The following is a 114036-nucleotide window of genomic DNA, read 5'->3' as shown; positions in this document are numbered from 1 at the left end:
TTCTCCGCGGGCGGCCCGGTGGTGTGGCCCGAGGTGGAGGCCCTTTTGATGGTGCCCATCTCGGCGCACGCGCTGTTCGCCAAGCCGCTGGTCACCTCGCCCGACTCGGTGCTGGCCGTGGAGGTGCTGCCGCACGTCCCGCCCGGGGTGCTGTGGTGCGACGGGCGGCGCACGGTGGAGCTGCCGGCCGGGGCCCGGGTGGAGGTGCGCAGGGGAGCGGTGCCGGTGCGGCTGGCGCGGCTGCACCACGCCTCGTTCACCGACCGTCTGGTGGCGAAGTTCGCGCTGCCGGTCTCCGGATGGCGCGGAGCCCCGCACTAGCGCATGCACCCGGCCGGTGTCCCGGCCCGGCTGAGCCCTCCGGAATCCGGTGCCCCCGCGGGGCCGGGCCACTCCCCTGGGTGACAAAGGTGGGGCGGTCGCACTTCTCCTGCCGGACCTCGTATGGTCTTTCCCGTGTTGGAGGAGATGCGGATACGGTCGCTCGGAGTGATCGACGACGCTGTGGTCGAGCTGTCGCCCGGCTTCACCGCCGTCACCGGTGAGACGGGCGCGGGCAAGACCATGGTGGTCACCAGCCTCGGCCTGCTCCTCGGCGGGCGCGCGGACGCGGGCCTGGTACGGATCGGGGCGCGCAACGCCGTCGTCGAGGGGCGGATCTCCGTGCCCGAGGACGCCCCCGCGGCGCTCCGGGCCCAGGAGGCCGGGGCCGAGCTCGACGACGGGGCCCTGCTGATCAGCCGTACCGTTTCCGCCGAGGGACGCTCCCGGGCCCATCTGGGCGGGCGCAGCGTGCCGGTGGGGCTGCTGTCCGAGCTCGCCGACGAACTCGTCGCCGTGCACGGGCAGACCGACCAGCAGGGGCTGCTGAAGCTCTCCCGGCAGCGGCAGGCGCTCGACCGGTACGCGGGGGACGCGGTCGCCGTGCCGCTCGCCAAGTACACCGAGGCGTACAAGCGGCTGCGGGCCGTCTCCGCCGAGCTGGAGGAGATCACCACCCGTGCGCGCGAGCGGGCCCAGGAGGCCGACATGCTGCGCTTCGGTCTCGAGGAGATCGCCGCGGTGGAACCGCGGGCCGGTGAGGACGTGGAACTGGCGGAGGAGGCCGAGCGGCTGGGCCACGCCGAGGCGCTGGCGTCGGCCGCGGCGGCCGCACACGCCGCCCTCGCAGGCAACCCGGAGGACCCCGAGGGCGTGGACGCGGGGACGCTCGTGGCGGGCGCCCAGCGGGCCCTGGAGGCCGTCCGGGCGCACGACCCGGCGCTGGCCGCGCTCACCGACCGGATCGGCGAGATCGGCATTCTGCTGCGCGACGTGGCCGGGGAGCTGGCCGGATACGCCGACGACCTGGACGCCGACCCGCTGCGGCTGGCCGCGGTCGAGGAGCGGCGCGCCGCGCTCACCGGGCTGACCCGCAAGTACGGCGAGGACATCGCCGCCGTGCTGGCCTGGGCCGAGAAGAGCGCCGCACGGCTGACCGAGCTGGACGGCGACGACGAGCGGATCGAGGAGCTGACGGCCGAACGGGACGCGCTGCGTGCCGAACTCGGCGGTCTGGCGCAGACACTGTCGCAGGCGCGGGCCGAGGCGGCCGAGCGGTTCGCGGCGGCCGTGACCGAGGAGCTGGCCTCGCTCGCCATGCCGCACGCCCGCGTGTCGTTCGACATCCGGCAGACCGAGGACCCGGACGGCGTCGAGGTGAACGGACGCACCGTGGCCTACGGCCCGTCGGGCGTGGACGAGGTCGAGCTGCTGCTCGCCCCGCACCCGGGAGCCCCGGCCCGTCCGATCGCCAAGGGCGCCTCCGGAGGTGAGCTGTCCCGCGTGATGCTCGCCGTGGAGGTCGTCTTCGCCGGCACCGATCCGGTGCCCACGTACCTCTTCGACGAGGTGGACGCCGGCGTCGGCGGCAAGGCCGCCGTGGAGATCGGACGTCGCCTGGCGCGTCTGGCGAAGACCGCCCAGGTCATCGTGGTCACGCATCTGCCCCAGGTGGCCGCGTTCGCCGACCGGCAGCTGCTGGTCGAGAAGACCGACGACGGATCGGTCACCCGCTCCGGGGTGAAGGTCCTCGACGGCGAGGACCGCATCCGCGAGCTGTCCCGCATGCTGGCCGGCCAGGAAGACTCCGAGACCGCCCGCGCCCACGCCGAGGAACTCCTGGCAACGGCCCGCGCAGACCTCTGACACCGGGCCGCGGGGCGGCTGCGGAGCGGGAGCTTCCGTCACTCGTGTGGGTGAAGGGGACGGTCGGCCCGCGCCCGCGGGACCTTTGTCGTTCCCGGAACACCCGTACGTGCTGGCATCCTTGACGGGTACCCGGAGGGCATCGCGCGGTACATCCCCTCCGCACGAACCTTCTGTACGTTCTTTCGTGACCGCCCGACCCGAATCAGGAGCACGGCCACGTGACCCCCGTCAGCAGCCCCTCGCCGCACGGCCAGTCGCCGCTGCGCACCGTGCAGGTGCTGGGCGGGGGCAACGCCACCAGCAGCGCCCATGTGCGGTCGCTGGCCGCGGGGCTGGTCGCACGGGGCGTGCGCGTCACGGTGTGCGCCCCCGTCGAGGCGGATCACACCTACGGATTCACGGACGTGGGTGCCGAGCTGGTGCCCGTGCCGCGCAGCAGCGACCCCGGCTCGGTGGCCGCGCTGCGGGCGGCCTGCACGCACGCCGACCTGGTGCACGCGCACGGCCTGCACGCCTCCTTCCGCACCGTGCTCGCGCTGAGCGGCCGGCGCACCCCGCTGGTCGTCACCTGGCACGACCGGGCGCACGCCGAGGGGGCGCGCGCCCAGTTCCTGCGCCTGCTGGAGCGACGGGTCGTCAAAGCGGCCACGGTGGTGCTCGGCACCACCTCCGTGCTGGTCGACCGGGCCCGCCGCACCGGGGCGCGGGACGCCCGGCTCGCCGCCGTCGCCCTGCCCGGGCCGCGGCCCGCGCCCGTGACGGACGATCCCGACCGGACACGGTCCAAGGTGCGCGCCGAACTCGGCGCCATCGGACGCCCGTTGCTCGTCGCCGTGGGCTCCCTCGAACCGCACCGCGGCTACGGCACCCTGCTGGACGCGGCGCACGCCTGGCGCGGGTCGGACCCGGTGCCGCTGGTGGTGATCGCGGGGGAGGGGCCGCAACGGGCCGCCCTGCAGCGGCGGATCGAGCAGGAGGAGCTGCCGGTCCGGCTCATCGGCCGGTGCGAGGACGCCACCGGCCTGATCGCGGCCGCCGACCTCGCCCTGCTCACCAGCCGCTGGGAGGCGCGCTCCGTGCTCGCCCAGGAGGCCCTCCACGCCCGGGTGCCGCTGGTCGCCACCCGGGTCGGCGGCATCCCCGAACTCGTCGGCGACGCCGCCGAACTCGTCCCCTACGGCCATGCGCGCGCTCTCGCCGACGCCGTCACCCGGCTGCTGAAGGACCCCGGGCGGCGGGCGGAGCTCGCCGAGAAGGGCGCCCGGCAGGCGGCCACCTGGCCGACCGAGGACGAGACGGTCGCCCAGGTGCTCAGCATCTACGACGAGCTGACCCAGACCCGCCCCCTCGTGTGAGCGACGGCGGCCGCGGAGCGGGCCGCCGGGATCAGGACACGTGCCGGCGGGCCCGCAGCGCCAGGCTCAGCACCAGGGCCGTCTGCGGGTCGTCGAGGTCGCTGCCGAGCAACTCCCCGATGCGGGCGAGGCGGTTGTAGAGGGTCTGGCGGTTCAGATGCAGCTCCCGCGCCGTCTCCGCCTTGCGGCCGGTGTGCGCCAGATACGTCTCCAGCGTCGGCAGCAGCGGCGGGCGCGAGCGGCGGTCGTGCTCGAGCAGCGGTCCGAGGGCGCGTTCCACGAACGCCGCCAGGTCCGGATGGTCACGCAGCCGCCACATCAGCAGGTCGATGTCCAGGCGCCGCGCGTCGTACCAGGGCCGCTCCGGCAGGCCCTGCGCCGCCGTCGCCGTCTCGGCCGCGTGCCGCAGCCCCGTCGAGGCCGCCGCCCAGCCGCCGGGCATGCCGACCACCACGACCGGCGGCGGCGCGCCGGGGCGCAGTATCCCGGCCCGCTCCACGCCGGCCCGCAGCGCCACCGCCGCCCGGTCCGCGATCGCCGTACGGTCCGCCTCCGAGCGCAGCCCCAGCAGCAGCGGCACCCGGCCCTCCACCGGCCGCACGCCCAGCAGCAGCGGCACGCCCAGCGAGGCCAGTTCCTCGGAGACCGCGCGGGCCAGCACCGCCCAGCCGCCGCCGTGCGGGGACAGCGCGTCGCCGAGCCGCATCACCACCGGCAGCAGCGGGCTGTCGCCGGGCTTGAAACCCAGCACCCGCGCCTGGGCCGGCGCGTCCTGCGCGCTGATCCGGCCCTCGGCCAGGTCGGTGAGGAAGTCGCCGCGGCCGCGCGCCGCCAGCTCCTCCTCCTGGCGGGCCTGCATCAGCACCACGGCCAGGATGTCGGCCGCCCGTTCGGCCGCCATCCGGTGCACCGGCAGCAGCCGGCCCCGTACCGGCAGCAGCACCAGCCGCGCCCGCGGCCCGCTGCCCGGGCCGCCGCCGGGCACGTCGATCAGCGCCGAACCGGTCGGCGGGTCGTCCTGGTGCCTGTCCCTGAGCCCCTCCCACACCTGCAGCGGATCGGCCCCCTCCAGGCCCTCCCCGGCGGCGTAGAGGAGCTGGCCGTCGGTCGTCTCCAGGAACACCGGGTTGCCGCTGAACCCGGCCAGGATCTCCAGCACCTGCGGCACCCCGCCCCCGCCCAGCAGCGCCTCGGTGCAGCGGCGGTGGACCTCCTCGGCGCGCTGCAGCAGCGCGTAGTGGCCGTTGATGATCTCGGTGTGGATCTCCTCGGTGACCGTCACGAACGGCACCTCGCGGTGCAGCTGCACCAGCGGCAGCCCGGCCGCCCTGGCGGTGTCGACCAGGGCGGCGGGCAGGCGGGTGAAGCGGGTGCCCAGCTCCACCACCAGCGCGGCGATGTCCCGTTCGGCCAGGGTGCGCACGAACGCCCGCTGGTCGGCCGGGCGGTTGCCCATGCCGTAGCCGGTGGTCAGCAGCAGCTCGCCGCCCTTGAGCAGGGACGCGATGTTGGGCACCTCGCCCGCGTGCACCCAGCGCACCGTGCGGTCCAGCCGGTCGGCGCCCGCCACGACCTCCGGCAGCCCGCTGCGCAGTCCGGGCAGCTCCAGCGCCTGCTTGACGGTGATCCCGGTGCCCTGGCTGTCGTATCCGCTGTTCGTGCCGCTGTCCATGACCCGGACGCTACCCGCGCCGGCGACCCCCGGGCACCTCTCCGGTCCCGTCGTCGGGTGCCGGGCTCACGCGGGCCGGATGTTGTGGTTGAAGCGGAACACGTTGTCCGGGTCCCAGGTGCGTTTCAGCCCGGCCAGCCGCCGGGCGTTCTCCCGGCCGAGACCGGCCGCCACCCGGTCGGCGCCCTCGTCGCCGATGAAGTTGAGGTAGACCGCCCCGGTGCTCCACGGTCGCACATCGGTGCGGCACTCGCGCACCCAGTCGATGCACCGTTCGTCGTCGTCCGGGCTCTCCCAGATGGCGAACGGGTGCATGCCCCAGGGCGCGTCCCGGTAGGGCACCGGGTACTCGGCGGGCCCGGAGGCGATCGCGCCGCCCTGCGGGAACAGCGCGTGCTGGGTGCCGGTGCCCAGCGGCAGCCGCTCGGCGCGGGAGCTGAACACGTCGATCAGCTCCTCGGGCAGCCCGGTCAGGTACTCCGCCGTCCAGTAGTTCCGCATCCCCCACGGGTCGTCGATCATGCACTGCACGTCGGCGTACGGCATGGCGCCGACGATCTCCGCCTCGTGCGGCAGCGCGAGCAGCGGCTCGGCGATCTTGCGCATGTCCGCCTCGGCGCCCGCGTACGTCAGCAGCGCCGCGCACAGCAGGCTGCCGACCAGATGCGGCGGGATGAACTCCTCGGGCGGGGCGGGGAAGTAGAGCACGGCGCCGCTCGCCTCGTCGGGGCCTGTCTCGATCACGTCGCGGAAGGTGCGGGTGACCTCCCGGCCGTGCTCCGGCAGGTACAGCAGCAGGGCGATGGCGAAGTCCGGCAGCTCGTGCAGCCTCAGGGTGATCGCGGTGGCGATGCCGAAGTTGCCGCCGCCGCCGTGCAGGCCCCAGAACAGCTCGGGGTTCTCGTCGGCGTTCGCGTGCACCTTGCGGCCGTCGGCGGTGACCAGCTCGACGCCGAGCAGGTTGTCCACGGCGAGACCGAAGCACCGGTCGAGCCAGCCGCTGCCGCCGCCGAGCACGAAGCCGCCGACGCCGGTGGTGGACGCCCGGCCGCCGGTCGTCGCCAGGCGGTACGGCTCGGTGGCCCGGTCCAGATGGCTCATCGTGGCCCCGCCGCCGACCCGCACCGCCTCGGCCGCCGGGTCGACGGTGACCCGGTGCATCCGGCGCAGGTCGACCACGAGCCCGCCGTCGTTCATGGCCTGCCCCGCCACGCTGTGCCCCCCGCCGCGAACCGCGACGGGCAGGTTCTGCTCCCTGGCGAACCGGACGGCCCGCACCACGTCGTCCTCGTCGGCGCACTGGGTGATCACCGCGGGCCGCCGATCGATCATCGCATTGAACACGGTCCGGGCGTCGTCGTAGCCCGGGTCACCGGGAGTGAGCACATCACCGGTGAGATCCTCGCGCAGCGCGGACACCGCCGCGCCGGCCGTCGCTCGGGTGGCCATGGCCGCCCCCTTTCGGGCAAGGGGCACAATCCCCAGGCGGTTGTCTGTTCTCAGACTAAGCGGGTGCGGCCACGGCTTCCTGCGGAGCCCGGCGGCGTGCGCCGGGCCGGCGTCTCAGCCTCCGTACGCCCCCGACGCGGTGAGTCGCAGCGCGGTGTCGATGAGCGGCACGTGGCTGAACGCCTGCGGGAAGTTGCCCACCTGGCGCTGCAGCCGCGGGTCCCACTCCTCAGCGAGCAGACCGAGGTCGTTGCGCAGGGCGAGCAGCTTCTCGAAGAGCTTGCGGGCCTCGTCCACCCGGCCGATCATCGCCAGATCGTCGGCCATCCAGAACGAGCAGGCGAGGAACGCCCCCTCGTCGCCCGGCAGGCCGTCCACGCCCTGGTCCCGGCCCTCGGTGGGGTAGCGCAGGATGAACCCGTCCGGCGTGGACAGCTCCCGCTGGATGGCCTCCACGGTGCCGATCACCCGCTTGTCGTCCGGCGGCAGGAAGCCCACCTGCGGGATCAGCAGCAGCGAGGCGTCCAGCTCCTTGGAGCCGTAGGACTGGGTGAAGGTGTTGCGCTCCCTGTCGTAGCCCTTCTCGCAGACGTCCCGGTGGATGTCGTCGCGCAGTTCCTTCCAGTGCTCCAGCGGGCCGTCCGCGTCACCGGACTCGATCAGCTTGATGGTGCGGTCGACCGCCACCCAGGCCATCACCTTGGAGTGCACGAAGTGGCGGCGCGGGCCGCGCACCTCCCAGATGCCCTCGTCCGGCTCCTGCCAGTGCTTCTCCAGGTAGCGGATCAGCTTCAGCTGCAGCAGCGAGGCGTAGTCGTTGCGTGCCAGGCCGGTCATGTGCGCCAGGTGCAGCGCCTCGGTGACCTCGCCGTACACGTCCAGCTGGAGCTGGGAGGCGGCCCCGTTGCCCACCCGGACCGGGCTGGAGTTCTCGTAGCCGGGCAGCCAGTCCAGCTCCGCCTCGCCGAGCTCGCGCTCACCGGCGATGCCGTACATGATCTGCAGGTTCTCCGGGTCGCCGGCGACCGCGCGCAGCAGCCACTCGCGCCAGGCGCGGGCCTCCTCGCGGTAGCCGGTGCGCAGCAGCGAGGACAGGGTGATCGCCGCGTCCCGCAGCCAGGTGTAGCGGTAGTCCCAGTTGCGCACGCCGCCGATGTCCTCCGGCAGAGAGGTGGTGGGCGCGGCGACGATGCCGCCGGTCGGGGCGTACGTCAGCGCCTTCAGCGTGATCAGCGAGCGCACCACGGCCTCGCGGTAGGGGCCGTGGTAGGTGCAGTGCTCCACCCACTCACGCCAGAAGTCCTCGGTGGCCTCCAGCGACTGCTCGGGCTCCGGCAGCGGCGGCGGCTCCTTGTGCGAGGGCTGCCAGGAGACGGTGAAGGTGATGCGGTCGCCCGGCGAGACGGTGAAGTCCGAGTAGGTGGTCAGCGACTTGCCGTAGGTCTCGGCCTCGGTGTCGAACCACACCGAGTCCGGGCCCGCCACGGCGACCGTGCGCCCCTCGTGCTTGTGCACCCACGGCACGATCCGGCCGTAGGAGAACCGCATCCGCAGCGCGGAGCGCATCGGGACCCGGCCGGAGATGCCCTCCACGATCCGGATGAGCTGCGGCGCGCCGTCACGCGGCGGCATGAAATCCGTCACGCGGACCGTGCCGCGCGGGGTGTCCCACTCGGACTCCAGGATGAGCGAGTCGCCGCGGTAGCTGCGCCGGGCCGCGGCGGGCGGCTGCTGGTCGGAGGCGTGGGCGGGGCCGAGGCGCCAGAAGCCGTGCTCCTCGTTGCCCAGCAGGCCGGCGAAGATGGCGTGCGAGTCGAAGCGGGGCAGGCACAGCCAGTCCACCGTGCCGTCCCGGCAGACCAGTGCGGCGGTCTGCATGTCTCCGATGAGTGCGTAGTCTTCGATACGCCCGGCCACGTGCAACTCCAGTCGAACGGCCACGTCACCCCGCAGGGGGGTTGTCGCTAGTGCGGTCAAGGGGTTTTTCGGATACCTCGTTGAACGGTCAAACACAGCAGTCACTCAGCCGCGGGGGCAAAGCACTAATTGTCGCTCAACGAACTGACGAGCTCTCGTTGTTCCGGTGTGACGGGCGGGGGTGGTGCCGTTCGGCCGGCCGGGCTCGGCAGCGAGTGTCCGAGCAGGATACGACGCACGTAGATGATCTGTGTGCCCCTCCGGACAATGCGAGTCCGCCGAACGAGTGAGCAAGGAGTGAGGGAGCCGTGTGCGGTCGCCCGTCCGTACCGGCCCGTGCGCGGAGCGTGGCCGGGAGCCACCGCCCCGAGGCGCTGATACGCTGGTAGCCCGTGGACCGGTGGGCGATAGGACCCCGGAACCGCACCCACAGACCGCGACCACGGGAGCCCCCTCTTGGCCATGCCGCCCAAATCCACGACGACCAAGCACATCTTCGTCACCGGGGGTGTCGCCTCCTCGCTCGGCAAGGGACTGACCGCCTCCAGCCTCGGCATGCTGCTCAAGGCGCGGGGTCTGCGGGTCGTGATGCAGAAGCTCGACCCGTACCTGAACGTCGACCCGGGCACCATGAACCCCTTCCAGCACGGTGAGGTGTTCGTCACCAACGACGGCGCCGAGACCGATCTGGACATCGGCCACTACGAGCGGTTCCTCGACCGCGACCTGGACGGGTCGGCGAACGTCACCACCGGCCAGGTGTACTCCACCGTGATCGCCAAGGAGCGGCGCGGCGAGTACCTCGGCGACACCGTGCAGGTCATCCCGCACATCACCAACGAGATCAAGCACCGCATCCGCCGCATGGCGACGGACGAGGTCGACGTCGTGATCACCGAGGTCGGGGGCACCGTGGGCGACATCGAGTCGCTGCCGTTCCTGGAGACGGTGCGCCAGGTCCGGCACGAGGTGGGCCGTGACAACGTCTTCGTCGTCCATATCTCGCTCCTGCCGTACATCGGCCCCTCGGGTGAGCTGAAGACGAAGCCCACCCAGCATTCGGTTGCGGCGCTGCGCAACATCGGTATCCAGCCCGACGCGATCGTGCTGCGCTGCGACCGCGAGGTGCCCACCGCCATCAAGCGGAAGATCTCGCTGATGTGCGACGTCGACGAGGCCGCCGTGGTCGCCTGCCCCGACGCCCGCTCGATCTACGACATCCCCAAGACGGTGCACGGCGAGGGCCTGGACGCCTACGTGGTGCGCAAGCTGGACCTGCCGTTCCGGGACGTCGACTGGACCACCTGGGACGACCTGCTCGACCGGGTCCACAACCCCGAGCACGAAGTCACCCTGGCCCTGGTCGGCAAGTACATCGACCTGCCCGACGCCTACCTCTCGGTCACCGAGGCGCTGCGCGCGGGGGGCTTCGCCAACCGGGCCCGGGTGAAGATCAAGTGGGTCACCTCCGACGACTGCAAGACCCCGGCCGGCGCCCAGGCGCAGCTCGGTGACGTCGACGGCATCTGCATCCCGGGCGGCTTCGGCGACCGCGGTGTGCTCGGCAAGGTCGGCGCGATCAAGTACGCCCGCGAGAACAAGATCCCGCTGCTGGGCCTGTGCCTCGGCCTGCAGTGCATCGTGATCGAGGCCGCACGGAACCTGGCGGACATCCCCGACGCCAACTCCACCGAGTTCGACCCGGCCACCGCCCATCCGGTGATCTCCACCATGGCCGAGCAGCTCGACATCGTCGCCGGCGAGGGCGACATGGGCGGCACCATGCGGCTCGGCATGTACCCGGCGAAGCTGGCCGAGGGCTCGATCGTGCGAGAGGTCTACGACGGCAAGGAGTACGTGGAGGAGCGCCACCGGCACCGCTACGAGGTGAACAACGCCTACCGCGCGGAGCTGGAGAAGAAGGCCGGCATCGTCTTCTCCGGCACCTCCCCGGACGGCAAGCTCGTCGAGTACGTCGAGTACCCGCGCGACGTGCACCCCTACCTGGTCGCCACGCAGGCGCACCCGGAGCTGCGCTCGCGCCCGACGCGCCCGCACCCGCTCTTCGCGGGTCTGGTGAAGGCCGCGGTCGAGCGGAAGATCTCGAAGTAACACACCAGTTGTACGGTGGCCGGGGCGCGAACCTTCAAAGAGCGAGCGCCCCGGTCCCGCTTTTCCGGGTTCTCCGGTTTCCGTAGATGCCTCCGGGTTCTCCGGGGTTCTCCCGGTCTCCCGGGCTCACCGATTCACGGGCCCCGCCCGACGACTGACACGCAGGGAAGGCGACGAACTGGCATGACGATCAAGGACACGCCGGAGGAGTGGGAGATCCGGGCGACGGACACCCCGTTCGTGGGCAACAAGACCTCCGTGCGCACCGACGACGTGGTCATGCCGGACGGGACCGTGGTGCACCGCGACTACCAGGTGCACCCGGGCTCGGTGGCCGTGCTCGCCCTGGACGACCAGGACCGCGTGGTGGTGCTGCGGCAGTACCGGCACCCGGTGCGGCAGAAGCTGTGGGAGATCCCGGCGGGGCTGCTGGACGTGCCCGGCGAGAACCCGCTGCACGCGGCGCAGCGGGAGCTGTACGAGGAGGCGCACGTCAAGGCCGAGGACTGGCGGGTGCTGACCGACGTCTACACCACGCCGGGCGGCTGCGACGAGGCGGTGCGCATCTTCCTCGCCCGCGGGCTGTCCGAGGCCGAGGGGGAGCGGTTCCAGGTCGAGGACGAGGAGGCCGACATGGAGCTGGCCCGGGTGCCGGTGGACGAGCTGGTGCGGGGCGTACTGGCCGGGGACCTGCACAACAACTGCCTGGTGGTCGGCGTGCTGTCGCTGGTCGCCGCGCGCACCGGGGACGGCCTGGACGCGCTGCGCCCGGCGCTGGCGCCGTGGCCTGCCCGGCCTTTCGAGGCGTAGCCGGGTGCGCGCTGCGCAACTCGTGTGACCATCCGCTGATCCGATCGGGGGACCCGGCCGCCGTGGTCCCACCGGGGCGTCGTGCGAGGTGAACTACGCTCTCGCTGACGGCTCACGGTGGGACGGGAGTGTGGCCCGTGACGGATCAGGTGGTGGACACGGAAGCCCGGTTCCTGGGCCGTACACGGGAGTTGAAGGAGCTGCGCGCGGACATCGAGCGCGCGGGTCTCGACACCCTCTCGGGACGCAAGGCGCCCCGCGCGCGGGTGCTGCTGATCGCCGGCCGCCCCGGATCCGGCCGGACCACTCTGGCCGGGGAACTCGTCCGCCAGGTCGCCGAGCGCTACCCCGACGGGGTCCTCGGCGTCCGGCTGAGCGAGCCCGACGGCACCCCCGTCCCCGTCGCCCGTGCCGCCCGGCAGATGCTGGACGAGCTGGGCGTGTCCGCGCCCGCGGGCGCCGCCGAGGACGAGCTGAGCGAGGCGCTCAGAGCCGCGCTCGGCGGGCGCCGTGCGGTGCTGCTGCTGGACGACGCCGCCGACGCCGAGCAGGTGGACGCGCTGCTGCCGGACAGCCCCGACTGCCTGGCCGTCGCCGTCTCCGAGGGGCCGCTGACCGGGATCAGCGACGTGCGGCCCTGCATCCTGGGCGGGCTGGACACCAAGTCCGCCGTCGAACTGCTGAGCCAGGCGGCCGGCTCGGTGCGCATCACCGTGGACCCCCGCTCGGCCGAGGCGCTGGCCGAGCAGTGCCAGGGCCAGCCGGCCGCGCTCGTGCTGGCCGGCGGCTGGCTCGCCGCCCGGCCCAAGGCCGCCGTCGCCGACCTCGCCAAGCAGCTGCACGCCGACCCCGACGAGGGCCCGCCCCTCGCCCGCGTGTTCCGGCTGGTGCACGCGGGCCTGCCCGCCTCCGCCGCCCGCACCCTGCGCCTGCTCAGCCTGGCCCCGGCCGGATACGCCGATCCGCACACCGCCTCCGCCCTCGCCGGCTGTTCGCTGGACAGCGCCCGCGCCACGCTCGACGACTTCGCCGCCCTCGGCCTGCTCCGCCGGGTCCCGTCCGAGCTGCCCCAGTACCAGGTGCCGGGCTGCCTGCACCCCCTGCTGCGCGCCCTCGCCGACACCCATGAGCGCCCCGGCGAGCTGCAGCTGGCCCGCGCCCGCATGCTCGAGCGGACCGTCCGGCTGCTGCAGTCGTGCCGGGCCGTGACCGAGACCGACAGTGCTCGGGCGCGCGAGAAGCTCGAGGGCCTGCCGCGCCCGCTGCGCTTCCCGCACCCGAGGGCCGCCGCCGACTGGCTGCGCGCCTTCCGCCCCGCCCTGCTCGCCTCCGCCCGGCTCGCGGTGGCCGACGGGGAGCTGGACACCCTGGCCCGCCGCCTGCTGTCGCAGCTGGTGCGGGCCCTGGTCGCCCACTTCGGCACCCAGGCCGCCGCGAGCGACCTGTACGGGCTGCACTCCCTGGTCCTGGACGTGGCGGACCGCCGCAGGCTGCCCAGGGAGCGTGCGGCGGCGCTGCTGAACCTCGGCGACCTGGACGCCCGCACAGGTCGCACCACCGACGCGCTGGCGCGCTACCGGGCCGCGCTGGACGCCGCACGGCGGGCGGACGACCCGTACGCGACCGGCCGGGCGATGGAATCCGTGGGCGGCGCCCATCTGGAACTGGGCGACTACGACCGGGCCGCCGACTGGTTCGGCCGGGCCCTGACCGAGCGGCTCGCCCGGGACGAGCGCGCGGACGCCGCCCGCCTCTACGGCCGGATCGCCGCTGCCCACACCTATGCGGGGCGCTACGGCGAGGCGCAGCGCAACTGGCGCGCCGCCGTGGCCGGCTACCGCAAGTGCGGCGATGTCGCCGCCCGGGCGCGGGCGTTGAGCGAGCTGGCGCGGGTGCAGGAGTACGCGGGCCGGTTCGAGGAGTCGCTGCGCACCTGCCGGGAGGCCGTGGAGTGGGCGCGCCGGGCCGGGGACGCCCGGCTGCAGGCGGCGCTGCACCTCAGGCTCGCCGACACCTACGGCCGCCTGGGCGATCCGGCCTCCGCCGCGCTGCACCGGGGCACGGCCGAGCGGATGCTGGAGGAGGAGGCCGCGGATGCCGGGGAAGGCGGCGCGGACGGCGCAGAGCCGACACAGGCCGACACAGTGAGCTAACGCCTGCGAAATCCGTAGCGCATCCGCAGAAGATTGGTGCAATGAAAGGCTAGACAGCGGGAACGCCTTCATTAGACTGGCTCTGCCGCACGTTCTCCTGCGGTCTCTCCCGGTGTGCCCTCGCATGCCCGGGTATGTGTAGTAATACCCCTTACCCTCCGATCCAAGGACCGTGATCGACGTGAAGGTCGGCATCCCCCGCGAGGTCAAGAACAACGAGTTCCGGGTGGCCATCACCCCCGCCGGTGTGCACGAGCTGGTGCGCAACGGCCACCAGGTCGTCATCGAGCGTGGCGCCGGCGTCGGCTCGTCCATCCCGGACGCCGAGTACATCGCCGCGGGCGGGCAGATCCTGGACACCGCCGACGAGGTGTGGGAGGCCGCCGACCTGCTGCTGAAGGTCAAGGAGCCCATCGCGGAGGAGTACCACCGCCTCCGCAAGGACCAGACCCTCTTCACCTACCTGCACCTGGCCGCGTCCAAGGAGTGCACGGACGCCCTGCTGGAGTCCGGCACCACCGCCATCGCCTACGAGACGGTCGAGCTGCCCAACCGCTCGCTGCCGCTGCTCGCCCCCATGTCCGAGGTCGCGGGCCGGCTCTCCGCCCAGGTCGGCGCCTACCACCTGATGCGCGCCCACGGCGGCCGCGGTGTGCTGCCCGGCGGCGTCCCCGGCGTGCTGGCCGGCCGCGCCGTGGTCATCGGCGGCGGCGTCTCCGGCTGGAACGCCGCGCAGATCGCCATCGGCCTCGGCTTCCACGTGACCCTGCTGGACAAGGACATCAACAAGCTCAAGGAGGCCGACCGGATCTTCGGCTCGAAGATCCAGACCGTGGTCTCCAACGCCTTCGAGCTGGAGAAGGCCTGTCTGGAGGCCGACCTGGTGATCGGCGCCGTGCTGGTGCCCGGCGCCAAGGCCCCGAAGCTGGTCAGCAACGACCTGGTCTCCCGGATGAAGCCCGGAAGTGTCCTTGTCGACATCGCGATCGACCAGGGCGGCTGCTTCGAGGACTCCCGCCCCACCACGCACGCCGAGCCGACCTTCAAGGTGCACGAGTCGGTCTTCTACTGCGTGGCCAACATGCCCGGCGCGGTGCCCAACACCTCGACCTACGCGCTGACCAACGCGACGCTGCCGTACATCGTCGAACTCGCCAACCGCGGCTGGGTGGAGGCGCTGCGCCGCGACCCGGCGCTCGCCAAGGGCCTCAACACCCATGACGGCAAGGTGGTTTACAAGGAGGTCGCCGAGGCGCACGGCCTGGAGCACGTGGAGTTCTCCTCGCTGCTCGGCTGAGCCGGCTCCGGCGGTCCCCGGACGCCAAGTCGACCAAGTCATCATCAGGCAAAGGCGATACGTCAACTTCGGTCGTCAACGCCGTACATCCGGCCGGACCTTGTGCGTCAAGGTCCGGCCGGATGTGTGTAGGGTCACCTCGCGATTCCGGGACAACTCGCCTCGAACGTAACCGTTCTACCGATTCGCACAACGGCAAAACCTGCCGTGCGACGGCTGTACGCCCTTGACAGCGGGATGTTTCATTGCCGACACATCGGGCCGGGTCCGGCGGATTGTGTTGCTGCGGACCCACGACACGCCATAGAGTCGCCAACCGTCGGCATGGTGCCACGCTGACCTGTCTAGAAGTTTCCTGGTCACCAAGGAGGTAAGACGACTTGTGAATGAGTCGACATTTACTCCCGGGGGTGGTCAACCAGGAATGCCGGCACGGGGCCAGGGTCCCGCGGGGTTCGCTGCTGTCGGCTCCGTCGCTGTGCGCACCTTCGCAGCCCACCAGAGTCACCGGACCGAAGGGGTGACTCGCCCAGCACACCAGAGCATGGATGGCCATCACGTGAACGCCATGGCCGGCGACGGAAGTGGCGCGCCCCACGACCATTTCGCCGACTACGACGAACTGCCCGAGGGGCACTTCTACGACCCCGACGCCGAATACGAGCCCGACCCCGAGTACGCGGCCACGCTCGCGCCCGACGCCGCGCGTCAGCGCCGTGAGCGCATCGGCCCGACCGGGCGTCCGCTGCCGTACTTCCCGATCCCGGGCCCGGTGACCGACCACGGACCCGCGAAGATCATCGCGATGTGCAACCAGAAGGGCGGCGTGGGCAAGACGACGTCGACCATCAACCTGGGAGCGGCGCTCGCGGAGTACGGACGCCGGGTGCTGCTCGTCGACTTCGACCCGCAGGGCGCGCTGTCGGTCGGACTCGGCGTCAACCCGATGGAACTCGACCTCACCGTCTACAACCTGCTCATGGAGCGGGGCATGGCGGCGGACGAGGTGCTGCTGAAGACCGCGGTCCCCAACATGGACCTGCTGCCCAGCAACATCGACCTGTCCGCGGCCGAGGTGCAGCTGGTGAGCGAGGTCGCGCGCGAGTCGACGCTGCAGCGGGCGCTGAAGCCGCTGATGGACGACTACGACTACATCGTGATCGACTGTCAGCCCTCGCTCGGTCTGCTCACGGTGAACGCGCTGACCGCCGCGCACAAGGTGATCGTGCCGCTGGAGTGCGAGTTCTTCGCGCTGCGCGGTGTCGCGCTGCTGACCGAGACCATCGAGAAGGTCCAGGAACGCCTCAACCCCGACCTGGAGCTCGACGGGATCCTCGCCACGATGTACGACTCGCGCACGGTGCACAGCCGCGAGGTGCTCGCGCGCGTGGTCGAGGCGTTCGACGATCACGTCTACCACACGGTCATCGGCCGCACGGTGCGCTTCCCGGAGACCACGGTCGCCGGTGAGCCGATCACCACGTACGCCTCCAACTCCGTCGGTGCCGCCGCCTACCGCCAGCTCGCCAGGGAGGTGCTCGCCCGGTGTCACGCCGAGTGAGTCTGCCGGGGGCCGACGAACTCTTCCGTACGACAGGGGGAATGGCGCTTCAGCCGTCCACACCCAGGCGTCAGGCCAACGGCGACGCCCGGGTCCCCGCTCCCGCGGGGGAGGGCGACTCGGCGGCGGCGCTCGACGACGCCCCGCAGTCGGTGCCCGCACAGGGCGGCGACGGCCAGGGCGCGGAGCATGTCGCGGCCGATGCGGAGCAGGGCGAGGCGGCGCAGCCGCGCAGCCGGGGCGAGCGCACCACCCGGCGCCAGGCGGAGGCGCCGGCCGTGCCGCGGAAGCGGGGCAGGGCGGCGCGCCGGCCGAGCGGCCGGGAGCGGCACGACGAGAAGATCACCGTGTATGTCTCCGCCGAGGAGCTGATGGACCTGGAGCACGCGCGCCTGGTGCTGCGCGGCGAGCACGGCCTCGCGGTCGACCGGGGCCGGATCGTCCGGGAGGCGGTGGCCGTGGTCCTGGCGGATCTGGAGACCCGCGGGGATGCGAGCATCCTCGTGCGCCGGCTGCGCGGCCGGTAGGGGTAGCCTGCGGAGGCCATGACCTCCTACGACGCGTCCCCCTCCGGCCGGGGAAACCGCCCCCGCCGCCGCGCCCTGGGCCGGGGTCCGGGAGCCGCCCCGCCGCCACCTCCTGCGGGGGTGCCGTACGACGGGCCGGGTGATGCCGCTGACCCTGCTGCCGGGGAGGATTCCGGCGCCGGGACCGGGCCGTCCCAGGACGACGTGAGGCTCTCGGGGAGCGGCGTCCCGACTGCGGGGGGCGTCACCGCACGATCGGGCGACAGCATCCCGGTTCCTGCCCAGGAGACGGTCCCGAGGGCGGCCGACGATCGTGTCCCGGACGGCGAGGCCCGGATTCCGGCGGGTGGCGCCGGGACCGCGGCGGACATCGCTGGGCTTCCGGCGGACGGGGCCGCGGCCTCGACGCGCGACCACGGAACCGCGGCGGATGCGACGGGGGCGCCAGAGGACGGCGCTCGGCCCTCGGGAGAGAACGGCGCGCGCGGGGACGTTCGGCCTGCCGGGGGTGGCGCCCTGGCAGGCGGCTCCCGGAGTCCCGAGGGCGGGTCAGAGGCCCCGGCACGTGGTCCCGGGCTGTCGCCGGGCGGGGACGAGGCCGCCGCGGGGGACCCCGGGCCCCCGGCGGGTGCCGCAGGGACCTCGGCGACCGGCTCCACGGTTCCGGCGCAGGGCGTCGCGGGTGCGGCGGGCGGCGTGCGGGCTTCCGCGGGCGGCCCAGCCGTCCCGGCGGTCGGTGCGCCGGCGCCGGACGGTGCCACGGCGGCCGACGTCGTCCCTGCTCCGCGTGGTGCGGGGACCGGGGCGGACGGTGCGCAGGGCTCGGAGGGAGGGGTCGCGGACCCCGGTGGGGCCGAGGAGGCGGCCGAGGGCTTCACGGTCCGGCTGGACAACTTCGAGGGCCCCTTCGATCTGCTGCTGCAGCTGATCTCCAAGCACAAGCTGGATGTCACCGAGGTGGCGCTGTCCAAGGTCACCGACGAGTTCATGGCGCACATCCGGGCCATGGGGGCGGACTGGGACCTGGACGAGACGACCGAGTTCCTGGTCGTCGCGGCGACGCTGCTCGACCTGAAGGCGGCCCGGCTGCTGCCCGCCGCGGAGGTCGAGGACGAGGCGGATCTGGCGCTGCTCGAGGCGCGGGACCTGCTGTTCGCCCGGCTGCTGCAGTACCGGGCGTACAAGCAGATCGCGGAGATCTTCAACCAGCGGCTGGAGGAGGAGGCGCGGCGGTACCCCCGTACCGTGGGTCTGGAGCCGCACCACGCCGAGCTGCTGCCCGAGGTGGTCATCAGCATCGGTCCCGAGGGCTTCGCCCGGCTCGCCGTGAAGGCGATGCAGCCCAAGCCCAAGCCGCAGGTGTACGTCGACCACATCCACGCGCCCCTGGTCAGCGTGCAGGAGCAGGCCGGGATCGTCGTCGCCCGGCTGAAGGAGCTGCGGGAGGTGTCGTTCCGGGTGCTCGTGGAGGACGCCGGCGACACCCTCACCGTGGTCGCCCGGTTCCTGGCGCTGCTGGAGCTGTACCGCGAGAAGGCCGTGGCGCTGGAGCAGGAGACCGCCCTCGGCGAGCTGCTGGTGCGCTGGACCGGCGGGGACGGGGAGGAGACGCCGACGGTGACCGACGAGTTCGACCGGCCGCCCGAGCAGCCCGAGGAGGAGCAGAAGAAGTGAGCGAGGACACCATCGAGGCGCCCGCGGGGGCGCGCGACGTCGCCGGTCTCGAGCTCAAGCCCGCCCTCGAGGCGATCCTCATGGTCGTGGACGAGCCCGCCACCGAGGAGCACCTGGCGAAGATACTGGAGCGCCCGAAGCGGCAGGTCGCCGACGCCCTGCGGGAGCTGGCCGACGAGTACACCGTGCAGGGGCGCGGCTTCGAGCTGCGCCTGGTCGCGGGCGGCTGGCGCTTCTACACCCGGCCCGAGTACGCCGCCGCCGTCGAGGGCTTCGTCCTGGACGGCCAGCAGGCCCGCCTCACCCAGGCCGCTCTGGAGACCCTCGCCGTGGTCGCCTACCGCCAGCCGGTCAGCCGCAGCCGGGTCTCCGCGGTGCGCGGAGTGAACTGCGACGGTGTGATGCGCACCCTGCTCCAGCGGGGGCTCATCCAGGAGGCGGGCACGGAACCCGAAACAGGTGCGATCCTGTACACGACGACGAACTACTTCCTGGAGCGGATGGGCCTGCGCGGTCTGGACGAGCTCCCGGAGCTCGCGCCCTTCCTCCCGGAGGCGGAGGCGATCGAGGCCGAGACCCAGGAAGGCGTGCCGTCGTTCGATCCGGACGCCCCGGACACGGACGACGGTCCCGCGACGAACATGCCTGAAACGACGACGACGGACTATTGATGCGAAGCAGCGGCAGCGGAAAGAGCGGCGGACGCGGTAACTACCGTGGCGCCGGCAACAACAGGGACCAGAAGCAGGGGCCGGGCCGCCCCCGCAAGCCCCGCCCCGAGGAGCGCCGCTACGACGTCGGCCCGGGAGCCACCAAGGACGGCCCGAAGTCCGGGCGCGGAAAGCCGAAGGCGGCACCGAAGGGCGGCCGGGGCCGCACGGCTCCGGCGCGTTCGCGCGAGTACGAGGCCCGGATCGAGGAGCGCAACCGCGAGCGGTACGCGGGCAAGAAGCAGGTCAAGCTGCCCAAGACCTTCCCCGGCGCCGAGCAGGAGGGCGAGCGGCTGCAGAAGGTGCTGGCCCGCGCCGGCTACGGCTCCCGGCGCGCCTGCGAGGAGCTGATCGACCAGGCACGGGTCGAGGTGAACGGCGAGATCGTGCTCGAGCAGGGCCGCCGCGTGGACCAGGAGAAGGACGAGATCAAGGTCGACGGGCTGACGGTGGCGACCCAGTCGTACCAGTTCTTCGCGCTGAACAAGCCCGCCGGTGTGGTCTCCACCATGGAGGACCCGGAGGGCAGGCAGTGCCTGGGCGACTACGTCACCAACCGTGAGACGCGCCTGTTCCACGTCGGCCGGCTGGACACCGAGACCGAGGGCATCATCCTGCTCACCAACCACGGCGAGCTGGCGCACCGGCTGACCCACCCCCGCTACGGCGTGCGCAAGACCTACCTCGCGCACATCGTCGGCCCGATCCCGCGCGACCTGGGCAAGCGGCTGAAGGACGGCATCCAGCTGGAGGACGGCTACGCCCGTGCCGACCACTTCCGGGTGGTCGACCAGATGGGCAAGAACTACCTCGTCGAGGTGAGCCTGCACGAGGGCCGCAAGCACATCGTGCGCCGGATGCTCGCGGAGGCCGGCTTCCCCGTCGACAAGCTGGTGCGCACCGCCTTCGGGCCGATCGCTCTGGGCGACCAGAAGTCCGGCTGGCTGCGGCGCCTGACCAACACCGAGGTCGGCATGCTGATGAAGGAGGTCGACCTCTAGACCGCAGCTCCAGACCCCTGGAGACCCTGAACCCCCGGGCCCGCCGCATGCTGCGGGGCCCGGCGCTTGTGCGGGGCCCGGCGCTTGTGCGGGACCGCCACCCCTCTTTATAGTCGTAGTGACCATAAAGAGGGGTGGAGGTCTTTCCCGTGGACGGCTACGACAAGTACGCCTTCGAGCCCTTCGCCGTCACCGTGGACCTCGCCGTCTTCACCATCCGCGACGGCGCGCTGCACGTCCTGCTCGTCGAGCGCGGCCAGGAGCCCTACGCCGGCCGGTGGGCGCTGCCCGGCGGCTTCGTGCGGCCGGAGGAGTCCGCGGAGACGGCCGCCCGGCGCGAGCTCGCCGAGGAGACCGGTCTGCAGGACGTCTCCGGACTGCACCTGGAGCAGCTGCGCACCTACAGCGAGCCCGGCCGTGACCCCCGGATGCGGGTGGTGTCGGTCGCCTTCACCGCGCTGCTCCCCGACGCCCCCGAGGCGCACGGCGGCAGCGACGCGGCGAGGGCCCGCTGGACGCCGTACGACGCCGCCCGGAACCTCGCCTTCGACCACGACCGGATCCTGGCCGACGCCCATGAGCGGATCGGCGCCAAGCTCGAGTACACCTGCCTCGCCACCCGCTTCTGCCCGCCCGAGTTCACCCTCGGCGAGCTGCAGCAGGTCTACGAGACGGTGTGGGGCACGACCCTGGACCGGCCCAACTTCCGGCGCAAGGTACTCGCCACGCCGGGGTTCGTCGAGGCCGTACCCGGCGGCGCCCGGCTCACCGGCGGCCGCGGCAAACCGGCCGCGCTCTACCGCGCCGGCCCCGCCACCACCCTGCACCCGCCCCTGCTCCGGCCGACCAGTGAAGGACGCACCGCATGACCGTCACCGCCACCAAGCGCGCCGCCACCGGATCGCTCACCGGACTCGCCCTCGGGGACGCGCTCGGCTTCCCCACCGAGTTCCACGACGTGCCGTCGATCCTCGCCACGCGCGGACCCTGGCGCGAGACGCGGCTGCCCCGGCCCGCGATCGTCACCGACGACACCCAGATGACCCTGGCCCTCGGGCGGGCGCTGCGCACCGCCACGGCCCACGGGCCGCTCACCCCGGAAAGCCTGGAGGGGCCGCTGCGCGAGGAGTTCGTGGCCTGGTACCGCTCGCCCGAGAACAACCGCGCCCCCGGCAACACCTGCCTGCGCGCCTGCGCCCTGCTTGCCGACCGGGACCGCGTCTGGCAGGACGCCTGCCAGGTCGGCTCCAAGGGCTGTGGCGCCAATATGCGGGTCGCGCCCCTCGGACTGGTCCCCGGCCTCGGCGACGAACAGCGCGCGGGCGCCGCCCAGTTCCAGGCCGCGCTCACCCACGGGCACCCCACCGCGCTCGCCGCGTCCGACCTCACCGCGCACGCCGTGCGCCTGCTCGCCGAGGGTGCCGAACCCACCGGGCTCGTCGGACTGCTGCGCTCCTACGCCTACGACAACCGCACCCGCTACCACGAGGCCTGGCTCGGCGATCTGTGGACCCGCGCCCAGGACCCGAGTCCCGAGCACTTCATCGCCCGCGGCTGGGACGAGTGCCTGGAGATCCTGCGGCGCCTGCAGGACGCGGTGCGCACCGTCTCCCCGGAGGCCGACCCGTGCCTGGCCACGGGGGAGGGCTGGATCGCGGAGGAGGCCCTGGCCACCGGTCTGCTGTGCTTCCTGCTCTTCGTCGACGAACCCCTCACCGCCCTGCGCCGCGCGGCCTGCACCTCCGGCGACTCCGACTCCATCGCCTGCCTCACCGGCGCGTTCGCCGGCGCTCTCCTGGGCGCGGACGCCTGGCCCGCCGAGTGGGCGGAGCGGATCGAGTACCGGGAGGAGCTGACCGCGCTGGGGCAGCTCTGGGACTCACCGGCGCAGGCGGACTGACCTGGTCCGGCGCGCGGGGAAGCGCGTTCCCGCAAGCGCGTCCCCGCGCGCGTTCGGGCAGAGCGTTCCCCGGCAGAGCGCTCCAGGCATGGCCCAGGGCCGAGGTCCGGCGGACGCGGTACAGGAAGTCCTCGACGCGGCGGCGGTCCGGCTCGGCCGGCAGCGGGCTGCGGTGGAGCGCCTCCTCCGCCTCGGCCTCCAGCCGGCCCAGCCGGGCCTCCACCTCGTCCCACGGCACCTCGCCCCGCCTGACCGCGAGCAGCGGCTCCCGCTCCGCGCCCACCTCGATCACCAGGCGGCCCGTGCGCAGCAGGTCGCGGACGCTGATCAGCTGGCGCAGCAGATGCATGGCGTGCTTCCAGCGCGGGGCGCCGTGGTTGCGCAGGCCGGCCTCCAGCTTGCGGCGCCGGCCGCGGGCGAAGCCGGTGAAGGTCTCGTGGACCCGGCGGGAGAGGAACGCTCCGCGCAGCGACAGCAGCTCCCGGCCGGTGTCGTCGGCGTACTCCGCGAGCGGGGAGTGCAGGCACTCCAGGATGTTCGGATTGGCGCGCAGCGCCAGCTCGCAGAAGCGTTCCAGCTCCCAGCTGAACCGGTCCTCGCCCGGACCCTCGACATGCGTCGGTGGCTTGTCCAGCCGCCAGAAGAAGGCCGTGGGGGCGAGGAACACGCCCCGTAGGTCGGTGTCACTGCCCTCGGTGGCCAGTCCGAAGGCGCGCGACCCCATGACGCAGGTGTAGACGGTGTGGTCGCGTACCAAGAGGTCGGGCGTCAAGGAGGTCAGGGACGTCCGGGATGTGTCGGGGCGCATGCCCGGATCGTAGAGAAGGGATCACGCGAGGCGGATCGAATTCCCGTCCACGGTGATCCTCTCCTCGGGCAGCGGCCGGGTCGCCGGGCCGTGCTCCACCGCTCCGTCGGCGACGGAGAACCTGCTGCCGTGACAGGAGCAGTTGATCGTGCCGCCCGAGACGTTCGCCACCAGGCAGTTCTGGTGGGTGCAGATCGCCGAGAACGCCTTGAAGTCGCCCCGCTCGGGCTGGGTCACCACGACCTTCCGGTCCCTGAAGATCGTGCCGCCGCCCACCGGGATGTCACTCGTCGACGCCAGCTGCTCCCCGGCGGGGGCGTCCGGCGCGGAGGTCTCCTCGCCGGTGGCGGTCCGGGTGCCGGTGTCGCCGCCGGGCGTCTCGGTCGAGGAGCCGCCGTCGTCGCCCCCGCCGCCGCAGCCGGCCGTCAGGGCCGCCGCGCCCGTCGCCCCTGCCGCGATCAGGACGGTGCGTCGTGTTGCGCCGTGGGTCATGTCGTCACTCCGAGGGGATCCGAGAGGAGAACCGGGGGAAGGAGCCGTGGGATGGAACCGGGGGAAGACGGGGCATGCGGAGGCAAGGGGACCGCGGAGGCAGCGGACCTGGCGGTTTCAGCATCCTCGCACCCGACCCGCCGAAGTGCCAGAAAACACGCATCCCGCCCGTCTCGGTGGGCGGGCGCCGCACGCTCCGCAGGCCCGGGCTGACTAGGCTGGACGCCCAAGCAGCCGATGACGTACGTCAGCAAGGAGCACGCCGTGGCGGTACGAGCGGTCAGGGGGGCCGTCCAGCTGGAGCGGGACGAGGCCGGTCACATGGAGGAGCAGGTCTCGGCGCTGCTCACCGCCGTACTGGAGCGGAACGGGCTGACCGCCGACGACCTGATCAGCATCTGGTTCACGGCCACACCCGACCTGCACAGCGACTTCCCGGCCGCCGCGGCCCGCAAGCTCGGCATCGTCGACGTGCCGCTGATCTGCGCCCAGGAGCTGGACATCGAGGGCGCCATGCCCCGCGTGGTCCGCATCCTCGCGCACATCGAGTCCGACAAACCCCGCGCCGACATCAACCACGTCTACCTCGGTGCCGCCGCGGCCCTGCGCAAGGACATCGCCCAGTGAGAACCGCACTCGTCATCGGCACCGGGCTGATCGGCACCTCCGCCGCCCTCGCCCTGGCCCAGCGCGGGGTCACCGTCCACCTCGCCGACCGCGACCCGGAGCAGGCGCGCACGGCCGCCGCGCTGGGCGCCGGCACCGACGAGGCGCCCGAGGGGCCGGTGGACCTGGCGATCGTCGCCGCGCCGCCCGCCCATGTCGCCGACGTGCTCGCCGACGCCATGCAGCGCGGCCTGGCCCGCGGCTACGCCGACGTCGCCAGCGTCAAGGGCGGCCCCCGCAGGGAGCTGCTCGCCCGGGGTCTCGACCTGTCCGCCTACATCGGCACCCATCCCATGTCCGGGCGGGAGAAGTCCGGGCCGCTGGCCGCCAGCGGGGATCTCTTCGAGGGCCGCCCCTGGGTGCTCACCCCCACCCGGGACACCGACACCGAGGTGCTGAACCTCGCCCTGGAGCTGGTCTCGCACTGCCGCGCCGTGCCGGTCGTCATGGACGCCGACGCCCACGACCGGGCCGTGGCCCTCGTCTCCCACATGCCCCATCTGGTGTCCAGCCTGGTCGCCGCGCGCCTGGAGCACGCCGAGGAGGCCGCCGTGCGGCTGTGCGGGCAGGGCATCAGGGACGTCACCCGGATCGCCGCCTCCGACCCCGCCATGTGGATCGACATCCTCTCCGCCAACCCCGGCCCGGTCGCCGACCTGCTCAGCGACGTCGCCACCGACCTGGAGGAGACCGTGCGGGCGCTGCGCGCGCTGCAGTCCGCCGACGAGGACAAGCGCCGGGAGGGCACCACCGGCATCCGGGACGTGCTGCGCCGCGGCAACGCCGGGCAGGTGCGGGTGCCCGGCAAGCACGGGTCCGCCCCGCGGGTCTACGAGACGGTGGCCGTGCTCATCGACGACCAGCCGGGACAGCTGGCGCGGATCTTCGCGGACGCCGGCCGGGCGGGCGTCAACATCGAGGACGTGCGGATCGAGCACGCGACCGGGCAGCAGGCCGGTCTGGTGCAGCTGATGGTCGAGCCCAAGGCGGCCCCCGGCCTGGTGGCGGCGCTGCGGGAGCGGGGCTGGGCGATCCGTCAGTAGACCGCGGGCGGTGCCGTTGCTCACGTCCGGGCCGGGGCGCCGGGACGTGGGCCGAACGGGGGACCGGTACCCAGTAACCTTGTCGTGGGCCTCTGCGCCCCCGTCCCCGCCCACCAGGTCCAGGAAGGTATCCCACAGTGGAAAGCGCCACGCCCGTGATTGTCGCCATCGACGGCCCCTCCGGCACGGGCAAGTCGAGCACGTCGAAGGCCGTGGCCGCGCAGCTCGGTCTGAGCTACCTGGACACCGGCGCCCAGTACCGGGCGATCACCTGGTGGATGGTGAACAACGGCATCGACATCGAGGACCCCTCCGCCATCGCCGCCGTCGCCGGGAAGCCGGAGATCGTCTCCGGCACCGACCCCAAGGCGCCGACGATCATGGTCGACGGCGTCGACGTGGCCGGGCAGATCCGTGAGCAGGACGTCACCTCCAAGGCCAGCGCGGTCAGCGCGGTCCCGGAGGTGCGGGCGCGGATCACCGAGCTGCAGCGCAACATCGCCGCGGCGGCCGCCCAGGGCATCGTCGTCGAGGGCCGCGACATCGGCACCACCGTGCTGCCGGACGCCGATGTCAAGATCTTCCTCACCGCCTCGCCCGAGGCGCGGGCCGCCCGCCGCAGCGGCGAGCTGAAGAACGCCGACCTGAACGCCACCCGCGAGGCCCTGGTCAAGCGGGACGCGGCGGACTCCAGCCGCAAGGTCGCGCCGCTGGCCAAGGCGGACGACGCGATCGAGGTGGACACCACCGAGCTGACCCTGCAGCAGGTCGTCGAGTGTGTCGTCACCCTCATCGAGGAGAAGCGAGCCGGGAAGTGACTCAGCTCCCCTCCGAGCGGGGCGCCGAGATCGGACGGCGCATCGGCGTCGGTCTCATGTACGGACTGTGGAGGCCACGGGTGCTGGGCGCCTGGCGGGTTCCGGCGAGCGGCCCGGTGATCCTCGCCGTGAACCACGCGCACAACATCGACGGCCCCATGGTCATGAGCGTCGCCCCGCGTCCCGCGCACTTCCTGATCAAGAAGGAGGCGTTCGTCGGCCCGCTCGGCCCGTTCCTGACCGGCATCGGACAGGTGAAGGTCGACCGGGGCAGCCCCGACCGCACCGCGATCTCCCAGGCCCTCGGCGTGCTGGAGCAGGGCGGTGTGCTCGGGATATTCCCCGAGGGCACCCGGGGCGAGGGGAACTTCGCCTCGATCCGCGCCGGGCTCGCGTACTTCGCGGTGCGCAGCGGGGCGCCGATCGTGCCGGTCGCCGTCCTGGGAAGCTCCGACCGGCCCGGACGGTTGATAAGGGCGCTGCCTCCGCTGAGGTCGCGAGTCGACGTCGTCTTCGGCGACCCGTTCGACGCCGGCGACGGCAGCGGGCGGCGCACCCGCAGGGCGCTGGACGAGGCCACCGAACGCATCCAGAAGCAGCTCACCGCCCATCTGGAGAACGCCAGGGCCCTCACCGGGCGCTAGCGGTGTCCGCCGCCGGGGCCGGGCCGCACAGCGGACGGCGCCCGGATTTTCCCGGGCGGGCCCGGGGCGGACCCTGCGACACTGAGTAGTGGATCAGCTCCCTGCACCGGAGCGGGCCCACCGACCACCACGAAGGAACGACGAGGTACGGACTTCATGAACGACCACAGCCAGCCCGACGGCTCGGCCGCGCACGAGCACGATCACGGGGCGCTCGGCGACGCCGAGTACGCGGAGTTCATGGAGCTCGCCGCGGAGGAGGGCTTCGACCGGGAGGACGTCGAGGGCGCGATCGAGGCGGCCGGTCACGGTCCGCTGCCCGTGCTCGCGGTCGTCGGCCGCCCCAATGTCGGCAAGTCGACTCTGGTGAACCGCATCATCGGCCGCCGGGAGGCGGTCGTCGAGGACAAGCCGGGCGTCACCCGCGACCGGGTCACCTACGAGGCCGAGTGGGCGGGCCGCCGCTTCAAGGTCGTCGACACCGGCGGCTGGGAGCAGGACGTCCTCGGCATCGACGCCTCCGTCGCCGCGCAGGCCGAGTACGCCATCGAGGCCGCCGACGCGGTGGTCTTCGTGGTGGACGCCAAGGTCGGCGCCACCGACACCGACGAGGCCGTGGTGCGGCTGCTGCGCAAGGCCGGCAAGCCGGTCGTGCTCTGCGCCAACAAGGTGGACGGCCCGAGCGGCGAGGCCGACGCCGCCTATCTGTGGTCGCTCGGCCTCGGCGAGCCGTACCCGGTCTCCGCGCTGCACGGCCGCGGCACCGGCGACATGCTGGACCAGGTGCTCGAGGTGCTGCCGGACGCCCCGGCGCAGACCTTCGGCACGGCCGTCGGCGGCCCGCGCCGGGTCGCCCTGATCGGCCGGCCCAATGTCGGCAAGTCCTCGCTGCTGAACAAGGTCGCCGGCGAGGAGCGCGTCGTCGTCAACGAACTGGCCGGCACCACCCGTGACCCGGTCGACGAACTGATCGAACTCGGCGGCAGGACCTGGAAGTTCGTGGACACCGCCGGCATCCGCAAGCGCGTCCACCTGCAGCAGGGCGCCGACTACTACGCCTCGCTGCGCACCGCCGCCGCGGTGGAGAAGGCCGAGGTGGCGGTCGTCCTGATCGACGCCTCCGAGTCCATCTCGGTGCAGGACCAGCGCATCGTCACCATGGCGGTGGAGGCGGGCCGCGCGCTGGTGCTCGCCTTCAACAAGTGGGACACCCTCGACGAGGAGCGCCGCTACTACCTGGAGCGGGAGATCGAGACCGAGCTGGGCCAGGTCGCCTGGGCGCCCCGGGTGAACGTCTCGGCGCGCACCGGGCGGCACGTGGAGAAGCTGGTCCCGGCGATCGAGACGGCGCTGGCGGGCTGGGAGACCCGGGTCCCGACCGGCCGCCTGAACTCCTTCCTCGGCGAGCTGGTCGCCGCCCATCCGCACCCGGTGCGGGGCGGCAAGCAGCCGCGCATCCTGTTCGGCACCCAGGCCGGCACCAAGCCCCCGCGGTTCGTGCTCTTCGCCACCGGCTTCATCGAGGCGGGCTACCGGCGCTTCATCGAGCGCCGGCTGCGCGAGGAGTTCGGCTTCGAGGGCACGCCCATCCACATCTCGGTGCGGGTGCGCGAGCGGCGCGGAAAGAAGAAGTAGCGCCGGTCCGGCGGGCTTTCACACAGCAGAGCGGGGCGGTCCCCAAGGGGGGCCGCCCCGCTGCCTTCGTGCCGCCCGCCGGTTACAGACCGCCCCGGCGCGGCATCGGCGGCAGCCCGGCCGGCACCCGCTGCCACTGCGGCTGAGAGCCGGCCCCGCCCTGCCGGGCGCTGCTGGCACCGGCGCTGTAGGCGCTGTACGCCCCGCCCCCCAGGGAACCGCCGATGGAGCCCGAGCCAGGGCCGCCGTACGAGCCCGAGCGGTGCGCGAAGCTCCCGAAGGCGTCGAAGCCGAGCCGCTCCTCGCCGCTGCGGTCACCCGGCAGCGAGCGGTGGGACTCGACGTACTCGGCGTAGAGCGCGTCGTAGATCGGCGTGGCCGAGGGGCGGCGCCGGGCGTCCCGGACCGGTCCCACGGGGGCGGGGACCGACGGGAGCGGCTGGCGGCGGGAAAGGTCATATGCGTGCACGTATGTGCAAACGACCCCGCCCCGCAAGAGATGCGGTCCCCCGCGAGGGCTTTCGACGCACGCCCGCTCGCGCGCCCCTCGGGCGGCGGCGAGGGGCGCCGCCGGCCCGCTGACCGACGTTCAGGTGCGCACACCGACCGTGCCCACGGCGACCGTGAGGCACCGGATGCGCTCCCGCCGCCGATCTCGCCGGGTGCCCCCGGCCGCCGGCGCGCGGAGCATGCGTCTCCCGCGGGCCTTTCGCGGACGTCGGCGCGCCCCTCGGGTGCCCGTGCGCAGGCGCCCGCAGGGGCCGCGCGCGGAGGGTCCGGGCGTGGTCTCGCCGGGGGCCCGCACTGCGCGTGCACGCCTGCGGCGCCGCTCGGGGGTTGCGCGCCGGGCGCCGCTCAGGGCGCCCGGCGCCGGTCGCAGCCGGGCCGCCGGCCGCAGGTCGCTGGGTGTCCGTCCACTGGCCGTCGTGCAGGCTCCGGCTGGTGGTGCGGCGCGGCGGGTGCCGAGGTCCGCGCGGGCGGTCACCGGTGCCCGCCCGCGGCAGGCCCCTCGGGCACGATGCGGGCCCGTCCGCGGGGCGGCGGCTCGGCTGCCGGCCCGCGCGGGGCCGGTCCGTCGTCGCCGCCCGCGCGCAGGGTGCCGTCAGGTGCCGGCCAGGGGGAGGGCGGCGCCGACGAGCTGGCCGCCCGCCGCCGCGCGGTCGAGGGCCTCGCGGAGGAGGTCCTCGCGGGGCTGGCGGCCGATGGAGCCGACCGGGGCGGCGAACATCAGCACCTGCTGGTGCTTGTTGGCGGCCGCGCGCCAGCCGTCGGTCACCTGCAGCGGCTGGTGCGCCTGCCACCAGGCGACCGGGCGGCTGCCGTCGGGGCCCGGCTGGAGCACCGCGTGCAGTTGCCCCACGGCCAGCAGCACCGACCAGCCGTGCAGCACCGGCGGCACCGCGGACAGCTCGCTCAGCGGCAGGAAGCCCTGCTCGATCAGCAGCGGCAGGAAGTCGTCGCCGGAGCCGTACGAACCGGGACGGGAGATCGGGCCGGTCGGCTCCACGACCAGGGCCGGGTGCAACTCCCCGGCGATCAGGACGAGGCCGCTGGTCACCCCGAGCACGGCCTGCTGGGGCGCGTTCGGCTGCGCCGCCTGCTGCGGGGCGGGCTCCTGGGCCGGCTGGCCGCCGCTGATGGACCGCACGGCGCCCCTCAGCTGTTCCTCGGTGACCTGGACGACCTGCGAGGGCAGACAGGTGGCGTGGGCGAAGGCGAGGACGGCGGTCTCCTCCCCGATGAACAGGACGGTGCTGGTGCGCTCCTGCTCCGGGTCGCCCGGGGTGCGGCACGAGGTGCAGTCGTAACCGCCCGGGGCGGTGTCTCCGGCGAGCAGACGGTCGGCTTCTTCGTCGCCGATCTCGGCGCGTACCTCGTCGCTGACGTCGAGCATGCGCGGCACGGGTGGCTCCCTCGGGATGCGGTGCGTGACGGGACCGGGTGGCTCCCGGCCCGTGGTCCGGGTGGGTCCCCGGCTCATGAAGAAGACAACGGACGATCTGTGGCGGTAGTCACGCCCTTGGACGAACGGAATCGAACCGACCGACGCACACCGTCACGTTCGGCGCGGAATCGGGCACTCACCGTCAACTAGCCGCGGATGTAAAGAAGTTGGCAGCGTGAAGTGGGTCACGCGGTGGCGGTCCGAGTGGTCGACAAATCAGGAAATCAGCTGATGAAATGGGTGGCCGAAATTCGCCGCTACCTCGGGTAATGCCCAACTGGCCTGCCCGGACGGGCCGTTGGTTGCTCCGCGGCCGCGAGGCTCCTTACATTCCTCCGCCGTGTGCACCGAGCACCGCCCGGGTACGTCCGCCGACCGCACCATCCCATGCTCCATCGCACCACCCCCGACAGGCGGACGGGGTGAGCGCGGCCCCCGTGCCCCATGGTGCGGCGGGCGGCGCGACGCCCAGGGGACCCCGGGTTGTTCGAGAGGGAACTACATGTCCGAATGTGCCCATAACACCCGCGACTCCCACGAGCCCGGCACCTCCCGCGACACCGGGAGCAGCTCCGGCCGGGCCCGTACGACGGCCGTCCTGGCCGGTGCGGCACTGCTCGCACCCCTGGGGCTGCTGGCCGGCGGCGGCACCGCCGCGGCGGCGGACAGCGGGGTGTGGGACCGCATCGCCCAGTGCGAGAGCGGCGGCAACTGGCACATCAACACCGGCAACGGCTACTACGGCGGGCTCCAGTTCTCCGGCGCCACCTGGCGCGCCTTCGGCGGCACGGCCTACGCGCCGACCGCCGACCGGGCCACCAAGGCCCAGCAGATCGCCGTCGCCACCAAGGTCCAGCGCGCCCAGGGCTGGGGCGCCTGGCCGGTCTGCTCGGCCCGCGCCGGGGCCGCTGGCAGCGCACCGGCGACCGGCCCGGTGAGCGCGAACCGGGCGCCGCAGAAGGCGGCCCAGCCGGCCGAGCCCGCGAAGAAGGCCGCCGGGCCGTCGCAGTCCGCGCCGTCCGCGCCGTCCGCGCCGTCCACGCGGTCCACCGGACACCCGGACCGCGGCCACTCCCGCGGCGACTACACCGTCCGCGCGGGGGACACCCTCAGTGGCATCGCGGCCCGGCACGGCACCACCTGGCAGCGGCTGTACGCCGCCAACAAGGACGTCATCGGCGGCGACCCCGACGTGATCCTGCCGGGCCAGCGGCTCGAGCTCTGAGCGCGGCCGAGAACAGCCGGGAACCGCTGCCACGGCTCCGGTCCCTCCGGCGGGTTCCCGGCAGGTTCAGACGCCGGGGAGGCGGGCGACCTCACCCGCCTCCCCGGCGAACACGACCGCCCCGCGGCGCAGTTCGTAGACGAACGCGGGGCGGTCCCGCAGGGCGGGCGGCAGCCGCTGCTCCGCCAGCACCACACAGGCGTCCAGGGACGCCAGCAGCTCGTACGTGCGGGCCGCGACCGCGGGTGACATGCCCTGGGCCGGCTCGTCCACGAGCAGCACGCGCGGCCGGACCAGCAGGGCACGGGAGACCGCGAGCATCCGCTGCTCGCCGCCGGAGAGCGTGCCCGCCCGGCGGTCCGCCAGCGGCCGCAGCGCCGGGTAGGCGTCCAGGGCGGGGGAGGGGTCGGACGCGGCGAGGGCGAGGTTCTCCCGCACCGTCAGGGAACCGAACACCGCCCGCCGTTCCGGCACCAGACACAGCCCCCGGCGGGCTCGCTCGAACGCGGGCATCCGGGTCACGTCGGTGCCGTCCCACACCACCGCGCCGGCCGAGAGCCGCACGGTGCCGGCCAGGGCCCGCAGCACGGTGGTGCGCCCGGACCCGTTGCGCCCGAGCAGCACCGTCAGGCCGGGCCCCGGTGCGACGAGGGTGACGCCGTGCAGGGCCTCGAGCGGCCCGTAGCGCACGCGTGCCCGGCGCAGTTCGACGGTGGTGGCCGTCGAGTTCGTCGTCATGCTCCGGTCGCCTCCCCGAGGGTGTCCAGGACATGGCCCGGCGGCCCGGTGGCGACGATCCGGCCGGCCGTCATCACATGCACCACGTCCGCGAGGTCGGCGACCAGGTCGAGGTCGTGCTCGACCACCAGCAGCGCCATGCCGTCGGCCGCCAGCGCCTTCAGGATCCGCGTCAGCGCGGCCACTTCGCCGGTGTCCAGACCGGCCGCGGGCTCGTCCAGCAGCAGCACACGAGGGCCGCCGGCCAGGGCGCGGGCGAGCTCGACGCGGCGCAGCGTGCCGGTGGGCAGACCGGCGGCCGGGAGCGCCCGCACCGGCCCGTCGAGGCCGAGCAGCCGCAGCGTCCGTTCCACGGCACCGGGATCGCTCACCCGGCCCTGCTCGGCGCCGACCCGCACGTTCTCCGCCACCGTGAGCGTCGGGAACACCGCCAGCTGCTGGAACGTCCGCGCCACACCCAGCCGGGTGCGCGCGTGCGCGGGCAGCCGCGTCATGTCCAGCGCGCCGAACCGCACGACCCCCCGCTCGGGCCTCAGCGTCCCGGCCAGACAGTGGAACAGCGTGCTCTTGCCGGCCCCGTTGGGCCCCACCACCGCCGTCACCCGCCCCGGCGGCACCCGCAGATCCACCCCGTCCAGCGCGACGAACCCCCCGTACCGGACGCGCAACGCCCGCGCCTCGAGCACGGGCACGTCCTCCGGCCCGTACGCACCCGGCGTCCCCGCCCGGCCGGTGGGCCGCTCAGACCCACCGGGCCCACCGGGCCCACCGGGCCCACCGGGTTCACCGGACTCGTCGGGCTCACCGGCGAGCGAATCCTGCGGGGTGGTGGAGTCCGTGCCCGGTGCGGGGTGCTCGCGCCACGCGGGGCCGGTGTCCCGCGCCTCCCGGGTCGCCCCGCTCCGGGGGCCGCCGGCGGCCGGCGCTGCCGCGGCCACCGCCGTGGCGCCGGACGGCACCGGGGCCGGTGGGGGTTCCGCCGGCGAGCCGTGGAGGCGGCGGCGCGCCCGGATGCCCAGGGGGGTGAGGGACGGGGTGCCGTCCAGGCGCCGGAGGACGGAGCGAAGGGCCTCATAGGGGCCGCCCGGGAAGCGGCCCACCAGGACGGCGAGCACGCCGATGACGGCCGCCGCCACGCCGCCCCGGGTGCCCGCGTCGAGGCCGACCAGGAGAGCCGCGGCGAGCAGGGCGCCCAGGGCGCTGTCGGCGCCCAGGACCACCACCGCGGCGAACCACAGCAGGCCCCGCACGGGGTCGAACGCGGCCGGGTCGAAGGCGCGCAGCCCCATGCCGAGCATGCCGCCGCCGAGCGCGGCCAGCGCGGCGCCGCAGACGAAGGCGAGCAGCTTCAGCGAGGGCACGGGCACGCCCGCCGCGCGGGCCCCGGACTCGTGGTCGCGCAGGGCGGCCAGGGCGCGACCGACGCGGCCCCGGCGCAGCGCCGCCGTCGCCAGCAAGGCGCACACCAGGAGGGCCAGCTCCAGGGCGTAGTAGGCGCGGTCGTCGTCGAAGCCGGCGGGGCGGTTCAGGAACAGGCCCGCCGTGGCGTAGGGCTGGGCGAAGACGAAGCGGCTCACGCCCACACCGAATGCGAAGGTCGCCAGCGCCAGGGCCAGGCCCCGGCGGCCGATCGCCGGCCAGCCGGTGAGCACGCCCAGGGGAGCCACCAGGACCACCGCCACCGCCAGCGCGGCCAGTTCCGGCAGCCGGGGCAGGCCGGGGAAGCGCCCGGCGGCCAGCAGGGCCGTGAACAGGGCGCCCAGACCCGCGTAGGCCGCCTGGCCGAGGGAGATCTGCCCGCCCCGGCCGGTGACCACGACCAGGGACAGCAGCACCACGCCGAGCGCCGGCACCTGCACGGCAGTGTGCAGATCGCGTCCGGCGAAGCCCAGCGGCAGCAGGAACAGCACCCCGGCCACGATCCAGGCGCCCGGCGGCGTCGGCACCCGCGCGGTCGCGGAGCGCGGCAGCGCGTCCCGCGTGCCCACCCCGGGCAGCGCCAGGGCGGCGATCAGCAGCGCGACCACGAACAGGTTGGAGCCGAGGGCCTGCACCAGCGGCTGCCCCCAGCCGGAGGGATGCAGCCGGGTCAGCTGGCTCTGCGCCACCCCGATGCCGAGCGCCACGACGACCGCCACCGACAGGCTCCGCATCCGCGCGGCCACCGCGACCGCCAGCACCTCCATCACCAGCAGCGGCAGCCCGTACGGGTCGAGCCGCACGTACGGCGCCAGCAGCACCCCGGTGAGCCCCGCGGTGAACGCACCGAACGCCCAGCCCACCGCCGCCACCCGGTCCGCGTCCACGCCGCCGAGCACCGCCAGCTGCCGGTCGTCCACCACCGCCCGCAGCTCCCGTCCGAACCGCGAGAACCGCACCACTGCCGCGACCCCCGCGGCCAGGACCGCCACCACCGCCAGCTGGCCCCACGGCTCCGCCGCCAGCAGCACCGGCGCGTCGTCCCGCGCCCCCTGCCCCCACAGCAGCGCCGCACCGCCCACCAGCAGCACGAACACCCCGAGGGAGGCCACCAGGGTCTGCGCCGGATCGCCGCCCAGCACCGACAGCGGGCGGAAGACGAACCGTTCCAGCACCACCCCGATCCCCGGTGCCAGGACCACCAGCGCGAACACGGCGGCCCACCCCAGCGGCCAGCCCCACTCCACCACGCACTGCCGCAGCACATAGGCGCACACCATGGCGATCGCGCCGTGCGCGAAGTTGAGCACCCCGGTGGCCCGGTAGGTCACGATCAGGCCGATGCCGGTGAGCGCCGCGGCGGCGCCGACCGACAGCCCGGCCAGCGTGAGGTCGTACGTCAGCGAGGACATCGGCGGCCGGGCTTCAGTCGTCGTCCCCGGCGGGGTCACAGATCGGGCAGGGCCTCAGCCGGCCGTCCGCCACCAGCGCCCTGTCCACCGGCACCGCCTCCGCCTTGCCGGCGACCAGCGGACAGTCCGCGCGGTGCCACAGCGTGCCGCCGGGCACCATCAGCGTCTCGCCGCTGACCGCGACCGGCGCGCCGGCCGCCTGCCCGGAGACGTCCACGTCGTCCGGCTCCGCCTCCACCAGCAGCCCGTACAGCTCCTCCACCCGGGTGGCGGCCAGCGACTCGCGCCCGTGCGCCAGCAGCACCGCGCCCGCGATGATCAGCGCCGCGCCGGGGATGGTGCAGGAGGCCAGGTAGGGCAACTGCCGTTCGGCGTACCGCTCACCGGAGATGCCGTACCAGCCGACGACGCACAGCACCGCGCCGGCGGCGAGGGCCGCCCAGCCGGCCCACAGGGCGGGGTGCACGGTCCGCAGTCGGGCTGTCCGCATCCTGGCTCCCACATCGCTCGGTCGTCTCTCCGCGCATGTGCCGGCCCGCCCGTGTCCGTCGGCCCCCGGACACCCTGGCCCACTGTCCAACTCGGGCGTTGGCTTGCACTATGCCTTGTGGAAGCTGACCCTGAAAGAACCGGGCGCACATGGCCCGGACCGACACCCGGTGGTGAGCCAGATGGTTCTCGGCAGCGACCTCAGGCGGGGGACACGAGGAACACGGGGGACCAGGGGAAGGGGACGCGGCCCGCGGACGGCGCGGCGCGGCTCCGCCCTTGCGGCGGCCGTGATCCTGGTCCTCGGCCCCGGACTTGCCGCATGCGGCGATGACGACGACGGCGGGGGCGACTCCAGCCCGCCGCCCACACCGACACCCGAACGGACCACCAGCGCGCCGGCGAGCGCGCCCGCGGACCGCGCGGCGGCCGAGCGGGAGATCCGGCAGAACTGGGAGAAGTTCTTCGACCCCGCCACCTCCATGGAGGACAAGACGACGGTCCTGGAGAACGGCGAGCGGATGGCTCCGGTGCTCCAGGCCTTCAGCGGCGACCAGCGCGGCGGCCAGGTGCAGGCGAAGGTCACCGAGATCACCTTCACCTCGCCCACCGAGGCCGACGTGACCTATACGCTGACCCTCCAGGGCGCCACCGCCCTGCCCGACGCCTCCGGCACGGCCGTCGAGCAGGACGGCACCTGGAAGGTGTCCGCCAAGACCCTGTGCGCGCTGGTGCAGATGAGCGGCAACGGGTCGGCCACGGCCGTCCCGGGCTGCTGAGGTGCCGGCCCCCCGGCGGGCGGCGTCCGCCCGGACCCTGCCGCACCGAGGGCGGACGCCGCCGGGCTCGACGCGCCGCGGGCGGACACACCTCCCGGCCCCGGCGCGCCGGGAGCGGCTGCCCGAGGTCCCGGTGCCCCGCGCGGGGACGCGGACGCCCACGGCTCCTGCGCACCGGCGGTGGACGCCGCCGGCCGCGGCGCTGGCCGCCGCCGCGCTGCTCGCCCTGACCGCGGCCTGCGGGAGCCGGCTGCCGGAGAGCGACTTCGGCGGCGACGACCGCTCGCCCGCGCCCACCCGGGCCACCGGCGAACCGCTGCACGTCGGCATCATCACCAGCGCCACCAGCCCGGTCGGCGGCAGCGCCTTCACCGGGCCGCGCGACGGCGCCAAGGCGTACTTCGACCGGCTCAACTCCCGCGGCGGCATCGACGGCCGGCGCGTCGAGGTGCACCTGTGCGACGACGGCGGCAGCGGCGTCGGCAACAACGAGTGCGTGCGCAAGCTGGTCGACGAGCAGAAGGTGGTCGCCCTGGTCGCCACCACCGCCTTCGACTACGCGGGCGCCGCCCGGGTCTCGCGCGCCGGCGTCCCCGACATCGGCGGCCAGCCCATCGGCACCGCCTACGACACCTACCCGCACCTGTACAGCATCTACGGCACCTCGGCGCCCAGGAACGGCACCACCGGCTGGGACGGCAAGCTGTACGGCGGCACCGAGGTCTACCGCTACTTCAAACGCGAGCACGGCGCCCGTACCGCCGCGGTCGTCTCGTACAACCAGTCCTCCTCGGCCGCCTACGCGCGGCTCATCGAGCGCGGCCTGAAGGCCGAGGGCTACGAGGTGGTCACCGAGCAGGTCGACTTCGCGCTGCCCAACTTCCGCGCGGTCGCCGCCGATCTGCGGCAGCAGGGGGCCGACCTGGTCTTCGACGCCATCGACGCGCACGGCAACGCCCGCCTGTGCCGGGCGATGGACGAGGCCGGCGCGAAGGTCACCGCCAAGGTGACCAATGTGCAGAACTGGACCTCGGCCGTGGCCCGCGACTACAAGGACGCCCCGCGCTGCCGCAACGCCCTGTGGGCGACCGGCCACAGCCGCAACTACGAGGACACCGGCTTCCCGGCGGTGCGCGAGTTCCGGGACGCCACCAAGCACCTGGAGACGCACTCCCAGTGGCAGCTGGAGGGCTGGGCGGCCGCCCGCTGGTTCACCGACGCCGCCAGGTCCTGCGCGGACGAGGGCATCACCCGCGCCTGCATCGACGAGTTCGTCGACGGCAGCGACGGCTACACCGCGGGCGGACTGCTGCTCCCCGTCAGCTTCAGAGCGTCCCCGCAGCCGCCGAGGACCAGCCGGACCTGCCTGTCGGTGGCCCGCTGGCAGGACGGCAAGGGCTGGGTGAGCCAGGGCGACATGAACCGCACCTGTTTCACCGTCCCGCAGCTCGCCTACGAACCCTGAGCCGGCCCGGGAGCCACCGGCGCTTCCGGACAGCGGCCCAGAGGGCGGGCGGCCTTCAAGGACAGAATCTGTCCGCAACGGCTGGCAGACTGCCCTCCATGTTGGAGACCTCGGCCCGCCTACTGCGCCTGCTGTCCCTGCTCCAGACCCACCGCGAGTGGTCCGGCGCCGACCTCGCCGAGCGGCTCGGCGTCAGCGCCCGCACCCTGCGCCGGGACGTGGACCGGCTGCGCGAGCTGGGCTACCCGGTCCACGCCAGCCCCGGCACCGGCGGCGGCTACCAGCTCGGCGCGGGCGCCCGGCTGCCGCCGCTGCTGCTCGACGACGACGAGGCGGTCGCCGTCGCCGTCGGCCTGCGCACCGCGGCCGGCGGGGGCATCGAGGGCATCGGCGAGACCTCGGTGCGGGCGCTGGCCAAGCTGGAGCAGGTGCTCCCCGACCGGCTGCGCCGCCGGGTGAGCGCCCTGAACGCCTTCACCGTGCCGATGCTGCGCGGCCCGGGCGCCGACGCCGTCGACCCGGCGGTGCTGACCGAGCTGGCCAATCTGTGCCGGGACTGCGAGCGGCTGCGCTTCGAGTACCGCGACCACGAGGGCAACTCCAGCCGCCGCACGGCCGAGCCGCTGCGCCTGGTGTGCTCCGAGCGCCGCTGGTACCTGGTCGCCTGGGACCTCGACCGGTCCGACTGGCGCACCTTCCGCGTGGACCGCATCACCCCCAGGCCGCCGCACGGCCCCCGCTTCGAGCCGCGTGAACCCCCGGCCGAGGACCTGGCCGCCTACGTCTCCCGGGGTGTCTCCACCCGCGCCTACGCCACCCACGCGCTGATCCGGCTGCTGGCGCCCCTCGAGCAGGCGGCCGAACGCATCTCGCCGAGCGCGGGCACGCTGGAGGCGGACGGCCCGGACGCCTGCCTGCTGCGCACCGGTGCCGGCAGCCTGGAGCTGATGGTCCTGCACGTGATGCTGCTCGGCTTCGAGTTCGAGGTGCTGGAGCCCGAGGAGCTGATCGACGCCGTCAACGAGGCTCGTGACCTGCTTGCTCGCGCTTCGGCTCGGGCTGCGGCGTCACGGCCGCGTACTCCGGGTGATGCAGGTCGAACGCCGGCGACTCCGAGCGGATCCGGGGCAGCGTGACGAAGTTGTGCCGCGGCGGCGGGCAGGACGTCGCCCACTCCAGGGAGCGGCCGAACCCCCAGGGATCGTCCACCCCGACCTTCCGGCCGTACTTCGCGGTCTTCCAGACGTTGTAGAGGAACGGCAGCGTCGACATGCCCAGCAGGAACGCGCCGATCGTGGAGACGGTGTTGAGCGCGGTGAAGCCGTCCGCGGCGAGGTAGTCCGCGTAGCGGCGCGGCATGCCCTCGGCACCCAGCCAGTGCTGCACCAGGAACGTGGTGTGGAAGCCGATGAACAGCGTCCAGAAATGGATCTTGCCGAGTCTCTCGTCGAGCATCTTCCCGGTGAACTTGGGCCACCAGAAGTAGAAGCCGGCGAAGACCGCGAACACCACCGTGCCGAACACCACGTAGTGGAAGTGCGCCACCACGAAGTACGAGTCCGTCACATGGAAGTCCAGCGGCGGCGACGCCAGGATCACTCCGGACAGACCGCCGAAGAGGAACGTCACCAGAAAGCCCGTCGCCCACAGCATCGGCGTCTCGAAGGAGAGCGAACCTTTGATCATGGTGCCGCTCCAGTTGAAGAACTTCACCCCCGTCGGCACCGCGATCAGGAAACTCATGAAGGAGAAGAACGGCAGCAGTACCGCACCGGTGGCGAACATGTGGTGCGCCCACACCACCACCGAAAGACCGGTGATCGCCATGGTGGCCCCGACCAGCGTGAGATAACCGAACAGCGGTTTGCGGGAGAACACGGGAATGATCTCGGTGACGATGCCGAAGAACGGCAGCGCGATGATGTAGACCTCGGGGTGCCCGAAGAACCAGAACAGGTGCTGCCAGAGAATCGCGCCGCCGTTGGCCGCGTCGAACACGTGCGAGCCGAACCGGCGGTCCGCCTCCAGCACCAGCAGCGCCGCCGCGAGCACCGGGAACGCCACCAGGATCAGGATCGACGTGAACAGCGTGTTCCAGGTGAACAGCGGCATCCGGAACATCGTCATCCCGGGGGCGCGCATCCCGATGATGGTGGTGATGAAGTTGACCGCGCCGAGGATCGTGCCGAAGCCCGCCAGCGCCAGCCCCATGATCCACAGGTCGGCGCCCACACCCGGCGAGTACTCCAGGCTGTTGAGCGGCGCATAGGCGAACCAGCCGAAGGCGGCCGGACCTCCGGTCACCACCAGCGAGCCCAGCACGATCAGCCCGCCGAACAGGAACAGCCAGTACGAGAACATGTTCAGCCGCGGGAACGCCACGTCCGGCGCGCCGATCTGCAGCGGCATCAGCTCATTGGCGAACCCGGCGAAGCTGGGCGTCGCGAACAGCAGCAGCATGATCGTCCCGTGCATGGTGAACAGCTGGTTGAACTGCTCGTTGGTGACGATCTGGGTCCCCGGGCGGCCCAGCTCGGCCCGCATCACCAGCGCCATCGCGCCGCCGATCAGGAAGAACGCGAAGGACGTGATCAGGTAGAGGTGGCCGATCTTCTTGTGGTCGGTGGTGGTCAGCCAGTCGATGATCACGCGTCCGCGCCGCGTCGGCGCGGGCGCCGGTGCCGCCTGAACGGTCTGCGTCCCCATGGCTCCCTCGCCCCTTCGCTCTCACGCGCCGGGCCCGCCACGGCCCGTGCCACACGTTCCCGCGGGTGCCCGCCATGATGCTCGCCCGGTGGGCGCTTCGACAGGGGGCGTGCCAGGACGGACGACGGAATCCGGAAATGGGACGTGCCGCCCGGGTATTCGTCCGCGGTTGCGGGCCGGGCCGGGAAATGCGCCTGTGACCCCCTGGTCCGGGAATTGGTTCGGGGCCGGACCGAGGCTCTCGCGCGCCGCGCGGAAATCACGTTCGAATGCCCGGGGAAGGTGGCGAGAATCGCTCGTTGGTGTGACGGTCCGTGGACCGGTCGGCTGTCGTGATCCTGTGACACAAGCGTGACCGCCGGCAGACACCGGGGTCGTCCGGCGCAGGCCGGGGTCCCCCGGGAGACGCGGGGCCCTCGGGGAAGGCCGGGCTTCCCCGCGCATCGGGCAGGGCATAGCGTGGCCGCATGGCACCCATCCCGACACCCTCCGCGGAACCCGACGACAACCCGGACGCCTATGTGGGCCTGGCCGCCGGCCGCGCCGAGGACCTGGCGCGCGAACGCGGCTGGCCGACGGTGCGGTCCCTGCCGCCCGGCGCGATCATCACCATGGAGTACCGGGTGGGCCGGCTGAACTTCGAGGTGAAGGACGGCCGGGTGGCGCGGGCCTGGAAGGGCTGAAGGCCACGCACGGCAGCGGCCCGCACCGGCCCACGGCCTCCTCAGCGGCGCCCGGAAGGGCCGGCCATCCGCACCGAGGCCCCGGTTCCGCGAAGGAGCCGGGGCCTTGCTCGTGCGCAGGTGCGGGATGTCCGGACGGCCGGCTTCAGGGCCGGCCGGCGGGCGAGGTGCCGCGCGGGTGGTGCCGTTCGGGCCCCGGGCGGCGGCTGCCGGCCGGGGTGACCGGGGTGCGCTCCGCGCGCGTGGTGTGCGGTCCCGGCGCCAGATAGGCGGGCGGGCGGCCGCCCGCGCGGCCCGCGCCGACCGGCTCCCGCGCCGGGGCGTCGTCGCGGCCGGACAGCGGCGTGAGCACCACCGGAGCACCGGCGGGCCGGAGCCCGGTGGCCCTGCGGCGGTCGCGCCAGCGGTCCCGCAGCTCCAGGATCCGGGTCTCGGAGCGGGCGATCAGCGGCTCGAACCAGGGCAGCGCCAGCAGGATCAGCAGGCCCGCCGCCCAGCCGAGAAGCACATCGCTCAGCCAGTGCGTACCGAGGTAGACGGTGGCCATGCCCACGCCGAGCGAGGTCACCGCGGACAGCGCCGACAGCCAGCGCCGGGCCCGCGGGGTGGAGGCCAGATAGGCGAGGATCCCCCAGGTCACCACGGCGTTCGCGGTGTGACCGCTGGGAAATATGTCCCCGCCGAGGAACATCTCGTTGGAGCCGATCTCCGTTGCGTAGTGCGGCCCCAGGCGCCCCATGCCGTACTTGGCGGCGCCCACGGTGATGTTGAGCAGCAGCAGGGAGACCCCGAGCGCGAGCAGCGGGCGCAGTGTGTGCTGCCGCCAGGAGCGCCAGCCCAGCCAGGCCGCGACCATCACCGCGGTCGGACCGCGCTGGCCGAGGACCACGTAGTAGTCCACGAAGGCGTGCAGTTCGGACCACTGCTCATAGGGACGGAAGAACATCACCTGCCAGTCCAGCCGGACCAGCCAGGAGGTGTCGAGCACGGCCCACACGATCGCCAGGTAGAAGGCCAGAGTGGCGCCGAAGAGCACCACCCGGTGCCGGCTCATCCGCGGCACGTCGATGTGAGCCGGTCGTTCCGGCTCACGATCCAGCCTCGCGAACACCCGGTCCAGTCGGGTGGGCTTCCGTTCGGTACGCACCCGATCGACGTTACAGCGAGTGAGCGCTGGGCCCCGTCGAATCAGCGGCTTTGTGATGACGATGTGATGTGGCATTCCTCTCAGCTGCGCCTTTGATGCGGGCATTTCTGCAATCGGCGGAGGCCGTGGATTTCAATTCTCCCGATCATTACGGACGGTGAATTGGTTGCGCCTTCTTCCATTGTTCACCAGGGCCTGTCCCGGCATTTCCCGGACGATCGCGGAGGGCCCGAGCGGTCACGGAGGGCCCGAGCCGTTCAGCCAGAAGGCCCCGTACACCGCGGAGATCACCGCGCACGCACCGAGCACCGCCGTCGTGGTACGCCTGCCCCGCTTCGCCAGGGCCATGGCCGGGGGCAGCAGCAGCGGGAAGGCCGGCAGCAGCAGACGCGGCTTGGAGCCGAAGTAGCTCGAGGCGCACAGGGCGAGCGCGGTGACGACTCCGGCGTACACCAGGAGCGGGAGCGGCTGGCGCTGCCGTACGCAGAGCACGTACAGCCACACCACCAGCGCCACCCCGGCGACGAGACCCAGCCCGGCCAGGACCGAAGGGAACGAGGTGAACTTCCCGGCGACGAACCGGGCGAAGGCGTACCCCCCGTCGAACCCGTTCCGCCACCCGGCCTGCACCTTCAGGTAGCCGAAGACGCCGTCTCCGGTCCGCCGCCCCACCCACAGCACATAGCCGGCCACGCCCAGCGGGGCGACAGCCATGCCGAGAAGGAGCCGCAGCCGGTCACGGGGGGCGGCGCGCGCCGGGAGCCGTGCGCCGCCGTCCGGCTCCGTGCTGCGGCCGCGCAGCAGGCAGAGGCTCCCGGCCGCCCAGACGGCCGCCACCACCGCGAGGCCCACCGGGCGGGTCAGGCCGGCCAGCACGGCCAGGGCGCCCGCGGCGAGCCAGCGTCCCGTCAGGACGGCGAACAGGGCCCAGGCGGCCAGCGCGGTGAACAGCGACTCGCTGTAGGCCATCGACTGCACCACGCCCACCGGCAGCACCGCCCACAGCAGGACGGCGCACACCCCCGCCCGGTGGCCGTGCACATGCTCCGCCACCGCGTAGATGCCGCAGGCCGCGGCGAGCGAGGCGAGCAGGCTCACCAGGAAGCCGCCGTCCGCGGACGACAGCGGCGACACCGCCGCCACCAGCCGCTCCAGCCAGGGCAGCAGCGGGAAGAACGCCAGGTTCGAGTGCACGTCCCCGTTCGGCAGCCGCACCTCGTAGCCGTAGCCGAGATCGGCGACCCGGGTGTACCAGAGCGCGTCCCAGCGGGCCGTCAGCAGGGTGTACGCGCTCCTGCCGCGCGCCTCGCTCCACAGCACCAGGACGGCGATGCCGAGGGCCCGGACGGCGGCGTAGCCGAGGAGCGCCGGGGCGGCCCGGCGCAGGAGAGGGGCGGGAGGGGCCGCGGCACGCGGTGCAAGAGCGGTCACCTGCCCGATTATCGACCGGAACGACCGCCGGCCCGCCCGCCGGGGCCTTGTCACCCCCGTGAGTGGTGTACGCCACAGCGATCTCACAGATGTGATGAGAGGCCCACCACTCGACCACGGCTCTCACTCGCGTACGCTGACGTGTCACTCGCCATGTCGTTGCGCGGGCCGGGGACACCGCTCCTTCCCGGCCGAGCCGCGGGGAGTCCCCACCCCGCGGGCCCGCCGACGCGAGGGAACATCTGGGAGGTACGTACATGTCCGGGACGACCACGGCCGCCGGTGGGCTGCGCCGTCGGGCGGCCGGGGCCGGTGCCAACCGCTGGGTGGTGCTCGTCGTCCTCTGCGTCAGCCTGCTGCTGGTCGCCGTCGACGCCACCGTGCTCCACGTGGCGGTCCCCGCCGTCACCGAGGATCTCAGGCCCGGCGCGATCGAGCTGCTCTGGATCGTCGACGCCTATCCGCTGGTGTGCGCCTCGCTGCTGATCCTCTTCGGCACGCTCGGCGACCGGATCGGCCGCAGACGCGTCCTCCTGCTCGGCTACGCCCTCTTCGGCCTCGCCTCCGGCATGGCGGCCTTCGCGGACAACGCCCAGGTCCTCATCGTGGCGCGGGCGCTGCTCGGCGTCGGCGGAGCCATGATCATGCCCGCCACCCTGTCGATCCTCCGCCAGGTCTTCCCCGACCGGCGCGAACGCGCCCTCGCCATCGGCGTGTGGAGCGCGGTCGCCGCGGTGGGCGCCGCCGTGGGGCCGCTGCTCGGCGGCTTCCTGCTGGAGCACTTCTGGTGGGGCTCGGTCTTCCTGGTCAACATCCCGCTGATGCTGGTCAGCCTCCCGGTGGGCCGGATCCTGCTGCCGGAGTCCAGGGGCGACGGCCGGGGGCCGTGGGACGTGGCCGGCGCGCTGATGGCGGCGGCCGGACTGTTCGCGCTGGTCTACGGGGTGAAGCGGCTCGGCAGCGGCGAGCACGTCACCGGCCCGGGCACGGTGCTGCTGCTGCTCGCCGGGGCCGTGCTGCTCGCCGTCTTCGTCCGCCGGCAGCGGCGCCGTGCGCATCCCCTGATCGACCTCAGGACCTTCTCCCGGCCCGCGTTCAGCACCTCGGTGGGCTGCATCGTGCTGGCCATGCTCGCGCTGGTCGGCCTGGAGCTGATCGCCGCCCAGTACCTCCAGCTGGTGCTCGGCCTGTCCCCGCTGGAGACCGGTCTCAGGCTGCTGCCGCTGACCTTCGCGGCGATGGCCGCGGGTCTCGCGGGCGCCAGGATGCTGCGCCGGTTCGGCCCGCGCCGCATGGTCTCGGCCGGCTTCTGCCTGACCGCCGCCGCCGTGGTGGCCCTCACCGCGATGGGCAGCCAGGACGACCCGGCGCTGATGCTGGCCGGCTTCGTGCTGCTCGGCTTCGGGCTGGAGACCACCCTGTTCGGGGCGTACGAGTCGATGCTGAGCGAGGCGCCCCCGGAGCAGGCGGGCGGCGCCGCGGCGATCGGCGAGACCTCCTACCAGCTCGGCGCCGGCATCGGCATCGCGCTCCTCGGCAGCGTCATGAACGCCGCCTACGCCCCCGGCCTCAGCAATGTGCCCGGGGTGCCCGAGCGGGCGTCGGCGTCCGCCTCGCACTCACTGGGTGAGGCCTACGAGGTCGCCGCCCAGCTCGGCGGCCCCGCCGGGACCGCCCTGCGCAACGCCGCCCGCCACTCCTTCGTGCACGGCCTGCATGTGACGCTGCTGGTCAGCGCGGGACTGCTGCTGCTCGGCGCGGCGATGGCGCTGCGGCTGCCGCGCCGGATGCAGTGCGAGCCGCCGGTCCTGGACGTGCCCGCTCCCCGCGAGGCCGCGGAGCCCCGGGTCTCCGAGCTGAAGGTGTGATCCCCCGCCGCGGGGCCGGGCTGGACGCGCGGCGGACCGCGTCGTAACGTCGCCCCGACCGCCTGACTAGCACTGCTAGTCGCACCGTCCCCGGAGGTCCCATGACCGCGAAGTCAGCGAAGTCCGCGAAGCTGCCGCCCTTCGACCCCGCAGACCCGCTCGGCATCGACGATCTGCTGGAGCCGGAGGACCTGGCGATCCGGGACACCGTGCGCGGCTGGGCGACCGACCGGGTGCTGCCGTACATCGCCGACTGGTACGAGAGGGGCGAGCTGCCCGGCATCCGGGAACTGGCGCGCGAGCTGGGCGGGATCGGCGCCCTCGGCATGTCCCTCGACGGCTACGGGTGCGCGGGCGCCAGTGCCGTGCAGTACGGGCTGGCCTGCCTGGAGCTGGAGGCGGCCGACTCCGGGATCCGCTCCCTGGTCTCGGTGCAGGGCTCGCTCGCGATGTACGCCATCCACCGCTACGGCAGCGAGGAGCAGAAGCAGCGGTGGCTGCCGCGGATGGCGTCCGGTGAGGTCATCGGCTGCTTCGGGCTCACCGAACCCGACCACGGCTCGGACCCGGCCTCGATGCGCACCCACGCCAAGCGCGACGGCTCCGACTGGGTCCTCAACGGGCGCAAGATGTGGATCACCAACGGCTCGGTGGCCGGGGTGGCGGTCGTCTGGGCGCAGACCGACGAGGGCATCCGCGGCTTCGCCGTGCCGACCGACGCCCCCGGCTTCTCCGCACCCGAGATCAAGCACAAGTGGTCGCTGCGCGCCTCCGTCACCAGCGAGCTCGTCCTCGACGACGTCCGGCTGCCCGCCGACGCGGTGCTGCCCGAGGTCACCGGGCTGCGCGGCCCGCTGAGCTGTCTGTCGCACGCGCGGTACGGGATCGTCTGGGGGGCCATGGGCGCCGCGCGCAGCTGTTTCGAGGCGGCGGTCGACTACGCCAAGTCGCGGGAGCAGTTCGGGCGGCCCATCGGCGGATTCCAGCTGACCCAGGCCAAACTCGCCGACATGGCGGTCGAACTGCACAAGGGGATTCTGCTCGCCCATCATCTGGGGCGGCGCATGGACGCCGGCCGCCTGCGTCCCGAGCAGGTCAGCTTCGGCAAGCTCAACAACGTCCGCGAGGCCATCGACATCTGCCGCACGGCCCGCACGATCCTCGGTGCCAACGGGATCTCGCTGGAGTACCCCGTGATGCGGCACGCGACGAACCTGGAGTCGGTGCTCACCTACGAGGGCACCGTGGAGATGCACCAGCTGGTGCTGGGCAAGGCGCTCACCGGGATCGACGCGTTCCGGTAGACGGCCGGACCGGGGGAGGAGGCGGGACCGGTGAGCGTCCTGACGCGGTTCTGCCTCAGCTCTGGTTGAAGAAGCCGTCCGCCCGGTGCGCGGCGGGCTCGCCGCTGACCACCTCGGTGTCGGCCGGGCTCAGCAGGAAGACCCGGTTGGACACCCGCTCGATGGAACCGCGCAGACCGAAGATCAGCCCCGCGGCGAAGTCCACCACGCGCTTGGCGTCGGCGGGCTCCATGTTGGTGAGGTTCATGACGACGGGCACACCGTCGCGGAACAGCTCGCCGATCGTGCGGGCGTCCCGGAAGCTGTCCGGGGTGATGGTCCCGATGCGGCGGCCCTTCTCCTCGGCGACGTCCGAGGCCACCTTGACCCGCGGATCGGTGACCCAGGCATCCTCGGACTCGGTCCCGTCGGAGTAGTCGTCGTCGTAGTAGCGCTCGTCTTCGGTGTCGTCGACGAGGCCCAGCCAGGCACTTGCCTTGCGTACCGATCCCATGGACGCCTCCTCTCACAGCGGTCTTGTCTTGCTTTCCGCACCCCTATGGTCGTCCATGATGCGGATGGCGCGCCAAGTGGATAGACGCCGCACGGGGGGTTTGTGACGGTACTGGTGCACGACCGATCCGTCGAGAGTCCGTGTTTCCCAAGGGTCTTGAAGTAAACGGCTGCTGACTGTGAGTGAAATATGATTCTTCGCGGCGTACGGGTGATGGGCGGCGCGTACGGGTGAATCCACGGGAATGAGGAGGCTCGATACGATGCCGCCGCTCAGTTCGTACTACTGCGACGGGGGACCACGTGTTCGGAATGGTCAGGCCCTGCCGGCACCGGCTGGGGGAGCGGTTCACGGCCCAGTGGATGGCGCACCTGTGCGGATTGTGCCTCGCCCTGCGCGGTGAGCACGGTCAGCTCTCCCGCATCGTCACCAACTACGACGGGCTGCTCATCTCGGTCCTGACGGAGGCTCAGGCGGGACGGGCCGAGGCGGGACGGCGCACGGCGGGACCGTGTCCGCTGCGCGGGATGCGCACCGCGTCCGTCGCAGACGGTGAGGGCGCCAGGCTCGCGGCGGCCGTCTCCCTGGTGCTCGCCTCGGCCAAGGTGCGCGACCATGCCGCCGACGGCGACGGGCTGCTGGCGCGCCGGCCGGTCGCGGCCGCGGCCCGCCGGGTCGCCGCGCGCTGGGACCGGGCGGGTGCCCGCACCGGCTCGGACGTCGGCTTCGACACGGCCGTTCTGCTGGAGGCCGTGGACCGCCAGACGGATGTGGAGGCCCTGGCCGGACCCGGCACCTCGATCCTCACGGTCACCGAACCCACCGAGACCGCCACCGCCGCCGCCTTCGCCCACACCGCGGTGCTCGCCGGGCGCCCGCACAACGCCGCGCCGCTCGCCGAGGCGGGGCGCCTCTTCGGACGTCTCGCGCATCTGCTGGACGCCGTGGAGGACCGGGAGGCTGACGCCGCGTCGGGTGCCTGGAACCCGCTCACCGCCACCGGCACCCCGCTCACCGAGGCGCGCCGGCTGGCCGACGACGCCGTGCACGGCATCCGGCTGGCGCTGCGCGAGGTCGACTTCAGCGACCGGGGGCTGGTGCATCTGCTGCTGGTGCACGAGCTCAGGCGCTCGGTGGACCGGGCTTTCGGCACGGTGCCGGTGTGCGCCTCCCATCAGCCGGGTCCGCACGGACAGCACCCGCAGAATCCACACGGGGGCGGCAGCCCCTATGGAAGCGGTCATCCGTACGGCGGTGGCGCGCCGTACGCGGGCGGCAATCCGTACGGCGGCGCGGGTGTGCCCGGTGGCGGTGGCGGCGGTGACTTCGGCGGGTCAGGCGGATCCGGCGGATCCGGCGGATTCGGCGGCGGGGCCGCGCCTCAGCCGCCGCGGCGGCGTGGCTTCTGGGCCGGGTGCGGGATGTTCTGGCTGCTGTGCTGCACCTGCAAGCTGTGCTGCGCCAAGGAGTACGAGGGGCCGTGGTCGCGCAAGAAGCGCGAGGGCTGCTGCCGTGACTGCGATTGCGACTGCTGCGAGTGCTGCGACTGCTGATGCGCTGTGTTCCGGCCATGGAACCCTGCGTGAGCTATGCGGAGGGGCGAATTCCGGACAACCCCCGGTGCGAGGTGTAAGCGCTCGCCCTGCCCTGACATGCGCTGTTCGTGGGTGACTTGGCCCTGGCCAGGGGGCAAGTCGCGCAGATGGTTCAAAGGTTGACGGCCGAAAGGCACCCTTGCGCCGAACGGTCGGTCGGCCGAATACTCGCCGTCAGCGCTTGTCAGGGACACAGCGAGTTCGGAATCCGGACACATTGCGTCCCCGGCTGCGCCTCACGGGCCCGAACCCCACGAGGGCCCCCGACTTCCTTTGTGGAGGAACGAAAAGTGAGGATCAAGCGCACCACCCCCCGCAGCGGCATTTCGAGACGGACCCGGCTGATCGCCGTCTCCACCGGCCTCGTGGCCGCTGCCGCGTTCGCGGTCCCCAGCGCGAATGCGTCCGACACCCCCACCACCTTCAGCGCCTCCGAGCTCAAGAGTGCGAGCAACTCCGTGCTGAAGGCCGACATCCCGGGCACCGCCTGGGCCGTCGACAGCAAGACCAACCGGGTGCTCGTCACCGTCGACAGCACCGTCTCGCAGGCCGAGATCGCCAAGATCAAGCAGCAGGCCGGCGAGAACGCCGACGCGCTGACCATCAAGCGCACCCCCGGCAAGTTCACCAAGCTGATCCAGGGCGGTGACGCCATCTACGCGAGCAGCTGGCGCTGCTCCCTCGGCTTCAACGTCCGGTCCAGCAGCGGCGCCGAGTACTTCCTGACCGCCGGTCACTGCACCGACGGCGCGGGCACCTGGTACTCCAACTCCGGCCGCACCACGGTGCTCGGCACCACCGCGGGCTCCAGTTTCCCGGGCAACGACTACGGCATCGTCCGGTACACCAACTCCTCCGTCAGCAAGCCCGGTACGGCCGGCGGCGTGGACATCGTGCGCGCGGGCACCCCGAGCGTGGGCACCACCGTCATCCGTGACGGCTCCACCACGGGTACGCACAGCGGCCGGGTCACCGCGCTGAACGCGACCGTGAACTACGGCGGCGGCGACATCGTCTACGGGCTCATCCAGACCACGGTCTGCGCCGAGCCCGGCGACTCCGGCGGCCCGCTCTACGGCAGCAACGGCACGGCCTACGGTCTGACCTCCGGCGGCAGCGGCAACTGCACCACCGGTGGCACGACCTTCTTCCAGCCGGTGACGGAGGCCCTGAGCGCCTACGGCGTCAGCGTCTACTGAGGCCTCGGGCACGGACCGCCCCACCGGTCCCGCCCGTTCCGCCGCAACCGGCTCACGGCGAGCCCCCGGCACCCGATCAAGGGTGCCGGGGGCTCGCCCCTTTTGTGTGGCTCGACGGCTTTTGACGGCGTGCCGGGTGTGCGGCCGGGCGCGGAGGTCCGGGGGTGGTGGCCGACGCCCGCGTGACGGTGCGCAGCACTGCTGCGCACCGTTCGGATTCGGACCCCGGCACCGTCGATTTTCAGCCAGGTGTAGATGGCGTGAATCGGACCGCCGGTTACCCGCTCGTAATGTTTGCAGAGTGAACCGGACGCCGGGGTCAAGATGTGTCAGGACATAAGGGGCGTACGGTCGTTGTCGTACGCGCGTCTCGAAGTCGACCTTGTGTGCGCCCTGTGAGATTCGGAAGAGTAGGCGCCGTTCAACCGGTGCGGGCGTGGCCATTTTCTTGCGGGCCGCCCTCGTGACCGTACGCCTTCCGGTTCGTGAGGCCCCCACAGCCTCCCGGGCCGTCCCCCCACAGGAGGACGTGAGTTGAAGCACCGACGCATACCCAAGCGGCGTGCCGCCCTGGCCGGCGGGGCGGTAGTCGCCCTGGTCGCCGGCGCAGTCACCTTCCAGACTGCGAACGCGAGTGAGCCCCCGGCCGAATCCGCGCCCCGCACCCTCTCGGTGACCGCGGCCGGAAAGCTCGCCTCGACGCTGGCCGGCGAACTCGGCTCCGACGCGGCGGGTACGTACTACGACGCCAAGTCCAAGAGCCTCGTGGTGAACGTGGTCGACAAGGCCGCCGCCGAAACCGTCGAGAAGGCCGGAGCCAAGGCGAGAGTCGTCGCGAACTCCCTCGCCGACCTCAAGAGCGCCCGCACCACCCTCCAGCAGGACGCCACCATCCCCGGCACCTCCTGGGCGACCGACCCGGTGACCAACAAGGTCGTCGTCACCGCCGACCGCACGGTCTCCAAGGCCGAGTGGGCGAAGCTCACCGAGGTCGTCGAGAAGCTCGGCGGCAAGGCCGAGCTGCAGCGCACCAAGGGCGAGTTCAAGCCCTTCATCGCGGGCGGCGACGCCATCACCGGCAACGGCGGGCGCTGCTCGCTCGGCTTCAACGTCACCAAGGGCGGCGAGCCGCACTTCCTGACCGCGGGGCACTGCACCGAGGGCATCTCCACCTGGTCGGACTCCTCCGGCAACGTGATCGGCGAGAACGCCGCCTCCAGCTTCCCGGGCGACGACTACGGCCTGGTCAAGTACACCGCCGACGTGGACCACCCGAGCGAGGTGAACCTCTACAACGGCTCCTCGCAGGCCATCTCGGGCGCCGTCGAGGCCACCGTCGGCATGCAGGTCACCCGCAGCGGCTCCACCACCCAGGTCCACTCCGGCACCGTCACGGGCCTGGACGCCACCGTGAACTACGGCAACGGCGACATCGTCAACGGCCTGATCCAGACCGACGTCTGCGCCGAGCCCGGCGACAGCGGCGGCTCGCTCTTCTCGGGCGACAAGGCGGTCGGCCTCACCTCCGGCGGCAGCGGCGACTGCACCTCCGGCGGCACGACCTTCTTCCAGCCGGTGACGGAGGCCCTGTCGGCCACCGGCACCCAGATCGGCTGACGCGACACCCGCACCACGCACAGAAGTCCCGCTCCTGGCGCCAGGGGCGGGACTTCTCGCGTGTGTGCCGGCGCGGAGCGGCCGGTGGCCGGCCCCGCGCGGTGGCCGCCGGTGACGGGTGGGACGCGGGCGTTCAGCCGGTTTGTGCCCGGTCGTCCTCCTTCGCGCGCAGGCGCGCCATCAGCAGCGTCACCGCGATGCCCGCCAGCGCCCACGCCGAGAGCACCAGCAGCGAGACGGTGATGCCGTGGCCGTCGAAGTACACGATGGAGCGCGCCGCCCAGGTCCCCGCGCCCGGCGGCAGCGCCGGGCCGATCGCCGCCCAGAACGGCGGGAGCAGCGGGGGCGGCAGCGCGCCGCCGGCGCTCGGGTTGCCCAGGATCACCACCAGCAGGATGGCGAGTCCGATGCCGACGGTGCCGAAGATCCCCTGCAGGGCGAGGGTGGCCGCGCCGACCGCGAAGGTGATCAGCGCGCCCAGCCCCCACAGGGCCGCGACGTTCCCCGGCAGGGCGCCCAGGACCGGGCCGACGATCACGGCACCGCCGAGCCCGCCGACCAGGGCGACCGCCGCCATGGTGGCGAGCCGGATCAGGGCGCGCCGGGGCGTGGCCGCCCGGGCGCCCGAGCTGATGGCGAGGATCGACGCGCACAGGTAGCCGCCCACGCACCAGCCGACCACCAGGTAGAAGGACGACAGTCCGCTCGCGTCCCGGCCGGCCGCCGGGACGACGTCGACCACCCGCAGCGACCGCTGCTCCGACTTCTCCAGCGCGCCGACCAGCCGCTCCAGCGAGGTGGCGAGCGCGGCCCCGCCGCCGGTGGCGACCAGCAGGGTGTCGGTGGTGCCCGCCGGGTCGAGGATCAGTGCGCCGTCGAGGTCGCGGTCCTGGATCTGCCGCCGGGCGGTGGACGCGTCGGGCACCGTGCGGGCGTCCAGGGGTGAGCCGGGCAGCTGCTCCAGCCGGGTCACCGCCTGCTCGGCCGCGGCCCCGGGTGCGACGACCCCGAAGGAGGCGTTGCGCAGCTCGGGGTGGTGCAGGGCTCCGACGTAGGAGGTGATGAACAGCAGCTGCAGCGCGATCACGCCGGCGACGAGCAGTGTGGCGTGCGGGGTGACGGCGTCCTTCAGCTCGCCGAGGAACGACCTCCTCTTCGTGCCGGGACCGATGCTCTGCGTCATGCCTCAACGGTGCGAGTGGTGGGGTGTTTGCGCAGGTGGGACGGGGCCGAACGGATGTCGCACACGTATTCGATAATTGGTCTATGGTGGGGGTGAGGCAGTTGGGAACATTTGTTCGAGAGTCGGTCGTGGCTCACGAGTGCGGGAGGTGCGTGTGCCGGGTTTCACGCATCTGCACACCGTCTCCGGGTTCTCCCTGCGCTACGGCGCCTCCCACCCGGAACGGCTGGCCGAGCGCGCCGGCGAACGGGGCATGGACGCCCTCGTCCTCACCGACCGCGACAGCCTCGCCGGGTCCGTCCGTTTCGCCAAGGCCTGCGCCGCGGCCGGCGTCCGCCCCCTGTTCGGCGCGGAGCTGGCGGTGGCTCCGCCCGCGGCGCAGGGTGACGGGTCCGTCCGCAGGGAGCGGCGCCGCACCCCGGTGCGCGGCGGTGCCTTCATCGACGAATCGACGCCCCGGGTCACCTTCCTCGCCCGGGACGGCGCCCGCGGCTGGGCCGATCTGTGCCGGCTGGTCTCCGCCGCCCACACCGCCGAGGGCCTGCCGCGGCTGTCCTGGGAGGACAACCACGCCGACGGCCTGACCGTGCTGCTCGGCCCCGACTCCGACGTCGGCCGCGCGCTCGCGGCCGGCCGCCCCGACCGCGCCGCCCGGCTGCTCGCCCCCTGGCGGGAGGTCTACGGCGACGCCCTGCGCCTGGAGGCCGTCTGGCACGGCCGCACCGGCACCGGTCCCGGCTCCCTGCGCCTGGCCGCCCGCACCCTCGGCTTCGCCGCCGAGCAGCGCGTCCGCCCCGTGCTCAGCAACGCCGTCCGCTACGCCGACCCCGGCCTCGGCCCGGTCGCCGACGTCCTGGACGCCGCCCGCCGGCTGGTCCCCATCGACCCCGCCCAGGGACTCGACCCGGGCGAGGCCTGGCTCAAGGGCCCGGACGAGATGGCGAGGATCGCCGAGCGGGTCGTGGAGGCCGCGGGCTTCAGCCGGGAGGCGGCGCACCGGCTGCTCGAGCAGACGCAGGCCACGGCCGCCGAGTGCCTGGTCGGCCCCGAGGACGACCTCGGCATGGGCAGCGTCCACTTCCCCGAACCGCACCTCGTCGGGGCCGGCCGGCGCACCGCCCAGCGGGCGCTGGCCTCCCGGGCGGCGGCGGGCATGGTGCTGCGCGGCTACGCCGGGCGCCGCGAGTACTGGGAGCGGATGCACCACGAGCTGGACATCATCGCCCACCACGGCTTCGCCTCGTACTTCCTGACCGTCGCCCAAGTGGTCGACGACGTGCGGGACATGGGCATCCGGGTGGCCGCCCGGGGCTCCGGCGCGGGCTCGCTCGTCAACCACCTGCTGGGCATCGCGCACGCCGACCCGGTCGAGCACGGGCTGCTGATGGAGCGCTTCCTGTCCAAGGAGCGGGTGGTGCTGCCCGACATCGACATCGACGTGGAGTCCGCCCGCCGCCTGGAGGTGTACCGCGCGATCATCGACCGGTTCGGGGCGGAGCGGGTCGCCGCGGTCGCGATGCCGGAGACCTACCGCGTGCGCCACGCCATCCGCGACGTCGGCGCCGCGCTGTCCATGGACCCGGCCGAGATCGACCGCGTCGCCAAGTCCTTCCCGCACATCCGCGCCCGCGACGCCCGCGCGGCGCTCCAGGAACTGCCCGAACTGCGGCAGCTGGCGGGGGAGCAGGAGAAGTACGGGCGGCTGTGGGAACTGGTCGAGGCGCTGGACGCGCTCCCTCGAGGGATCGCCATGCACCCCTGCGGGGTGCTGCTCTCCGACGCCTCCCTGCTCGGCCGGACGCCGGTCATGCCGACCAGCGGCGAGGGCTTCCCCATGGCGCAGTTCGACAAGGACGACGTGGAGGACCTCGGGCTGCTCAAGCTCGATGTGCTGGGTGTGCGGATGCAGTCGGCGATGGCGCACGCGGTCGCCGAGGTGGAGCGGGCGACGGGGGAGCGGATCGACCTGGACGCGGTGCCCGAGGGCGACCCGGCGACGTACGCGCTCATCCGGTCCACCGAGACGCTCGGCTGCTTCCAGATCGAGTCGCCGGGCCAGCGGGACCTGGTGGGGCGGCTCCAGCCGGCCACCTTCCACGACCTCGTGGTGGACATCTCCCTGTTCCGTCCGGGGCCGGTCGCCGCCGACATGGTGCGGCCGTTCATCGAGGCGCGGCACGGGCGGGCGCCGGTGCGCTGTCCGCACCCCGACCTCGAGGAGCCGCTGAAGGGGACGTACGGGGTGGTGGTCTTCCACGAGCAGGTCATCGACATCGTCTCGATCATGACCGGCTGCGGGCGCGGCGAGGCGGACCGGGTGCGGCGCGGGCTGTCCGACCCGGAGTCGCAGGGGCGCATCAAGGTGTGGTTCGCCCAGCACGCGGCGGACCGGGGCTACGACGCGGAAACGATCCAGCGGACCTGGGAGATCGTCGAGGCCTTCGGCTCGTACGGCTTCTGCAAGGCGCACGCCGTCGCCTTCGCCGTGCCGACGTACCAGTCGGCGTGGCTGAAGGCCCACCACCCGGCCGCCTTCTACGCCGGGCTGCTCACCCACGACCCCGGGATGTACCCGAAGCGGCTGCTGCTGGCGGACGCGCGGCGGCGCGGGGTGCCGATCCTGCCACTGGACGTGAACAAGTCGGGAGTCGCACACCGGATCGAACTGGTGTCTGAATCGGGTGGGGTGGGCGCGAAGGCGTGGGGCCTGCGGCTGGCGCTCTCCGACGTGCACGGCATCAGCGAGGCCGAGGCGGAGCGGATCGCCGAGGGGCAGCCGTACGCCTCCCTCCTCGACTTCTGGGAACGGGCCCGGCCCAGCAGGCCCGTCGCGCAGCGGCTGGCCCAGGTCGGCGCGCTGGACGCGTTCGGCGCCAACCGGCGCGATCTGCAGCTGCATCTGACCGAGCTGCACCGGGGCGCGCGCGGCGGACGCGGCGACCAGCTCCCCCTGGCCGGCGGACGGAAGACCGCGCCGGCCGGACTGCCCGACCTCACCTCGGCGGAGCGGCTCAGCGCCGAGCTGGGCGTGCTGTCCATGGACGCCTCGCGCAATCTGATGGACGACCACCGGGAGTTCCTGGCCGAGCTGGGCGTGGTCTCCGCGCGGCGGCTGCGCGAGGCCAGACACGGGGAGACGGTGCTGGTCGCGGGCGCCAAGGCGGCCACCCAGACACCGCCCATCCGCTCCGGCAAGCGGGTCATCTTCTCCACCCTGGACGACGGCACGGGCCTGGTCGACCTCGCCTTCTTCGACGACTCCCACGACGCCTGCGCCCACACCGTCTTCCACTCCTGGCTGCTGCTGGTGCGCGGGGTGGTGCAGCGCCGCGGGCCGCGCAGCCTCAGCGTGGTCGGCTCGGCGGCCTGGAACCTCGCCGAGCTGCTGGAGGTGCGGCGGGCGGAGGGGCTGGAGGGGGTCGCGGCACGGCTGGCTGCGCCCGGCGGGACCGGCGCCGGGGACACCGGGAGCGACGGCGCCGCCCGCAGGCGGCTCGCCGGCTCGGACGGGCGGCCCGCGCCGGCCGGTTCCGCGGCCCGGGACCCGATGGAGGCCAGGGAGGACAAGGAGAGCGGGGAGAGCGGCGAGAGCAGGGAGAACAGGGAGAACAGGAGGATCCGGATGCCCACGGGGTACGAGATGCACCCCTGGGCCGATCTGCGCCCCGCGGGCGAGGGGCCCGCGGTGGGAAGGAAGTTGTGGCACCAGAGTCCGGGGAGTGCGGGATGACCATCCTCTGCGTACGTTTCCAGCTGCCGTCGGCGCACGAGGCGGCCCTGCCGGGGCTGCTCGGGCTGCTGGAGGAGTTCACCCCTGTCGTCCAGGCCCTGCCGCCGGACGGAGCGCTGGCCGATCTGCACGGTGCCGAGCGGTACTTCGGGCGCACCGCGCTCGAACTGGCCTCGGTGATCCGGGTCCGCGCCCTCGCGCTGCACGGGGTCGACTGCGTGATCGGCGCCGGGCCGGGACCGATGCTGGCCAGGATGGCGCTGCGGGACGCCCGGCCCGGAGTGACCGGCGTGGTGCCCGAGGACGCCGTCGCGGAGTACCTCGCCGGCAAGCCCGTGGCCGCCCTGCCCGGGGTCGGCACCAGGACCGCCCGCACCCTGTGCGAGTACGGCCTCGACACCCTCGGCCTGGTCGCCGGAGCACCGCTGTCCACGCTGCAGCGGCTGCTGGGCGCGCGCGCCGGCCGTGAACTGCGGGAGAAGGCACAGGGCATCGACCGCGGCCGGGTCGTCCCGAACGCCGTCTCCCGGTCACTGGCCACCGAACGCCCCTTCGGCCGCGACGAGCTGAGCCCCGAGCGGCACCGCCGCGCCCTGCTGTCGGCCGCCGAGGAACTGGGCGCCCGGCTGCGCGCCGTGGACAAGGTCTGCCGCGCCCTCACCCTCACCGTGCGCTACGCCGACCGGTCGGCGACCACCCGCACCCGCACGCTGGAGGAGCCGACGGCGCACTCGGCGGCGCTGACCCGGGCCGCCTACGCCCTCTACGAGGCGCTCGGGCTGCAGCGCGCCCGGGTCCGCGCGATGGCCTTGCGCGTGGAAGGGCTCGACCCCGCCGAACAGGCCGCCCGTCAGCTCACCTTCGACCCGGTGGACGAGAAGGTGCGCCGCCTGGAGGAGGTCGCCGACCGCGCGCGGGCCAGGTTCGGGCCCCGGGCCGTGATGCCGGGCTCGCTGGCGGCGTAGTGCCCGGGTGCGTGGCTCGGGGCGACGGGCCTCGGGGCGGCGGCGTTCAGCGAGCCCAGGACGGCGCGATCCGCGTCCCGTCCGCCGGCTCCGCCTCCGGGCCCACCGAGGGACGGGGTGACGGTCGCCGAGCCGGCCGCGCATCGGGGGTGACCGAGCAGGCCGCCGGTCACCCCCGCCGAGGAGATGGTGGGCCGGGGGTGCGCCGAGCGGCGGCCGCATCCGGTGGATGCGCGGGCCCGGCCGGTGGTGCCGGCCGAGCCGGGGCGGGCGTGCACCCGGGCGGCCGAGGAGGCGGCCACCGAGGCGGTGCGGGGGTGGAGCACGGTGCCGGGCGAGGGTGAACTGCGGCTGCTGTGGGAGCGTTTGGCGCGGATCGCGCCCGACGGGCCCGTCCGGCCTGGTCGGTGATGTGCTGTCGGGTTCGATCCGCTGTCGGTTATCACTGGAAGTTTTTACCGACGCGTAACTTCCCACCGGAGCTACTCGCCCGTAACTTGACGAGTGAACAGCATCTTCGTGATCCGGATCACAAGGCGCAAGGACCCCACCCTTCGCAAGGAGATCACGCGATGCTGCCCTGGAAACGTGTTCTCAGACCACTCGCCGCCCTGATCCTCGCCGCCGCGGCCGTCACCGTTCCCACCGCCACCAGCGCCCAGGCCGCCGAGGCCGCACCCAGCCGCGGCTGGAACGACTACCGCTGCAAGCCCTCCGCCGCCCACCCCCGGCCCGTCGTCCTGGTGCACGGCACCTTCGGCAACTCCGTCGACAACTGGCTCGGCCTCGCGCCCTACCTCAAGCACCGCGGCTACTGCGTCTTCTCCCTCGACTACGGGCAGCTCCCCGGAGTCCCCTTCTTCCACGGCCTCGGCCCCATCGAGAAGTCCGCGGAGCAGCTCGACGCGTTCGTCGACAAGGTGCTCGCCGCCACCGGCGCCGACGAGGTGGACATCGTCGGCCACTCGCAGGGCGGCATGATGCCCCGCTACTACCTCAAGTTCCTCGGCGGCGCCGCCGAGGTGAACGCCCTCGTGGGCATCGCGCCCAACAACCACGGCACCACCCTGCTGGGGCTCGCCAAGCTGCTGCCGTACTTCCCGGGCGCCGGGGACCTGCTGAGCACCGCCACCCCCGCACTCGCCCAGCAGATCGCCGGCTCCGACTTCCTCACCAAGCTCAACGCGGGCGGCGACACCGTCCCCGGCGTGAGCTACACCGTCCTCGTCACCCGGTACGACGAGGTGCTCACCCCGTACCGCAACCAGTTCCTCAGCGGTCCGAACGTGCGCAACGTCCTGCTGCAGGACCTGTGTCCGCTCGATCTGTCCGAGCACGTGGCCATCGGCCTGATCGACCGCATCGCCTTCCACGAGGTGGCCAACGCCCTCGATCCGGCCCACGCGAAGAGAACGACCTGTGCCTCGGTCCTCGGCTGACACGTGTAGGTGACCGCTGACACGTGAGACTGACACGTGTCAGAGTGCGGAACGCGTACGGGGGCCTGTCCGGCCTGAGCCGCCGGACAGGCCCCCCGGTCGTCCGGCCGGGTCAGCGGCCGTGCCGGCCCGCCGCGCGCCGCCGGCTGGAGGCGAACAGCGCCGCCGAGCCGAGCGCCAGCGCCGCCGCACCGCCGATCATCAGGTACGGGGTGTTGGCGTCACCGCCGGTCTCCGCGAGGTTCTGCCCCGCGGACGCCGCCTTCGGCTGGTTGGCACCGGCGGCCGCCTCGGGAGCGGTGCCGGACGCCTCGCCGGCCTCGTCCTTCCCGGCCTTCTCGGCAGCCGGTGCCGCCGAGGTCCTCGGGTCGTCGTCGCCGTGCCCGTGGTTCTCCACCGTCGACTTGGCGGCGCCCTCCTCGATCTGCTGCTCGGTCGGCGCGGAGGCGGCCGGCGCGGGCGCCTTCTTCGGCGTGGCGCCGGAGCCGGCCGCGGAGCCGCCGCCGAAGGTGACGTCCGAGCAGGAGTAGAACGCCTCAGGGCTGTCCGAGCGCTGCCAGATCGCGTACAGCAGCTGCTTGCCGGACCGCTCGGGGAGGGTGCCGCTGAAGGTGTAGAAGCCGCCGGACGCGGCCGGGTCGGTGGCCGTCGCCACCGGGTTCGCCAGGTCCAGGTCGTCCCAGGACAGCGGCTTGGACGGGTCGTAGCCCGGCTTGGTGATGTACACCTTGAAGGTGCCCTTGTGCGGGGCCGTCACCCGGTACTTGAAGGTGTACGAGCCGGCGCTCACGCTGGTCGCCGGCCAGTCCGTGCGGGCCAGGTCGAGGCCCTTGAACTCCTCGTTGTTGGCGCTGCACAGCTTGCCGTCCGGGATCAGTTCCTGGTGGCGCCCGCCGGCGTCGCCGATGCGGATGCCGTTCCAGTCGTAGAGCGCCTGGGTGCCGCCCGCCTCGACGGCCGCCTTGCACGCCGCCGACTTGGGACTCTCCGGGCCCTCGGCGTAGCACTGCGAGACCCGGCTGACCGGGTCGCCCATCGAGCCGTGCGCGGACGCCGGTGCGGCGGACAGGGCGGTCAGGGCGAGCGGGACGAGACCGGCAGCGGCGAGGGCGGCCTTGCGGCGTGCGGGCATGGGGAAGCAACTCCTCGAAACGATCACTGGCGTGGGGAGCCTGTGCGGGACGGGGGCGTCCCGCAGGGCGGAACCCGGTGAGGGGATCCCGTGGGGGATGCATCAGAAGCTAGCCCCGGAAAGCCGGGAAATCGCCTGGCCAAGGCCCTGATCGGGAATCCTTATGGCCGCGTTAAGGGAGTGCTCAGGCTCAGCTCAGACAGCTACCGTGCGCACACGGAGGAGCACGCGGAACCGCCCGCGCCGGCCGGGGGGTTCAGCCCTCGGGCCACCAGGTGCGGGCGATGTCCCGGCGGATCTCCGGCCGGCCCGAGGGGCGCTCCTCGGCCTCCTCGCGCACCCGGCGCGCGTCGGACTTCTTCAGGGGCTTGTGCACGGTGACACGGCGCATGGCTGCCTCCTCCAGGTCCGCCGGACTTCCGTGTCGTGTTCTCACGGAGGTGGACCTTTCGGGGGAGAGTTCCTCATCGGTCCCGGTCTGTCTGTGGCCCCGGTCACGAGGGGACTGTCAGTGGCGGGTGTCACGCTGGGCGGCATGACCGACGACAGCGCCATCGACCGGGACGCCGCGGCCGCCTCCTCCGACGGGGAGAAGCCCGCCGGGCACGTCGCGGTGTTCCTGTGCGGCGACGCGGGGGCGTGCCGCCGGTCGGCGAGCAGCGCTTCGGCGCCGTCCTCGTCCGCCATGTGCTGTGGACGCTGCCGGACCCGGCCGGGTGCTGCGGCCCTGGCGGGGACTGCTGCGGCCGGGCGGACGGCTGGTGCTGGTCAAGGGGGTGTGGGGCACGGTGAGCCCGGTCGGCGTACCGGCGGACCGGCTCACCGCACTGCTCGCCGGATACCTGCGCCTGGAGCGGCTCTCCACCGACCCGGCGCTGTGGGGAAGGCAGATGGACGACGAGCGCCACGCGGTGGTGGCGCTACCGGGGCGAGCCCTGGCCCCGTCGCTCCGGCGGAGGCCGGAGTCGAGCCCGGTCGGCCAGGGGCGCCGGAGCCGGGGCTCGCTTCCTCGGCGGGACGCCGAAAGGCGAGGGTTCGGTCACCTCGTCGGCGCAGCCGCCGGGGCCGGTCAGGCCAGGATGCTGCCGAGGCCGCCCGCGCGGGCCAGGGACTCCAGGTCGTCGAGGGCGGCGACGGCCGCTGCCGCTGCCGCGGGATCGGACTCCTGGAGACCGCCGGCCGCGAACTCGTCCTCGTCGAGCCGCCGTACGTCCGTGCCGTCCGCCGAGCACCACAGGTCGAGGTCCAGATCCTCCACGACCAGCTCCTCGCCGGAGCGGACGGCCGGGCGGGCGATGTCGCAGTAGTGGCCCTTGAGCGTGCCGTCGTGTGCGCGGACCTCCTTCACGGAGTACCAGCGGTCGCGCCAGTAGTACTCGGTGAAGACGTCACCGGGCTCGAAACGGACGAAGCCGAAGTCGCGCACGCCACCGCCCGCCCAGGGGGCCCGCACCGCGATCCTGCGGCCGTCGTCGGACAGCAGCCGCGCCGGGTACCGGATCTTGGTGCGGCCCGCCTTGACCAGCACGACCTCGACCTCCGCGTCGGGTCCCTGGTCAGCCGAGTTCGCGGACATGGCGCACCTCCGTGGCGCAGACCTCGTAGCCCAGCCACTTGTTGACGGCGATCATCGGCTCGTTGCCGGTGTCGTTGCCCGTGAAGGCCTCCGTGCACCCGGCGGCGCGGGCGCGGTGCAGCGAGGCGGTCTTGGCGAGCTTGGCCAGGCCCCGGCCGCGATGGGCGCGGGCGGTACCGGTCATGGCGGTGCCGTACCGGCCGGCTCCGTCGGTGTACGCGAGGGTGAAGGCGACCGGGCGGCCGTCCGCCACGGCGACGGTGGTCAGGTCCAGGTCGAGCAGCGGGTGCCGCCAGGTCCCCTCGAGCCAGGCCTGGTAGTCGGTGAGTGCGGCGTCGACGTCGCCCGGTTCGTCCGACGTCACCTCCGCGTCCAGCTCGAACACCGGGTGCGGGTCGTCGGCGAAATCGGCGCCGCTGCGCAGCTCCACACCGGGCGGCGGGTCCTGGAGCGGGGGCAGCGTGCCGTTCGCCAGGTCCAGCCGCAGGAAGTACGCGGAGCGGCTGGGCCGGTAGCCGCGCCGCTCGGCGAAGGCGCGCCCCGCGGGTTCGTCCGGCACCCAGCTGTAGACCTTGCGGACGCCGAGGGCGGCCAGGCGCTCCTCGGCGGTGCGCACCAGCAGGGTGCCCGCGCCGCGCCCGGTCCGCTCCGGGTGCACATAGATGTTGGCGTTGCCCTGGCCGGGCTCCGAGCTGTCGTGGGCGAGGCCGACCTGGGCGGTGCCGATGATCTCGCCGTCCTCCTCGGCGACGAGCTGGGTGAAACGGGCGTCCGGGTGCGAGTGCGTCAGGTCGTGCAGCACGGACTCGGGGGTGGACAGCATGAACGGAACGGTGAGGCGGCGGACGCGGGAGAAGCCCTCGGCGTCGGCTCGTACCTCGGGTCGCAGATCGCGCACGATGACACTCATGACGGCGCACGCTACGGGCACCGGCCGGGCCGCGCCTCTCATTTTCCGTCCGGTGCGGGAGAATCGGGGGCGTGAGCCTGAAGATCCGCATCGACGACAGTGCGCCACCCTACGAGCAGGTGCGGGCGCAGATCTCCGAGCAGGCGCGTTCCGGAGCGCTGCCGGTGGGGTACCGGCTGCCGACGGTCCGGGGGCTGGCCCAGACGCTCGGCCTCGCGGCCAACACGGTGGCCAAGGCGTACCGGGCGCTGGAGGCGGACGGGGTCATCGAGACGCGGGGGCGCAACGGGACGGTGATCGCCGCCGCGGGCTCGGCGGCCCAGCGGGAAGCGGCGTCGGCGGCCCAGGCGTTCGCCGAGCGGGTGAAGCGGCTGGGGCTGACCGAGGACGAGGCGCTGGCCGCCGTCCGCGACGCCCTGCGCGCGACCTACAGGGACTAGACGCCCTGGGCGCGACCTGCAGCAGCCAGGCCTGCTGTCCCGGGACGTCCGTGACACGCGAGGGCCGGCGCGGTCCCCACGGGGACCAGCCGTGCCCGTGGTGCCGGTGCAGCCCGCCCGGTGCGCTTCAGGCGTGGGTGACCTGATCCGGGGTCCGGGTGACGTCGAGCCCCGCCGACCTGGCCGCCCGGGCGAACGTCACCGCGTCGCGCACCGCGGCCCCGCCCGGGTCGTTGTTGAAGTAGGCGTAGACGTCCTCCCCGGAGGTCCAGGTCGTCGCGATGCGGTCCACCCAGGTGTGCAGGGCCCGCCGTCCGTAGCGCGGCCACGGGTGGGCGCGGCCCTGGTGGAAACGGACGTACCCCCAGTCGGCGGTGCGCCACAGCGGGGTCGCGGGGCGGGAGAGGATGTCCGACCAGCACAGCGCCGCTCCATGGGCCCGGAGGACCTCGCGCACCCGGGGCGTCCACCACGACTCGTGCCGTGGCTCCACCGCGACCCGGCCGGCGGCGGGGAAGCAGCGCAGGCACGCGTCCAGCAGACCCGGATCGGCGCGCAGCGTGGGCGGGAGCTGCAGCAGGACGGGGCCGAGCCGGTCGCCGAGGCCGGATGCGTGGCTCATCAGCCGTGCGACCGGCTCCTCGGGGTCCCGCAGCCGCTTGACATGGGTGAGGTAGCGGCTCGCCTTGACCGCGATCACGAAACCCGGCGGGGTGCGCTCCCGCCAGGCAGCGAAGGTCTCCTCGGACGGCAGCCGGTAGAAGGCGTTGTTGATCTCCACGGTGGCGAACCGCTCCGCGTACTCCTCCAGCCAGAGCCGCATCGGGACCCCCGCCGGGTAGAGCACCTCGCGCCAGTCCCGGTACTGCCAGCCCGACGTCCCGACGAACACGGTCATACGACCATCAAACACCCGTCGGTTCGCCGGGACATCCGGGCTCCGCGGAGACCGGGTTCTACAGGTAGAGACCGGCGTCCGTGTCCCCGCGGGGCTCCGGCAGCGCCGTCGGCGAGGTGCCCCGGCGCAGCGCGTACAGCTCGGCCAGCGTGGCGCCCTCCCGGCCGATGCCGTCCTCGCGGCCCAGCCAGTTCACCGCCTCGCGGCGGGTCAGCGGCCCCACCTCGATCCGGGCCAGGCACCGGCCGGGCCGGACCACCGCCGGGTGCAGCCGCTCCAGGTCCTCGTTGGTGGTGACGCCCACCAGCACGTTGCGGCCCTGGCCGAGCAGCCCGTCGGTGAGGTTGAGCAGGCGGGACAGCGCCTGGCCCGCGGTGTGCTTGGCCTCGCCGCGGATCAGCTCGTCGCAGTCCTCGAGCAGCAGCAGCCGCCAGCGGCCCTTGCCCGCCGGGTCGTCCTCGCCGATGGCGATGTCCATCAGATAGCCCACGTCGGAGAAGAGCCGCTCGGGGTCGAGCACGCAGTCCACCTGGCACCAGTCCCGCCAGGACCGGGCCAGCGTGCGCAGCGCGGAGGTCTTCCCGGTGCCCGGCGGGCCGTGCAGCAGGAGCAGCCGGCCGGAGATGTCCTCCGGGGTGGTCTTCATCAGGCGGTCCATCGCATCCGCGACGGGCGCCGTGTAGTTGCCGCGCACCTCCTCCCAGGTGCCCGCGGTGATCTGCCGGGTGGTGCGGTGCGGGCCACGGCGCGGGGAGACGTACCAGAAGCCCATGGTGACGTTCTCCGGCTGCGGCTCCGGTTCGTCCGCCGCGCCGTCGGTGGCCTCGTCCAGCACCTTCGCGGCCAGCTCCGCACTGGTCGCCGTGACCGTGACGTCGGCGCCCCGGTTCCAGCGGGAGACGAGGACGGTCCAGCCGTCCCCCTCGGCCAGCGTGGCGCTGCGGTCGTCGTCCCTGGCGACCCGCAGCACCCGCGCCGACGGCGGCAGCAGGGTCGCGCCGGAGCGGACCCGGTCGATGTTGACGGAGTGCGAGTACGGCTGCTCGCCGGTCGCGAAGCGGCCGAGGAACAGCGCGTCGACGACATCGGCAGGGGAGTCGCTGTCGTCGACGGTGAGCCGGATCGGCAGGGCGTCGTGCGGGTGCGCGGACATGCCGCCATGATCGGGCACGCGGGCCCCGCGTGCACCCGGTTTCCCGGGCACACGCGAAAGCCCGCCCGTTCGCCCGCTTCCGGCGCTCAGTTCAGGGCCCGCGCCACCGCCCGGCGCGCCTGCCGGGCCCGGCGGACCACGGCGTAGCCCTTGGTCAGCGCGCGGTCCCGGGCGAAGGTGCGCCCGATCGCGCGCCCCTGCACCAGCCGCTCGAACTCGGCGGTGGTGGTGCTCCGGCGCACCGTCACGCGCCGCAGCGCGTACGGCCCCTGCGCGCGCCGGGCGAGGCCGTTGCCGACGGCGAGCGCCTGGGCGTACCCGGTCTCCCGCACCGCCTCGCGCACCCGGCGGCTGGAGTAGCCGTAGGGGTATGCGAAGGAGGCGGGGGCGCGTCCGAGCTGGTCCGAGACGATCTCCTTGCACAGGATCAGCTCGGAGCGCAGCGCCCGGTCACCGAGCTGGTCCAGCTGCGGATGGGAGTGGCTGTGCCCGCCGATCTCCACGCCCGCGTCGGCGAGGTCGCGCACCTGGTCCCAGTCCAGCATGGTGTCCAGGCCGCCACCGGTGTCGTAGGGGCCGCGCAGCCAGCCCGTGGAGACGAACAGCGTGGCCGGGAAGCCGTGCTCGGCGAGCACGGGCAGGGCGTGCCGGTGCACGCCCTCGTAGCCGTCGTCGAAGGTGACGAGCACCGGACGCGGCGGCAGCGGGCGGCCCGTGCGCCAGCAGGCGGCCAGCTCCGCCGTGGTGACGGGGGTCAGCCGTTGCTCGGCGAGCACCTCCATCTGCTCGGCGAACGCCCGCGGGGAGACGGACAGCGCACGGGTCGCGTCATTGGGGTCGGTGGCGACCGAGTGGTACATCAGGATCGGCACGCGCCCGTCAGCCATGCGCCTCACCGCCCTCGCCGGCCCCGGTCCTCCGGGCTGCGCCGGACCCGCGGTCACCGCCGCCTCCGCCGGTCCTTTCGATGTCCGCCACGGAGAACGTCACCGCTCCCCGCCGCGCCCGCAGGCTGCCCACCGCATAGCCGGCCGCGGCCGTGAGCACCCCGGCGACGATGGCCCCGGCGCGTCCCGCCCCGCCGGGACGGCCCAGCAGGGCGTCGCGCAGCCCCCGTGCCACCCCGGCGGGCAGCACGCGGGTGGTGTAGCGGCGCTCCGACTCCAGGCCCTTGGCCGCGCCGACACTCCGCGCGACCAGTGCTTTTGACAGCCCTTCGGCGTAGGTGCGGGTGCGGAAGTAGCGGAAGTGCTCCCGCACCTCGGGCACCCGGTGGTGGATCACCGCCCGGTCGTCGATCAGCAGTACGGCGTCCGGGCAGGCGCGGCTGAGCCGGATGCACAGCTCCGTCTCCTCCCCGCCCAGCGGGCGCTTGTCGCCGTCCCGTCCGATGCCGGTGGCGAAGCCGCCCGCCTGGTCGAAGGCGCTGCGCCGGAAGGAGGCGTTGCCGCCGAGGACGTTGCGCACCCGGACGCGTCCCGGCGGCAGGCCCCGGTAGGTGCAGCCCACCACCCAGTCGAACTCCTCGGGGAACCAGTCGGGGCGCCGGCCGGAGGCCCAGACCGGTTCGGTGCGCCCGCCGACCGCCATCACCCGCGGATCGGTGTAGGCCTCGGCCAGGTACCTCAGCCAGTCACGTTCGGCCACGGCGTCGTCGTCCAGGAACGCCACGATCTCGCCGCGGGCGGCGGCGATCCCGGTGTTGCGCCCCGCGGACAGGCCGCGCGGGCCCGCGTTGGCGAGCACCCGCACGGCGGTGCCGTCCTGGGGATCCTTGAACTCCTTGCCCAGCCGGTCCAGGAGAGCCGGGTTGTGGTCGACGACCAGCAGCGTCTCCAGGGCAGGCCGTGACTGCGCGCGCACCGAGGCGACCGCCGCGAGGACGTCCTCGAAGCGGTCCTCGGTGTAGGCGCAGATCACGACCGAGATGCCGGGCGTCCCGGGCTCGCTCAAGACACCCTCTCCCGCACCGTCTCGAGCAGCGGCGAGCGGTTGCCGCGGCGGCGCAGCGCACGCCGGTTGGAGCGCTCCTTGAGGATCACCTTGAGCACCCGCAGGCCGTCGCGCACGGCGCGCAGATTGCTGGTGCCGTGGATGCGCAGATACTCGTGGCTCGGGATCTCCTGCACCTTCAGGCCCGCCTTGACGACCCGGATGTTCATCAGGGTCTCCACCTCGAAGCCGGTGCAGTCCAGCTCGATCTTGTCCAGGCAGTGCCGCCAGAAGGCGTTGTAGCCGTAGCAGAGGTCGGTGTAGCGGGCGCCGAACTTCCGGTTGACGATGGCGCAGAGCACCCGGTTGCCGAGCTTGCGGATGAAGGTCATGTCGTCGGTGCCGCCGCCGTTGGCGAACCGGGACCCCTTGGCGAAGTCCGCGCCGGAGACCAGGGCGGAGACATAGCTGACGATCTCGTTGCCGTCGGCCGAGCCGTCGGCGTCGACCATCACGATGATGTCCCCGGTGCACGCCTGGAAACCGCTGATCAGGGCGTCACCCTTGCCCTTGCCGCGCTGCTCGACCACCTTGACCCCGGGCCACAGGTCGCGGGCCACCTGCACGGTGTTGTCGGTGGAGTTGCCGTCGACCAGCACCACCTCGTGGATCCAGTCGGGCAGCGTCTTGAAGACGTACGGCAGGTTCTCCGCCTCGTTCATGGCCGGGATGACCACGCTGACCGGCGGCGCTATCGCCAGATGCGAGGAGACCGGCCGGTACTTCCCCGAGGTCGACGGATCATTGTCGTCCTGATCCGTGCCCGCGGGCTGCAGAACTGAGCTCATGAGTCTGGTCCCTCTCGTCCGGTGGACCGCCCGCCCCCGGGCGGCCCGGCTTCTCTTCCGGTTCGAAAGGGGGGTTCTCACCCGTGGCATGACGGCACGAAGCTCCGTGCACGCCGGGTGAGCTGGCAAATCTGGCCGGCTGCGCGGAATGGCAGCCAACCGCGCGGCACGGCTCGTTCACGGTTGCGATCACGAGCACGGCACCCCCCTACCGCGCCCCGCGCCGGTCCGTCGCGCCCCTGAGCCCTCCCCTGGAGTCGCGTACTGACGCACCGGTGCGGGTGAGATGTATGACGGTATTGACGATTGAACCCCTATGGCAAGACCTGGAACGTGCCTCACCTTTTTGATGGTTTGGCCACGGGCCGGGCTTCAATGTGGCCCAGCTGCTCAGAGGGGTCAAGGTCCGAACGGCCCTACGTCCGGATTTCGTCCGTATTTCAACCGGTGCCGTTCGTGAATGATCTGCGCATTACCACAAAGGACGTGAAGAAGTCGCGGAGTTCCTGGAAATAGTCCAAAAGTATTGGCATGGACACTTCCTGTCAACACGCGTAGTTGCTACGACGGTTGCGGCAGAGATCCTGCTAAAGGGAGGTTCCATGAGACGTTCCCGACTTGTCCTCTTTCTGAGTGCACTCCTCCTCACCGCCGCCACCGCCCTCACCGGGGCCGCCACGGCACACGCGTCCCAACTGGCCGCGAACAGCGGCTATGTGGCCCTCGGCGACTCCTACTCCTCCGGAGTGGGAGCCGGCAGCTACATCTCCTCCAGCGGCGACTGCAAGCGCAGCACGAAGGCCTATCCGTACCTCTGGGCCGCCGCCAACTCGCCCGCCAGCTTCCACTTCACGGCCTGCTCGGGCGCCCGGACGGGTGATGTTCTCAACGGACAGCTCGGCCCGCTCAGCAGCACCACCGGCCTCGTCTCCATCAGCATCGGCGGCAACGACGCAGGCTTCGCCGACGTCATGACGACCTGTGTGCTCCAGTCCGACAGCACCTGCCTGTCCCGGATCGCCACCGCGCGGTCCTACGTCGACTCCACGCTCCCCGGCCTCCTCGACAACGTCTACTCCGCCATCCGCGGCAAGGCACCCAACGCCCGGGTCGTCGTCCTCGGCTACCCGCGCTTCTACCGGCTCGGCACCACCTGCCTCGGCCTGTCCGAGACCAAGCGGAAGGCGATCAACGACGGTGCCGACCACCTCAACAACACCATCGCCCAGCGCGCCGGCGCCCACGGCTTCACCTTCGGCGACGTGCGCACCACCTTCACCGGCCACGAGCTGTGCTCCGGCGACTCCTGGCTGCACAGCGTGAACTGGCTCAACATCGGCGAGTCGTACCACCCCAAGGCGGCCGGCCAGTCCGGCGGTTACCTGCCGTTGCTCAGCGGCGCCGCCGCCTGACCCGGTCGTGCCCGCCCCTCAGGGCGCGACCACCGAACCGGAAGGAGAAGGGGAGGCCCCGCCCGTCGGGGTCTCCGTCTCACAGGTCACCGAGAACGGCACCTTCTGCGACGTCAGCCGCACCGGATCGCGCACCTCCACCCCGATCGCGCTCCGCAGCGTGCCCGTCTCTGAGTACGACGTCACCACCACCGTCTCCCGCTCGGTCAGCCCGCCGCCCTCCGGGAACGACAGCGTGCGCCACCCGGTGTCGTCCACCGCGCCGCCCTCGGCCACCCAGCGGTAGGACACCTCGGCCGGCAGCCGGCCCACCGTGAACGTCGCGGTGAACGACGGGGCCTCGGCGCTCGGCGGCGGACACGTCCCCGAGTACTCGGTGCGCTCCCCGTGCACCGTCACCCGCACCGTCTGCGCCGGCTCACTGGTCCGCTCCGACTCGCTCGGCGTCGGCGAGGTCGCCGGCCCCGACGTCCGCGGATGCTCGCGGCGCTCCTCCTCGTCACCGGTCCGCGCGGGCGTGCTCACCTCGGTACCGGTGCCGGCCTCGCCCCCGCCGCCACCTCCGTCACCCCGGTTCAGCAGCCCGTACGTCAGCGCGGCCAGCGCCAGGACCAGCACGGTCACGCCGGCGAGCAGCGCGATCCGGGAGCGCCGGGAGTGCTCCGGCCGGTCCCCGGTGACCCGGGTGGTGCCGTCCGGCGCACCCGGGCCCGGCAGCACGGGCGTGGCCCCGGCACCGTGGTGCGCCCGCGGACCCGTGGGCGGGCCCGGCTGCGGGGCCGCCACCGTCGGGGCGTACGGGTCCGGGCCCGCCGGAGCCGCGTGCGGCGTGCCTCCCTCGCCGATCACCCGCAGTGCCGCCAGCGCCTGACCCGCCGACAGCCGCTCCGCCGGGTCCTTGCGCAGCAGCCCCTCGATCACCGGGGTGAGCGGACCGGCCCGGCGCGGCGGCGGCAACTCCTCGTCCACGATCGCCCGCAGTGTGCTCAGCGGGGTGTCCTGACGGAACGGCGAATGGCCCTCCACGGCCGCGTACAGCAGCACCCCCAGCGACCACAGGTCCGACTCCGGGCCCGGGGTACGGCCCAGCGCCCGCTCCGGGGCGAGGAACTCCGGCGAGCCGACGACCTCGCCGGTCATGGTCAGCGCGGAGCTGCCCTCGACCATGGCGATGCCGAAGTCGGTGAGCACGACCCGGCCGTCGTTCGCGATCAGCACATTGGCCGGCTTCACATCCCGGTGCAGCACCCCGGCCGCATGCGCCGCCCGCAGGGCCGCCAGCACCTCCGCCCCGATGTGCGCGGCGCGCTGCGGAGAGAGCGGACCGTCGGCCTCCAGCACCTCGGCGAGGGACAGGCCGCGGATCAGCTCCATGACGATCCACGGACGCCCCTCCTCCATGGCCACGTCGTACACCGTCACCACATGGCGGTCGGCGATCCGGGCCGCCGCCCACGCCTCCCGCTCCAGCCGGGCGTACATCCGCTCCACGTCGGAGGCCGGCAGCCCTGCCGGGGCGCGCACTTCCTTCACGGCGACCTCGCGGTGCAGCACCTCGTCGCGGGCCCGCCACACCGTGCCCATACCGCCCTCGCCGAGTGGCGACAGCAGGCGGTAACGGCCCGCGATCACCCGCTCCTGGCCCGGTTCTTCGGACACGGCGCCCCCATTTCGCATCCGGGCGAATCTTCCCGTACCTGATGAAAGTAGCTCAGCCGAGGGCGGATGCGGCCCCCCTGAACACCAAACCCGCCCCGAGAGCGACTACGACGAACGCCGAGCCCAGCGGGGCGGCGCGGCGCGCGAAGGCGGCCAGCGGGCTCCTCGTCCAGCGGGGGCGGCGCGACAGCAGCCGGGCCGCGCCGCTGCCCGCCTTCACCACGGCGAAGGCGGCGACGGTCAGGGTGAGGGCCAGCCCCACGCCGTACGCCACCACCAGCAGCAGCCCGAACCAGGCCTGGCCGAGCGCGGCTGCGCCGACCAGCACCACGACGGCCGAGGGGCTCGGCACCAGACCGCCGGCGAAACCGAGCAGGAGTGTGCCGCGCAGGGTGGGAGCAACCGCGTGGGTGTGGGTGCGGCCGCCGTGGGTGTGCGTCAGGGAGCGGGACGGGTGCTGGTGCGCCGCACCGTGCTCCTCGCCGTGGTCGTGCGGGTGGGGGTGCGGGTACGCGGGGTCGTGTGCGTGTCCGTGGCCGTCGGGGCGGGGGTGGGTGTGCTCGTGACCGGGACGGGGCCCGTCCGGGTGCTCGTGGGCGTGCCCGTGGCCGGGCGCGCCGGTCCTGTTGCGCAAGGCCCGGCGCACCAGGCTCGCGCCCGCCAGGGTGACCAGGACTCCGCTGGCGATGCCGAGCCAGGCGATCACCGAGGGCGCGGCCACCGAGCCGGCCGTCACGAGCACACCCAGGGCCACCACGCCGAGGGTGTGCGTGATCGTCACCGAGGCCGCCATGGGCAGCACGTCCCGGAGGCGGGCCCGGCCCCCGCGCGCCGCCGCCGTCGCGGCCATCAGGGTCTTGCCGTGGCCGGGTGCGAGCGCGTGCATCGCGCCCAGGAACACGGCGAGCAGCAGGGCGGGGGCGGCGAAGCCCGCGGTGAGGTCGTGCCGGGAGACGAGATCGTCGAGGGCGCGGGTCCACCGGTCGGCGCCGCGCGGCAGCACGGAGGACGCGGGGGCCTCGCCGTCCTCCTCCGCCAGGGCGGGCCCGCCGGGACGCACCCGCAGGCTCGCGCTCACCGTGTCGGCGGGGGAGGAGAGCAACTCCTCCGGATACTCGGTCAGTTCGCGGGAGAGCGAGTTCTCCGGCACGTCCGAGGCGGTGAGCGTCATCCGGTCGCCACGAGCCGTGATCTCCCGCCAGCCCGGCCCCGAGGAGGCGCCGGCGCCCCGGAAACCCACCGCCACGGTCGCGTCCTCGGGGAGCGGAGCGGTCATCCCGCACTCCACCCGCAGGGTGTCGAGCCCGGCCTGCCCCGGCCGGACCTGCGCCCGGCTGCTGGTGACGGTGACCGGCACCTTCCGCCCGTCGACCCGGACCTCGCCGTCCCGGGCCGCCGCCGCGCAGCGCTCCCGGGCCCAGCGGCCGATGCCCAGCCGCTCGACGTCCGGGCCGGCCTGGGTGGCCGGGATCTCGGCCAGGTCCTCCACGTGCCGGACGCGGAGTTCGCCGGGTGCGGCCACCAGGCCGTCGTAGCGGTTGACGGTGAAGTTGCCGAGCGGGTGCGCGCTCGCCGCCGGGGCCGGGACCAGGACGAGCGCACCGGCGGCGAGCACGGCGGAGCCGGCGGCGAGCGCACGGCGGAGGCACGAAGGGCGGGGCGGCATGCGGAGGTTCGAGGGACGCAGGATCGAGGGACGCAGCGTCAAGGGACGGAGGGCCGGGAAACGGAGGATCAACGCGTCGCCTCCGCATCCTCGGATCCCTTCGGATCCTTCAGGTCCTCGCCGACCCCGGCGCTCTCGCCGTCCTGCAGGTCCTGCAGCGCCGCCCGTGCCTCGCGGGCGCCCAGCGGTGAGAAGCCCGGGTTCAGCTCCAGGGCCGCCTTCAGTGAGGCGCGGGCGGCATCGTGGTGGCCGGCGGCGCGCTCGATCATGCCGCGGTGGTAGAGGAAGGCGGCGTTGCGATACCCGGTCGCCGTGGCGCGGCGGGCATGGACGAGGGCCTCCCTGTCGCGGCCGTTGACGTGCAGGGCCCAGGCGAGCGCGTCCTCGGTGTGCACCGTGCGGCGGCGCTCCCACTCGGCGCGGGCCGCACGCAGCGCCCGGGCGGGGTCGCCGTGATCGGCGAGAGCGAGCGCGGTGTCCAGGTCGGCGTTGACCCCGCCGGCCCGGGCGAGCGAGGTCCAGGCGTCGACCAGGGCGTACTGGTCCCGTGCCTTCGCCCGGTCGCCGTTGCCGCCCCGGGCCTCGTACAGCTCGCCCAGGGCGACCAGCGGTCCGGGCAGCGGGGAGCGGGCGACGACCTGCTCGAGCGTCCTGACCGCCCCGGCGCGGTCACCGTCCGCCGCCTGGGCGCGGGCGCGGCCCTCCAGCGCGGGCAGATAGGCGTCGTCGGCGGCGAGCGCCCGTCCGTAGTGCCGCAGCGCCTCCTTGTGGTCGCCCTGGTTCCAGGCCAGTTGACCGAGGGCCGTCGCCACGTATGCCACGTCCGCGGGCGTGGACGCCGAGGTCAGCGCCTGCCGCAGCACCCGGCGCGCGATGCCCGCGTCGCCGCGCAGCTCCTGCACATAGGCGTACCGGGTGAAGACCGGGACGCCCGGCCTGCGGTCGTCCGCGGTGTCGGCCGCCTCGGCGGCGTCCTCGTACCGGCCCAGCTCGACCAGCGCGTCGATCCGGGTGCACAGCGCGCGTTCGTTGTAGGGGTTCCGCTTCAGGGCCTGCTCCGCGTACGTCAGCGCCCCGGGGAAGTCGTGCCGCGCGGCGGCCAGGGCGGCACGGGCGGCCAGGGCCTGGTCGTTGCCGGGTGACACGGCGAGGGACCGCTCGACCGCTCGTTCCGCCTGGGGGTAGCGCGAGGGATCGCCCTTGACCCGCGCCTGCTCCACGTAGGCCAGGCCCAGGGTGGCCCATCCGGTGAAGTCCCGCGGCTGGGCCCGCAGATGGGCCTGCAGGGAACGGACACCCGCGTCGAGGTCGCCGGTGAGCGCACCGGGGGCGAAGGCACCGGCGGGAGCGGCGTCGGACCCGGCCGGGGCGTCCCGGTCCGCCCCGCCCACCGCCACGGCGCCCGCGGTCATGGCGACGGCCAGCAGCGCGGCGCACGAGGCGAGATGCAGGCCCCGGGAGCGCCGCGCGGCGGCGGCGAACCGGCGGAGGGCGCGGACGCGCGTCGCCGGGGAGCCGGCTCCGCTCGCGCCGGCCGAGCCGGTCACCGGGCCGTCGGCCCGCGGGTGGGCGGTGTCGGGGGCGGACGGCCCGGTGGGCTCGTTCTTCTCCTGAGCGCTGTCCGTCGTGCGCGGAGGCATGCCCTCTCCTCGTTCGGTGTGCGGTCGCCGGGCGTGGGGCGGTGGGTGGGTGCCGCGGGCGTGGGGCCTGGCGGGTGTGGGGGTGTGGGGGGGGTGGGCACGACCCGTGCCGTGGGGGATGAGCGGGGAACGGGCCGTGCCCGGTCGGGGGCGGGTGCACCCGCGGGGTAGTACGTCCGGCCGCCGGTGTGTGCTCACCCGGGGCGGGTCAGGACGCCGGTCCGCGGGCGGAATCTCACCGGGGCCGGTCGGTGCGCCGGTCCGCGGGCGGGAGTTCACCCGGGGCCGGTCAGTACGCCCGGCCGCGCATCCGGCGCCACCAGGCGAGGGCGAGACCGATCAGCAGGATGCCGCCGGCTCCCGCGCCCGCGGACGCGGCGATCAGCGTGGTGTTGCCGGAGCCCTCGGCCGAGGCGGGCCGCAGGGCGTCACCCAGCCGGCTGCGCACGTCGGTGCCGCTCTTCACCCCCTCGGCGAGCGGGCCGCGCGACCCCTCCGTGGGGTTGGCCAGGTACGGGAAGGACGAGCCGAACTTCTTGTCGTTGGCGTCGACCGCGTCGCCCAGGTCGTTCTCCGCGCCGACCAGTTCGCCCTCGACCACCTGGAGCGCGGCGTCGATCACGTCGTCCGTCAGCCGGCGCCCGTTCGGGAAGCCCGCGTTGTCGCCGTCCAGCACCCCGAGCCGCTTGGGCTTGTCCGCGGGCTTGACCGAGGTGTTGAGGCGCAGCATCTCCGAAGGGGTGACCCCAGGTGGCTGGTTGAGGTCCTTCACGCCCTTGAGGAAGACGTCGACCAGGTCGTTGCGCGGCTCCTTCGGCGCGGGGATCTTGTAGATGCCCTCGATGAGCCTGGGCAGCTCCGGGTGGGTCACGTTCTTCAGGAACTGCGCGTCGTCGCGCGGGGTGGAGGCGTTGAAGGTGTCCTTGTCCCTCAACGGGTTGACGACCTCGTTGACCAGCGGGTTGCCCAGGCGCGAGACCTGCTTGAAGTGGCCCTTGGCGTTCTTGCGCTGCGTCGTCGACCAGATGCCGACGACCGGCTGCTCGTGCGACTCGGTGATGTGGCTGGTGGGCACCTGCAGGGCGATGGAGTTGACGTTGTAGCCCTTGAGAGTGTCGTTGCCGACCTCGGAGAGATCGCCCCCGTACAGCAGGTCGAAGACGCGCAGGTCCAGGAAGAACGGGTCGTCCGCCTGCCCGGCGAACGTCGTCACCCCGTCCGCCAGTTCGTGGACCGCCTCCTTGCGCAGCTTGCCGTAGTCCGGCATCGACGCCTTGCCGACGTTGGACGGCGCCACCGGCACATCGTTGGCGATCTTGGTCCTGGACTCCGCCTTGAGATCACGCAGCTTGATCATCTCGATGTCGTAGGTCTGCGTGATGTTGAGGTCCGGGTCGTCGAGGCTCTCGACCGGGCCGGTGTTGTAGAGGAACGTCTTGTCGTTCTTGGTGTGCGTCGTGAACGTGTACCTGAAGACGAGGTCTTCCTGGGCGTCGCCGTTGTTGTCGATGCGCAGGTCGTACTGGGCGTCCTCGGCGAAGGTGAAGAAGTTCGGCCCGCCGGCCGGCTCCTCGAAGGGGATCCAGTTCGCGATGATCGTCGTGGTGTCCGGCTTGTCGGGACTGACGAAGGCGTACAGGTCCGTGTTGTCGTACTGCGGGGTGCCCGAGATCAGCGGGGCCTCCCGGTGGCTGGAGGCGGAGGCCGCCCCCGGTTCCAGCGTGGTCACACCGGCGGCTGCGAGCCCCCCGGCGGCCAGCGCACCACTGATCAGGGTCGCGAGGCTCCTGCGTCCCACGCCCGTCCTGGAGTTAGGTGTCATGCGGTCCGTCCTCGGTGCCGACTTGCCTTACACCCCCGGATTCGGAGCCCGGGGAGAGCCGGATTGGTCGGATCTCCCGGCGACTTCTCACGCATCCGTCTCGTCGTCCTCTGCGGCGCCCTCTCACGCGTCCACGTCCCCGTGCCCGGCCCCAGCCGTTCCCGTTGCCTTTCTCCCTGCTCGACCCGCGTTTTCGGCCCGCGGATCCGTACACCCATCCGGAGGCGCGCTCGCTGCGAATGCCTCATGACGTCCGGGTGGCCCCGAGGGGCCGGAAGAGGGGGGAGGCCCGTTGGAAGCGGACGAGCTTCTGGTGCGAGTGGCCGGGGGTGACCACAAGGCGTTCGAGGAGCTGTACGGGCTGGTGTCCGGACCGGTGTACGGGCTGGTGCGGCGGGTGGTGCGCGATCCCGCGCAGTCGGAGGAGGTGTCGCAGGAGGTGCTGCTCGAGCTCTGGCGTTCGGCCGCGCGGTTCGATCCGCGCCGGGGCAGCGCCCTGACCTGGGTGCTGACCCTGGCCCACCGCCGGGCGGTCGACCGGGTGCGCAGCGCCCGTGCCGCGGGTGAGCGCGAGCAGCGGGAGGCGCGGCGGGCCGAGGGTCCCGCCTTCGACCAGGTGGCCGAGGAGGTCGAGGCCGGGCTGGAGCGCGAATGGGTGCGCCGGTGCCTGAACCGGCTCACCGCGCTCCAGCGCCAGTCGGTCACCCTCGCCTACTACGAGGGGTACACCTACCGGGAGGTCGCCGAACGGCTGCGCCTGCCGCTGGGTACCGTCAAGACGCGGATGCGCGACGGGCTCACCCGCCTCCGCGACTGCCTGGGAGGTGCGGCATGACGCTCTTCGGCCGGCTGCTCGGGCGCGGGGATCTGCACTCCCTCGCCGCTCCCTACGCGCTGGACGCCCTCGACCCCGACGAGCGCGCCAGGTTCGAGAGGCATCTGGAGTCCTGCGACCGCTGCACCGCCGAGGTGCGTGACCTGGCCGAGGACACCGTGCGGCTCGCCTGGTCCACGGCCGTGCCCGCACCGGACGCCCTGCGCGAGCGGGTGCTGTCGGCGATCCACGGCATCCCGCAGGAGCCCGCACCGCAGCGCTCCGGCTCCGCGCGCGGGGCACAGCTCCCGCCGTACGTCTGGGGCACTCAGCCGCCGCCCCGCCCGCGGCAGCGGCGCCCGGTGCTGCTGGTGCCGCTGGCGACGGTCACCTCCGCGGCGGCCCTGGTCGTCGCCGCCCTGTTCGGCGTGCAGGCCGAGCGGACCCAGGACGAACTGAGGGCCGAGCGGGACCGGGCACGTGAGATCGCCCACGTTCTCTCCGCCCCGGACGCCCGTGCGAGCACCGGACGGGACGGACGGGGCCGAACGATCGGAGTGATCGCTTCCGCGTCGGAGGAGAGCGCGATCGTCACCCTGGGCGGCTACGGCGAGCCGCCGCGCGGGCGGGTGCACCAGTTGTGGCTCATGCGCCCGGGCGCGCAACCGCGCTCCCTCGGCCTCTTCGAGGGCGACACGCCCTTGGTGGCGACCGGGCTGGAACCCTCCGGGACGTCACTCGCCGTGACCGTTGAACCTGACGGAGGGTCACCACAGCCCACCAGCCGGCCCATTGCACAACTCGCCCTGAAAACAGTCGGATTCGGAGAGTAGTCGCCGAGTGTTCGTCAACACCCTTATGGGGAAGGTGAATCCTGTGACCTCGATACACGAGTGCCCGGATGGGGCGATAGGGTTACCCTGCCCGGGCCGGGTGGACTCGTACGGGTGGGGAGTGACATGGAACAGATAACAGTGCGCAGCAGGGCCAGGGTCCCTGCGATCACCTGCGGGAGCGGAGCGAGCAGTTCGCGTCTCGAGCGGCATCTGTCGGTGCTTGCGGGTCCCGCCGTGCCGCAGCGCGAGACGGCCGAGGCGACCACGCTGATGCGTGAGCTGACCGCGCGTGACCGCGGCGCCCGGGGTGCCCGCGCGCGTGCCAGCCGGGTCTCGCTGTTCGCCCCGCTGCGCCGACTGCGCCGCACCCTGTTCGGCGGCCACTGACCCGCACAACACCGCACGCCGGCGCCCCCGGTCCCACCCGGCAGTACACCGGGGGCCCGCCGCACCCTCTCTGCTTTCACCGCTGCCCGTGCGCACACCGCCGCACGGCCGGCGTCACCGGTCACCGCGAGCAGCACCGCACACCGGCCCGGCGCTCCCGCCACGGGATACGCCGTCGGCCGGACCGCACCCTCGGACACCCGGGCGTTCCCGGGCGGCGCACGCGCCGCGGCCTCCCCGTGACCAGAGCTCACGACCGCCGCGCGCACGCGGTACGGGTTCCAGCCGCGCGCTTGAGGACGGGGTCCGCGGCCTCCGGTCGGCGCTGGCTCCGGATCAGCGCGCGTTCATCAGCGCGCGTTCAGATCAGGGCGAGCTGGCCCTCCGGGCCCTCCTCCTGGGTGTCCAGGACGGAGGCGGGGCGGCGGGCCGAGGGCGGGGGCGGCAGGACCCCGGCCGTGCGCAGGTCGGTGGCGGTCACCGGATCGGGGACCGTCAAGGCGGCCTGCTGGGGCCGCAGTTCCGCCAGCAGGGCCAGGACCGTGATCAGCTCCAGGAGCTCCGAGGTCCAGGCCTGCGGCCAGGCCGACGGGCGGATCGCGGCCAGGGTGCCGGGCTCGGCGGGGGCCGTGCGGGCGGTGAACCACTGCTCCAGGACGCGGGTGCCGCCCAGTCCGAAGTCCCAGGCCGCCGCAGGCACCGGCGCGATGCGGCCCTCGTCGAGGTGCAGGCTCTCCTCGTCCCGGTCGTAGTGCAGGGTCAGCGGACGGGGCGGCAGCGGTGCGCGGACGTACGGGCGGCGACCGCCGGGGAGCTTCGGACGCTCACCGTCGCGCCGCATCAGCCAGAGCATCCGGCGGCCGACGGCCACACCCCGCGCCCAGGCCTCCGCGTCCCCGGTCAGCGGCACGGCGAGCCCGCCGGGCGCCGGACGGGCCACGGCCAGGGTCCAGGCGAGGACGTCCAGCGGCCCGGCCTCCCGGCCGTGACGGTCGGTGAGGTGGGCGAGCAGGCCGGGAGCGAGATTGGGCTCCAGGCCGCCGGGCCGCCGGAAGAGGGGACGGACGCGGCCGGGGCGGAGCAGGGGGAGGCGGGAGGTGGCGACGAGGGGAGGGCCGGAGCCGGCCGAGCCGTCGGACGGGGTGCGCCCCGCCCCGGTCTCCAGGACGAAGATCTGATGGGCGTCGGCCACCCGCCACAGCTCCGGGCGGGCCGCGTCCATCAGCCGGTGGTCGGGGATCAGCCACTGCTCGTCGAACGGGGCGTGCAGCACGCGGACCGGCTCCGGGCACGGGCCCGACGCGCGGGCCAGGCGCTCCGTGCCGCCGCCCGAGCGCGGCAGCCGCCCGACCGCGGTGTGCAGGGTGCGGGCGCGGGTCGGCTGGAAGAGCGCCTCCCGGTCGGGTCCCTCGGCCTCGACCAGCGCCGCCCAACGGGCCTTCAGGGACGCCGCGTCGGGGCCCGCCGGCCAGGCCCGGCCGAGCCGGGGCGGTGCGACGGACCACGGCATCAGATCCGCCAGCAGCGGAGCGTCGTCGTGCGTCACGCAGGGCATCGTACGACCTGGCACCGGCAGCCGGGTCAGGTGGCGTCCAGGGTCACCGTGAAGGAGAAGCGGTCGCCCCGGTAGTTGATGACGGCCACGTCCAGCGGGCGTCCCTCGGTGTCGTAGGTGATGCCGGTGTAGTGCAGGATCGGGCTCAGCAGCGGAACCTCGAGCAGCCGGGCGGTCTCCGGGTCCGCGAGCCGTGCCTCGACGGTGTCGGTGATGCGGCTGATGTCCACCCCGACGACGTCCCGCAGCACCTTGGTCATGGGCCAGCGCACCAGATCGTCCAGGTCGATGCGCTCGGCCAGTTCGGGGCGGACGTAGTTGCGGGCGTGGTTGGTGGGCTCCCCGGTCTTCTCGTCGCTGCGCAGCCGGTGGTACGTCGCCACCTCGGTCAGGTCCGGGAAGTGTTCGGCGAGTTCCGCCGGCACCGGGGCGGGGCCGTGCTCCAGCAGCTCGGTGGTCATCCCGGACTGCTGGGCCACGATGGCGTCCACCGAGCCGAGGAGCCGCACCGGGGAGCCCCTGCGGGCGTCCGGCTCGATGAACGTGCCCCGCCGCCGGTGCCGGGAGATCAGCCCCTCGTCCTCCAGCTCCTTCAGCGCCTGCCGCATGGTCAGCACGCTCACGCCGTAGTGCCCCGCCAGCTGCTCCTCGGTGGGCAGCCGCAGCGGGTCCTGCGGCGAGCGGCCGAGGATCGAGGCGCGCAGCGACTGCGACACCTGGTACCAGAGCGGCAGCTTGCGGTTCAGGACGATCGAGTCCGGAGCGAAGGAGGTCACGGGCTATCCGTACCGGTCGGGAACGTTCAGTGCAATCGGTGGACGGAAGAGGCGTGCGGCATCACTGCTCCCGGAAGTGACGCTCGAAGCCCTCCCAGACGGCGTCGTACCGCTCCTGGACGTGCTCCGCGCGCGCCGCCTGCGGCGTGAGGATCACCGGCCAGCGCGTCTCGAACATGAACGCGAGACCGTCGTCGATCTTCTGCGGCTTCAGCTCCGCGTTGCTCGCCCGCTCGAAGGTCTCCCGGTCCGGGCCGTGCGCCGACATCATGTTGTGCAGCGAGCCGCCGCCCGGCACGAAGCCCTCGGCCTTCGCGTCGTAGGCGCCCTCGATCAGGCCCATGTACTCGCTCATCACGTTCCGGTGGAAGTACGGCGGCCGGAAGGTGTCCTCGCCCACCAGCCAGCGCGGGGCGAACACCACGAAGTCCACCCCGGCCAGCCCGGGTGTGTCGCTCGGCGAGGTCAGCACCGTGAAGATCGACGGGTCCGGGTGGTCGTAGGAGATGGTGCCCAGCACATTGAAGCGGCGCAGGTCGTAGACGTACGGCACATAGTTGCCGTGCCAGGCGACCACATCCAGCGGGGAGTGGCCATAGGTCGCCGACCACAGGTTGCCGCAGAACTTGTTCACCACCTCCACCGGGCCCTCGACGTCCTCGTACGCCGCGACCGGCGCCTGGAAGTCCCGTGCGTTGGCCAGCCCGTTGGCACCGATCGGGCCGAGGTCGGGCAGGCGGAAGGCGGCGCCGTAGTTCTCGCAGACGTAGCCGCGGGCCGTGGCGTCCAGGAGCTCGACGCGGAAGCGGACACCGCGGGGGATCAGCGCGATGTGCCCCGGCTCTGCGTGCAGCAGCCCGAACTCGGTGCGCAGCAGCAGCCCGCCCCGCTCCGGGACGATCAGCAGCTCGCCGTCCGCGTTGCTGAAGACCCGCTTCATGGAGGCGTTGGCGTGATACAGGTGCACGGCCATGCCGGTGCGCTGGGTGACGTCCCCGTTGCCGCCCAGGGTCCACAGGCCGGCCAGGAAGTCCGTGTCCGGTCCCGGCTCGGGCAGCGGGTCCCAGCGCAGCCGGTTCGGGTCCGGCGCGGTCTGGTTGAACGGCGCGGTGCGCAGCGTGCCGTTGCCGGCGCGGGTGAACGCCGGGTGCGCGGCCGACGGGCGGATCCGGTACAGCCAGGAGCGGCGGTTGACGGCCCGCGGCTCGGTGAAGGCCGTGCCGCTCAGCTGCTCCGCGTACAGACCGAGCGGAGCGCGCTGCGGCGAGTTCCGTCCCACGGGCAGGGCGCCCGGCACGGCCTCCGAGCTGTGCTCGTTGCCGAAGCCGGACAGATAGGTCAGCGACTCGGCGACCTTGCGCGCCTCGTCACGCTCCGACTGGCCCGCCCGGGCGGTGCCCCCATCACTCATCTTCGCTGCTCCCTTGCGGCACGGATCGATTCCTATGCGACACCGTAGGATTGCGGTTTCCCTGGCGCAAGAGGGCCGCGCGGACCGATGCACCCGGAAGGGCGTGCGGTCCTCTCGTCCTCTCGGCGGATGACCCGGAACCCGACTCCAGACGGATCCGCGGAGTCCCGCCGCCGTTCTAGGCTCCTGGCATGTTCAGGACGCGGAGCCTGATCGCCGCGCTCGCGGTCTGCGCGGTCACCGTGGCCGGGGCCGCGGGCTGCTCCACCCGTGACGCCCCCGAGACGGACGCGGTCTCGCCCTCGCCGGTGGGCGACCTGCTGGAGGACCGCGACGCGGACGGGCGGCCCTACCGCGAGGTGGGCGAGCAGGGTGCCCCCGAGGTCCGCGTCGAGGTCACCCCCGACCCCGACGGCGGCTGGGGCGTGCGCCTGACCCTGCGCAACTTCCGCTTCTCGCCCCAGGGGGCGCCGAAGCGGGCGGAGGCCGGCCGCGGCCTTGCCCACCTCTACGTCGACGAACGCCTCGTCGCCCGGCTGCGCACCGCCGAGCACCATCTCTCCGCCCGGATGCTGCCGCGCGGCACCCACCAGGTCACCGCCCGCCTCTACGCCGACGACGGCTCGGTGTGGGCCGTCGACGGGGAGCCGGTGGAGAGCACCGCCGACGTCACCGTCTCGGAGCCGGCCCCGGGCCCGGCCGGCGCACCGGCGGGCGGGAACGGTACCCCGGCGGAGGGCGGCGGCGGGACGGGCACCCCACCGGCGGAAGGCGGCGGGACGGGTGCCCCGGCCGCGAGGGGAGGGCCAGGTTCACCGGCCGGTGGCGAACAGGCATCATGAGGGCCGTGCCCCATGCGACCTCTCTCCGCCGTGCCCCCGTGCAGCGGCGCAGCGCCGAACGGCTGGCCAGGATCCTGGACGCCTGCGCCGACCTCCTCGACGAGGTCGGCTACGACGACCTGAGCACCCGCGCCGTCGCCGAGCGGGCCGGTGTTCCCATCGGCTCCGTCTACCGCTTCTTCAGCAACAAACGGCAGATGGCGGACGCCCTGGCGCACCGCAATCTGGAGCGCTTCACCGCACGGGTCACCGACCGTCTCAAGGGCGCGGGGGACCGCGGCTGGCGCCATGCCATGGACGTCGTGATCGACGAGTACCTGGACATGAAGCGCACCGCTCCCGGCTTCTCCCTGGTCGACTTCGGCAACCAGATACCGGTGGGCGCCGAGCGCACCGAACCCAACCACCGCGTCGCCGGACGCCTCACCGACCTGCTCTCCGCCCACCTCGGCCGCACCGCCGACGAGAACCTGCGCCGCACCGTCCTGATCGCCGTCGAGACCGCCGACGGCCTGATCCAGCTCGCCTTCCGGCTCTCGCCCGAGGGGGACGAGAAGGTGATCGAGGAGCTGCGGGAGATGCTGCGGGCCTACCTCGCCCGCGTGCTGGACTGCCAGTGAGGATGCCGGTGGCGTCTCCGGGTGGGTCTGACTCATGGACTGACCGACGCCGACCGGCTGTCCTCAAGGGGATCCGCCGGCCCGTGTCCGCCCCGTAGCACGACCTCGAACGGCCCGGCTGCGCGCCCCGACCGCTCCGCCCGGACGATCCGCCCCGCGCCCCGGTCCGGCCACTTCCGTGAGCCGTAACCCCTCCCCTCCATGCCTACCGGTCGGTATGCTCGGTCCGTCCGCGTGCCGCCGCCCTGCCCGGGAGGACCCGTGTCCCGCACCGCTCTGCGCATCTGCCCCCTGTGCGAGGCCACCTGCGGCCTGACGCTCACCATCGAGGACGGCAGGGTCACCCGCGCCCGGGGCGACCGCGAGGACGTGTTCAGCAAGGGCTTCATCTGCCCCAAGGGCGCCGCCTTCCCTGACCTGGACAACGACCCCGACCGGCTGCGCGTCCCCCTGATCCGGGACGGGGGCGAGCTGCGCGAGGCCGGCTGGCGGGAGGCGTTCGACGCGGTTGCCGCCGGCCTCCGTCCCGTTGCCGAGCGGTACGGCGCGAACTCCGTGGGCGTGGTCCTCGGCAACCCCAATGTGCACACCATGGCGGGTGCCCTCTACCCGCCCCTGCTGGTCGCCGGGCTCGGCACCCGCAGCCTGTTCACCGCCTCCACCGTCGACCAGATGCCCAAGCACGTCTCCAGCGGGCTGCTCTTCGGGGACGCCAACGCCATCCCCGTCCCCGACCTGGACCGCACCGACCACCTCCTGCTGATCGGCGCCAACCCGCTGGAGTCCAACGGCAGTCTGTGCACCGCCCCGGACTTTCCCGGCCGCCTGAAGGCGCTGAAGGCCCGCGGCGGCACCCTCACCGTCGTGGACCCGCGCCGCACCCGCACCGCCCGCCTCGCCGACCGGCACATCGCGGTCCGCCCCGGCACGGACGCCCTGCTGCTCGCGGCCATGGCGCACACCCTCCTCGAGGAAGGGCTCGCCGACCCGGGCCGGCTCACCCCCCACCTGGACGGCCTCGGCGAACTCCGCGACGCCCTGCGGGACTTCACCCCCGGGGCCGCCGCCGCGGCCTGCGACGTCGACGCGGACACCATCCGCACCCTCGCCCGGGAGCTCGCCGCCGCCCCCACCGCCGCCGTCTACGGCCGCATCGGCAGCTGCACCGTCCCGCACGGCACGCTCGCCTCCTGGCTGGTCGACGTCCTCAACATCCTCACCGGTAACCTCGACCGCCCCGGCGGCGCCCTCTTCCCGCTGTCGGCCACCGACAAGACCCCGCGCCCCGCCGGACCCGGCCGCGGCTTCGCCCTCGGCCGCTGGCACTCACGCGTCTCCCGCCACCCCGAGGCCAAGTCCGAACTGCCCCTCTCGGCCCTCGCCGAGGAGATCGACACGGTCACCGAGGAGGGCGAACCGATCCGCGCCCTGATCGTGGTCGCCGCCAACCCCGTGCTCTCCGCACCCGACGGCAACCGCCTCGACAAGGCCCTCGGGTCGCTCGACTTCATGGTGAGCGTCGACCCCTACCTCAACGAGACCTCCCGCCACGCCGATGTGGTGCTGCCCCCGCCCCCGCCCGCGCAGAGCCCGCACTACGACTTCGCCTTCAACACCCTCGCCGTCCGCAACCAGGTCCGCTACACCCGCCCCGCCGTCCCCCTGGAACCCGGCCGCATGGCCGAGACCGAGATCCTGGCCCGGCTGGTCCTCGCCGCCACCGGCATGCACGGAGCCGACCCGTCCGCCGTGGACGAGACGGTGATCGACCAGACCCTCGGCAAGGCCGTGAACGACCCCGTCTCCCCGGTGCACGGCCGCGACCCGAAGGAACTCGCGGGCCTGCTGACCGGCGCCGACGGACCCGAGCGGCGCCTGGACATGATGCTGCGCCTCGGCCCCTACGGCGACGGCTTCGGCGCCCGGCCCGACGGCCTCGGCCTCGCCCGGCTGCTCGACCACCCGCACGGCATCGACCTCGGGCCGCTGCGCCCGAGGCTGCCGCAGCCGCTGAAGACCCGCAGCGGCAAGGTCGAGCTGCTGCCCGCACCGATCGCCGCCGACCTGCCCCGGCTGCGCACCGCCCTCGGCCGGCGCGCCGAGGGACTCGTCCTCGTCGGCCGCCGCCATCTGCGGTCCAACAACAGCTGGCTGCACAACGTGCCCGCACTCACCGGCGGCTCCAACCGCTGCACCCTGCACCTGCACCCCGACGACGCCGGGCGCCTCGGCATCGCGGACGGGCAGCCGGTGCGGATCACCGGCGCCGGGGGAGCGGTGACCGCGCCCGCCGAGATCACCGACGCGGTCCGCCAGGGCGTGGTGAGCCTCCCGCACGGCTGGGGCCACGACCGCCCCGGCACCCGGCTGCGGCACGCCGCCGGCGACCCCGGAGTTAATGTCAACCAGCTCCTCGACGGCACCCGGCTCGACCCGCTCTCCGGCAACGCCGTCCTCAACGGCGTACCCGTCGAGGTGGCCCCGGTGGCCCCGGAGGCGGCCGAGGCGGCCGAAAAGCCCGGGGCGCTGACCTGAGCAAAGCCGTGACCAGCAGTTCTGCGCATATTGCTCGCGGGTCAATGTCTTGTTGACGGTGTTCAGCGGTACCTAACGTCGTCGCACCGCCGGCCCTGGTGGAGTTCAAGGGCGAACGTTAGGTGTCCACTCATGCTGACCATTCTCGGCTTCGCCATGATCGCGACCTTCCTGGTCCTGATCATGCTGAAGAAGATGTCGCCGATCGCGGCGCTGGTGCTGATCCCCGCACTGTTCTGCGTGCTCGTCGGCGAGGCCGCCCACCTCGGTGACTACGTCATCGACGGCGTGGCCGGCCTCGCCCCCACCGCGGCGATGCTCATGTTCGCGATCGTCTACTTCGGCGTCATGATCGACGTCGGCCTCTTCGACCCGGTCGTCCGCGGCATCCTGCGGTTCTGCAAGGCGGACCCGATGCGCATCGTCGTCGGTACCGCGGTGCTCGCCGCCGTGGTCTCCCTGGACGGCGACGGATCCACCACCTTCATGATCACCGTCTCGGCGATGTACCCGCTGTACAAGCGCCTCGGCATGAGCCGGGTGGTGATGACCGGCGTCGCCGCCATGGCCAACGGCGTGATGAACACCCTGCCCTGGGGCGGCCCCACCGCCCGCGCCGCCACCGCGCTGAAGCTCGACGCCGCCGACATCTTCGTGCCGATGATCCCCGCGCTGCTGGTCGGCCTGCTCGGCGTGTTCGTCCTCGCCTGGGCACTCGGCCTGCGCGAGCGCAGGCGGCTCGGCGTGCTGACCCTGGACGAGGCGCCGGTGAAGGAGGACGACGAGGCGAAGGAGGCCGTGCTGGTCGGCGCGGGTGCCGGCGCCGGTGCCTCCGGTGAGGGGACTGCCGGCGGCGAGGCCGCGCAGGCGCCGCCGGCCGGCGGCGCGGGTACCGGGACCGGCAAGGAGACCGGGGCCGGGGACGGATTCCAGGGCATCGACCCGAACCGCGCCACCCTGCGTCCCGGGCTGTACTGGTTCAACGCGCTGCTCACGGTCGTTCTGCTCACCGCCATGATCCTGGAACTGCTGCCGATCCCGGTGCTGTTCCTGCTGGGCGCCGCGCTCGCCCTCTCCGTCAACTTCCCCCACCTCCCCGACCAGAAGGCCCGCATCGCGGCCCACGCCGACAACGTCCTGAACGTCTCCGGCATGGTCTTCGCCGCCGCCGTCTTCACCGGCGTGCTCCAGGGCACCGGCATGGTCGACCACATGGCCCGCTGGATGGTCGGCGTCGTCCCCGAGGCCATGGGCCCGCACATGGCCCTGGTCACCGGAGTGCTGAGCCTGCCGCTCACCTACTTCATGTCCAACGACGGCTTCTACTTCGGGGTCCTGCCGGTCCTCGCCGAGGCCGGCGCCGCCCACGGGGTGTCCCCGCTGGAGATGGCCCGCGCCTCCCTGGTCGGCCAGCCCCTGCACATGTCCAGCCCGCTGGTGCCCGCCGTGTATGTGCTGGTCGGCATGGCCAGGGTGGAGTTCGGCGACCACACGCGGTTCGTGGTCAAGTGGGCCGCCCTGACCTGTCTGCTGATCCTCGGCGCGGGCCTGCTCTTCGGCATCGTCTGACCCCGCCTCGAAGGAGGATCCGATCATGGCGCCCGGTGGGAACCGCGGCTGGCTGCTCCGCCTCGTCATCGCCTTCGGCTTCGCGCAGGGTGCGGTGTCGATGGCCCGGCCGGCCGTCTCCTACCGGGCGCTCGCGCTCGGTGCGGACGAGCGGGCGGTGGGGGTGATCGCCGCGGTGTACGCGCTGCTGCCGCTGTTCGCCGCCGTGCCGCTCGGCCGGCGCACCGACCACGGCCGCTGCGCGCCCCTGCTGCCCCTGGGCGTCGTCCTGATATCGGGTGGCTGCGCGCTCGGCGGCCTGGCCGGCTCCCTGTGGACCATGGCCCTGTGGAGCGGGGTGATGGGCCTCGGGCACCTGTGCTTCGTCATCGGCGCGCAGTCCCTGGTCGCCCGCCAGTCCGCGCCGCACGAACAGGACCGCAGCTTCGGGTACTTCACCATCGGCGCCTCGCTCGGCCAGCTGGCCGGACCGATCGCGGCGGGCGGTCTGATCGGCGGTCCCGACATGGCCGGCACCAGCGCGCTGGCGCTGCTGGCGGCGGGCGCCGGAGCCGCCGTCGCCCTCACCTCGCTGTGGCGCGTCGAGCGTCCCGCGACCGCGACGTCCCGTGCCGCGGACGGCCGGCCGGTCCCGCTGGGGCGCATTCTGCGGGCCAGGGGAGTGCCGGGCGGCATCCTCGTCAGCATGGCCGTGCTGTCGGCGACCGACATCCTCACCGCGTATCTGCCGGTGGTCGGGGAGCACCGCGGCATCGACCCCGCCGTCATCGGCCTGCTGCTCAGCCTGCGCGCGGCGGCCACCATCGCCTGCCGGCTCGTGCTCACCCCGCTGCTGCGGCTGCTCGGCCGGACCCCGCTCCTCACCGTGACCTGCCTGACGGCCGCACTGCTGTGCTCGGGCATCGCCCTGCCGGTCCCGGTGTGGACGCTGGCGCCGATGCTCACGGTGCTCGGCTTCTGCCTGGGCGTCGGCCAGCCGCTGTCCATGACGACGGTCGTCCAGGCCGCCCCCGGCGATGCCCGCTCCACCGCCCTGGCCCTGCGCCTGACCGGCAACCGCCTCAGCCAGGTCGCCGCGCCCGCGGCCGCCGGCCTGATCGCCGGAGCGGCGGGCGTCGCCGCCCCGTTCGTCCTGCAGGGCGCACTGCTGCTGCTCTCCTCCGGTGCCGCCCTGCGTTCACCGGCCACGCCGGGGCACGACGGTGCGCCCCCGGCGGAGGACGGCGACCCCCGGCCGCCGCACGGCGGAGCAGACCGCACACCTCACCGACCCGACCGCGCCGCCGACGCCCCTCGGGCCAAGGACGGCCCGGGGAACGACTGAGAGGACGGCGCGTTCCACCGGGCCGGCTGTCTCGACAGGTTCCACCGGGCCCGCTGTCTCACCAGGCGGACGTGAGCGGTGAGATCTCGTCACGTGTCTTCCCCATTCCGGCCACAATCCGTTAGCTTCCGTGACTCAAACGCCTCGTACGACCCGCGCGAGGCGTCAGAACCGCGGAGCACCAGCGCCCTGATGAGCCCCCGGGGGCACCCTCATGACACGCGCCATCTCCCTGCACGACGTGAGCAAGTCCTACACGCGAGGTGTCCGCGTGGTGGACCACCTCTCCCTCGACATCGCGCCCGGCGAGTTCCTCGTCCTGCTGGGCCCGTCCGGGTGCGGCAAGTCCACCGTGCTGCGGATGATCGCCGGACTGGAGACCATCGACGAGGGCCACCTCTTGCTCGACGGCGAGCTGAGCAACGATCTGCCCCCGTCCGAACGGGACATGGCGATGGTGTTCCAGAACTTCGCCCTCTACCCCCGGATGACCGGCCGGGACAACATCAGCTTCCCGCTGCGCATCGAGGCTCCCGGCGAGGATCCGAGCCCGCGCGTCGATGCCACCGCCCGCATGCTGGGCATCGAGGACATCCTCGACCGCTTCCCCGCCCAGCTCTCCGGCGGCGAACGGCAGCGGGTCGCCATGGGCCGGGCCATCGCCCGCCATCCCTCCGCCTTCCTGATGGACGAGCCGCTGTCCAACCTGGACGCCAAGCTCCGCAACCACCTGCGCGCCGAGATCTCCACACTCACCCGCAAACTGGGCGTCACCACCGTCTACGTCACCCACGACCAGGCCGAGGCGATGTCCCTCGGCGACCGGGTCGCGGTGCTGCGCGGCGGGGTGCTCCAGCAGGTCGGCAGCCCGCGCACGGTGTACGCGCTGCCGAAGAACGTCTTCGTCGCCGCGTTCATCGGCACCCCGCGCATCAATCTGCTGCGCGGCCTGGTCCGCGCCCCGCTCGACGGTGCCATGAGCATCAGCCTCGGCAAGCAGTTCCTGCGGCTGCCCGAACCGCTCTCGCTCGACCACCAGTTGCTGCGGGTCCAGCAGGGCCGCGAGGTCATCGTGGGCCTGCGCTCCGAAGCCGTCCGGATCGCCAAGCCCAGCGCCGCCCGCCCCGGCGAGGTGCCGCTCACCGGACTGGTCGAGCACCTGGAGTTCCAGGGGCACGAGGTCCTCGTCCACTTCAACACCGGCTCCAGCCCCGCCCTCGTCCCGGAACTGGAGGCCCCGCGCCCGCGGCCCGGCCGCACCGACCGGCGCCGCCGCCGCGACGGCACGGTTCTCGGGCGGCTGCGCGAGCGCGCGGTGGCGCTGCGCACGGGAGGCGTGACCACCTTGGAGCGCCCGCCGGAGCCGGAGCCGCTGACCTCCGCGGCCGAGCCGCGCCTGCCCGGCGACCTGATCGTCCGCACCACCCCCGACATCCGGCTGCGGCACGGCATGCAGGTCCCGCTCCTGGTCGACCTCGCCCATCTGTTCGTCTTCGACCAGCACGGTGAGCGCATCTGCCCCAGCCCGTCCCGGCTGCCTGACCTGGAGGAGTGAGAGCCGGAACCGCTCAGGGGCGAGGGCCGATGACGGAAACGGGACCCGGCTCGCCGCCGGTCCCCTCTGGCGCCTGAAAACTAACATCGCTAGTTTATGTGCCGGACGACGACGCCCCCGCCCCGGAGGAAGCGTGATGAAGGCACACGACGGCATGTTCATCGACGGCGCTTGGCGCCCCGCCGCCGGCCCGGATGTGATCGAGGTGGTGAACCCGGCCGACGAGCAGGTGATCGCCACCGTTCCCGCCGGCACCGCCGAGGACGTCGACGCCGCCGTACGGGCCGCCCGCGCCGCCCTCCCGGGCTGGGCCGCCACACCGCCCGCCGAGCGCGCCGCCCGCCTCGCCGCCCTGCGGGACCGGCTCGAGGCCCGCAGGGACGAGATCGCCGGGACGGTCACCGCCGAGCTCGGCGCACCCCTGAAACTCTCCCAGACCGTGCACGCCGGCGTGCCCATCGCGGTCGCCGGCTCCTACGCCGAGCTGGCCGCCGCGTACTCCTTCGAGGAGAAGGCGGGCAACTCCACGATCCTGCACGAACCGGTCGGTGTGGTCGGCGCGATCACTCCGTGGAACTACCCCCTCCACCAGATCGTCGCCAAGGTCGCCCCCGCCCTGGCCGCCGGCTGCACCGTGGTCGTCAAGCCGGCCGAGGACACCCCGCTGGTGGCACGCCTCTTCGCCGAGACCGTGCAGGAGGCCGGGATCCCGGCGGGCGTGGTCAACCTGGTCACCGGGCTCGGCCCGGTCGCGGGCCAGGCCCTGGCCGAACACCCCGGCGTCGACCTGCTCTCCTTCACCGGCTCCACGGCCGTCGGCCGCCGCATCGGCGCCATCGCCACCGGCATGGTCAAGAAGGTGGCCCTGGAACTCGGCGGCAAGTCCGCCAACGTCATCCTGCCGAGCGCCGACCTGGCGCGTGCCGTCAACGTCGGCGTCGCCAACGTGATGTCCAACTCCGGCCAGACGTGCAGCGCCTGGACCCGCATGCTGGTCCACCGCGACCAGTACGACGAGGCCGTCGAGCTGGCCGCGGCCGCCGCCGCCAAGTACGGCGACCGCATCGGCCCGCTGGTCAACGCCACCCAGCAGCAGCGCGTCCGCGGCTACATCGAGAAGGGCGTCGCCGAGGGCGCCCGGCTGGTCGCCGGCGGCCCCGAGTCCCCGCGCGAGAAGGGCTACTACGTCAGCCCCACCGTCTTCGCCGACGTCACCCCCGAGATGGCCATCGCCCAGGAGGAGATCTTCGGCCCCGTCCTGTCCGTCCTGCGCTACGACGACGAGGAGGAGGCGCTGCGCATCGCCAACGGCACCGTCTACGGCCTCGCCGGCGCCGTGTGGGCCGGGAGCGAGGAGGAGGCGGTGGCCTTCGCCCGCCGTATGGAGACCGGCCAGGTCGACATCAACGGCGGCCGTTTCAACCCCCTCGCCCCGTTCGGCGGCTACAAGCAGTCGGGCGTCGGCCGTGAACTCGGCGTGCACGGCCTGACCGAGTACCTCCAGACCAAGTCCCTCCAGTTCTGAACGGTCCCTCCGCACACTCCGCTTCCCTCCCGTCCTCACGTCCCTCCACTCCTCAGGGGAGTCACTTCCGCCATGGCTGTCCGTGCCGCCGTCCTGCCCGCCGTCGACGCCCCACTGGAGATCACCGGCATCGAGCTGCCCGAGCCCGGCCCCGGCCGGGTCCGCGTCCGGCTCGCCGCCGCCGGGGTCTGCCACTCCGACCTGTCCCTGTCCAACGGCACCATGCGCCTTCCGGTCCCGGCCGTCCTCGGCCACGAGGGCGCCGGCACCGTCGTCTCCGTCGGCGAGGGCGTCACCCAGGTCGCACCCGGTGACGGCGTCGTCCTCAACTGGGCGCCCTCCTGCGGTTCCTGCCCCGCCTGCGCACGCGGCGAGGTGTGGCTGTGCGCCGACGCCCTCAGCGGCGCCGCCGCGGTGCACGCCCGCCGCGCCGACGACGGCGGAGAACTGCACCCCGGTCTGAACGTCGCCGCGTTCGCCGAGGAGACGGTGGTGCCCGCCTCCTGCGTGCTGCCCGCCCCCGAGGGCGTGCCGCTCGCCGACGCCGCCCTGCTCGGCTGCGCGGTGCTCACCGGCTACGGCGCCGTCCACCACTCGGCCAGGGTGCGGCCCGGAGAGACGGTCGCCGTGTTCGGCGTCGGGGGAGTGGGGCTCGCCGCCCTCCAGGCGGCGCGCATCGCGGGGGCGGCCAGGATCGTCGCGGTGGACGTCTCCCCGGCCAAGGAGGAACTGGCCCGCGCGGCCGGCGCCACCGACTACCTCATCGCCTCCGACACCACACCCCGCGAGATCCGCGCCCTCACCGGCAAGCAGGGCGTCGACGTGGCCGTCGAGTGCGCCGGGCGCGGGGCCACCATCCGCGCCGCCTGGGAGTCCACGCGTCGCGGCGGCCGCACCACGGTCGTCGGCATCGGCGGCAAGGACCAGCAGGTCACCTTCAACGCTCTGGAGATCTTCCACTGGGGCCGCACCCTGGCCGGCTGCGTCTACGGCAACTCCGACCCGGCCCGCGACCTGCCCGTCCTCGGCGAGCACATCCGCGCCGGCCGCCTCGACCTCGGCGCCCTGGTGACCGAGCGCATCGCCCTGGACGGCATCCCGGCCGCCTTCGAGAACATGCTCGCGGGCAAGGGAGGCCGCGCCCTGGTGGTCTTCTGACGGCCCCCGCCTGCCACCCCGGCCCGCACCCTTCCGGGCCGGGGCCTTCGGCGTGCCCACGGACCGGAGCGGGCCGCCGCGCCCTGGCCGAACCGGTCCCGCACAACCCGTTGACGTCCATACCGTCCGGTCAGTACGTTCCCCGGAACCCGGGCCACCGTTTCGCTGTTCCGTCCCCCCACCCTCGAAGCGAGCACGTATGGACACCGCAGACACCGCCCCCTCCGCCCAGCCGATCACCCCCACCACCCCCGCGGCCCCCAACCGCCGCCGGGTCGCCACCGCGGCGGCGCTCGCCTCGGCCGTCGAGTGGTACGACTACTTCGTCTTCGGCATCGCCGCCGCCCTCGTCCTCGGCGACCTGTACTTCCCGGCCGGCAGCTCCGCCGCCGGTGTCCTGGCCGCCTTCGCCACCTTCGCCGTCGGCTTCCTCGCCCGCCCGCTCGGCGGCATCGTCGCCGGACAGCTCGGCGACAAGCGGGGACGCAAGCCGATGCTGGTCCTCGCCCTCACCCTGATGGGCCTCGCCACCACCGGCATCGGTCTGCTCCCGACCTACCAGACGATCGGCGTGGCCGCTCCGGTCCTGCTGGTCCTGCTGCGCGTCGCCCAGGGCGTCGCGGTCGGCGCCCAGTGGGGCGGAGCGATGCTGCTCGCCACCGAGTACGCCCCCGAGGGCAAGCGCGGCCTCTACGGCAGCGTCGTCCAGCTCGGCGTGCCCATCGGCGTGGTGACGGCCAACACCGTCTTCCTGATCGCCGGCGCCCTCACCAGCGACTCCGCGTTCACCGCCTGGGGCTGGCGGGTGCCGTTCCTGGTCGGCCTGTTCGTCCTCGCCCTCGCCTGGTACATCCACACCCGCGTCGAGGAGACCCCCGAGTTCCGGGAGGCCGAACGGGCCCTGGCCGAGAAGGAGAAGGACGAGCAGGCCTCGCCCCTGCGCACCGTGCTGCGCGAACACCTGAGCACGGTCCTGCTGGCCGGCGGCTCCTTCGCCGTCAACACCGCGACCTTCTACATCCTGATCACCGGGATCCTCGACTACACCACCCGCGAACTCGGCATGGACAAGGGCCCGGTGCTCGCCGTCTCCCTCTGCGTCAGCCTCACCCAGCTGGTCCTGATCCCGGTCTCCGCGGCGCTCTCCGACCGCCTCGGCCGCATCCGCGTCTACGCCCTGGGCGCCGCCGGCATCGCCCTGTGGGCCGTCCCCCTGTTCCTGCTCGTCGACACGGCCTCCTTGCTCTGGCTCGCGGTCGGAACCTTCGTCGCCAGCTGTTTCCTGAGCATCATGTACGGCCCCCAGGCGGCCCTGTTCGCCGAGCTGTTCACCCCCGAGATGCGCTACACGGGAGCGTCCCTCGGCTACCAGACGGCGGCGGTCGCCGGCGGCGGCCTGGCCCCCTTCGTCATGGTCCTCCTCCTGGAGGCCACGCACACATCCATGTCGGTCTCGGCCTACATCATCGCCCTGGCGGTGGTGGCCCTCATCAGCATCAAGATCCTGGCGGACCGGGCCCGTTCACGCTGAACCGGACGCCGGGTGCGGGGCGGACGGAACGGAGGGACGGACGGAACGGACGGAGGGGTACCGGCTGCAACTCCCGCACGCGCGGAGGGGCCCGGAACCCCGACGGCCGCAACTCCCGCAGCAGCACGGCGGGCTGCGCGCCCGGCCACCCGCGCCCGCACCCGGCAATGCCCCGTACCCGCCCCCCTGATCCGCCGCGCCCCTCACCTCGTCCGGAACTCATCCGCCTCGATACCCAGCACCTCCCCCAGCACCCGCTCCCCGACGGCAGTGAGCTTCACCGCCCGCCCCGACCCGATCCGCACACACCACCCCTCCGCGAACGCATGCCGGCACAACGCGGCCCCCGCCGCACCCGCCAGGTGCGGCCGCCGCTCGGTCCAGTCCAGACAGGCTCGGGCAAGCGGCCTGCGCCCGCCCCGCGCCAGCTCAATCCCCACCCGCCCGAACCACTCGACCCCCGCGTCCGTCAGGGCGAACCCGGTGTCCTGCCGCAGCAGCCCCCGGCGGGTCATCGCATCGGTCACCGCGGTCCCCAGGCGCCCCGCGAGATGGTCGTAGCAGGTGCGCCCCCGCGCCATCGCCGACCCGGCAGACACCTCCCGCAGCCCCCGGGGCGCCCGCCGCGCCTCCGCGGGCACCTGCGCCGCCAGATCCTCCACCAGCTGCGCGACCCGCGCGTCGGCCAGCCGCACATACCGGTGCCGCCCCTGCCGTTCCTCCGCCAGCAGCCCGCCCGCGACCAGCTTCCCCAGATGCTCGCTCACCGTGGACGCCGCCACCCCCGCGTACCGCGCCAGCTCACCCGCCGTCCAGGCCCGCCCGTCCAGCAGCGCCAGCAGGCACGCGGCCCGCGTCTCGTCGGCGAACAGCCCGGCCAGCCGCGCGAGGCCGGCCGCCTGAGGATCCCTCGAGCTCATGCCTCCCAGCATGCGGCAGCCGCACTTCGGCGCCCACCGAAAGGCGCACGCACCGATTCCCGCTCGCCCGCCGGCCTACGCGTCGTGCCGAATCTGCTCGTACTGCCGCGCCAGCCCGTCCAGCAGCGCCGTCAGCCCTGTCTCGAACGCCCGCTCATCGATCTTCTCCTGCTTCTCCGCGAGCAGATGCGCCTGCTGCAGATGCGGATAGTCGGCCGGGTCGTAGGCGCTCGCGTCGTCCGGGAAGCCGCCGGCGAAGGACCCCAGCGCGGAGCCCATGATGAAGTACCGCATCAGCGCCCCGATGGAGGTCGCCTGGGCCGGCGGCCACCCCGCCTCCACCATCGCCCCGTACACCGCGTCGGCGAGCCGCAGCGCGGCCGGACGCCGGCCGGGACCCCGGGCGAGCACCGGAACGATGTTGGGGTGGTCGCGCAGCGCGGCCCGGTAGGAGACGGCCCAGTCGTGCAGCGCCGTCCGCCAGTCCCGCCCGTCCTCGAACATCGACAGATCGACCTGCGCGCTCACCGAGTCGGCGACCGCCTCGAGGATCTCGTCCTTGGTGCGGAAGTGGTTGTAGAGCGAGGGTCCGCTGACCCCCAGTTCCGCGGCGAGCCGGCGCGTGGAGACGGCCGCGAGGCCCTCTGCGTCCACGAGCGCACGGGCCGTCTCGACGATCCGGTCGGTGCTGAGGAGGGGCTTGCGCGGTCGGGCCATGGCGCACATAGTAGGGCTGCACCTAAAAACTAGCAGTGATAATTTAAGGATTGCACGTTCAACTTCTTCTCTGGAGTGAGTGACCCTCATGAACCTGGAGCTCAGCGAGGAGCAGAGCGCCGTCCGCCGGCTCGCCCGGGACTTCGTCGAGCGCGAGGTCGTGCCGTACGCCACCGAGTGGGACCGGGCCGAGGAAGTCGACCGCGGCATCGTCAAGAAGCTCGGTGAGCTCGGGTTCCTCGGTCTGACCGTCGACGAGGAGTACGGCGGCTCCGGGGGCGACCACCTGGCGTACTGCCTGGTCACCGAGGAGCTGGGCCGGGGCGACTCCTCCGTGCGCGGCATCGTCTCGGTCTCCCTGGGCCTGGTCGCCAAGACCATCGCCGCCTGGGGGAGCGAGGAGCAGAAGCGGCAGTGGCTGCCGGGTCTCACCTCCGGCGAGTACGTCGGCTGCTTCGGCCTCACCGAGCCCGGCACCGGCTCGGACGCCGGCAGCCTCACTACCCGCGCGGTGCGCGACGGCGACGACTACGTCGTCAACGGCAGCAAGATGTTCATCACCAACGGCACCTGGGCCGACGTCGTGCTGCTCTTCGCCCGCTCCACCGACGCACCCGGCCACAAGGGGATCTCCGCCTTCCTGGTCCCCGCCGACGCCCCCGGCCTGACCCGCCGCACCGTCCACGGCAAGCTCGGCCTGCGTGGCCAGGCCACCGCGGAGCTGGTGTTCGAGGACGTCCGGGTGCCCGCCTCCGCGATGCTCGGCCCCGAGGGCAAGGGCTTCTCGGTGGCGATGTCCGCCCTGGCCAAGGGGCGGATGTCGGTCGCGGCCGGCTGCGTCGGCATAGCCCAGGCCGCCCTGGACGCGGCCGTGCGCCACGCGGGCGAGCGCGAGCAGTTCGGCCGGACCATCGCCCACCACCAGCTGGTGCAGGAGCTGATCAGCGACATCGCCGTCGACGTGGACGCCGCCCGGCTGCTGACCTGGCGGGTCGCCGACCTGATCGACCGCGGCCGGCCCTTCGCGGTGGAGTCCTCCAAGGCCAAGCTGTTCGCCTCGGAGGCCGCGGTGCGCGCCGCGAACAACGCCCTGCAGGTGTTCGGCGGTTACGGCTACATCGACGAGTACCCGGCGGGGAAACTGCTGCGCGACGCCCGGGTGATGACCCTCTACGAGGGCACCAGCCAGATCCAGAAGCTGGTCATCGGCCGCGCCCTGACCGGAGTCTCGGCCTTCTGAGGCGGACCGGGACCCGCTCGCCCGCCGAGGCGCGTGCCTCAGTCGCTGAGTACGGCGCCTGAGTATCCGAACGGATGTGGCGCGGGCCACGTCGGCCGATGCTGTTCCGCATGAGTGACACACCGGTCAAGCAGCAGAGCACGGCCGCCTTCTACGGTCAGGCCGTCGCCTCCTTCGCCGTTGCCCTCGCCGCCACGGCGATCGGTATCTTCAATCTCCAGACGGATTCCTGGGTGCGGGCGTTCCTGGGCATCGCGGTCCTGTACCTGGTCACCTCGGCCTTCACCCTGGCCAAGGTCATCCGTGACCGCCAGGAGGCCGGGCAGCTCGTCAACCGGGTCGACCAGGCCCGGCTGGAGAAGCTGCTCGCCGAGCACGACCCGCTGCAGAAGCTCTGAGTCCGCGGAGGCTTCCGGATCACGGCAGCTTGGCGTCACGGGGGTTTCCGGATCACGGAGGCTCCGGGCTCACGGATCCCGTTTGATCACGGAAGCCCCGAGGTCGCTAAGCGCTCGCTCACCCTTGCCGGTATGGTGTTGTCCCTGCCAGCGAATGGGGTGAGTGATGAGTACGGCGGAGGAAACGGCCGGTGGCGAGGTGCAGCCGTGGGCCGAGGTCACGCCCGACGCGGCCCGACGGCTGCTGCTCGCCGCCGTGGAGGCGTTCGCGGAACGGGGCTACCACGCCACCACGACCCGGGACATCGCGGGCCGCGCGGGGATGAGCCCGGCAGCGCTCTACATCCACTACAAGACCAAGGAAGAGCTGCTGCACCGCATCAGCAGGATCGGGCACGAGAAGGCCCTGCACATCCTGCGTACCGCGGCCCGCGGCGAGGGCAGCCCGACCGAGCGGCTCGCCGACGCGGTGAGCTCCTTCGTGCGCTGGCACGCGGGCGGGCGCACCACGGCGCGGGTCGTGCAGTACGAGCTCGACTCGCTCGGTCCCGAGGCGCGCGCCGAGATCGTCGGCCTGCGCAAGCAGGTCAACGCCGAGGTGCGCGGCATCATCGAGGACGGCGTGCGCACGGGTGAGTTCGACGTGCCCGACGTCCACGGGACCACGCTCGCGGTGCTGTCGCTCTGCATCGACGTGGCCCGCTGGTTCAACGTGAACGGGCCGCGCACCCCGGAGGAGATCGGCGACCTCTACGCCGGCCTGGTGCTGCGCATGGTCGGGGCCAAGGACGCCGGCTCCCGGTCGTGAGTCACGGGCAGTCGCCTCACAGGTAGTAGCGGGCCACCGACTCGGCCACGCACACCGGCTTGTCGCCGCCCTCGCGCTCCACCGTGAAGGCGGTGGTCACCTGCACGCCACCCGGCACCTCGTCCACGGCGGTGATCACCGCCGTGGCGCGCAGCCGGGAGCCGACCGGCACGGGGGCGGGGAAGCGCACCTTGTTGGTGCCGTAGTTGACGCCCATCTTCACGCCCTCCACGGAGATCAGCTGCGGCCCGAACAGGGGCAGCAGGGACAGCGTCAGATAGCCGTGGGCGATCGTCGTGCCGAAGGGGCCCGCGGCGGCCTTCTCCGGGTCGACGTGGATCCACTGGTGATCGCCGGTGGCCTCGGCGAACAGGTCGATCCGCTTCTGGTCGATCTCCAGCCAGTCGGTGTGGCCCAGCTGTTCGCCCACCGCCGCCTTCAGCTCGTCGACGGACGTGAAGATCCTCGGCTCTGCCATGTCCCGGCCTCTCTCTGCGCGCGTACCTCGGGCTGTTGTCTAAGCGACTGCTTAGCATGGTGGGTGCGCGCGCCCCCTGTCAACGGAGCCGGACCCCTCTCGCAGTAGGTAGGCTTCGAGGGGTGCCCAAGATTCCCGAGAAGATCCACGAGCTCACGGTCGGTCAGCTCTCCGCGCGCAGCGGCGCCGCCGTCTCCGCCCTGCACTTCTACGAGGCCAAGGGCCTGATCAAGAGCCGCCGCACCTCCGGCAACCAGCGCCGCTACAGCCGCGACACACTGCGCCGGGTCGCCTTCATCCGCGCCGCCCAGCGGGTCGGCATCCCGCTCGCCACCATCCGCGACGCGCTCGCCGAGCTGCCCGAGGAGCGCACCCCCACGCGGGACGACTGGGCCCGCCTCTCCCAGGCGTGGCGCTCCGAACTGGACGAGCGCATCACCCAGCTCAACCGCCTCCGCGACCACCTCACCGACTGCATCGGCTGCGGCTGCCTCTCCCTGGACACCTGCGTCCTCTCCAACCCCGACGACGCCTTCGGCGAGCGCCTGACCGGCTCCCGCCTCCTCCCCGAACGCAAGCAGCCCACCCGCTGACGCATGCCGCCTGGCTGCGGCCGGGGCTCGGCAGCCACGACCGCGGGCGTTCGTGCCGCCTGGGGCGATGGGGGCCGGCGAGGCGGGCCGGGAGCGGCGGAGGGCGGGCGCAGCGGCACCCCGCCGGCGCGGGCGCAGCGGCACCCCGCCCCTGGCCGGCACCCACGCCGGGCGCCCGAAGGGAACGGGGTGCCGCTCACCGGAGAAGGCGCCGGACAGCCCGCCTACTCGTACTCCGTCCCGCCCTTCCGGGTCAGGTACGCGGGGCTGATCGCCTTGGCTATGGCACGACCCCCCGTGACAGGGCTGTGGCGTTCGACCGCCGGCCGGATGACGACCCCCTCCCGCAGATGCAGCTCCCGGCCGGAGACCGTCTCACGCCCCGTCGCGATCCGCAGGACCCGCTCGCTGTCATAGGGCCCCTCGTACAGCCGGGGCACCAACGGCAGCCTCCCCTCCAGCAGTTCCCCCGCATCCAGCCAGCGCACCTGCCCGCCGATCTCCGCGGACACGTCGAACACGGCGTACCCCAGCGTGTCCCGCCGCCCGTCCGCCCCGTAGGTCAGGTCCTGCACGCCGGCGCCGTACACCTCACCGAAGACGCCGACCCGCCGTGCGCCCAGCCGGGCCGCCAGCTCCGCCGCCGCCTCGGCGACCCCGTGCCCGCGCACCGCGCGCCAGTACAGATTCCGCGGATCCTCCTTGAGCGCCAGCGACTTGGCGCCGTACCCCTTGGAGGAGACGTACACCCGGTCCTGGTCCGCGACATACGTCAGCAGACAGGCCGAACCGTGCAGCTTCTCGGTGAGGACGACCGGCTCGCCCGGCGCGAAGATGTCCGGGTAGCGCTGGATGTTCTCGATGTCCACCCAGGGCAGCAGGTCAGGGGCGGACTCCACCTCGCCGCTCATGGTCGGCGGCACCGGCGGGACCCACTTGGTGATCCCCAGCCGCTCCGCGAAGTCCGTGCCGTCCTTCGCCGCCTGTTCCAGATCGACGTCCGCCAGCGCCCTGGGCCGGCACACGATCCCCTGCGACAGCTCACCGCGCAGCCGTACCGCCTTCACCCGGTCGCGGTTCCCGCCCGCCAGCCGTCCGGTCAGCCCCAGCTCCTCGATCAGCTCGGCCGGCAGCACCGCCTGCTCGGGGATGTACACGGCGACGTCGCCGGTGCGGTACACGCCCTTGGCGACGACCGCGCGGTACAGGCCCACCTGGGCCAGCTCGAGCGCGTCGGCGTTGGGATGCTCGTGGATGGTCAGTACTTCGGCGGTGACCCGCAGCGTCGACATCGAGGCCGCTCCTTCGGGTTGTCAGGTGCGTTTCATCGCACCCAACTGTCCGCAGGAGAAAGGGGTGGAGCGACCGAATTACCCCTTGCTACGGTCTTCCCTCGCGCTCGCGGTCCGCCCGGCGATCGCGGGGGTGCGGCCTACCCTCCGCACGCCCCGCACCGTTCAGGCCGACACCAGCAGAGTTGCGCGCCGCGCGTTCGCCAGCGCCTCGGGCGTGAGGACCGGCGTCGGCACCAGGATGCCGCAGTCCGTGCACACCGGGCCCGCCGACGGCTCGTGGTCCAGGTCGTAGCGCCAGACGAGCCGTTCCCCCCGGCACACCGGGCACGCCGAACCGGGTTCCCGCTCCAGCGCGGTGATCAGCCGCCGCAGCACCTCCGCCAGCGGCTCGCGCGGATGCACCCGCGGGTCGTCGCACCAGGCCACGCCGAAGCCGCCCCAGGTCATCCGGTGCCAGTCGTCCACGCTGCCCGGCCTGCGCAGCCCTTCCTGCTTCTCCTTCCTGCGCCGCTCGGCGAACCCGGCCTCATAGGCCAGCCAGACCGCCCGGGCCTCCTCCAGTTCCTCCAGTGCGGCCACGAGCCGCGCTGGGTCCACGGAGCGGTCCTCGGGGTCGAATCCGGCCCGCGCGCACAGATGGTCCCACGTCGCCCTGTGCCCATAGGGAGCGAACCGCTCCAGGCACTTGCGCAGCGAATAACGTCGCAGTGCCAGGTCGCACCGCGGATCTCGGACCTGTCTCGCCAGACTTCGGAAACCGGCCATCGTCCTGCACCTCCGTCACACCCGCACCTGTCGTTCGGTCAGTTCGGCGTCGTCGAAGGACGTCGCCGAATAGACGTACCGAAAAGCGAATCGGCTCCATCTGTTTTCCGATGGCCCCCATCGGCGGGCCGCGGGGCTCGTGCGCCAACCCCCGTGCGCCCGGGTTCAGTTGTGGTCCGCGGTACGCGCCGGGCGCACCTCCCGCGCCCCCGAGGACCCCGCGGTCCGGACCGAGAACTCCCGACCTGAGAACTCCCGGCACCGGCCACGGGTTCCTGAAAGCGGGCACCGGTATGCGCCGCGGCGGCAGAACGGCGCGGACGACGCGGTGGCGGCCGGGGTGATCCCCGGCCGCCACCGCATCGCGTTCCCGCCCGGCGCCGCCTCAGCGGTACAGCAGGTACTCCCGTCGCAGCCGGCGGAATTCCCGCAGCTCGTCCTGCCAGGCGCCGACCACCTCGTCCACGCCGGCACCCGAGTCGATCAGAGTCCGCACCAGCGTGGATCCGGTCAGCTTGTCGATCCAGTTGTCCGCGCGCCAGGCGAAACCGCTCCACTCCCGCTTGGCCGAGATCAGCAGCCCGATGCCGGTGCGCACGGGGTCGAACGCCTCGCGGTCGTGCACATGCACCTGCACGCCCCCGACCGTCTTGTCCTGGAACTTGGAGAAGGCCGGGGTGAAGTAGGCCTCGCGGAAGTGCACGCCCGGCAGCCCCAGCTCGTTCGCCGCGGCCGCCCACCGCCCGTCGATGCCCTCCGCGCCGAGCAGCTCGAACGGCCGGGTGGTGCCGCGCCCCTCCGAGAGGTTGGTCCCCTCGAACAGGCAGGTCCCCGAGTACACCAGCGCGGTCTCCGGCGTCGGCATGTTCGGGCTCGGCGGCACCCAGGGCAGCCCGGAGGCGTCGTAGAAGTCCGAGCGCCGCCATCCCGACATGCGCACCGTCTCCAGCGGCACCGGGGCGGCGAGGAACTCGTGGTTGAACATCTGCGCCAGCTCCGCCACCGTCATCCCGTGGGCCTGCGAGATCGGCTGCCGTCCGACGAAGGTGGCGAACTCCTTGTGCAGCACCGGGCCGAGGGCCGCCCGCCCGGTCACCGGGTTGGGCCGGTCCAGGACGACGAACCGCTTCCCGGCGAGCTGCGCCGCCTCCATGCAGTCGTACATCGTCCAGATGTAGGTGTAGAAGCGGGCGCCGACGTCCTGGATGTCGAAGACCACCGTGTCCACGCCGGACGCGGTGAAGATGTCGGCGAGCTGCTGACCGCTCTTCAGGTAGGTGTCGTAGACCGGCAGCCCGGTCGCCGGGTCGTCGTAGCGGCCCTCGGACCCGCCCGCCTGGGCGGTGCCGCGGAAGCCGTGCTCGGGGCCGAAGACGGCGATCAGGTCGACCCGGTCGTCGGCGTGCATCACGTCGACGATGTGCCGCACGTCGCGGGTGACGCCGGTCGGGTTGGTGACCACCCCGACCCGCTGCCCGTCCAGCGGCGCGTAGCCGTCCGCCGCGAGTCGCTCGAACCCGGTGCGCAGCCGGCGTCCGGAGCCGTGGCCCGGGCCGGGGACCGCGTACGCCGGTGCGGCGCTCACCGCCGCGGCGGCGGTTGTGGCGGCGAGCAGGTTCCGTCTGGACAGCTTCATGCGGTGACCTCCGTGATCCCGGCAGATGACATGCTCATGCACGCTAGCGCTCACCCCGGCCCCGTGGAACGAACGCGGCCGACTCGCGTGGGATCACCCCTTCCCAGTGACATACCGACCGGTTAGTCTGACGGCGCGCGTCACCGCCGGAAAGGGCTTTGACGACCGAGCCGCACAGCGTACGGGCCCGGGGTGGCGGCCGCGCGCAACTCGCCTGGGACGCCGCGCCGAAGGAGACCGATCGTGGAAGCCGTGCAGGGTGCGAAGGTGGTCGTCACGGGGGCCGGGGGCGGCATCGGAGCGGCCCTCGCCCGCCGCTTCGCCGCCCACGGGGCGCGGGTCGTCGTCAACGACCTCGACGCCGACGGGGCCAAGGCGGTGGCCGAGGAGATCGGCGGCATCGCGCTGCCGGGCGACGCCGCCACGACCGTGGACGAGGCCCGCGACGCCCTCGGCGGCACCGTCGACATCTACTGCGCCAACGCAGGCGTCGGCTGCGACGGCGCCGACATCGGCCGGCCGCTCGACGAGCGGGCCTGGTCACTGTCCTGGGACGTCAATGTGATGGCGCACGTGCGCGCCGCCCACGCCCTGCTGCCCGGCTGGCTGGAGCGCGGCAGCGGCCGCTTCGTCTCCACCGTCTCCGCCGCCGGACTGCTCACCATGATCGGCGCCGCCGCCTACAGCGTCACCAAGCACGGCGCCTACGCCTTCGCCGAGTGGCTGTCCCTGACGTACCGTCACCGCGGCCTGAAGGTGCACGCGATCTGCCCGCAGGGCGTGCGCACCGGCATGCTCGACGCCAGCGGCAGCGCGGGGGACCTGGTGCTCAGGCCGACCGCCATCGAACCGGACGACGTGGCCGACGCCCTCTTCCGCGGCATCGAGGAGGACCGCTTCCTCATCCTGCCGCACCCCGAGGTCGCCGAGTACTACCGCGCCCGCGCCGCCGACCCCGAGCGCTGGCTCGGCGGCATGAACCGCATCCAGCAGCAGTGGGAGGCCACCCGGTGACCGCCTCGCACTACGCCGCCAAGCCCTGGCTGGACCTGCTCACCGAGGCCCAGCGCGCACCCGTGGCACCGGCGGGCTCCCTGGTCCACGCGCTGCGCGCGGCGGTGACGACCGCACCCGACCGCACCTTCCTCGCCTACTTCGACGGCCGGCTCGGCTACCGGGAGACCGACGAGCTCAGCGACTCCGTCGCCGGGCACCTCGCCGAGCGGGGGCTCGAACGCGGCGACCGGGTGGCGATCATGCTGCAGAACTCGCCGCTGTTCGTCCTCGCCCTGCTCGGCGCCTGGAAGGCCGGCGCGGTCGTGGTCCCGGTCAACCCCATGTACAAGTCGGGCGAGGTCGGCCACGTCCTCCGTGACGCGGGCGTCACCGCGCTGATCTGCGCCGACCGGGCGTGGGAGGAGTATCTGCGCGAGACCGCGGCCGGCTCACCGGTGCGGATCGTGCTCACCGGCTGCGAACGGGACTTCCAGAGCCGCGGCGACACCCGCGTCCTCACCTTCGAACGGCTCCCCGGGGCCCCGGACGCCGACGACCTCACCACCGCCGCCCGCAGCGGCCGGCCCGCACCCGCGGACCGCGACCCGGCGCCCGGCGACATCGCGCTCATCAGCTACACCTCGGGCACCAGCGGCACCCCCAAGGGCGCCACCAACACCCACGCCAACATCATGTACAACGCCGAACGGCAGCGCACCGGCCTGGGCCTGCCCGAGGCGCCCGTCTACTTCGCGCTCGCGCCGCTGTTCCACATCACCGGCATGGTCTGCCAGCTGGGCGCCTGCCTGAACAGCGCCGGCACCCTCGTCCTGGCCCACCGCTTCGAGGCCGGCGTGGTGCTGGACGCCTTCGCCGAACACCGCCCGCACTACACCGTCGGCCCCTCCACCGCCTTCATGGCCCTGGCCGGCCACCCCTCGGCGACCCGCGACCACTTCTCCTCCTTCCACGTGATCAACTCCGGCGGCGCCCCGCTGCCGCCCGCCCTGGTGGAGAAGTTCCGCGCCGGCTTCGGCCCCTACATCCGCAACGGCTACGGGCTCACCGAGTGCACCGCGCCCTGCGCCTCCGTCCCGCCCCACCTCGAGGCCCCCGTCGACGAGGCCTCCGGGACGCTGGCGGTGGGGCTGCCGGGACCGGACACGGTCGTCCGGATCGTCGACGAGCAGGGCGCCGAGGTGCCCTTCGGAGAGCCGGGCGAGATCCTGGTGCGCGGCCCCCAGGTGGTGCCCGGCTACTGGCGGAGGCCCGACGCCACCGCCGAGACCTTCCCGGACGGGGAGCTGCGCACCGGCGACATCGGCTTCATGGACGAGCAGGGCTGGCTCTATGTCGTCGACCGCAAGAAGGACATGATCAACGCCTCCGGTTTCAAGGTGTGGCCGCGCGAGGTCGAGGACGTCCTCCACACCCACCCCGCGGTCCGCGAGGCGGCCGTGGTCGGCGTGCCCGACGGCTACCGCGGGGAGACCGTCAAGGCCTACATCAGCCTGCGTCCCGGCGCCGAGGCGGACCCGGACGACCTCGCCGCCCACTGCAGGGAGAGACTGGCCGCCTACAAATATCCCCGTCAGGTGGAGATCCTGCCCGACTTGCCGAAGACGGCCAGTGGGAAGATCCTCCGTCGGGAGCTGCGTTCCCGGACGCACGACAATGGACGACGACCCGCCGGTGACGGCCGGCAGTGAGACGGAAGGCAGGTGGCGGCAGTGCCCAGGACGACGGACGGTGACGGGACTCCTGTGCCGCAGCGGCTCCTGGCCGCCGCCACCCGGCTCTTCGCCGAGCAGGGCTACGACCGCACCTCCGTGCAGGAGATCGTGGAGGCGGCCGGCGTCACCAAGGGGGCGCTGTACCACTACTTCGGCTCCAAGGACGACCTGCTGCACGAGGTGTACGCGCGGGTGCTGCGGCTGCAGCAGGAGCGCCTGGACCACTTCGCCGACAAGGACGAGCCGGTCGAGAAGCGGCTGCGGGACGCCGCCGCGGACGTCGTGGTCACCACGATCGAGAACCTGGACGACGCGTCGATCTTCTTCCGCTCCATGCACCATCTGAGCCCGGAGAAGAACAAGCAGGTGCGTGCCGAGCGCCGCCGCTACCACGAACGCTTCCGGGCGCTGATCGAGGAGGGGCAGGAGGCGGGCGTGTTCTCCAAGGCCACCCCGGCCGACCTGGTGGTGGACTACCACTTCGGTTCGGTCCACCACCTGTCCACCTGGTACCGGCCCGACGGCCCGCTCAGCCCGCAGCAGGTCGCCGACCACCTCGCCGACCTGCTGCTGCGGGCACTGCGTCCCTGAGCCGGGCCGGTCGCGCCTCGGCGGCCCTCGTGAGGCGGCCGGCCGGGCCGTCCGCGGGATCGTCGACCGGGGTGTCCAGGTGGCCGGCCGAGGAAGCCATCAGGTGATCGAGCAGCGCGGCCGCCGCCGGGTTGCGCGGCCGGGCCCCGCGCCCGGCCAGCACCACCGTGCGGCCCGGTTCCGGCTGCCGCACGGTCACACACGGCAGCCCGGCCCGCTCGCCGATCGGCCGGGGCACGAAGGCGACCCCGATCCCGGCCCGCACCAGCTCGACCAGCAGCCCCGCCTGGGTGACGTCACAGGTGATCCGGCGGCGCAGCCCGCAGTGCGCGGCCAGCCGCCGCACCGCCGTCTCCAGTCCGGTGCCCGCGCGGAAGTCCACGAACGGCTCCTCGGCGAGGTCGCTGATGCGCACCCGCCCCGCACCGGCCAGCCGGTGGCCCGGCGCGGTGATCAGCACCAGCTCCTCGTGCCAGGTGGCGTGCACCGTGAGCCCCTCGGGCAGCTCCCGGGCGTCCGGCGCCAGATACGCCAGATCCAGCTCTCCGGCCCGCAGCGCATCGGTCAGCTCGTCCACCGTGGCGTCCCGCACCGACACCTGGATCCCGGGGAACGCGCTGTGGAAGGCGGCCAGTTCGGCGGGCAGATCGACACTGGTGAGCGTCTGGATGGTGCCGATCGCCACCCGGCCCCGTTCCAGCCCGGTCACCGCCGCCACCGCCTGCCGGGCCGCCTGAGCCCCGGCCAGCAGCGCACGGGCCTGCGGCACCAGCGCACGGCCCGCCTCGGTCAGCACCACCCGGCGCCCGGTGCGGTCGAACAGATCGGCGCCCAGCTCCCGTTCCAGATTGCGGATCGAGGCACTGAGCGCCGACTGCACGATCAGCTCGGCCCGGGCTGCCGCGGTGAAACCGCCCTCGTCGACGACCGCCATGAAGTGGCGCAGCTGACGTATCTCCATCCGGCGATCCTAGGGACATCCATCGGTTCCGCAGATGGGTCGCAGCGAAACCATCTGTTGGACCGGCCCGGTGGGCCCGGCCGATCCTTTCGTCATGGACCTCGTGCCGAGCCTGTGGACCACCGCCTACGCCCCCAGCAGCCCCACCGCCCTGCGCCTGGCGGCCCGTCAGCTCCTGCGTCTGCGCTGCCTGTTGCGCCGCCTGGCGCTGACGGACCACACCCCCTGGGCCGGCTTCTAGGGGCCGTCGCCGGGCGGCCGCCGGCCGTCGCCGGTCCTCACCGGTTCTTCCGGTGCTCACCGGTACTTCTTCAGCTCCCGCCGGGCCAGCGAGCGCTGGTGCACCTCGTCCGGGCCGTCGGCGATCATCAGCGTGCGCGCGCCCGCGTACAGCTCCGCCAGCGGGAAGTCCTGGCTCACCCCGCCCGCCCCGTACAGCTGGATCGCCCGGTCCAGGATCCCGACGACCGTACGCGGAGTGGCGATCTTGATGGCCTGGATCTCGGTGTGCGCACCCCGGTTGCCGACCGTGTCCATCATCCAGGCCGTCTTCAGCACCAGCAGCCGCAGCTGCTCGACCGACACGCGGGCGTCGGCGATCCAGTTCTGCACCACGCCCTGCTGGGCCAGCGCCTTGCCGAAGGCGTCCCGGCTCACCGCACGCCGGCACATCAGCTCGATCGCCCGCTCGGCCATGCCGATCAGCCGCATGCAGTGGTGGATCCGGCCGGGACCGAGCCGGGCCTGGGCGATGGCGAAGCCGCCGCCCTCCTCGCCGATCAGGTTCGACACCGGCACCCGGGCCCCATCGAAGATCACCTCGGCGTGGCCGCCGTGGTAGTGGTCCTCGTAGCCGAAGACCTGCATCGCCCGCCTGACCGTGACGCCCGGCGTGTCGCGGGGGACCAGCACCATCGACTGCTGGCGGCGGATGTCCGGCCCGTCCGGGTCGGTCTTGCCCATCACGATGAAGATCCTGCAGTCCGGGTGCATCGCCCCGGAGATGTACCACTTGCGGCCGGTGATGACGTACTCGTCGCCGTCCCGCTCGATGTGGGTGGTGATGTTGGTGGCGTCCGAGGAGGCCACGTCCGGCTCGGTCATCGCGAACGCCGAGCGGATCTCACCGGCGAGCAGCGGCTGAAGCCACTGCTTCTTCTGCGCCTCGTCGCCGAACTGCGCCAGCACCTCCATGTTGCCCGTGTCGGGCGCCGCGCAGTTGGTGACGGTGGGCGCGATCTGCGGGGAGCGGCCCATGATCTCGGCCAGCGGGGCGTACTGGAGGTTGGTCAGGCCGGCGCCGTACTCCTCGTCCGGCAGGAACAGATTCCACAGACCCTGCCTGCGCGCCTCGGCCTTCAGCTCCTCCACCACGGGCACCGTCTCCCACGGCGAGGCGAGCCCGGCGCGCTGCTCGTGGGCGATCCGCTCGGCCGGGTAGACGTACTCGTCCATGAAGGCCAGCAGCTTGGCGCGCAGCTCCTCGGTGCGCGCGTCGAACGCGAAGTCCATTGTCCGTCAGCCTTCCTGAAGAGTCGTCAGACCGTGCTCGATGAAGACCGGCACCAGGTCGCCGATGCGCTCGAAGCCGCGCCCGACCGTCTGGCCCAGGGTGTAGCGGTAGTGGATGCCCTCGAGGATCACCGCGAGCTTGAACCAGGCGAACGCCGTGTACCAGGACACGGCCGAGACGTCGCGGCCCGAGCGGGCGGCGTACCGCTCGATCAGCTCGGCGGGGGAGGGATGGCCGGGGGCGGTGGCGGTCGTGGAGACGGGGGAGTCGGCCAGCTCCAGCGGCTCGCTGTACATCACCAGCAGCCCGAGGTCGGTGAGCGGGTCGCCGAGCGTGGACATCTCCCAGTCGAGGATCGCCCGGATGGAGTCGTCCTCGCCCAGCAGAACGTTGTCGAGCCGGTAGTCGCCGTGGATCACCGTCGGCGCGGGAGAGCCGGGCAGCGACCGGCCGAGGGCCGAGTGCAGCTCGTCGATGCCGGCCAGCTCCCGGTTGCGGGAGGCGTCCAGCTGCTTGCCCCAGCGGCGCAGCTGCCGGTCCAGGAAGCCCTCCGGACGGCCGAAGCCGGTGAGCCCCACCTCGGCGGGGTCCACCGCGTGCAGCTCGACCAGCGTGTCCACCAGGTTCAGCACGGCGTCCCGGGTGCGCTGCGGGCCGAGCGCGGAGAGCTGCTCGGCGGTGCGGTACGGGGTGCCCTCGACGAACTCCATGACGTAGAACGGCGCACCGAGCACCTCCTCGTCCTCGCACAGCAGCAGCGGCCGCGGCACCGGGACGGCGGTCGGGTGCAGGGCGCTGATCACGCGGTGCTCGCGCTTCATGTCGTGCGCGGTCGCCAGCACATGCCCGAGCGGGGGCCGCCGCACGACCCACTGCGCGGTGCCGTCGCCGACCGCGTAGGTGAGGTTCGACCTGCCGCCCTCGATCAGCCGTCCGGACAGGGGGCCGTTCACCAGACCGGGCCGCTCGCGGTCGAGCAGGCCGCGCAGCCGGTCGAGATCGAGTCCGGGCGGGTGGTCGGGGCTCATCGTCGCTCCTGTCGGGGAGGTGAAGGGTGCCACCTCATGATGCCGACCGGTCGGTATGTCGTCCAGAGGGGGAGCGAAACGTGATCGGAGCCACGATAGCCCCGCGGGACCCCGCGGCACCCGCCCGGCCGAGGCCGACCCTGCCGAATGCCGGTGCGCGCCCGTGCCGGGCGGCCGTTGCCCGGCCCGGCCGCGCGCCCCGGTTCGCCCGCCCCGGCAGCCTTCGCCTTCTCCCGGTTGCGCGAGGCGGGGCGCACCGGGAGGGTCGGAGCCATGAAGGCGATCAGTTACTCACGGTACGGCGGACCCGAGGTGCTCGAACTCGGCGAGGTCCGCGATCCGAAGGTCGGTCCCGACTCGGTCCTGGTGAAGGTGCGCGCGGCGGCGGTCAACCCGGTCGACTGGAAGTGCCGCGAGGGCTATCTCGACGGCATCCTCGACGCCGTCTTCCCGGTGATCCCCGGCTGGGACGTCTCCGGCGTGGTGGTCCGGCCCGGGGTGGCCGTGGCGGAGTACGCCGAGGGCGACGAGGTCATCGGCTACGTCCGCGAGGACTTCCTCTCCCGGGGCACGTTCGCCGAGTACGTGGCGGCGCCGGTGCGCACCCTGGCGCGCAAGCCGCGCAACCTCTCCTTCGAGGAGGCGGCCGGGCTGCCCCTCGCGGGGCTCACCGCGTATCAGACGCTGCACAAGGTGCTGCGCATCGGCCGGGACGAGACGGTCCTGGTGCACGCGGCGGCCGGTGGGGTGGGCTCCCTCGCCGTCCAGCTCGCCGTGCACGCGGGTGCCCGCGTCATCGGCACGGCGAGCGAGCGCAACCACGACTTCGTGCGCGACCTGGGCGGAGAGCCGGTGACCTACGGCGAGGGCCTGGCCGACCGGGTGCGGGAACTCGCCCCCGACGGTGTGGACGCGGTCTTCGACTCGGTCGGCGGTGAGACGCTGGCGGTCTCGGCGGGCCTCCTCGCCGAGAAGGGGCGGCTGGCCTCCATCGCCGACCCGGAGGTCGTGAAGCACGGCGGCCAGTACTACTTCGTGCGCCCCGACCACGAGGACCTGACCCGGCTGACGGAACTGGCCGAGGAGGGCGTCGTCACCGTCCACGTGTCCCAAACCTTCCCCCTCGAGCGCGCAGCCGATGCCCACCGGGCCAACCAGGAGGGCCGCACCCGGGGCAAGATCGTGGTCACGCTGGACTGAGGCGGCCGGCGCCCCGGTTCCCGGGCGTCCGTTCCACTCACCACACCAACGCCGCCGCGCAGCCCGCGAGGGCCACCGTGCACAGGACCGTCGCGGTGGCGTGCCCCGGGGCGAGAGCCGGGGGCCGGCCGGTGGAGGACAGGGTGCGGATGCGGCGGTGGGCCAGGAGGAGAAAGGCCAGCCAGCAGACGCAGCACAGGGCGCAGAGGAGAACGCTCGCTGCCGTCACCCCGCTGTGCAGGACGGAGCGGACGGCCAGGACGGCGGCGACCGTGCCGGACAAGGTCGTGCGCCGCCAGGCGAGGCGGGTCCGCTCGGGCTGCAGCCCGGGGTCGCGCTCCGGCGCCGGGGCCGCCCGCCCGCTCACCCGTCCCACCCGACGAGCACCACGACCACCATCGCCACCGCGACGACCGCCACGACGAGACTCAGCAGTGCGGGGAACCGGGAGACCGGCAGGTCCTCCCCCCGCCGCATCGCCCGCTCGCACCGCACCCAGTGATTGACGGCGCGCAGCGCGCACAGCACGCCGGCGGCGAGCAGCGCCAGCGCCAGTCCCACCCGCCAGCCCCAGCGCAGGTCCGGCAGGAACTGGTCCACCGCGAAGCCGCCGCCGATCAGCGCGAGCGCCGTACGCAGCCAGGCGAGGAACGTGCGCTCGTTGGCCAGCGAGAAGCGGTAGTCGGGCGTCTCGCCCTCGGCCCGTACGTCCCCGGGCGCGAACCACAGCCGAACATTGCGCACGAACTCGCTCACGGCGCGACCCTACCCGCGCGGACCCGGTCGGTTCGCCGCACGATGCGCCCGCAGCCGCAGGTAGGCGGCAAGACCGTCCGGCACCCACTCCCATTCGGCCAGCCGCCGCTCCAGCTCCGCCTCGCCGAGAAAGGAGTGCCAGGCGACCTCCTCCGGCTGCGGCCGCACCGGCAGGTCGCAGCGGACCTCGTACACCGCCGACCACCAGCTGTGCCCGGCGCCGTCGTCGTACAGGAACGTGAACAGGTGCCGGGGGGCGGGCAGGCCGCGCACGCCCAGCTCCTCCTCGGCCTCGCGCAGCGCCGCCTCGTCGTAGCTCTCGCCCGCGCCCACCACACCGCCGACGAACATGTCGTACAGCGAGGGGAAGACCAGCTTGTCCGGGGTGCGCCGGTGCACGAAGACCCGCCCCTCGGCGTCGCTGACCCACACGAAGACGCAGCGGTGCCGAAGACCCCGGGCGTAGGCCTCGCCGCGCGGGCTCCGGCCGATCACCCGGTCGTCCTCGTCCACGATGTCGAGCAGCTCGTCGGCGGAACTCATGCCGCCCATCCAAGCAGGCCGCGCGCACGCTCAGGGCAGCATCTCGAGGTCCGGAGCACCGGGTTTCGGCCGCGCCGTCCCCGGCGGCATCGCCGGATGCAGGCCCAGCAGCAGCACGCCGAGCACTATCGCGGCCAGGCCGGCGGCCTCCCAGCCCAGGGACCCGGCGTCGGTGCGCAGCCGGTCGCCGAGGATGCCGACGCCGCAGACGATGCCGGCCAGCGGCTGGGCCGCGGTCAGCGCGGGCAGCGACATGCGCAGGGGAGCCGTCTCGAACGCGCTCTGCACCAGCACCAGCGCGGTCACGCCCAGGACCAGCACCGCGTACGGCTGCCAGCCGCTGATCAGCGCCACGAAGCCGCCGTCGGCCAAGCGCTGCCCGCTCACCCGCGTCAGCGCGTCCTGCACCCCGTACAGCGTCCCCGCGGCGATGGCCAGCAGGACCGGGCCCAGGGTGAGCCGGGCGCGTCGGGCGCAGCCGGTGAGCAGCAGGGCGAGGGCCAGCATGCCGCCGATGATCAGCCAGTGCCGCGCCGGATCGGTGACCGCGTGGCCGCCGGCCGGCTGGCCGGCCACCACGAACGCCGTCACGCCGCCCGCCAGCAGGGCCAGGCCCGCCCAGCCCTGGCGGCCCAGCGGCTGCCGGGTCTGGCGGCGCGAGAGCGCGAGCGCGAACAGCAGATTGGTCGCCAGCAGCGGTTCCACCAGGGACAGCTCGCCCCGGCCGAGCGCGGCGGCCCCGAGTCCCATTCCCGCGACCATCAGTGCCGTGCCGCCCAGCCAGCGCGGCATCCGCATCAGGTCGGCCAGCAGCCGCAGCGACAGGAAGTCGCCCAGGGGGGCGCGCTGGGCCGCGTTCTGCTGGAGCACGAACCCGAAGCCGAGGCAGCACGCGGCGCTCACGGCGAGCACCAGGACCGGAACGGACACGCTGCGTACCTCGGAGTTCGTGCGGGGACACGGACACGCAGCAGCCGACTCTAGCCGGGCTTCAACCGGAGCGCAGCCTTCCGCAAGCCTCGATTTGGTCAAGGTCTGCCCCTTTTGCGCCATGAGGGTGTGCGGCTTGTTCC

Annotated in this window: 98 protein-coding genes and 3 pseudogenes (1 of these 101 only partly in view); 57 read left to right on the top strand and 44 right to left on the bottom strand. The window is 73.2% G+C overall.

Annotated elements, in window-relative coordinates:
• The 3 genes from HCJ93_RS21530 to HCJ93_RS21520 all read left to right on the top strand — a co-directional run.
• A protein-coding gene (locus tag HCJ93_RS21530) for an NAD kinase (RefSeq protein ID WP_167997412.1) crosses the window boundary here: on the top strand, positions 1-321 show its 3' portion. Its footprint begins 585 nt before the window's first position; only the last 321 of its 906 coding nucleotides appear in the window; the start codon falls outside the window, past its left edge; its stop codon occupies positions 319-321.
• Positions 322-444: 123 nt separating this feature from the next.
• The gene (gene recN, locus HCJ93_RS21525) at positions 445-2187 is read left to right on the top strand and encodes a DNA repair protein RecN (protein WP_167997411.1); all 1743 of its coding nucleotides are present in this window, start codon (positions 445-447) and stop codon (positions 2185-2187) included.
• A 221-nt stretch (positions 2188-2408) separates the two neighbouring features.
• Entirely contained in the window at positions 2409-3545 is a 1137-nt protein-coding gene (locus HCJ93_RS21520; RefSeq protein WP_167997410.1) for a glycosyltransferase family 4 protein, read from the top strand.
• A gap of 31 nt (positions 3546-3576) precedes the next feature.
• On the opposite strand, the gene HCJ93_RS21515 is transcribed toward HCJ93_RS21520, so the two are convergent.
• From HCJ93_RS21515 to HCJ93_RS21505, 3 genes are all read right to left on the bottom strand, one after another.
• On the bottom strand, positions 3577-5217 hold the full coding sequence (locus HCJ93_RS21515; protein ID WP_167997409.1) for a PucR family transcriptional regulator: 1641 nt from the start codon (positions 5215-5217) through the stop codon (positions 3577-3579).
• Between the two features lie 66 nt (positions 5218-5283).
• Entirely contained in the window at positions 5284-6666 is a 1383-nt protein-coding gene (locus HCJ93_RS21510; protein WP_167997408.1) for an FAD-binding oxidoreductase, read from the bottom strand.
• 114 nt (positions 6667-6780) lie between these two features.
• Positions 6781-8583 carry a glycoside hydrolase family 15 protein gene (locus tag HCJ93_RS21505; RefSeq protein WP_167997407.1) on the bottom strand — a complete coding sequence of 601 codons (1803 nt, stop codon included), beginning with the start codon at positions 8581-8583 and terminating at the stop codon, positions 6781-6783.
• A gap of 462 nt (positions 8584-9045) precedes the next feature.
• On the opposite strand from HCJ93_RS21505, the gene pyrG reads away from it, so the two are divergent.
• From pyrG to HCJ93_RS21450, 11 genes are all read left to right on the top strand, one after another.
• Positions 9046-10695, top strand: a complete 1650-nt coding sequence (gene pyrG, locus HCJ93_RS21500; RefSeq protein ID WP_167997406.1) for a CTP synthase — start codon at positions 9046-9048, stop codon at positions 10693-10695.
• A 183-nt stretch (positions 10696-10878) separates the two neighbouring features.
• Positions 10879-11505: an NUDIX domain-containing protein gene (locus HCJ93_RS21495; protein ID WP_167997405.1), complete on the top strand. Its 627-nt coding sequence runs from the start codon at positions 10879-10881 to the stop codon at positions 11503-11505.
• A gap of 137 nt (positions 11506-11642) precedes the next feature.
• Positions 11643-13658, top strand: a complete 2016-nt coding sequence (locus tag HCJ93_RS21490) for a tetratricopeptide repeat protein (RefSeq protein WP_309141470.1) — start codon at positions 11643-11645, stop codon at positions 13656-13658.
• A gap of 172 nt (positions 13659-13830) precedes the next feature.
• Positions 13831-14955, top strand: coding sequence for an alanine dehydrogenase (gene ald, locus HCJ93_RS21485; protein ID WP_309141469.1), 1125 nt, complete (start codon positions 13831-13833; stop codon positions 14953-14955).
• A 424-nt stretch (positions 14956-15379) separates the two neighbouring features.
• Positions 15380-16516, top strand: a complete 1137-nt coding sequence (locus HCJ93_RS21480; RefSeq protein WP_167997404.1) for a ParA family protein — start codon at positions 15380-15382, stop codon at positions 16514-16516.
• Complete coding sequence (locus HCJ93_RS21475) at positions 16501-17043, top strand: hypothetical protein (protein ID WP_167997403.1); 543 nt, start codon at positions 16501-16503, stop codon at positions 17041-17043. Before HCJ93_RS21480 ends, HCJ93_RS21475 begins: the two co-directional genes overlap by 16 nt.
• A gap of 696 nt (positions 17044-17739) precedes the next feature.
• On the top strand, positions 17740-18717 hold the full coding sequence (locus tag HCJ93_RS21470) for a segregation and condensation protein A (protein ID WP_167997402.1): 978 nt from the start codon (positions 17740-17742) through the stop codon (positions 18715-18717).
• A complete protein-coding gene (gene scpB, locus HCJ93_RS21465) occupies positions 18714-19388 on the top strand; it encodes an SMC-Scp complex subunit ScpB (RefSeq protein WP_167997401.1) in 675 nt (224 codons plus the stop codon). The genes HCJ93_RS21470 and scpB overlap by 4 nt, the downstream gene beginning before the upstream one ends.
• Complete coding sequence (locus HCJ93_RS21460; RefSeq protein ID WP_167997400.1) at positions 19388-20428, top strand: pseudouridine synthase; 1041 nt, start codon at positions 19388-19390, stop codon at positions 20426-20428. The genes scpB and HCJ93_RS21460 overlap by 1 nt, the downstream gene beginning before the upstream one ends.
• A 134-nt stretch (positions 20429-20562) precedes the next feature.
• On the top strand, positions 20563-21297 hold the full coding sequence (locus HCJ93_RS29910) for an NUDIX hydrolase (protein ID WP_309141468.1): 735 nt from the start codon (positions 20563-20565) through the stop codon (positions 21295-21297).
• Positions 21294-22328 carry an ADP-ribosylglycohydrolase family protein gene (locus tag HCJ93_RS21450; protein ID WP_167997399.1) on the top strand — a complete coding sequence of 345 codons (1035 nt, stop codon included), beginning with the start codon at positions 21294-21296 and terminating at the stop codon, positions 22326-22328. The genes HCJ93_RS29910 and HCJ93_RS21450 overlap by 4 nt, the downstream gene beginning before the upstream one ends.
• Before the next feature lie 94 nt (positions 22329-22422).
• On the opposite strand, the pseudogene HCJ93_RS21445 reads toward HCJ93_RS21450, so the two are convergent.
• Together HCJ93_RS21445 and HCJ93_RS21440 are read right to left on the bottom strand one after the other, a co-directional pair.
• Positions 22423-23100, bottom strand: a pseudogene (locus HCJ93_RS21445) (nucleotidyltransferase domain-containing protein); the annotation flags it as partial.
• Between the two features lie 57 nt (positions 23101-23157).
• Positions 23158-23628 carry a Rieske (2Fe-2S) protein gene (locus tag HCJ93_RS21440; RefSeq protein WP_167997398.1) on the bottom strand — a complete coding sequence of 157 codons (471 nt, stop codon included), beginning with the start codon at positions 23626-23628 and terminating at the stop codon, positions 23158-23160.
• Positions 23629-23892: 264 nt separating this feature from the next.
• On the opposite strand from HCJ93_RS21440, the gene aroH reads away from it, so the two are divergent.
• The 5 genes from aroH to der all read left to right on the top strand — a co-directional run bounded on the left by aroH (position 23893) and on the right by der (position 28434).
• Entirely contained in the window at positions 23893-24255 is a 363-nt protein-coding gene (aroH, locus tag HCJ93_RS21435) for a chorismate mutase (protein WP_167997426.1), read from the top strand.
• The gene (locus tag HCJ93_RS21430; protein WP_167997397.1) at positions 24252-25337 is read left to right on the top strand and encodes a prephenate dehydrogenase; all 1086 of its coding nucleotides are present in this window, start codon (positions 24252-24254) and stop codon (positions 25335-25337) included. The genes aroH and HCJ93_RS21430 overlap by 4 nt, the downstream gene beginning before the upstream one ends.
• A gap of 137 nt (positions 25338-25474) precedes the next feature.
• Entirely contained in the window at positions 25475-26155 is a 681-nt protein-coding gene (cmk, locus tag HCJ93_RS21425; protein ID WP_167997396.1) for a (d)CMP kinase, read from the top strand.
• The gene (locus HCJ93_RS21420) at positions 26152-26799 is read left to right on the top strand and encodes a lysophospholipid acyltransferase family protein (protein WP_167997395.1); all 648 of its coding nucleotides are present in this window, start codon (positions 26152-26154) and stop codon (positions 26797-26799) included. The genes cmk and HCJ93_RS21420 overlap by 4 nt, the downstream gene beginning before the upstream one ends.
• A gap of 156 nt (positions 26800-26955) precedes the next feature.
• Entirely contained in the window at positions 26956-28434 is a 1479-nt protein-coding gene (gene der, locus HCJ93_RS21415) for a ribosome biogenesis GTPase Der (RefSeq protein ID WP_167997394.1), read from the top strand.
• 82 nt (positions 28435-28516) lie between these two features.
• Here the strand turns inward: der and HCJ93_RS21410 are convergent, their stop codons facing one another.
• The gene (locus HCJ93_RS21410; RefSeq protein ID WP_167997393.1) at positions 28517-28903 is read right to left on the bottom strand and encodes a hypothetical protein; all 387 of its coding nucleotides are present in this window, start codon (positions 28901-28903) and stop codon (positions 28517-28519) included.
• A gap of 633 nt (positions 28904-29536) precedes the next feature.
• The gene (locus tag HCJ93_RS21405; protein ID WP_167997392.1) at positions 29537-30337 is read right to left on the bottom strand and encodes a DUF8842 C-terminal domain-containing protein; all 801 of its coding nucleotides are present in this window, start codon (positions 30335-30337) and stop codon (positions 29537-29539) included.
• 544 nt (positions 30338-30881) lie between these two features.
• Here HCJ93_RS21405 and HCJ93_RS21400 point away from each other — a divergent pair.
• Complete coding sequence (locus HCJ93_RS21400) at positions 30882-31604, top strand: LysM peptidoglycan-binding domain-containing protein (protein ID WP_167997391.1); 723 nt, start codon at positions 30882-30884, stop codon at positions 31602-31604.
• 66 nt (positions 31605-31670) lie between these two features.
• Here the strand turns inward: HCJ93_RS21400 and HCJ93_RS21395 are convergent, their stop codons facing one another.
• From HCJ93_RS21395 to HCJ93_RS21385, 3 genes are read right to left on the bottom strand one after another with little or no spacing between them, the layout of a single operon-like run.
• Positions 31671-32342 carry an ABC transporter ATP-binding protein gene (locus HCJ93_RS21395; protein WP_167997390.1) on the bottom strand — a complete coding sequence of 224 codons (672 nt, stop codon included), beginning with the start codon at positions 32340-32342 and terminating at the stop codon, positions 31671-31673.
• The gene (locus HCJ93_RS21390) at positions 32339-35173 is read right to left on the bottom strand and encodes an ABC transporter permease subunit (RefSeq protein ID WP_167997389.1); all 2835 of its coding nucleotides are present in this window, start codon (positions 35171-35173) and stop codon (positions 32339-32341) included. The genes HCJ93_RS21395 and HCJ93_RS21390 overlap by 4 nt, the downstream gene beginning before the upstream one ends.
• A gap of 13 nt (positions 35174-35186) precedes the next feature.
• Positions 35187-35663 carry a hypothetical protein gene (locus HCJ93_RS21385; RefSeq protein ID WP_167997388.1) on the bottom strand — a complete coding sequence of 159 codons (477 nt, stop codon included), beginning with the start codon at positions 35661-35663 and terminating at the stop codon, positions 35187-35189.
• A gap of 181 nt (positions 35664-35844) precedes the next feature.
• On the opposite strand from HCJ93_RS21385, the gene HCJ93_RS21380 reads away from it, so the two are divergent.
• From HCJ93_RS21380 to HCJ93_RS21370, 3 genes are all read left to right on the top strand, one after another.
• The gene (locus HCJ93_RS21380) at positions 35845-36441 is read left to right on the top strand and encodes an MTB12 C-terminal domain-containing protein (protein ID WP_167997387.1); all 597 of its coding nucleotides are present in this window, start codon (positions 35845-35847) and stop codon (positions 36439-36441) included.
• A 202-nt stretch (positions 36442-36643) separates the two neighbouring features.
• On the top strand, positions 36644-37906 hold the full coding sequence (locus HCJ93_RS21375) for an ABC transporter substrate-binding protein (protein WP_240967742.1): 1263 nt from the start codon (positions 36644-36646) through the stop codon (positions 37904-37906).
• A gap of 98 nt (positions 37907-38004) precedes the next feature.
• The gene (locus HCJ93_RS21370; protein WP_167997385.1) at positions 38005-39042 is read left to right on the top strand and encodes a helix-turn-helix transcriptional regulator; all 1038 of its coding nucleotides are present in this window, start codon (positions 38005-38007) and stop codon (positions 39040-39042) included.
• Here the strand turns inward: HCJ93_RS21370 and ctaD are convergent.
• Complete coding sequence (gene ctaD / locus HCJ93_RS21365) at positions 38924-40612, bottom strand: aa3-type cytochrome oxidase subunit I (RefSeq protein ID WP_167997384.1); 1689 nt, start codon at positions 40610-40612, stop codon at positions 38924-38926. The two genes, HCJ93_RS21370 and ctaD, sit on opposite strands and share 119 nt — an antisense overlap.
• 467 nt (positions 40613-41079) lie before the next feature.
• On the opposite strand from ctaD, the gene HCJ93_RS21360 reads away from it, so the two are divergent.
• On the top strand, positions 41080-41295 hold the full coding sequence (locus HCJ93_RS21360; protein WP_167997383.1) for an I78 family peptidase inhibitor: 216 nt from the start codon (positions 41080-41082) through the stop codon (positions 41293-41295).
• A 145-nt stretch (positions 41296-41440) separates the two neighbouring features.
• Here HCJ93_RS21360 and HCJ93_RS21355 read toward each other — a convergent pair whose 3' ends face one another.
• Both HCJ93_RS21355 and HCJ93_RS21350 read right to left on the bottom strand, forming a co-directional pair.
• Positions 41441-42442 carry a phosphatase PAP2 family protein gene (locus HCJ93_RS21355; RefSeq protein WP_167997382.1) on the bottom strand — a complete coding sequence of 334 codons (1002 nt, stop codon included), beginning with the start codon at positions 42440-42442 and terminating at the stop codon, positions 41441-41443.
• Positions 42443-42679: 237 nt separating this feature from the next.
• A complete protein-coding gene (locus tag HCJ93_RS21350; RefSeq protein ID WP_309141467.1) occupies positions 42680-43873 on the bottom strand; it encodes a glycosyltransferase family 39 protein in 1194 nt (397 codons plus the stop codon).
• Positions 43874-44130: 257 nt separating this feature from the next.
• Between HCJ93_RS21350 and HCJ93_RS21345 the strand changes: the two genes are divergently transcribed.
• Both HCJ93_RS21345 and HCJ93_RS21340 read left to right on the top strand, forming a co-directional pair.
• On the top strand, positions 44131-45741 hold the full coding sequence (locus HCJ93_RS21345; RefSeq protein ID WP_167997381.1) for an MFS transporter: 1611 nt from the start codon (positions 44131-44133) through the stop codon (positions 45739-45741).
• A 101-nt stretch (positions 45742-45842) separates the two neighbouring features.
• Positions 45843-47045 carry an acyl-CoA dehydrogenase family protein gene (locus HCJ93_RS21340; RefSeq protein WP_167997380.1) on the top strand — a complete coding sequence of 401 codons (1203 nt, stop codon included), beginning with the start codon at positions 45843-45845 and terminating at the stop codon, positions 47043-47045.
• Between the two features lie 55 nt (positions 47046-47100).
• On the opposite strand, the gene HCJ93_RS21335 is transcribed toward HCJ93_RS21340, so the two are convergent.
• The gene (locus tag HCJ93_RS21335; RefSeq protein ID WP_167997379.1) at positions 47101-47538 is read right to left on the bottom strand and encodes a cell division protein SepF; all 438 of its coding nucleotides are present in this window, start codon (positions 47536-47538) and stop codon (positions 47101-47103) included.
• A gap of 302 nt (positions 47539-47840) precedes the next feature.
• Here HCJ93_RS21335 and HCJ93_RS21330 point away from each other — a divergent pair, with 302 nt between their 5' ends.
• The 3 genes from HCJ93_RS21330 to HCJ93_RS21320 all read left to right on the top strand — a co-directional run bounded on the left by HCJ93_RS21330 (position 47841) and on the right by HCJ93_RS21320 (position 51949).
• Positions 47841-49091, top strand: a complete 1251-nt coding sequence (locus HCJ93_RS21330; RefSeq protein ID WP_309141466.1) for a DUF5685 family protein — start codon at positions 47841-47843, stop codon at positions 49089-49091.
• A gap of 332 nt (positions 49092-49423) precedes the next feature.
• On the top strand, positions 49424-50332 hold the full coding sequence (locus HCJ93_RS21325) for a S1 family peptidase (RefSeq protein WP_167997378.1): 909 nt from the start codon (positions 49424-49426) through the stop codon (positions 50330-50332).
• 534 nt (positions 50333-50866) lie between these two features.
• On the top strand, positions 50867-51949 hold the full coding sequence (locus HCJ93_RS21320) for a S1 family peptidase (protein WP_167997377.1): 1083 nt from the start codon (positions 50867-50869) through the stop codon (positions 51947-51949).
• Between the two features lie 133 nt (positions 51950-52082).
• Here HCJ93_RS21320 and HCJ93_RS21315 read toward each other — a convergent pair whose 3' ends face one another.
• Entirely contained in the window at positions 52083-53132 is a 1050-nt protein-coding gene (locus tag HCJ93_RS21315; protein WP_167997376.1) for a DUF3533 domain-containing protein, read from the bottom strand.
• Positions 53133-53286: 154 nt separating this feature from the next.
• Here HCJ93_RS21315 and HCJ93_RS21310 point away from each other — a divergent pair, with 154 nt between their 5' ends.
• From HCJ93_RS21310 to HCJ93_RS21295, 4 genes and pseudogenes are all read left to right on the top strand, one after another.
• Entirely contained in the window at positions 53287-56862 is a 3576-nt protein-coding gene (locus HCJ93_RS21310) for a DNA polymerase III subunit alpha (protein WP_167997375.1), read from the top strand.
• Complete coding sequence (locus HCJ93_RS21305; RefSeq protein ID WP_167997374.1) at positions 56859-57827, top strand: DNA polymerase Y family protein; 969 nt, start codon at positions 56859-56861, stop codon at positions 57825-57827. The genes HCJ93_RS21310 and HCJ93_RS21305 overlap by 4 nt, the downstream gene beginning before the upstream one ends.
• Before the next feature lie 111 nt (positions 57828-57938).
• Positions 57939-58238 (top strand): annotated as a pseudogene (locus HCJ93_RS21300) (winged helix DNA-binding protein); the annotation flags it as partial.
• A gap of 161 nt (positions 58239-58399) precedes the next feature.
• Entirely contained in the window at positions 58400-59266 is an 867-nt protein-coding gene (locus HCJ93_RS21295) for an esterase/lipase family protein (protein ID WP_167997372.1), read from the top strand.
• 112 nt (positions 59267-59378) lie between these two features.
• On the opposite strand, the gene HCJ93_RS21290 is transcribed toward HCJ93_RS21295, so the two are convergent.
• Together HCJ93_RS21290 and HCJ93_RS29905 are read right to left on the bottom strand one after the other, a co-directional pair.
• The gene (locus HCJ93_RS21290) at positions 59379-60398 is read right to left on the bottom strand and encodes a lytic polysaccharide monooxygenase auxiliary activity family 9 protein (protein WP_167997371.1); all 1020 of its coding nucleotides are present in this window, start codon (positions 60396-60398) and stop codon (positions 59379-59381) included.
• A gap of 256 nt (positions 60399-60654) precedes the next feature.
• Positions 60655-60789, bottom strand: coding sequence for a hypothetical protein (locus tag HCJ93_RS29905; protein ID WP_277350753.1), 135 nt, complete (start codon positions 60787-60789; stop codon positions 60655-60657).
• A 201-nt stretch (positions 60790-60990) separates the two neighbouring features.
• On the opposite strand from HCJ93_RS29905, the pseudogene HCJ93_RS29600 reads away from it, so the two are divergent.
• Positions 60991-61321: pseudogene (locus tag HCJ93_RS29600) on the top strand (class I SAM-dependent methyltransferase); the annotation flags it as partial.
• Between the two features lie 146 nt (positions 61322-61467).
• Here the strand turns inward: HCJ93_RS29600 and HCJ93_RS21280 are convergent.
• Positions 61468-61974 (bottom strand): ribonuclease FAU-1 family protein, encoded by a 507-nt coding sequence (locus HCJ93_RS21280; RefSeq protein WP_167997370.1) that lies wholly within the window; start codon positions 61972-61974, stop codon positions 61468-61470.
• The gene (locus HCJ93_RS21275; protein ID WP_167997369.1) at positions 61955-62884 is read right to left on the bottom strand and encodes a GNAT family N-acetyltransferase; all 930 of its coding nucleotides are present in this window, start codon (positions 62882-62884) and stop codon (positions 61955-61957) included. Before HCJ93_RS21275 ends, HCJ93_RS21280 begins: the two co-directional genes overlap by 20 nt.
• A 71-nt stretch (positions 62885-62955) precedes the next feature.
• On the opposite strand from HCJ93_RS21275, the gene HCJ93_RS21270 reads away from it, so the two are divergent.
• A complete protein-coding gene (locus tag HCJ93_RS21270; protein WP_167997368.1) occupies positions 62956-63324 on the top strand; it encodes a GntR family transcriptional regulator in 369 nt (122 codons plus the stop codon).
• 127 nt (positions 63325-63451) lie between these two features.
• Here HCJ93_RS21270 and HCJ93_RS21265 read toward each other — a convergent pair whose 3' ends face one another.
• The 5 genes from HCJ93_RS21265 to HCJ93_RS21245 all read right to left on the bottom strand — a co-directional run bounded on the left by HCJ93_RS21265 (position 63452) and on the right by HCJ93_RS21245 (position 68155).
• Positions 63452-64222, bottom strand: a complete 771-nt coding sequence (locus HCJ93_RS21265) for a DUF72 domain-containing protein (RefSeq protein ID WP_167997367.1) — start codon at positions 64220-64222, stop codon at positions 63452-63454.
• 58 nt (positions 64223-64280) lie between these two features.
• The gene (locus HCJ93_RS21260; protein ID WP_167997366.1) at positions 64281-65375 is read right to left on the bottom strand and encodes a DUF5925 domain-containing protein; all 1095 of its coding nucleotides are present in this window, start codon (positions 65373-65375) and stop codon (positions 64281-64283) included.
• An 86-nt stretch (positions 65376-65461) separates the two neighbouring features.
• Positions 65462-66262: a polysaccharide deacetylase family protein gene (locus HCJ93_RS21255; protein WP_167997365.1), complete on the bottom strand. Its 801-nt coding sequence runs from the start codon at positions 66260-66262 to the stop codon at positions 65462-65464.
• Positions 66255-67328 carry a glycosyltransferase family 2 protein gene (locus HCJ93_RS21250; protein ID WP_240967736.1) on the bottom strand — a complete coding sequence of 358 codons (1074 nt, stop codon included), beginning with the start codon at positions 67326-67328 and terminating at the stop codon, positions 66255-66257. The genes HCJ93_RS21255 and HCJ93_RS21250 overlap by 8 nt, the downstream gene beginning before the upstream one ends.
• On the bottom strand, positions 67325-68155 hold the full coding sequence (locus HCJ93_RS21245) for a glycosyltransferase family 2 protein (protein WP_167997364.1): 831 nt from the start codon (positions 68153-68155) through the stop codon (positions 67325-67327). The genes HCJ93_RS21250 and HCJ93_RS21245 overlap by 4 nt, the downstream gene beginning before the upstream one ends.
• Positions 68156-68757: 602 nt before the next feature.
• Here HCJ93_RS21245 and HCJ93_RS21240 point away from each other — a divergent pair.
• Positions 68758-69567 (top strand): SGNH/GDSL hydrolase family protein, encoded by an 810-nt coding sequence (locus HCJ93_RS21240; RefSeq protein WP_167997363.1) that lies wholly within the window; start codon positions 68758-68760, stop codon positions 69565-69567.
• Between the two features lie 18 nt (positions 69568-69585).
• On the opposite strand, the gene HCJ93_RS21235 is transcribed toward HCJ93_RS21240, so the two are convergent.
• The 4 genes from HCJ93_RS21235 to HCJ93_RS21220 form a co-directional block, all read right to left on the bottom strand.
• A complete protein-coding gene (locus HCJ93_RS21235) occupies positions 69586-71244 on the bottom strand; it encodes a serine/threonine-protein kinase (protein ID WP_167997362.1) in 1659 nt (552 codons plus the stop codon).
• Between the two features lie 34 nt (positions 71245-71278).
• Positions 71279-72892: a HoxN/HupN/NixA family nickel/cobalt transporter gene (locus HCJ93_RS21230; RefSeq protein ID WP_167997423.1), complete on the bottom strand. Its 1614-nt coding sequence runs from the start codon at positions 72890-72892 to the stop codon at positions 71279-71281.
• A 68-nt stretch (positions 72893-72960) separates the two neighbouring features.
• Positions 72961-74532, bottom strand: a complete 1572-nt coding sequence (locus HCJ93_RS21225; RefSeq protein WP_167997361.1) for a tetratricopeptide repeat protein — start codon at positions 74530-74532, stop codon at positions 72961-72963.
• Positions 74533-74821: 289 nt separating this feature from the next.
• Positions 74822-76354 (bottom strand): DUF4331 domain-containing protein, encoded by a 1533-nt coding sequence (locus HCJ93_RS21220; RefSeq protein ID WP_167997360.1) that lies wholly within the window; start codon positions 76352-76354, stop codon positions 74822-74824.
• 292 nt (positions 76355-76646) lie between these two features.
• On the opposite strand from HCJ93_RS21220, the gene HCJ93_RS21215 reads away from it, so the two are divergent.
• The 3 genes from HCJ93_RS21215 to HCJ93_RS21205 all read left to right on the top strand — a co-directional run bounded on the left by HCJ93_RS21215 (position 76647) and on the right by HCJ93_RS21205 (position 78391).
• Complete coding sequence (locus HCJ93_RS21215) at positions 76647-77189, top strand: sigma-70 family RNA polymerase sigma factor (RefSeq protein WP_167997359.1); 543 nt, start codon at positions 76647-76649, stop codon at positions 77187-77189.
• Entirely contained in the window at positions 77186-78001 is an 816-nt protein-coding gene (locus HCJ93_RS21210; protein ID WP_167997358.1) for an anti-sigma factor, read from the top strand. The genes HCJ93_RS21215 and HCJ93_RS21210 overlap by 4 nt, the downstream gene beginning before the upstream one ends.
• Positions 78002-78127: 126 nt before the next feature.
• Positions 78128-78391 (top strand): hypothetical protein, encoded by a 264-nt coding sequence (locus HCJ93_RS21205; protein WP_167997357.1) that lies wholly within the window; start codon positions 78128-78130, stop codon positions 78389-78391.
• A gap of 361 nt (positions 78392-78752) precedes the next feature.
• On the opposite strand, the gene HCJ93_RS21200 is transcribed toward HCJ93_RS21205, so the two are convergent.
• The 3 genes from HCJ93_RS21200 to hmgA form a co-directional block, all read right to left on the bottom strand.
• Complete coding sequence (locus HCJ93_RS21200; RefSeq protein ID WP_206317746.1) at positions 78753-79946, bottom strand: type ISP restriction/modification enzyme; 1194 nt, start codon at positions 79944-79946, stop codon at positions 78753-78755.
• 26 nt (positions 79947-79972) lie between these two features.
• Positions 79973-80722 carry a GntR family transcriptional regulator gene (locus tag HCJ93_RS21195; RefSeq protein WP_167997355.1) on the bottom strand — a complete coding sequence of 250 codons (750 nt, stop codon included), beginning with the start codon at positions 80720-80722 and terminating at the stop codon, positions 79973-79975.
• Between the two features lie 61 nt (positions 80723-80783).
• Positions 80784-82133 carry a homogentisate 1,2-dioxygenase gene (gene hmgA, locus HCJ93_RS21190; RefSeq protein ID WP_167997354.1) on the bottom strand — a complete coding sequence of 450 codons (1350 nt, stop codon included), beginning with the start codon at positions 82131-82133 and terminating at the stop codon, positions 80784-80786.
• Positions 82134-82324: 191 nt separating this feature from the next.
• Between hmgA and HCJ93_RS21185 the strand changes: the two genes are divergently transcribed.
• The 9 genes from HCJ93_RS21185 (at position 82325) to HCJ93_RS21145 (ending at position 94792) form a co-directional block, all read left to right on the top strand.
• Positions 82325-82975: a hypothetical protein gene (locus HCJ93_RS21185; RefSeq protein WP_167997353.1), complete on the top strand. Its 651-nt coding sequence runs from the start codon at positions 82325-82327 to the stop codon at positions 82973-82975.
• The gene (locus tag HCJ93_RS21180; RefSeq protein WP_167997352.1) at positions 82972-83595 is read left to right on the top strand and encodes a TetR/AcrR family transcriptional regulator; all 624 of its coding nucleotides are present in this window, start codon (positions 82972-82974) and stop codon (positions 83593-83595) included. Before HCJ93_RS21185 ends, HCJ93_RS21180 begins: the two co-directional genes overlap by 4 nt.
• Before the next feature lie 261 nt (positions 83596-83856).
• Positions 83857-86130 (top strand): molybdopterin oxidoreductase family protein, encoded by a 2274-nt coding sequence (locus HCJ93_RS21175; RefSeq protein WP_167997351.1) that lies wholly within the window; start codon positions 83857-83859, stop codon positions 86128-86130.
• A 132-nt stretch (positions 86131-86262) separates the two neighbouring features.
• Complete coding sequence (locus HCJ93_RS21170) at positions 86263-87699, top strand: CitMHS family transporter (protein ID WP_167997350.1); 1437 nt, start codon at positions 86263-86265, stop codon at positions 87697-87699.
• A 25-nt stretch (positions 87700-87724) separates the two neighbouring features.
• Positions 87725-89023 carry an MFS transporter gene (locus HCJ93_RS21165; protein ID WP_167997349.1) on the top strand — a complete coding sequence of 433 codons (1299 nt, stop codon included), beginning with the start codon at positions 87725-87727 and terminating at the stop codon, positions 89021-89023.
• A gap of 214 nt (positions 89024-89237) precedes the next feature.
• A complete protein-coding gene (locus HCJ93_RS21160; RefSeq protein ID WP_167997348.1) occupies positions 89238-90578 on the top strand; it encodes an ABC transporter ATP-binding protein in 1341 nt (446 codons plus the stop codon).
• 136 nt (positions 90579-90714) lie between these two features.
• Entirely contained in the window at positions 90715-92103 is a 1389-nt protein-coding gene (locus HCJ93_RS21155) for an aldehyde dehydrogenase family protein (protein ID WP_167997347.1), read from the top strand.
• Between the two features lie 72 nt (positions 92104-92175).
• Positions 92176-93261 carry a zinc-binding dehydrogenase gene (locus HCJ93_RS21150; RefSeq protein WP_167997346.1) on the top strand — a complete coding sequence of 362 codons (1086 nt, stop codon included), beginning with the start codon at positions 92176-92178 and terminating at the stop codon, positions 93259-93261.
• 199 nt (positions 93262-93460) lie between these two features.
• Positions 93461-94792: an MFS transporter gene (locus HCJ93_RS21145; protein WP_167997345.1), complete on the top strand. Its 1332-nt coding sequence runs from the start codon at positions 93461-93463 to the stop codon at positions 94790-94792.
• 203 nt (positions 94793-94995) lie between these two features.
• Here the strand turns inward: HCJ93_RS21145 and HCJ93_RS21140 are convergent, their stop codons facing one another.
• Together HCJ93_RS21140 and HCJ93_RS21135 are read right to left on the bottom strand one after the other, a co-directional pair.
• Positions 94996-95724, bottom strand: a complete 729-nt coding sequence (locus HCJ93_RS21140; protein WP_373563597.1) for an ArsR/SmtB family transcription factor — start codon at positions 95722-95724, stop codon at positions 94996-94998.
• A gap of 63 nt (positions 95725-95787) precedes the next feature.
• Complete coding sequence (locus HCJ93_RS21135; protein ID WP_206317744.1) at positions 95788-96438, bottom strand: TetR/AcrR family transcriptional regulator; 651 nt, start codon at positions 96436-96438, stop codon at positions 95788-95790.
• A 79-nt stretch (positions 96439-96517) separates the two neighbouring features.
• Here HCJ93_RS21135 and HCJ93_RS21130 point away from each other — a divergent pair, with 79 nt between their 5' ends.
• The 3 genes from HCJ93_RS21130 (at position 96518) to HCJ93_RS21120 (ending at position 98875) form a co-directional block, all read left to right on the top strand.
• Positions 96518-97669, top strand: a complete 1152-nt coding sequence (locus tag HCJ93_RS21130; protein ID WP_167997342.1) for an acyl-CoA dehydrogenase family protein — start codon at positions 96518-96520, stop codon at positions 97667-97669.
• A gap of 110 nt (positions 97670-97779) precedes the next feature.
• The gene (locus HCJ93_RS21125; RefSeq protein ID WP_167997341.1) at positions 97780-98067 is read left to right on the top strand and encodes a YiaA/YiaB family inner membrane protein; all 288 of its coding nucleotides are present in this window, start codon (positions 97780-97782) and stop codon (positions 98065-98067) included.
• A 166-nt stretch (positions 98068-98233) separates the two neighbouring features.
• Complete coding sequence (locus tag HCJ93_RS21120; protein ID WP_167997340.1) at positions 98234-98875, top strand: TetR/AcrR family transcriptional regulator; 642 nt, start codon at positions 98234-98236, stop codon at positions 98873-98875.
• Positions 98876-98891: 16 nt separating this feature from the next.
• On the opposite strand, the gene HCJ93_RS21115 is transcribed toward HCJ93_RS21120, so the two are convergent.
• Positions 98892-99353, bottom strand: a complete 462-nt coding sequence (locus tag HCJ93_RS21115; protein ID WP_167997339.1) for a MaoC family dehydratase — start codon at positions 99351-99353, stop codon at positions 98892-98894.
• A gap of 122 nt (positions 99354-99475) precedes the next feature.
• On the opposite strand from HCJ93_RS21115, the gene soxR reads away from it, so the two are divergent.
• Positions 99476-99946 carry a redox-sensitive transcriptional activator SoxR gene (soxR, locus tag HCJ93_RS21110; protein ID WP_167997338.1) on the top strand — a complete coding sequence of 157 codons (471 nt, stop codon included), beginning with the start codon at positions 99476-99478 and terminating at the stop codon, positions 99944-99946.
• A gap of 224 nt (positions 99947-100170) precedes the next feature.
• Here soxR and HCJ93_RS21105 read toward each other — a convergent pair whose 3' ends face one another.
• The 3 genes from HCJ93_RS21105 to HCJ93_RS21095 all read right to left on the bottom strand — a co-directional run bounded on the left by HCJ93_RS21105 (position 100171) and on the right by HCJ93_RS21095 (position 103642).
• Positions 100171-101238 (bottom strand): RNA ligase (ATP), encoded by a 1068-nt coding sequence (locus HCJ93_RS21105; protein WP_167997337.1) that lies wholly within the window; start codon positions 101236-101238, stop codon positions 100171-100173.
• Positions 101239-101403: 165 nt separating this feature from the next.
• Positions 101404-102006, bottom strand: coding sequence for a hypothetical protein (locus tag HCJ93_RS21100; protein WP_167997336.1), 603 nt, complete (start codon positions 102004-102006; stop codon positions 101404-101406).
• Between the two features lie 385 nt (positions 102007-102391).
• Positions 102392-103642, bottom strand: coding sequence for an exo-beta-N-acetylmuramidase NamZ family protein (locus HCJ93_RS21095; protein WP_167997335.1), 1251 nt, complete (start codon positions 103640-103642; stop codon positions 102392-102394).
• A gap of 240 nt (positions 103643-103882) precedes the next feature.
• On the opposite strand from HCJ93_RS21095, the gene HCJ93_RS21090 reads away from it, so the two are divergent.
• From HCJ93_RS21090 to HCJ93_RS21080, 3 genes are read left to right on the top strand one after another with little or no spacing between them, the layout of a single operon-like run.
• A complete protein-coding gene (locus HCJ93_RS21090) occupies positions 103883-104656 on the top strand; it encodes an SDR family oxidoreductase (protein WP_167997422.1) in 774 nt (257 codons plus the stop codon).
• Positions 104653-106347: a class I adenylate-forming enzyme family protein gene (locus tag HCJ93_RS21085; RefSeq protein ID WP_167997334.1), complete on the top strand. Its 1695-nt coding sequence runs from the start codon at positions 104653-104655 to the stop codon at positions 106345-106347. The genes HCJ93_RS21090 and HCJ93_RS21085 overlap by 4 nt, the downstream gene beginning before the upstream one ends.
• 21 nt (positions 106348-106368) lie before the next feature.
• Positions 106369-106962, top strand: a complete 594-nt coding sequence (locus HCJ93_RS21080; protein ID WP_167997333.1) for a TetR/AcrR family transcriptional regulator — start codon at positions 106369-106371, stop codon at positions 106960-106962.
• On the opposite strand, the gene HCJ93_RS21075 is transcribed toward HCJ93_RS21080, so the two are convergent.
• The gene (locus HCJ93_RS21075; RefSeq protein ID WP_167997332.1) at positions 106901-107923 is read right to left on the bottom strand and encodes a LysR family transcriptional regulator; all 1023 of its coding nucleotides are present in this window, start codon (positions 107921-107923) and stop codon (positions 106901-106903) included. The two genes, HCJ93_RS21080 and HCJ93_RS21075, sit on opposite strands and share 62 nt — an antisense overlap.
• A 94-nt stretch (positions 107924-108017) precedes the next feature.
• On the opposite strand from HCJ93_RS21075, the gene HCJ93_RS21070 reads away from it, so the two are divergent.
• Entirely contained in the window at positions 108018-108164 is a 147-nt protein-coding gene (locus HCJ93_RS21070; protein ID WP_167997331.1) for a hypothetical protein, read from the top strand.
• A gap of 56 nt (positions 108165-108220) precedes the next feature.
• Here the strand turns inward: HCJ93_RS21070 and HCJ93_RS21065 are convergent, their stop codons facing one another.
• Both HCJ93_RS21065 and HCJ93_RS21060 read right to left on the bottom strand, forming a co-directional pair.
• Positions 108221-109435: an acyl-CoA dehydrogenase family protein gene (locus HCJ93_RS21065; RefSeq protein ID WP_167997330.1), complete on the bottom strand. Its 1215-nt coding sequence runs from the start codon at positions 109433-109435 to the stop codon at positions 108221-108223.
• Between the two features lie 6 nt (positions 109436-109441).
• Positions 109442-110464 (bottom strand): phosphotransferase family protein, encoded by a 1023-nt coding sequence (locus HCJ93_RS21060; RefSeq protein WP_167997329.1) that lies wholly within the window; start codon positions 110462-110464, stop codon positions 109442-109444.
• A 273-nt stretch (positions 110465-110737) separates the two neighbouring features.
• Between HCJ93_RS21060 and HCJ93_RS21055 the strand changes: the two genes are divergently transcribed.
• Positions 110738-111664: an NADP-dependent oxidoreductase gene (locus HCJ93_RS21055; protein ID WP_167997328.1), complete on the top strand. Its 927-nt coding sequence runs from the start codon at positions 110738-110740 to the stop codon at positions 111662-111664.
• Positions 111665-111701: 37 nt separating this feature from the next.
• Here the strand turns inward: HCJ93_RS21055 and HCJ93_RS21050 are convergent, their stop codons facing one another.
• From HCJ93_RS21050 to HCJ93_RS21035, 4 genes are read right to left on the bottom strand one after another with little or no spacing between them, the layout of a single operon-like run.
• Positions 111702-112031, bottom strand: a complete 330-nt coding sequence (locus tag HCJ93_RS21050) for a DUF202 domain-containing protein (protein ID WP_167997327.1) — start codon at positions 112029-112031, stop codon at positions 111702-111704.
• Positions 112028-112420 carry a YidH family protein gene (locus tag HCJ93_RS21045; RefSeq protein ID WP_167997326.1) on the bottom strand — a complete coding sequence of 131 codons (393 nt, stop codon included), beginning with the start codon at positions 112418-112420 and terminating at the stop codon, positions 112028-112030. Before HCJ93_RS21045 ends, HCJ93_RS21050 begins: the two co-directional genes overlap by 4 nt.
• Positions 112421-112429: 9 nt before the next feature.
• On the bottom strand, positions 112430-112963 hold the full coding sequence (locus tag HCJ93_RS21040; RefSeq protein ID WP_167997325.1) for an NUDIX hydrolase: 534 nt from the start codon (positions 112961-112963) through the stop codon (positions 112430-112432).
• Between the two features lie 30 nt (positions 112964-112993).
• On the bottom strand, positions 112994-113893 hold the full coding sequence (locus HCJ93_RS21035) for a DMT family transporter (RefSeq protein ID WP_167997324.1): 900 nt from the start codon (positions 113891-113893) through the stop codon (positions 112994-112996).
• Positions 113894-114036: the final 143 nt, after the last annotated feature.

The organism is Streptomyces composti, from assembly GCF_012034205.1.
GTDB classification, from domain to species: Bacteria; Actinomycetota; Actinomycetes; order Streptomycetales; family Streptomycetaceae; genus Streptomyces; species Streptomyces composti.
The sequence above is the reverse complement of the archived record's forward strand: the minus strand, read 5'-3'. Positions and strand labels throughout refer to the sequence as shown.

Excerpts from the sequence above, each read along its gene's own strand:
- HCJ93_RS21200 (WP_206317746.1), bottom strand. The coding sequence starts at position 79,946 with ATGCCCTGCGTGACGCACGACGACGCTCCGCTGCTGGCGGATCTGATG.
- HCJ93_RS21380 (WP_167997387.1), top strand. The coding sequence starts at position 35,845 with ATGGTTCTCGGCAGCGACCTCAGGCGGGGGACACGAGGAACACGGGGG.
- HCJ93_RS21510 (WP_167997408.1), bottom strand. The coding sequence starts at position 6,666 with ATGGCCACCCGAGCGACGGCCGGCGCGGCGGTGTCCGCGCTGCGCGAG.
- recN (WP_167997411.1), top strand. The coding sequence starts at position 445 with ATGGTCTTTCCCGTGTTGGAGGAGATGCGGATACGGTCGCTCGGAGTG.
- HCJ93_RS21400 (WP_167997391.1), top strand. The coding sequence starts at position 30,882 with ATGTCCGAATGTGCCCATAACACCCGCGACTCCCACGAGCCCGGCACC.
- HCJ93_RS21370 (WP_167997385.1), top strand. The coding sequence starts at position 38,005 with ATGTTGGAGACCTCGGCCCGCCTACTGCGCCTGCTGTCCCTGCTCCAG.
- HCJ93_RS21155 (WP_167997347.1), top strand. The coding sequence starts at position 90,715 with ATGAAGGCACACGACGGCATGTTCATCGACGGCGCTTGGCGCCCCGCC.
- HCJ93_RS21440 (WP_167997398.1), bottom strand. The coding sequence starts at position 23,628 with ATGACCCACGGCGCAACACGACGCACCGTCCTGATCGCGGCAGGGGCG.
- HCJ93_RS21185 (WP_167997353.1), top strand. The coding sequence starts at position 82,325 with ATGTTCAGGACGCGGAGCCTGATCGCCGCGCTCGCGGTCTGCGCGGTC.
- HCJ93_RS21040 (WP_167997325.1), bottom strand. The coding sequence starts at position 112,963 with ATGAGTTCCGCCGACGAGCTGCTCGACATCGTGGACGAGGACGACCGG.
- HCJ93_RS21290 (WP_167997371.1), bottom strand. The coding sequence starts at position 60,398 with ATGCCCGCACGCCGCAAGGCCGCCCTCGCCGCTGCCGGTCTCGTCCCG.
- HCJ93_RS21345 (WP_167997381.1), top strand. The coding sequence starts at position 44,131 with ATGTCCGGGACGACCACGGCCGCCGGTGGGCTGCGCCGTCGGGCGGCC.
- HCJ93_RS21055 (WP_167997328.1), top strand. The coding sequence starts at position 110,738 with ATGAAGGCGATCAGTTACTCACGGTACGGCGGACCCGAGGTGCTCGAA.
- HCJ93_RS21280 (WP_167997370.1), bottom strand. The coding sequence starts at position 61,974 with ATGTCCGCGAACTCGGCTGACCAGGGACCCGACGCGGAGGTCGAGGTC.
- HCJ93_RS21360 (WP_167997383.1), top strand. The coding sequence starts at position 41,080 with ATGGCACCCATCCCGACACCCTCCGCGGAACCCGACGACAACCCGGAC.
- pyrG (WP_167997406.1), top strand. The coding sequence starts at position 9,046 with ATGCCGCCCAAATCCACGACGACCAAGCACATCTTCGTCACCGGGGGT.
- HCJ93_RS21230 (WP_167997423.1), bottom strand. The coding sequence starts at position 72,892 with ATGCCGCCCCGCCCTTCGTGCCTCCGCCGTGCGCTCGCCGCCGGCTCC.
- HCJ93_RS21140 (WP_373563597.1), bottom strand. The coding sequence starts at position 95,724 with ATGCTGGGAGGCATGAGCTCGAGGGATCCTCAGGCGGCCGGCCTCGCG.
- HCJ93_RS21515 (WP_167997409.1), bottom strand. The coding sequence starts at position 5,217 with ATGGACAGCGGCACGAACAGCGGATACGACAGCCAGGGCACCGGGATC.
- HCJ93_RS21235 (WP_167997362.1), bottom strand. The coding sequence starts at position 71,244 with ATGCGAAATGGGGGCGCCGTGTCCGAAGAACCGGGCCAGGAGCGGGTG.
- HCJ93_RS21180 (WP_167997352.1), top strand. The coding sequence starts at position 82,972 with ATGAGGGCCGTGCCCCATGCGACCTCTCTCCGCCGTGCCCCCGTGCAG.
- HCJ93_RS21395 (WP_167997390.1), bottom strand. The coding sequence starts at position 32,342 with ATGACGACGAACTCGACGGCCACCACCGTCGAACTGCGCCGGGCACGC.
- HCJ93_RS29905 (WP_277350753.1), bottom strand. The coding sequence starts at position 60,789 with ATGCGCCGTGTCACCGTGCACAAGCCCCTGAAGAAGTCCGACGCGCGC.
- HCJ93_RS21170 (WP_167997350.1), top strand. The coding sequence starts at position 86,263 with ATGCTGACCATTCTCGGCTTCGCCATGATCGCGACCTTCCTGGTCCTG.
- HCJ93_RS21495 (WP_167997405.1), top strand. The coding sequence starts at position 10,879 with ATGACGATCAAGGACACGCCGGAGGAGTGGGAGATCCGGGCGACGGAC.
- HCJ93_RS21385 (WP_167997388.1), bottom strand. The coding sequence starts at position 35,663 with ATGCGGACAGCCCGACTGCGGACCGTGCACCCCGCCCTGTGGGCCGGC.
- HCJ93_RS21340 (WP_167997380.1), top strand. The coding sequence starts at position 45,843 with ATGACCGCGAAGTCAGCGAAGTCCGCGAAGCTGCCGCCCTTCGACCCC.
- HCJ93_RS21255 (WP_167997365.1), bottom strand. The coding sequence starts at position 66,262 with ATGGCTGACGGGCGCGTGCCGATCCTGATGTACCACTCGGTCGCCACC.
- HCJ93_RS21105 (WP_167997337.1), bottom strand. The coding sequence starts at position 101,238 with ATGTCGACGCTGCGGGTCACCGCCGAAGTACTGACCATCCACGAGCAT.
- HCJ93_RS21095 (WP_167997335.1), bottom strand. The coding sequence starts at position 103,642 with ATGAAGCTGTCCAGACGGAACCTGCTCGCCGCCACAACCGCCGCCGCG.
- HCJ93_RS21075 (WP_167997332.1), bottom strand. The coding sequence starts at position 107,923 with ATGGAGATACGTCAGCTGCGCCACTTCATGGCGGTCGTCGACGAGGGC.
- HCJ93_RS21220 (WP_167997360.1), bottom strand. The coding sequence starts at position 76,354 with ATGACACCTAACTCCAGGACGGGCGTGGGACGCAGGAGCCTCGCGACC.
- HCJ93_RS21335 (WP_167997379.1), bottom strand. The coding sequence starts at position 47,538 with ATGGGATCGGTACGCAAGGCAAGTGCCTGGCTGGGCCTCGTCGACGAC.
- HCJ93_RS21150 (WP_167997346.1), top strand. The coding sequence starts at position 92,176 with ATGGCTGTCCGTGCCGCCGTCCTGCCCGCCGTCGACGCCCCACTGGAG.
- HCJ93_RS21100 (WP_167997336.1), bottom strand. The coding sequence starts at position 102,006 with ATGGCCGGTTTCCGAAGTCTGGCGAGACAGGTCCGAGATCCGCGGTGC.
- HCJ93_RS21245 (WP_167997364.1), bottom strand. The coding sequence starts at position 68,155 with ATGAGCTCAGTTCTGCAGCCCGCGGGCACGGATCAGGACGACAATGAT.
- HCJ93_RS21065 (WP_167997330.1), bottom strand. The coding sequence starts at position 109,435 with ATGGACTTCGCGTTCGACGCGCGCACCGAGGAGCTGCGCGCCAAGCTG.
- ctaD (WP_167997384.1), bottom strand. The coding sequence starts at position 40,612 with ATGGGGACGCAGACCGTTCAGGCGGCACCGGCGCCCGCGCCGACGCGG.
- HCJ93_RS21315 (WP_167997376.1), bottom strand. The coding sequence starts at position 53,132 with ATGACGCAGAGCATCGGTCCCGGCACGAAGAGGAGGTCGTTCCTCGGC.
- HCJ93_RS21240 (WP_167997363.1), top strand. The coding sequence starts at position 68,758 with ATGAGACGTTCCCGACTTGTCCTCTTTCTGAGTGCACTCCTCCTCACC.
- hmgA (WP_167997354.1), bottom strand. The coding sequence starts at position 82,133 with ATGAGTGATGGGGGCACCGCCCGGGCGGGCCAGTCGGAGCGTGACGAG.
- HCJ93_RS21275 (WP_167997369.1), bottom strand. The coding sequence starts at position 62,884 with ATGAGTGTCATCGTGCGCGATCTGCGACCCGAGGTACGAGCCGACGCC.
- HCJ93_RS21390 (WP_167997389.1), bottom strand. The coding sequence starts at position 35,173 with ATGTCCTCGCTGACGTACGACCTCACGCTGGCCGGGCTGTCGGTCGGC.
- HCJ93_RS21450 (WP_167997399.1), top strand. The coding sequence starts at position 21,294 with ATGACCGTCACCGCCACCAAGCGCGCCGCCACCGGATCGCTCACCGGA.
- HCJ93_RS21145 (WP_167997345.1), top strand. The coding sequence starts at position 93,461 with ATGGACACCGCAGACACCGCCCCCTCCGCCCAGCCGATCACCCCCACC.
- HCJ93_RS21060 (WP_167997329.1), bottom strand. The coding sequence starts at position 110,464 with ATGAGCCCCGACCACCCGCCCGGACTCGATCTCGACCGGCTGCGCGGC.
- HCJ93_RS21120 (WP_167997340.1), top strand. The coding sequence starts at position 98,234 with ATGAGTACGGCGGAGGAAACGGCCGGTGGCGAGGTGCAGCCGTGGGCC.
- HCJ93_RS21205 (WP_167997357.1), top strand. The coding sequence starts at position 78,128 with ATGGAACAGATAACAGTGCGCAGCAGGGCCAGGGTCCCTGCGATCACC.
- HCJ93_RS21070 (WP_167997331.1), top strand. The coding sequence starts at position 108,018 with ATGGACCTCGTGCCGAGCCTGTGGACCACCGCCTACGCCCCCAGCAGC.
- HCJ93_RS21260 (WP_167997366.1), bottom strand. The coding sequence starts at position 65,375 with ATGTCCGCGCACCCGCACGACGCCCTGCCGATCCGGCTCACCGTCGAC.
- der (WP_167997394.1), top strand. The coding sequence starts at position 26,956 with ATGAACGACCACAGCCAGCCCGACGGCTCGGCCGCGCACGAGCACGAT.
- HCJ93_RS21225 (WP_167997361.1), bottom strand. The coding sequence starts at position 74,532 with ATGCCTCCGCGCACGACGGACAGCGCTCAGGAGAAGAACGAGCCCACC.
- HCJ93_RS21135 (WP_206317744.1), bottom strand. The coding sequence starts at position 96,438 with ATGTGCGCCATGGCCCGACCGCGCAAGCCCCTCCTCAGCACCGACCGG.
- HCJ93_RS21295 (WP_167997372.1), top strand. The coding sequence starts at position 58,400 with ATGCTGCCCTGGAAACGTGTTCTCAGACCACTCGCCGCCCTGATCCTC.
- HCJ93_RS21115 (WP_167997339.1), bottom strand. The coding sequence starts at position 99,353 with ATGGCAGAGCCGAGGATCTTCACGTCCGTCGACGAGCTGAAGGCGGCG.
- HCJ93_RS21265 (WP_167997367.1), bottom strand. The coding sequence starts at position 64,222 with ATGACCGTGTTCGTCGGGACGTCGGGCTGGCAGTACCGGGACTGGCGC.
- HCJ93_RS21305 (WP_167997374.1), top strand. The coding sequence starts at position 56,859 with ATGACCATCCTCTGCGTACGTTTCCAGCTGCCGTCGGCGCACGAGGCG.
- HCJ93_RS21130 (WP_167997342.1), top strand. The coding sequence starts at position 96,518 with ATGAACCTGGAGCTCAGCGAGGAGCAGAGCGCCGTCCGCCGGCTCGCC.
- HCJ93_RS21480 (WP_167997404.1), top strand. The coding sequence starts at position 15,380 with ATGCCGGCACGGGGCCAGGGTCCCGCGGGGTTCGCTGCTGTCGGCTCC.
- HCJ93_RS21460 (WP_167997400.1), top strand. The coding sequence starts at position 19,388 with ATGCGAAGCAGCGGCAGCGGAAAGAGCGGCGGACGCGGTAACTACCGT.
- HCJ93_RS21160 (WP_167997348.1), top strand. The coding sequence starts at position 89,238 with ATGACACGCGCCATCTCCCTGCACGACGTGAGCAAGTCCTACACGCGA.
- HCJ93_RS21125 (WP_167997341.1), top strand. The coding sequence starts at position 97,780 with ATGAGTGACACACCGGTCAAGCAGCAGAGCACGGCCGCCTTCTACGGT.
- HCJ93_RS21210 (WP_167997358.1), top strand. The coding sequence starts at position 77,186 with ATGACGCTCTTCGGCCGGCTGCTCGGGCGCGGGGATCTGCACTCCCTC.
- HCJ93_RS21165 (WP_167997349.1), top strand. The coding sequence starts at position 87,725 with ATGGCGCCCGGTGGGAACCGCGGCTGGCTGCTCCGCCTCGTCATCGCC.